Here is a 112420-nt window from a genome sequence, read left to right as displayed (position 1 = left end):
ACCGGAGCGACGCGAGACGAACATGAGGACACCTAACGCAGTGGCCAGGGACTACTACGGCATTCTCGGCGTGAGCCGGGACGCCTCCGACGACGAGATCAAGCGCGCCTACCGCAAGCTGGCGCGGCAGTTCCACCCGGACGTCAATCCGGACCCGGAGGCCCAGGAGAAGTTCAAGGACATCAACGCCGCGTACGAGGTCCTCTCGGACGACCGGAAGCGGCAGATCGTCGACCTGGGCGGCGACCCGCTCGCCCCGGGCGGCGGTGGCATGGGCGGCCCGGGCGGTCCCGGCGGCGCCGGCCCGTTCGTCGGCTTCCAGGACATCATGGACGCGTTCTTCGGCGGTGCCGCGGGCGGCAGCCGTGGGCCGCGGCCGCGTACCCGCCCCGGCGCGGACGCGATCCTGCGCCTGGAACTGGACCTCAACGAGACCGCGTTCGGCGTCGAGGCGCCGATCACCGTCGACACCGCGGTGCTCTGCACCACCTGCTCCGGCGCCGGCACCGCCGCCGGCACCCACCTGGCCACCTGCGAGGCGTGCGGCGGCCGGGGCGAGGTGCAGTCGGTGCAGCGGACCTTCCTCGGTCAGGTGGTCTCCGCCCGGCCGTGCACCGTCTGCCAGGGCTACGGCACCACCATCCCGCACCCCTGCCCGACCTGCGCCGGTGACGGCCGGGTACGCACCCGCCGCTCGCTGACCGTCAAGATCCCGGCCGGGGTCGAGGACGGCATGCGGATCCGCCTGGCCCAGCAGGGCGAGGTCGGCCCCGGTGGCGGCACCGCCGGTGACCTCTACGTCGAGATCCACGAGCGGCCGCACGACGTCTACTCCCGCAAGGGCGACGACCTGCACTGCCGGGTCACGGTGCCGATGACCGCCGCCGCGCTCGGCACCCGGCTGACCATCAAGACGCTGGACAGCGAGGAGACGGTCGACGTCAAGCCCGGCACCCAGCCCGGCAGCACACTGCGGTTGCGCGCCCGGGGCGTACCGCACCTGCGCGGCACCGGCCGGGGTGACCTCTACGTGCACCTGGACGTGCGTACCCCGACCAAGCTCGACGCCGACCAGGAGCGGATGCTGCGCGACTTCGCCAAGACCCGCGGCGAGGAGGTCGCCGAGCTGACCAAGCAGGGCGGCTTCTTCTCCCGGATGCGCGACGCCTTCAACGGGCACGCCTGAGGTGTCCGCGCCGCTGTTCCTGGTCGAGGCGCTGCCCACCGGTGACACGCTGACGCTGGACGGCCCGGAGGGCCACCACGCGGCCACCGTGCAGCGGCTGCGTGTCGGCGAGGAACTGGTGCTCGCCGACGGCCGGGGCGGCACCGCCGCCGCGGTGGTCACCGCCGTCGGCCGCGGCACGCTCGACCTGCGGGTCACGAGCCGGGGGTACGCGGACGCGCCGGTACCCCGGCTCGTCGTGGTGCAGGGCATCGCCAAGGGCGACCGGGGTGAACTCGCCGTGCAGGCGATGACCGAGGTCGGGGTGGACGAGATCGTGCCCTGGGCGGCGTCCCGCTCGGTGGCGCAGTGGCGCGGCGAGCGGGGCGAACGGGCCCGGCAGAAGTGGGTCGCGACCGCCCGCGAGGCGGCCAAGCAGGCCCGCCGCCCGTGGCTGCCGGTGGTGGCCGGCGCGCCGGACGAGTCCACCGCCTCGGTGGCCCGCCGGATCGCCGGCGCGGCCGGCGCGTTCGTGCTGCACGAGGGCGCGCAGGACCGGCTGACCACAGTCGACCTTCCGGCCGCCGGCGAGATCGTGCTGGTGGTCGGCCCGGAGGGCGGCATCGCCGACCACGAGCTGGCCGCGTTCGCCGAGGCGGGCGCCCGCACGGTCCGCCTGGGCCCGTCGGTCCTGCGTACGTCCACGGCAGGCGTGGCAGCCCTGACAGTCCTGGCCACCCGCCTGACCCACTGGTAACCCCCGCGCCCGCCCCTCTTTTCGGTGCGCGCTGATCTTGCAGTTTCGGCCCGCGCGGCGCCCCTTTTGCGGCGTTTGCCTGGGCCGAGAGTGCAAGATCGCGGGGGTCAGGGGCGAGGGTGGGGGTCAGGAGCGGAGGTAGGAGGCGCCGTTCAGGTCGATGATGGTGCCCGACGCCCACTCGGCCTCGGGGCCGGCCAGCCAGTACACCGCCGCGGCGATCTCCTCCGGCCGGGCCACCCGGTGGAACGGAGACTGGGCGCGTACCGCCTCGCCCCGCTCGCTCTTCAGATGCTCGTTCGTCATGTCGGTCTCGACGAAGCCGGGCGCCACGCAGGCCACAGCGATGCCGTACGGCGCCAGGGCCACCGCCAGCGACTGGGCCATCGCGTTCATCCCGGCCTTGCTGGCCCCGTACGCCGGGTTGGCCGGCTCGCCCCGGAACGCGCCCCGGGACGAGACGTTCACGATCCGGCCCCCGCGGTCGCGCATGTGCTGCGCGGCGCACCAGGCCGCGTTCGCGGCGCCGACCAGGTTGGTGTCGAGCACCTCCCGCCACCGCGCCCGCCACTGTTCGTAGCTGCTCTCGAAGACCGGGTGCGGTGGATCGGCCGGCCCGAACACCCCGGCGTTGTTCACGAGTACGTCGAGCCCGCCGAGCCGCTGGGCCGCCTCGTCCACCACGGCGCGTACCGCGTCGGGGTCGGCCAGATCGGCGCGTACCACCACGTGCCCGTCACCGGGCAGTTCGGCGCGCAGCCGCTCGGCCAGCTCGGCCGAGTCCCGGTGGTGGATCGCCACCCGGTCCCCACCGGCGGCGAACGCCCGCGCCACCGCCCGCCCGATGCCCCGCGAGGCCCCCGTCACCAGCACCGCCCGTCCCGACATGGCGGCCATCCTGCCGCATCCTGCCGGTCCGCCCGGCGGTGCCCCCGCCACGCTTGCGGCGGCGTCCTTACACTGCTGCGATGGACTGCCTCTTCTGCCGGATCGTCGCCGGGGAGATTCCGGCCACCATCGTCCGCGAGACCGCCACCACCCTGGCCTTCCGGGACATCGACCCGAAGGCGCCCACGCACGTGCTGGTGATCCCCAAGGAGCACTACGCGGACGTGGCCACGTTGGCCCAGGGTGCGCCCGAGCTGGCCGGCGAGGTGCTCCAGACCGCCGCCGTGGTGGCCGAGGAGGAGGGCCTGACCGTGGACGGGTTCCGGCTGATGTTCAACACCGGCCCGTACGGCGGCCAGGAGGTCTTCCACGTGCACGCCCACCTGCTCGGCGGCGCGCCGCTCGGCCCGATGCTCTGCCGATGACCGACGTCTCCGACCGGCTCGCCCGGATGGTGCGCCAGGCGCAGGCCACCGGGCGGATCCCGGCGGTGTCGGCCGCCCTGCACCGGGCCGACCGGCCGCTCTGGACCTGCACCGTGGGCGACACCGGCAACGACACTCCGCTGGGGCCGGAGACGGTGTTCCGGATCGGCTCGGTCACAAAGACCTTCACCGCGGTGCTCGTCATGCAGTGCCGCGACGAGGGGCTGCTCGACCTGGACGACCCGATCGGGCGGCACCTCGACCTGCCCGCGCACGGCGACGCGACGGTACGCCGGCTGCTGTCGCACACCGCCGGCCTGCAACGCGAGCCGCACGGCGACGTGTGGGACAGCCTGCGCGCCCCGGCCGTCGACGAGATGCTTGCCGACCTGGCCCGGGTCGAGCGGGTGCTGCCCACCGGCCGGCGCTTCCACTACTCCAACCTCGGACTGGCGCTGCTCGGCGAGGCGGTCGCCCGGCTGCGCGGCGGCACCTGGGCCGAGGTGCTGGCCGACCGGGTGCTCGGCCCGCTCGGGCTGACCGCCACCGGCCCGTACCCGACCGAGCGGGCCGCGACCGGGTTCCTGGTCGACGCGTACTCCGACGAGGCCCACCCGGAACCACCCGCCGACTTCGGCGCGGTGGCCCCCGCCGCGCAGCTGTGGAGCACCGCGTCGGACATGGCCCGCTGGGCCGCGTTCCTGGCCGACCCGGCGGCGCTGGACCCGGACGGCACGGTGCTCGCCGCGACGACTGTCGAGGAGATGCGCTGGCCGCTCACCCCCACCGACGAGGCGGTCTGGTCGGCCGGCTTCGGACTGGGACTGATCCTGATCCCGCAGCCGGAGCGGGTGACCCACGTCGGCCACGACGGCGCGATGCCCGGATTCCTCGCCGCCGTGTACGGGCGGCGCGGCGGGCAGGGCACCGCCGGGGCGATGGGCGCCGCGGTGCTCGGCTCGTCCGGCACCGGCGTGGAGGTGTTCGACCTGTCACACCGGCTGCTGGCCGCCGCCGCCGAGCACGACCCGGCGGAGATCGAGCCGTGGCGTCCCGGCCCACCCGCGCCGGACCACCTGCGCGGCGTGCTGGGCCGCTGGTGGGGCGAGGGCTTCGAGTACGTCTTCTCCTGGCACGACGGGACGCTGCGGGCGCGTGGCGCCGACGACCCGGCCGGGAAGCCGCCCGCGGTGTTCGCGCCGCTGCCGGACCGGCCGGACGTGTTCCGCACGGTCTCCGGCCGGGAGGCGGGGGAGCTGCTGCGGCTGACCCGCGACGAATGCGGCGTGGTGGTCCGGATGCACTGGGCGACCTACCGCTTCACCCGCACCCAGGAGACCTTCGACGGGTACGACTTCCGCGCCGGCGGCTGACCGCCGGGCACCGGAAATGGGCGCGGTGCGTACGGTGCCGACCCGATACGATGGAGGTAACCGTACGCCGCGCCAGCAGGGCCCGGCGCCCGAGAAGCGGAGAGCAGGTGGCGCAGGGCCCGACGGGCCCGACCTATGACCGGCACCCCACCTCCCGGCACGCCGCGTGTGCAGACCAGGATCACGGTCCCCGACCAGAAGATCATGGTGAACCTGCTCGGCGCGGGCGACGAGATCCTGCGGCTCGTCGAGCGCTCGATCGACAGCGACGTCCACGTCCGCGGCAACGAGATCACCATCACCGGTGCCCCCGCCGACAACGCCCTCGCCGAGCGTCTCTTCAGTGAGCTGCTCGAACTGATCGAGAAAGGCGAGACCCTGACCACAGACGCGGTACGGCGTACCGTCGGCATGCTCGAGCAGGGCGGCACCGAGCGGCCCGCCGAGGTTCTGACGCTCAACATCCTCTCCCGGCGCGGTCGCACCATCCGTCCCAAGACGCTGGGGCAGAAGAAGTACGTCGACGCGATCGACGCCCACACCATCGTCTTCGGCATCGGCCCGGCGGGTACCGGCAAGACGTACCTGGCGATGGCGAAGGCCGTGCAGGCGCTCCAGGCCAAGCAGGTCAACCGGATCATCCTGACCCGGCCGGCGGTCGAGGCGGGGGAGCGGCTGGGCTTCCTGCCCGGCACCCTGAACGAGAAGATTGACCCCTACCTGCGCCCGCTCTACGACGCGCTGCACGACATGCTCGACCCGGAGACCATCCCGAAGCTGATGGCCGCCGGCACGATCGAGGTGGCGCCGCTGGCATATATGAGGGGGCGCACCCTTAATGACGCGTTCATCATCCTGGACGAGGCGCAGAACACCACGCCCGAGCAGATGAAGATGTTCCTCACCCGGCTCGGCTTCGGCTCCAAGATCGTCGTCACCGGTGACGTCACCCAGGTGGACCTTCCCGGCGGGACGACCAGCGGCCTGCGGGTGGTCCGGGAGATCCTGAACAACGTCGAGGACGTGCACTTCGCCCAGCTCTCCAGCTCCGACGTGGTGCGCCACAAGCTGGTGGGCGACATCGTCGACGCGTACGCCCGCTGGGACGCCGAGCGGGAGAACCAGCAGGCGCAGAGCGTGCACGCCGTACCGGGGCGCACCGCCCAGGGCGGCCGGGCCGGCCGGCGCCGCTGAACCACCGGCGGAAGCCGTCACATCATCAGAGGAAGACAGTTGTCCATCGAGATCGCCAACGAGTCGGGTGTCGACGTCGACACCGACGCCGTGCTCGCCGTCGCGCGGCACGCCCTCGACGAGATGGGGGTCAACCCCCTCGCCGAGCTGTCCGTGCTGCTCGTCGACATCGAATACATGTCGGAGCTGAACCACCGCTGGATGGGTGGCGACGGCCCGACCGACGTGCTCGCCTTCCCCATGGACGAGGGCAGCGTCGACCACGGCCCGGGGGAGAGCAACCCGGCCGGCGGTGAGCCCGCCCTGCTCGGCGACATCGTGCTCTGCCCGGAGGTGGCGGCCAAGCAGGCCGCCGTGGCCGGACACTCGGCCGCCGACGAGCTGCACCTGCTCACCGTGCACGGCGTGCTGCACCTGCTGGGCTACGACCACGCCGAGCCCGAGGAGGAGCGGGAGATGTTCGGTCTCCAGGCCCGGCTGCTGGCCAGCTGGCGGTCGACCCGGTCGCGGTGATGGACACCTTGGCGGCGGTCCGCACCCCCGCCGGACTGCCTGATCTTCAACTCCTGGTCTTCGCCGCCGGGCTGGTGGTGCTCGCCGGCCTGATCGCGATGACCGAGGCGGCGCTGGCAGCGGTCTCGCCGGCCCGTGCCGCGGAGCTGACCCGGGACGGCGCCCGCGGCGGACGTGCTCTCCAGGCGGTCGCCGGTGACGTGGTCCGCCATCTGAACCTGCTGCTCCTGCTGCGCCTGCTGGCCGAGCTGACCGCCACCACGCTCGTCGCGCTGGTGGCCGTCGACACGTTCGGCGCGGGCTGGCGGGCGGCGCTGGTGACCGCGGGCGCGATGACTGTGGTGAGCTTCGTCGTGGTCGGCGTCGGCCCGCGGACGATCGGCCGCCAGCACGCGTACGCGGTCGGCCGCGCGGTCGCGCCGCTGGTGCGCTGGCTGGGCCGCGCGCTCAACCCGCTGGCGTCGCTGCTGATCCTGATCGGCAACGCGGTCACCCCCGGCAAGGGCTTCCGCGAGGGGCCCTTCGCGACCCAGGTGGAGCTGCGGGAACTGGTCGACCTGGCCGAGCAGCGCGGTGTGGTGGAGCACGGCGAGCGTCAGATGATCCACTCGGTCTTCGCGCTCGGCGACACCATCGCCCGCGAGGTGATGGTGCCGCGTACCGAGATGGTGTGGATCGAGGAACGCAAGACGCTCGCGCAGGCGCTGGCGTTGTTCCTGCGCTCCGGGTTCTCCCGCATCCCGGTGATCGGCGAGAACGTCGACGACGTGCTCGGTGTGCTCTACCTCAAGGATCTGATCCGCCGGGTGCAGGGCGACCAGGCCGCCCGGCAGATGCCGGTGGCCGAGCTGATGCGCCCGGCCACGTTCGTGCCGGAGTCCAAGCCGGTGGACGACCTGCTCTCCGAGATGCAGGCGGCCCGCAACCACCTGGTCATCGTGGTCGACGAGTACGGCGGCACCGGCGGGCTGGTCACCATCGAGGACATCCTGGAGGAGATCGTCGGGGAGATCACCGACGAGTACGATGTCGAGCGCCCGCCGGTCGAGCACCTGCCCGACGGGGCCGTGCGGGTGACCGCGCGGCTGCCGGTGGAGAATCTGGGCGAGCTGTTCGACACCGAGTTGCCCACCGACGAGGTGGAGACGGTCGGTGGCCTGCTCGCCCAGGCGCTCGGCCGGGTGCCCATCCCGGGCGCCGAGGCCGAGGTGGCCGGCCTGCGGCTGGTGGCCGAGGGCACCACCGGCCGGCGCAACCGGATCGACACGGTTCTGGTGAGCCGGGTCGACCGGGGTGACGCGCCGGAGGGCACCAACCGCAGCGAGCCGCCCGATTCGCGTGGCGACAACAACCGTGGCGACAACAACCGTTCCGAGGAGAGGCAACCCGCCGATGCCTGAGTCACCCGCCGTACCGGCCGCCCTGCCCACCCCCGCCGACCCGGCCGAGCTGAGCGCGGAGGACGCCAAGCTCGTGATCCTGGCCCGGGGCGCGCGGAGCCGGGTGGCTGCAGTGGAGGGCGCCGCGGTTCGCGACCAGGACGGCCGGACGTACGCGGCGGCGAGCGTGGCGCTGCCGTCGCTGACCCTGACCGCCCTCCAGCTCGCGGTGGCCTCGGCGGTGGCGGCGGGCGCGAGCCGGCTGGAGGCCGCGGTGGTGGTGACCGAGGCGTCGACGCTGGACGGCTCCGGGCACGCCGCCGTGCGTGACCTGTCCGCCGACGCGCCGGTGCACGTGGCCGCGCCGGACGGCACCGTCCTCGGCACGGTGGTCGAGTGACAACGCCCGAGCCGCGTCCCTACCGGGCCGGTTTCGCCTGTTTCGTCGGTCGGCCGAACGCCGGCAAGTCGACGCTGACGAACGCGATCGTCGGCACGAAGATCGCGATCACCTCGAACAAGCCGCAGACCACCCGGCACATCATCCGGGCGGTGCTGCACCGCCCGGACTCGCAACTCGTGCTTGTCGACACCCCGGGTCTGCACCGGCCCCGCACGCTGCTCGGCGAGCGCCTCAACGACCTGGTCCGGGAGACCTGGAGCGAGGTCGACGTGATCGGCCTGTGCGTGCCGGCGAACGAGCCGGTCGGCCGGGGCGACCGCTTCATCACCGGCGAGCTGGCCAGCCTCAAGGCGACAGTGCTGGCGGTGGTCACCAAGACCGACCTGGTCGACAAGAAGCGGCTGGCCGAGCAGTTGCTCGCGGTCAGCGAGCTGGGCGAGTTCGCCGACGTGGTGCCGGTCAGCGCTGTCTCCGGCCACCAGGTGGACACGCTCGTCGACGTGATGACCGGCTACCTGCCCGAGTCGCCGCAGCTCTACCCGGACGACATGCTCACCGACGACCCGGAGCAGGTGCTCGTGGCGGAGCTGGTCCGCGAGGCGGCGCTGGAGGGCGTACGCGACGAGCTGCCGCACTCCATCGCGGTGGTGGTCGAGGAGATGATCCCGGAGGGCAACCTCACCAAGATCTACGCCGACGTGTACGTGGAGCGCTCGAGCCAGAAGGCCATCGTCATCGGCCACCGGGGCAGTCGCCTCAAGCACGTGGGCACGACCGCCCGGCGGCAGATCGAGGAGCTGCTGGGCACCCGGGTCTATCTCGACCTGCACGTCCGCGTGGCGAAGGACTGGCAGCGCGACCCGAAGCAGTTGCGCAAGCTCGGCTTCTGACCGGCGGCCGGGGCAGGCCCGGGTAGCGGATGATCAGGATCAGCCAGACCTATGGGACATCTCACTTTCCATAGGTGTTCTTGCTTGTTTCACAGTGTCCGGGAGCAGGGTAGGGACCATTGTCTCTGCCCCCGGACCCCGCCGCGAGCTGATGCGAAACCGCTACCTGGACCTGCTCCGCTTCCTGGCCATCCTGCGCGTCGTCACCTACCACGTCACCGGCTACGCCACGCTCACGCTGGTGTTCCCGGCGATGTCGGTGATGTTCGCCCTGGCCGGGTCGCTGATGGCGGCGTCACTCGATCGCAGCGGGGTACGCGCGGTCGGCCGCCGGCTGCGCCGCCTGCTGCCGTCGCTGTGGGTGGTCGCCGCGGTCTTCGTGCCGGCCATGCTGCTCACCGGGCTGGCGTTCAGCCCGAAGGTGCTCCTCTGGCTCTTCCCGATCAGCGACCCGCCGGCCAACTACTGGGGCGGGCTGGCGCTCAGTCCGATCTGGTACCTGCGGGACTACCTGTGGTTCGTCCTCGCCTCACCGCTGGTGCTCCGGCTGTTCCGCCGGGCGCCGCTGCCCACGCTCGCCGCCCCGTACCTGCTGCTGGTCGCGATCGAGGTGGGCCTCCTGGCGAACCCGCCGACGGTGCTGCGGGAGTTCGGCCTCTACTTCGGCGCCTGGCTGCTCGGCTTCGCCCACCACGACGGGATGCTGCGCCGGATGCGCAACCGGGTGCTGCTGCCGGTGGCCGCTGTAGTCGGCGCTGCCGGGCTGGCGTGGATCGTCACCCACCCGGGGCCGCGCGGGTACGACATCAACGACATCCCGCTGGGCAACGCGCTCTGGTCGGCCGCGTTCATCCTGGTGGCGATCGGCCGGGCGCCGGCGGGGGTGACCTGGGTCGACCGCGTGCCGGCGCTCGGCCGGGCGGTCACTGTGGTGAACCGGCGCGCGCTGACCATCTACCTCTGGCACATGCCGTTCGTGGTGCTCCTCACCCCGCTTGTCGGCCTGGTCGGCTGGTCGCCACGCGACCCGGTGGGCCTGTGGCTGCGGGTGGGGCTGGTCTTCGCGCTCGTCGGCGTGGTGACGCTCATGGTCGGCTGGGTCGAGGACGTGGCCGCCCGGCGTACCCCCGAACTGCTCCCCGGCAAGCCGCGGCGGACCGTGGCCGACCGGGCGGCGGCCGCCCCGGCCAGCCCGGCCCCCGCCGGGGCGGAGGACGCGCTGGTCAGCGTCGGCGCCCGGGTGCCGGGCCCGCGTCGCCCGCCCGAGGACCCCGGCCGGAGAGACGGCGTCCCGGCGTCCCGGCGGGACGCGCCCGGCGGCGACTGAGCGACCACCGGGCGCGGCCCGCTCAGCGCGTGCTTACCGTGACGTTGCCGCTGGTGGCGGACGCTTCGAGCGTCACCGACGCGGTCGGGTCGTCGGTGACGCGTACGTCGGTGTCGCCGGATGTCGCGGTGGCGCGCACCCGGTAGCGGCCGGCCGGTACGGCCAGGTCGACGTCGCCGCTCGTGGCGTGCACCCGGGCCGGAGCCGGCTCGTCCAGCTCGACGACGATGTTGCCGGAGGTGGTCTCCACGTCGACGGCGGAGGCGAGCCGGCGGGCCTCGATGTCGCCGGAGCGGGCCCGCAGCCGCACCGGGCCGGCCGCCTCGACGACCCGGATGTTGCCCGACGTGGTGGAGGCACGGACCTCGCCGGTGGTGCCCCTGATGGTCAGGTCGCCGGAGCTGAGCGTGAACTCGACGGCGCCCACGTCGGTGAGGTCGACGTTGCCCGAGCCGGTGCCACCGCGGACCACCACACCGGGCGGCGCGGTCACCTCCCAGGAGATGCTGCACCGGTGCCCGCAGTCCGTGGGCAGGACGAGTTCGTCGCCCTTGATCTCGTACCGGCTGGTCGGCTCGTCGCCCTGGTAGCGGACCACGCGCTTGACGCGTACCTGGTCGGCGGGGCCGTTGGCCCGCACCACGACGTCGCCGGCGCCGTCGTCGTCCACGGTGATCTTCGTGATCCTGGTCCGCTCGGTGTGGTCGTAGTCGAGGCGGCGGAACGAGAGGGTGTCACACCCGGAGAGAACGATGAGGGCGGCGGCAGCGGTCGCGGCCACCGCGGTGCGGAGCGAAGCCATGGCCAGCACATTAGGACCGGCTCGGCGCCCGGCACATCGGGGATCGCCCGCCGGTGCACCCCGAGCCGACCCTGAGATCGCACCCGGAGGGAGAATGGCCTGATGGCCGGGTACCGCCGACAGCTCTACCGCGACGACGCGGTGGTGCTGCGTGTGCAGAAGCTGGGCGAGTCCGACCGCATCATCACGCTGTTCACCCGCCGGCACGGCCGGTTGCGCGCGGTGGCCCGGGGCGTGCGGCGCACCACGAGCCGGTTCGGCGCACGGCTGGAGCCGTTCGGGCACGTCGACCTCCAGCTCGCCGGTGACCCCAAGGGCAACCAGGGCAGCTCGTTGCACACCGTCAGCCAGGTCGAGGCGATCGAGCTGTACGGCAAGCGGTTCCTCGGCGACTACCCCCGCTACACCGCGGCCAGCGCGATCGCCGAGACCGCCGAGCGACTCACCCCGGTCGAGCGCGAGCCGTCGTTGCGACTGTTCCAGCTCACCCTCGGCGCGATGAAGTCGCTCGCCCGGGGCGAGCACGCCACCACGCTGGTGCTCGACGCGTACCTGCTGCGCGGCATGGCGTTCGCCGGCTGGGCGCCGGCGCTCGCCGCCTGCGCCGTGTGCGGCGAGCCGGGCCGGCACCGCGCGTTCTCCGTACCGGCCGGCGGCGCCGTCTGCCCGGACTGCCGCCCGCCGGGCGCCGCCCACCCCGCGCCCGCCACGCTGGAGCTGATGTCCGCGCTGACCTCCGGCGACTGGGGGTACGCCGACGCGGCGGAGACCGGCGTACGCCGGGAGTGCAGCGGGCTGGTCGCGGCGCACCTCCAGTGGCATCTGGAGCGCGCGCTACGCTCGCTGCCGCTGGTCGACCGGGGTGCCCCGGCGGCCGGCGCGGTCCCGCCGCCCGGCGTCGCGGGACCGGATGTGGTCCCGCCGCGCTCCGGCGCCGGGCCAGTCGCCGGTGTGAACAGGGAGATGACCGAGTGATCCGATCGACGAGGGCGACCCGCCGCGAGCCGGTGCCGCCGACCCCGCACCCCTCCGGCGCCCGTCCGCCGGCGCTGCCGCCCGCCGCGGTGCCCCGCCACGTCGCCATCGTGATGGACGGCAACGGCCGCTGGGCCAAGGAGCGCGGGCTGCCCCGCACCAAGGGGCACGAGCAGGGCGAGCACAGCCTGTTCGACGCCGTCGAGGGCGCGATCGAGATGGGCATCCCCTACCTGTCGGCGTACGCGTTCTCCACCGAGAACTGGCGGCGCTCGCCCGACGAGGTCCGCTTCCTGATGGGCTTCAACAGGGACGTCATCCGCCGCCGCCGCGACCAGCTCGTCGACCTGGGCGTACGGGTGGTCTGGTCGGGCCGCGCCGGCCGGCTGTGGAAGAGCGTCATCTCCGAGCTGCAGACCGCCGAGGAGATGTCGCGCGGCAACTCGACGCTGACGCTGCAGTTCTGCGTCAACTACGGCGGCCAGGCCGAGATCGCCGACGCCGCCGCCGGGATCGCCCGTGACGTCGCCGCCGGCAAGCTGGATCCGGCGAAGGTGAACGAGAAGACGGTGGCGCGGTACCTCTACCACCCCGAGGTGCCCGAGGTCGACCTGTTCCTGCGCCCCTCCGGCGAGCAGCGCATCTCCAACTTCCTGCTCTGGCAGACCGCGTACGCCGAGCTGGTCTACCTGGACACGCTCTGGCCCGACTTCGACCGCCGTCATCTCTGGTACGCCTGCGAGCTGTACGCGCAACGCGACCGCCGCTTCGGCGGTGCCCTGCCCAACCCGGTCGCCCCGGGCGCCTGACGTCACGCTTACCGGGGCGCCGCGCTGGGTACCGATACCTCCAGACAGCAAACGCGGAGGTGAACCACATGATTCAAAAGCGGATCGCGCAGTGGGCGTTCATGGCGGTCGCCGTGCCGCTGGCAGCGGCCGGCGCGCGCCGGCTCAGCCACACCCTGGAGGCCCGTCGCGGCCCGTCCGGGGTGAGCCGTCTGCTGACCAAGGGCGCCGACCTGGTCCGGCCGCAGAAGGCCAAGCGTCGCCGGTTCTTCTGACCGCGACGTCCGGCCCTGGTGGCCGTGGCCGGCATCCGGCCCGACCGTGACGCCCCGCATCCGGCTTTCCCGCCGGGCGCGGGGCGTCGCGCTCTACGATCGGCGCAGGGCGTGCCGCCGGGTGCGCGCCCGCCACGGGGGTGGAGGATGCGCGATCTCCGGTACGAGATGACTGCTGCCCTGGCCGCCGCCGACCTGGTGGAGCCGGCTCGCCGGGACGCCGTCGCCGCACTGTGCGCCGACGTCGCCCAGCGGTGGTGCGCCGACCTCGGGCACACCCCCGCCGTCCGCTCCGGTGAGATCGGCGAGCTGGCGGCGGGCGAGCCGGCCGCCGGGTGGGCGCCCGACCCGGACGGCCAGCGGGCCTGGTGAGGCGTCCGGCCGGGCTGCCGGTGCGGCTCACGCCTCCACTTCGGAGCGGTCGCCCGCCCAGAGCGTGTGGAACGAGCCGGGCCGGTCCACCCGGTGGTAGGTGTGCGCGCCGAAGTCGTCCCGCAGGCCCTGGATCAGCGCGGCCGGCAGCCGCTGCGCCCGCAGAGCGTCGAAGTAGGCCAGCGACGACCCGAAGGCCGGGGCCGGCACGCCCGCCCGGGCCGCGTCGGCCACCACCCGTCGCCAGGCCGGTACGCCGGCGCTGACCCGCTCGGCGAACCACGGCGCGACGAGCAGCGTCGACAGGTCCGGCTCCGCGTCGTACGCCTCCCGGATCCGGTCCAGGAAACCGGCCCGGATGATGCAGCCGCCCCGCCAGATCGTGGCCGTACCGCCCAGGTCGATGTCCCAGTCGTACTCCCGGCTGCCGGCCCGGATGTGGTCGAAGCCCTGCGCGTACGCGACGATCTTGCTGGCCAGGAGCGCGCGGCGCACGTCCTCGACGAACGCGTCCCGGTCGTCCACCTGCCACTTGTCGCCCGCGTCGGCGAACACCCGGCGGGCGGCCTCGCGCTGGTCGGCGTGACCGGACAGCGACCGGGCGAACGTGGCCTCGGCGATGCCGGTGATCGGGATGCCGAGGTCCAGCGCGCTCTGCACGGTCCAGCGGCCGGTGCCCTTCTGCTCGGCCTGGTCGAGCACGATGTCCACGAACGGCTGGCCGGTGGCCGCGTCGGTGTGGCCGAGCACGTCGGCGGTGATCTCGATGAGGAACGACCCCAGCTCGCCGCCGTTCCACTCCCGGAAGATCTCCGCGATCTCCGCCGGGCTCGCCGACAGACCGGCCCGCAACAGGTCGTACGCCTCGGCGATGAGCTGCATGTCGGCGTACTCGATGCCGTTGTGCACCATCTTCACGAAGTGGCCCGCGCCGTCCGGCCCGATGTGCCGGCAGCAGGGCTCGCCGTCCACCTGCGCGGCGATCTTCTCGAAGATCGGCCCGAGCTTGCGGTACGACTCGGCCGACCCGCCGGGCATGATGCTCGGGCCGAGCAGCGCGCCCTCCTCGCCGCCGGACACACCGGTGCCGACGAAGTGCAGCCCGTGCTCGCGCAGCGCCTCCTCCCGGCGGCGGGTGTCGGCGAAGTGCGCGTTGCCGCAGTCGACGACGATGTCGCCCTCCTCCAGCAGCGGGATCAGCTCGTCGATCACCGCGTCGGTGGGCGCGCCGGCCTTCACCATCACGATCACCGCGCGGGGCCGCTCCAGCGAGCCGACGAAGTCCGCGAGCGACTCCGACGGCACGAACGTGCCCTCGTCGCCGTGCTCCGCGACCAGGCTGCGGGTACGTTCCGGCGACCGGTTGTGCACCGCCACGGCGAAGCCGTTGCGGGCCAGGTTCCGGGCCAGGTTGCGGCCCATCACCGCCAGACCGGTGACCCCGATCTGCGCCGTCGCCTGCTCTGCCATGCGTACCGCCACCTCTCGTTCGTGCTGCCGTGCTGCGACCGTATCGCGGTCGCCGGGGGAGCGGGCGGGGACGTCGACAGGGCGTGACCGAGGCGTGGCCGTGCGTCCTTGCGTTAATTCGGGTGCGGGACGTCCGGTGGCGGGGTAGCGTTGCCGCATGCGTATGTGACGCCCCACCTCCGAGCCCGGTCCACCGCCGCCAGTGCCGTGGACCCGTCCTGCTCCGGGCGTCCGCATTCCTTCCCCGCCACCGTCGGTCGCGGTGTCTGTCGTGATCGGAACGCACCGGAGCCCTCGCTCGGCGCGTCCCGGTCGGCGCGCCCGCACGACAGGAGGCCCGCGAATGCCCGCGAAGCGCAATCCGAAGAAGTCCCGCAAGCAGTCGTCGCCGCAGGTGACCACGCCGAACCTCGACGCGCTCATGGAGACGCCACCCGCGGTGGTGCTCCCCACCGAGCCGTTGGCGTCCACCGTGTCCCCGGTGGTGCTTCCCACCGAGCCGGCGGCGCCCGCCGTGTCCCCGGATGCGGTGTCGCCAGTCCTGGCTGCGCCGACGGTGTCGCCCTCGGAGTCTCCGGAGACCCCGGTCCTGCCGGGCGCATCCGCGACGCCGCCCAGATCGGGTCCACCGGCAGGGCAGCAGGCCCGGTTCACCGGGCGGAGCCAGCGCGCCGGCCAGACCCGGTTCTACGCCTTCCGCCGCAGCTGACCGACAGCCCGCCCACCGGGCAGGCCCCCTCATCCGGGGCCTGCCCGAGCATCCCCGAAGATCTTGGAAGATTCCGGCCCCCATAGGGGCCCTTCCGTACCAAGATCTCGCCCGACCCTGGCTGATCATGAGGTTGGCGGCGACAAAACGGGCAACCGGTACCGTCAACTTCATGATCAACGGGGCGGGGCGGGGGGCGGGGCGCTGGGCGGGGACTGGGCTCGGGGTCAGCCGATCAAGGGGCGGAAGGTGCCCAGGGCGATGCTTGTGGCCAGGGCGCCGGCTGCCAGCAGGGCGGCGCCCGCGACGAGCAGCGCGTCGGCGCGGGTGAAGCGCTGCGGGCGGGCCACGGTGCGCGGCGTACCCGCGTCGAAGCCCCGCGCGTCCATCGCCACGGCCAGCCGGGTACCCCGCCGGATGGCGCCCACCAGCAGCGTGAACGCGGTGGACGCGAACAGCCGCAGCTTCGCCACCGGGTTGCGGCCGGCGTCCACGCCGCGGGCCCGGCGGGCCATGCTGATCATCCGCCACTCCTGTTCCAGCAGCGGCACCATCCGGAACGCGGCGAGCGCCCCGATGGCGAACCGGGCGGGCGTCTTCGCGTTCTGGATCAGCGCATCGGCCAGGTCGGTCGGGTCGGTGGTGGCGAACACGACGATGCCTGGTAGCGCCACGGCGAGCATCCGCAGCACGAGGCCCAGCGCGGTGACGAGCACCCCCTCGGTGACCAGCACCGGGCCGGCTTCGAGCAGGACACGGCCGGAGCGGTCGGCCGCGAAGAGCACAAGCGTGACGAGGATGCCCACGGCACCGGCGAGCAGCGGCCAGGCCCGGCGGGCGAGCACCCGGTAGCGGACGCCGAACAGCGGGAGCACCGCGAGTTCGACGGCGATGGCGACGGCCGGGGCCACCGGGTCGAGCGTCGCCACCAGGATCAGCGTGAAGACCACGGCGGCGGCCAGCTTCGCCACCGGGTTGCGCCGGGCCAGCGGTGCGCCGGGTGCGGCGACCGGTTCGAGGCCGATCACGCGACCACCCCGTCGGGGGAGCGGGGCAGGGTGAGCGTCCGGTCGGCCAGCGCGGCGACGAAGTCCTCGTCGTGGGTCACCGTGACCACGCCGTGCCCGGCGTCGCGCAGCTCGGCGAGCAGGTCGACCAGCTCCAGCCAGGTCCGCCGGTCCTGGCCGAACGTGGGCTCGTCGCAGATCAGCAGGCGGGGCGCGGTGGCCAGGGCCGTCGCCACGCTCAGCCGCCGCGCCTCCCCACCCGAGAGGGTGTACGGGTTGGCGCCGGCCAGCCGGTCCAGCCGCAACCGGTGCAGCAGCTCGTCGACGGTGGCGGTGACCGCCGACTCGGGCCGGCCGGTGCGGCGCGGGCCGAGCGCCAGTTCGTCGCGCACAGTGGCGGTGACGAACTGGTGTTCCGGGTCCTGGAACACCGAACCGATCCGGCGTACCAGCGCGGGTGCCCGCCAGCGGTGCGGGGGAGTACGTGCGTCCCGCCCGGCGAGTTCCGCCGACGCGGTGACGGCGCCCGTGCCGGGCTTCAGCAGGCCGCCCAGGAGCAGTGCCAGTGTGGACTTGCCGGCCCCGTTGGGGCCGAGGACGGCGAGCGCCTCGCCGGCGCGTACCCGAAGATCGGTGGGGTCGAGCCGCGGCGGCAGGCCGAGCCGCTCCGCGGTGAGCAGCACGTCGCCGGGCGGCGTGGTGGCGTGCCGGGGCGGCGCGACGTGCCCGGGTACCCAGACCCCGGCGGCGGCCAGCGCCTCGCCGTGCGCGGCGAAGACCGCGTCGGGCGCCCCGTCGGCGCGGACCCCGCCGCCGGGTTCCAGCACCACGACGCGGTCGACAAGCGGCAGCGCCTCGGTGACCCGGTGCTCGACCAGGACCATCGTGGTGTCCGGGTCGAGCGCATTCGCGACGGCCCGGCGGATCAGGCCGGCGCCGGCCGGGTCGAGGTTGGCGGTGGGCTCGTCGAGCAGCAGCAGCCCGGGGCGCAGCGCGAGCGTGCCGGCCAGCGCGAGCCGCTGCTGCTCGCCGCCGCTGAGCGCGGCGGTGGGGCGGTCCCTGTCGTACGGGAAGCCGACCCGGTGCAGCGCCTCGTCGACGCGGGGCCAGATCTCCCCGGCGGGTACGCCACGGTTCTCCAGCCCGAACGCCACGTCGTCACCGGAGCGGGCCATGACGAGTTGGGATACCGGGTCCTGGAAGACGATGCCGACGCGCTCGCGGGCCTTGCGCGGGTCCAGCCCGTCGATCTCGACGGTTCCCTCCTGCTCGCCGGAGTCCTCCGGCAGCAGCCCGGCCAGCGCCGCCAGCAGCGTGCTCTTGCCGGCGCCGGAGGGTCCGAGCAGCAGCACCCGCTCGCCGCTCTCCACGCGCAGATCCACCCCGCGCAGAGCCCAGCGTTTCCGTCCCCCGTGCCGCCACCCGAACCCCCGCAGCACCACCCCGCTCACCGCCCACCCACCCCCTCTCCCGGCCCAGCCTGCGTGATCAAGGAGTTCGCGTCCGGGAAACCGTGCCCGGCGGACGCAAACTCCTTGATCACCGGGGCGGTGCGAGGCGAGCCTCAGACCAGGGCGCGATCCCGGCCGGCGGGGAAGCGGTCCAGGACGCCGGTGTTCGCCAGCGCGCGGGTGAGGACGTGCGCGCCCAGACCGGCGACGATAGTGGCGCTGACAATCGTGATCAGCGCGTACGGGAGGCGGTAGGAGGCGAAGTCGAACGCCTTGTTCCAGTAGACGAAGTCGAAGATCGCCGCGCCGAGACCGGTCAGCGCACCGGCCAGCACCGCCACCGGCAGTCGGAACGAGCGGTACCGGAACGCGGCGAAGGCCAGCTCGGCGCCGATGCCCTGCATCAGGCCCTGGAGGATCACGATGCTCGCCCACTGGCTGCCCAGCAGGGCGGAGATGATCGCGGCCACGGTCTCGCAGTACAGCGCAGCGCCCGGCTTGCGGATGATCAGGCCGGCGAGCACCGCCGGGATCAGCCACACGCCGTAGAGCACGGCCTGTGCCGGCGGGAAGAACGCGAACGCCGCGTCGGTGGCGCTCCAGAGCAGGCCCCAGGCCCAGAAGACGACGCCGAAGGCGACGGCGATGACCGAGGCGACGACGATGTCGACGGTACGCCAGCGGTTGCTGTCGGTACGGTTCACGGTTGGCTCCCAGTTCGTCGAGGTGAACCAGGAGAAGACGCACGCCGCGCCCGGTGGTCACCGGACGGCGACGCGGCTGGAGGTCGACCGAACTCCCTGCGCTGGCATTACCCAGATCAGGTTCGAGGGTCTGCGGGCACCGGCCCGCACTCTCAGCGCTGTGCGCTCCCCTGTCGGATGTGAAGTTGTCTCGTCGCAGACGCTAGCACCGACCACGGCCCCCGGCCCAGCAGGGCGAGTGTCGGTATGGTGGCGATCATGCTGGTGGATGCGCGGGGACTGACGTTCGAGGTACGCGCCGGCGGCCCCGAGGGCGGTGATCCCGTCCTGCTGCTGCACGGCTTCCCGCAGCACTCCGGTGAGTGGGACGCGGTCACGCCCGCGCTGCACGCCGCCGGGCTGCGCACGTACGCGCTCGACCAGCGCGGCTACTCGCCCGGCGCGCGTCCGGCCGACGTCGGGGCGTACCGGATTCCGGAGCTGGTGGCCGACGCGGCCGCGGTGCTCGACGCGCTCGGGGTGACTCGCGCCCACGTGGTCGGCCACGACTGGGGCGCGATCGTGGCGTGGGGCCTGGCGGCGGCGCACCCGGACCGGGTGCGGACGCTGACCGCGGTGTCGGTGCCGCACCCGTCCGCGATGGGCCACGCGCTCGCCACCGACCCCCGGCAGAAGGTCAAGTCCGCGTACATCGCGTTGTTCCGCAAGCCCGGTACGGCGGAGAAGGTGCTGCTGGCGTGGAACGGCGCCACGCTGCGCAAGCTGCTGAGCGGCGTGGGCGACGCCGAGGCGGTCGCCCGGTACGCCGAGCCGATGCGCGAGCCGGGCGCGTTGACGGCGGCGCTGAACTGGTACCGCGCGATGACCGGGGCGGACATGAAGGCGGTCGCGCCGGTCGGGGTGCCTACTACGTTCGTCTGGAGCGACAAGGACGTGGCGATCGGCCGGACGGCCGCGCAGGCGTGCGCGGCGCACGTCACCGGTGACTACCGGTTCGTGACGCTGTCCGGCGTCAGCCACTGGATCCCGGACGAGGCGCCCGGCCCGTTGGCCGAGGCGATCCTCGCCCGGTGCGCAGGAACGGAGGAGGCATGACGGCGAGCGCCGAGGCGTACCTGGCGGTGGTGACCGAGACGATCGGCCGGGTCGCCGCCGAGCAGCGGCAGAACGTCGCCGAAGCGGCCGACCTGATCGCGGCGGCACTGCAGGCCGACGGGGTGGTGCACGCGTTCGGCACCGGGCACTCCGAGGCGCTGGCCATGGAGATCGCCGGGCGGGCCGGCGGCCTGGTGCCCACCAACCGGATCGCGCTGCGTGACCTGGTGCTGGTCGGCGGCGACCCGGCCGACGTGCTCGGCCCGAAGCTGGAACGCGATCCGGCGGTGGCGCACCGCCTCTACGAGCTGGCGCCGATCCGGCCGCAGGACGTGTTCGTGCTGGCCTCGAACTCGGGCGTGAACGGGGCGATGGTCGAGTTCGCGTCCGTCGTGAAGGAACGCGGGCACGGCCTGGTGGCGATCACCTCCGCGCAGCACTCGGCGCGGATGACCTCGCGGCACCCGTCCGGCCGCAAGCTCGCCGACTTCGCCGACGTGGTGCTGGACAACGGTGCCCCGTACGGCGACGCCACGCTGCCGCTACCCGGCGGCGGCGCGGTCGGCGCGGTCTCCTCGATCACTGCCGCGCTGCTGGCCCAGCAGATCGTCACCGAGGTGGTGGCCCGGCTGGTCGCGGCGGGGCAGCGCCCGCCGGTCTACCTGTCCGCGAACATCACCGGCGGCGACGAGCACAACGCCGAGCTGGAGGCACGGTACGCGGGCCGCATCCGCCGGGGATCCTGAACCGGTTTCGTGATCAGCCGTACGGGGCACAGGCGCTCCTGCCGGTGGGCGTTCACCCGCCGGCCGTGCCGTCTCCCGGGGAGGTCCGCGAGTGTCAAAGGAATCCGAGAAGCAGCGCTGGCAGCGCAACTTCGCCGATCTGTTGCAGGAGCTGCGGGTCGCGCAGACAGGCGTGCAGATCCTCTTCGCCTTCCTGCTGACGCTGCCGTTCAGCAACGGGTTCGGCCGGACCACGGAGTTCCAGCGCGACGTCTACATCCTGGCGCTGCTGACCGCCGCCGCGTCCGCCGCGATGATCATCTCTCCGGTCGCGTTCCACCGGGCGCTGTTCCGGCAGGGGCGTAAGCCGGAGCTGGTCCGGTTCGCCCACCGGATGGCCACCGGCGGCCTGTTCTTCATGCTGATCGCGATGGTCAGCTCGGTCCTGCTGGTCACCGACTTCGTGCTGGACCGGCCGATCGCGTTCCTGCTCAGCGCGCTCACCGGCGTGTGGTTCCTGATCTTCTGGGCGATCCTGCCGTTCAGCAGGCGCAACTGGGGTGAGGACGACATCGACGACGAGGACGACAGCCCTCAGTCGCTGACCGACTGACGGTCCGCCAAATCGGACGTGCACGCAGCGCTACCCCTGGGTAACACCCGGGGGTAGCGTCGTTTTCGTCGCACGTGTCGACGCAGCCGGACCGACGAGGAGGCAGCCGTGACCACGACCCAGAACAGCCGGCCCGAGTCACCGGACGGCGCGGGGCCGCTGCCCACCGAGGCGGGCCAGGTCTCCGAGAAGGAGGCCCGCCAGGTCGCCGAGGCGGCCCGCGAGTCGGCCTGGGACCGGCCCAGCTTCGGCAAGGAACTGTTCCTCGGCCGGTTCCGGCTCGACCTGATCGACCCGTGGCCCCGCCCCGACCCGGCCGAGGTGGCCCGCGCCGACGAGTTCCTCGGCGCGCTGCGCGCGTACCTGACGTCCGAGGTGGACGGCGAGGCGATCGAGCGGGACGCGCGCATCCCCGACGAGGTGTTCCACGGCCTGGCCGGGCTCGGCACGTTCGGCATGAAGATCGACCGGAAGTACGGCGGGCTGGGGCTGAGCAACCTGCACTACTGCCGGGCGCTGATGCTCGTCGGCTCGGTGAACCCGGCGGTCAGCGCGCTGCTCTCCGCACACCAGTCGATCGGCGTGCCGCAGCCGCTGAAGATGTTCGGCACGCCCGAGCAGAAGGATCGGTTCCTGCCCCGGCTCGCCGCCGGTGAGGTCTCCGCGTTCCTGCTCACCGAGCCGGACGTCGGCTCCGATCCGGCCCGGCTCGCCACCACCGCCGAGCCGACCGCCGACGGCACCGGCTACCGGCTCAACGGGGTGAAGCTCTGGGCCACCAACGGCACGCTCGCCACGCTGCTGGTGGTGATGGCCCGGGTGCCGGCCGGTGAGGGGCGGCGCGGCGGCATCACCGCGTTCGTGGTGGAGGGCGACAGCGACGGCATCACCGTGGAGCGGCGCAACTCCTTCGTCGGGCTGCGCGGCCTGGAGAACAGCCTCACCCGGTTCCACGACGTGTTCGTGCCGAAGGAGAACGTGATCGGCGGTGAGGGCAAGGGCCTCAAGATCGCTTTGACCACGTTGAACACCGGCCGGCTCTCGCTGCCGGCCATGTGCGTCGGCGCCGGCAAGTGGGCGCTCAACGTGGCCCGCGAGTGGGCGGCGGACCGGGTCCAGTGGGGCCGCCCGGTGGGCGAGCACGAGGCGGTGGCGAAGAAGCTGTCCTTCATCGCCGCCACCACGTACGGCATGGAGTCGATGCTCGACCTGTCCTGCATGCTCGCCGACGACGACCGCAACGACATCCGGATCGAGGCGGCGCTGGTCAAGCTCTACGCCAGCGAGATGGCCTGGCGGATCGCCGACGAGCTGATCCAGATCCGCGGTGGCCGCGGCTACGAGACGGCCGACTCGCTCGCCGCTCGCGGGGAACGGCCGGCCGCCGTCGAGCAGCTCCTGCGCGACCTGCGGATCAACCGGATCTTCGAGGGCTCCACCGAGATCATGCACCTGCTGATCGCCCGCGAGGCGGTCGACGCGCACCTGTCCGTCGCCGGCGACATCATCGACCCCGACGCCGGGCTGGGCCGCAAGGCGAAGGCGGGCGCGCGGGCCGGCGCCTTCTACGCGAAGTGGCTGCCCACGCTCGCCGTCGGCAAGGGGCAGACGCCCGGGGCGTACCAGGAGTTCGGGCCGCTGGCCGGGCACCTGCGCCACGTCGAGCGGACCTCCCGCAAGCTGGCCCGGTCGACGTTCTACGCGATGTCCCGCTGGCAGGGGAAGATGGAGCGCAAGCAGGCGTTCCTCGGCCGGGTGGTGGACATCGGCGCGGAGCTGTTCGCGATGAGCGCGGTCTGCGTCCGGGCCTACGCCGAGCGGGACGCGCACCCGGAGAACGTCGAGCTGGCCGACCTGTTCTGCCGTCAGGCGCGGCTGCGCGTCGACGAACTGTTCACCGGTCTGTGGTCGAACACCGACTCGGTCGACGTGGCCGCCGCCAAGCGGATCGTCGCCGGCCGGTACGCCTCGGTGGAGGAGGGTGTCGTCACCCCGCCCGCCGACCTGCCCTGGGTGGCCCGCTGGGAACCGGGGGCGTCCACCGAGCAGGACGTCCGCCGTCGCATCCCGCCCGCCGGCTGACCCCGCCCCGCCCGCCCGGCGGTCGTCCCACCCGGACGGCCGCCGCGGGCGGTCAGCGCGCGATCGCCCAGGCCAGGACGCCGGCCAGGATCAGGCCGTTGAGCCCGGCCAGCACCAGGTACGCCGACGGCGGGATCTTGCGGCCCTTGCGGACGAAACTCACCAGCACGGCCGCGTACCCGAGCAGCAGCACGGCGACGACGATCAGGAAGTACAGCACCCGCACACCTTACCGGCCGCCGCGCAGCCCCAGTTCGCGCAGCTCCAGCGCGGCGAGCGCGTCGACAGTCGCGTCGTCGCCGCGCCGCCACGCCTCGGCGACGTCGGGCGCGATCCGGGTCAGCTTCGACAGCGGCTGACCCGCCAGTGCGCGCAGCGCCAGCAGGTCCCGGCCGGCCGGGACGCCCGCCAGGGCCTTCGCCGCGCCGGCCCGGCGCATCCAGCGCAGGCGCAGCGGCAGCCAGCCGAACAGCACCAGGCCGAGCGGGAACACCAGCACCGCGACGGTCAGCCCGAGCGCGAGCTGCCCGACCAGCTCCTGCTGGTCGCGGCCCGCCTCGGCGACCGCGCGGGCGGCGTCGGCGGCACGGGTGAACGGCGCGGTCAGCTCGTCGCCGACGATCGGCACCCGGCCGACCTTGCCGCCGGCGTCGGCCAGGTTGTCGGCGAGACCACCGCCGGCCCCCTCCAGCTTCTGCCCGGGTACGGCGAGCTTCTCGACCACGTCGTGCAGCCACAGCGCGAAGCGGATCGCCGCGTACACCCAGACGACCACGAGCAGGTCGGTGAGGAACTGGCGGACGGCGGTGGGAAAACGGTCGGCGTAGATCTTCACGCCGGACAGCGTCCCACGGCGCGGGCGCGTCGGCACCTGGCCGATTTCCCGCTCAGTGCGACCCTTCACCGGCGTGACTGACGGCGTCCGCCACGATGTGCGCGACGTGGTCGTCGACCAGCGCGTACGCGATCTCCCGGCCGCGCCGCGACCCGCGCACCACCCCGGCGCCGCGCAGCACCCGCAGGTGCTGGGAGACCAGCGGCTGCGGCGCACCGAGCTTCTCGACCAGCTCGTGCACGCAGCGCTCGCCCTCGGCCAGCTCGCTGACGATCGCGAGCCGGATCGGGGCCGAGAGCGCGCGCAGCAGGTCACCCGCACCCTCGAAGGCGTCGTACCCGTTCGTGCCGGTCACCCTGTAACGGTAACCAATCCCAGCTGCGCCGGCGGGCAGGGCCTCACCGCAGCAGCACCTCGTGCTCGACCGGCTCGGGCGGGGGCGTGGCCCGGTCGGCCCGCACCCGCCGCCGCAGCGCCCGCACACCGGCCGCCGCGAGCGCGACCAGCAGGAACGAGCCGATCGCGACGAGCACCACCGACGCGCCGGGCGCGGTGTCGGCGGTGGCGGCCACCCAGACCCCGGTGCCGGCGGCGAACAGGCCCAGCGCCATGGCCGCCGTCATGGTGGAGCGGAAGCCCCGGGTCACCTGCTGCGCGGTCGCCACCGGCACCACCATCAGCGCGCTGATCAGCAGCACCCCCACCGCCCGCATCGCGATGGTCACGGTGACCGCGGTACCGACCGCGATGACCAGGTTCAGTGTCCGCACCGGCAGGCCGGACACCCGGGCGTACTCCTCGTCGTGGCACACCGCGAACAGCGCCGGACGCAGCACCAGCATGGTCACCAGCAGCACCACGCCGAGGACGCCGATGGTGATCAGGTCGGTGCGGGAGGTGGTGGTCAGCGACCCGAACAGGTACGCGTTGAGCGACCCGCTGCTGGCGTCGGAGAGCCCGACCAGCATCACGCCACCGGCGATGCCGCCGTAGAACAGCAGCGCCAGCGCCAGGTCACCGGAGGTGCGCCCGTACGCGCGGACCAGCTCGATCACCACCGCGCCGAGCGTCGCGGCGATCACCGCCACCAGCACGGGCGAGCGGTTGAGCAGCAGCCCCGCGCCGACGCCGGTGAGCGCCACGTGCCCGAGCCCGTCGCCGATCAACGCCAGCCGCCGCTGCACCAGGTAGATGCCGAGCGCCGGGGCGGCCAAACCGATGATCAGCGCGCCGACCAGGGCGCGGAGCATGAAGTCGTACTGGAAGAGATCCATCTCAGATGCCTGTCCAGAGCCGGGCGGGCTCCTCGTCGCAGTGCGGGTGCACGTGCTCGTGGTCCGGGTCGGCGTGGTGACCGGCCGGTTCGGGCACCGCGCCGTCGTGGGCGATCCCGCCCTGGTGCACCACCACGGCCCGGCTGATCAGCGGGCGCAGCGGGCCCAGCTCGTGCGCGACGAGCAGCACCGTGCCGCCGCCGTCGCGGAACGCGCGCAGCGCCCCGGCGAACGCCTCCTGGCTCGCCGCGTCCACCCCGGCGGTCGGCTCGTCGAGCACCAGCAGCTCCGGCCGGCCGGCCAGCGCGCGGGCGATCAGGGTGCGTTGCTGCTGGCCGCCGGAGAGCGTCGACACCGGGTCGCCGGCCCGGTCGGCGAGCCCGACCGCGTCCAGCGCCGCCGCCACCGCCTCCCGGTCCGCCCGCCCGGCCGGACGCAGTACGCCCCGGCGGGCCAGCCGCCCGGACGCCACCACCTCGCGCACGGTGGCTGGTACTCCGCTGCCCGCGCCGAGCCGCTGCGGCACGTACCCGATGCGGTGCCACTGCCGGAAGCGGCGCTGCGGCGTGCCGAACAGGGCGACCGACCCGGCGCCGACCGGCACCAGGCCGAGCGCGGCGCGCACGAGCGTCGACTTGCCGGAGCCGTTGGCGCCGAGCACGGCGACCACCTCTGAAGCGGTCACTGTCAGCGAGACGTCACGCAGCACCGGGCGGCCGTCGTAGCCGACGGTGGCGTGCGCGATCTCGATCACGGGTGAGGTCATGAACAGTCCAGAGCGGTTCGCAGGGTCTGCAGGTTGGTGCGCATCGCGGAGAGGTAGTCGCCGTCGGCGGGCGGGCCCTCCAGTGGGTCCAGGACCGCCGTCTTCGCCCCGACCTCACGCGCGATCGTCTCGGCGACCTTCGGGCTGACGAGCGTCTCGAAGAAGATCGTGCCGGCCTGGTGCTCCCGGGCCTCCTCGGCGACCTCGGCGAGGCGCTTCGGGGACGGCTCGGACTCCGGGGTGAGCCCGCTGATGCCGATCTGCTCCAGCTGGTAGCGCTCGGTCAGATAGCCGAACGCGGTGTGGCTGGTGACGATCTCCCGGCGCTGGCAGGTGCGCAGGCCGTCGGCGTACTCGGTGTCGAGCTTCGTCAGCTCGGCGCGCAGCGCGCCGGCGCGGGCGGTGTAGTCGGCGGCGTGGTCCGGGTCGGCCTTGCCGAGCCGCTCGGCGAGCTTGTCGCCGATGGTGGCCAGCCGGGTCGGGTCGAGCCAGACGTGCGGGTCCTTGCCGCCGCCCTCCTCGGTGTGCCCGGCCTCGCCCTCGTGGTCGTGGTCGTGCCCACCGGCGGCGGCGTCCCGCAGCGGCGTGACGCCCGCCACGTCGAACGCGCGGTCGCCGCCGTTCTGCTCCACCGCCTCGTCCACCGCCGGCTGGAAGCCGCTGAGGTAGACGACCACGTCGGCGTCGACCACCTGGCCGACCTGGCGCGGGTTGAGTTCCAGGTCGTGCGGCTCGGCGCCCGGCTTGGTGAGGTTGCTGACCGCGACCGTGTCGCCGCCGATCCGCTCGGCGAGGAACTGGAGCGGGTAGAACGCGGCCACCACGTCGACCCTGCCGGGCTCGCTCGCGCCGCCCGAGCCGTCGGCGCAGGCGGTCAGGCCGGCGGCGGCGAGCAGGGCGGTGGTTGCGGCGGTCAGGATGCGGCGCGGTGCACGAACGGTCATGGGCTCAACTGTCCGCGACAACGAAAACTATTGTCAAAAACGCATGATTGCATGTCAGCGCAGGTCAGCTCGGCTCTGCTTCGTGCGGTCAGCCGACCATGAGCTTCGCCAGCGCCACCGCGATCAACAAGGTCAACATCACCAGCCGGAGCATCCGGGTCGCCGGGGCCTGCACCGGCCAGGTGACCGACATCAGCCAGACCAGCCCGCCGGCCAGCACGAGCAGCAGGACGCCACCCGCCGGGCCGGGCGCGAACAGGCCGACAAGCACCAGGGCCAGCGCGGCCAGGAACACCGCCGTCGGGTTGAGCCGTGCCAGCCGGGACAGCACGGGACTCTGCGTACGCTGCATGCCACAAACTCTACGAGGAGGAACGCCGTGCTGGTCACCAACCGGTTCGTGGTGGAAGCCGAAACGGTGGACGAGTTCACCCGGGAGGCGCACGCCGCGCTGGCCGCGCTCGCCGCCCGCCCCGGCTACCTGCGCGGTGAACTGCTGCGGGCGCTCGACGACCCGGACCACTGGCTCCTGGTCACCGAGTGGGAGTCGGTCGGTGCGTACCGCCGGGCGCTCGGCGGATTCGACGTCAAGGTCACCGCCGTGCCGCTGCTCGCCCGATCGGTGGACGAGCCGTCGGCGTACGAGACGCTCGCCGGCGCCGCCCCGGAGGGGGAGATCGTCGTCGTCGCCAGCGATCGTGCCGCAGGCCCGTACCGCTGAGTGCCGGGGCACTACCCTGGCGCGTATGACCGCTCCCGGACCGGCCGCGCCACCCCCGTCGTCAGTTCCGCCCGCGCCGCCGGCGGACCCCGGGGTGCCCGCGCCGCCGCAGGGGCCCGGTGCCGTGCCGCCGTTCGCCGCCCCGCCCACCGAGGGCGGGCGGACCCGGCTCTGGCTCGGCCTCGGCGCGGGCGCGCTCGCAGTGCTGATCTGCTGCGGCGGAGGCGGCGCCGCGGTGGTCGGCCTGGCCGTGAGCAACGCCCAGGCGATCGGCGAGCAGGGCCGGGCCGTCACGAACGACTACTACCAGGCGCTCGTGGCCCGGGAGTGGTCCAAGGCGTACGACACGCTCTGCGACGACATCCGGCGACGCGAGCCCCGGCGCGAGTTCGAGCGGCGGGTGGCGACCGAGCCGCAGATCTCCGGCTACCGGGTCGGCGAGGTCGACCTCAACACGCTCACCGTGCCGGTGGACGTCACACTCGCCGGCGGCCGCCGGGAGGCGCAGACCGTGACGCTGGCACCGGACCAGCAGACGGGCGGCGTGGAGGTCTGCGGGGTGAGCTGACCGGCCCCCGGTATTCTGCTGGGCTCGGGACGGACACGGTCGTACCGTTGTCCCGAACAGCCCGGTTCCATCCATCTCAACCGCGCCGACCGCCAGCCGGCGTAGGAGGAAACATGCCAGCCGACCGTATCGACGCCGTCACCAGCCTCGCCAAGCGCCGGGGCTTCGTCTTTCCCTCCAGCGAGATCTACGGGGGCACCCGGTCGGCGTGGGACTACGGTCCGCTCGGCGTCGAGCTGAAGGAGAACGTCCGCCGGCAGTGGTGGCGGACCATGGTGCAGCAGCGCGACGACGTCGTCGGCCTCGACTCGGCGGTCATCCTGGCCCGCAAGGTCTGGGAGGCCAGCGGCCACATCGCCGAGTTCGTCGACCCGCTCACCGAGTGTCAGTCCTGCCACAAGCGGTTCCGGGCCGACCACCTGGAAGAGGCGTACGAGGCCAAGCACGGCAAGCCGCTGACCTCGCTGACGGAGCTGAACTGCCCCAACTGCGGCAACAAGGGCACCTTCACCGAGCCGAAGATGTTCAACGGCCTGATGAAGACCTACCTGGGCCCGGTGGAGAGCGACGAGGGCATGCACTACCTGCGCCCGGAGACCGCCCAGGGCATCTTCGTCAACTACAAGAACGTGGAGACGGTCGCCCGCAAGAAGCCGCCGTTCGGCATCGCGCAGACCGGCAAGTCGTTCCGCAACGAGATCACCCCGGGCAACTTCATCTTCCGGACCCGCGAGTTCGAGCAGATGGAGATGGAGTTCTTCGTCGAACCCGGCACCGACGAGCAGTGGCACGAGTACTGGCTTCAGGAGCGCTGGAACTGGTACCTCGACCTCGGCCTGTCCGAGGAGAACCTGCGCTTCTACGAGCACCCCAAGGAGAAGCTCTCCCACTACTCGAAGCGCACCGTCGACATCGAGTACCGGTTCCGGTTCGGCGGCAGCGAGTTCGCCGAGCTGGAGGGCATCGCGAACCGCACCGACTTCGACCTGTCCACGCACAGCAAGCACTCCGGCGTCGACCTGTCGTACTTCGACCAGGGCAAGGGCGAGCGCTGGATGCCGTACGTGATCGAGCCGGCCGCCGGCCTCACCCGCGCGGTGCTGGCGTTCCTGCTCGAGGCGTACGACGAGGACGAGGCGCCGAACACCAAGGGCGGCGTGGACAAGCGCACCGTCATGCGGTTCGACCCGCGCCTGGCCCCGGTCAAGGTCGCCGTGCTGCCGCTGTCGCGCAACGAGGCGCTGTCGCCGAAGGCCAAGCAGCTCGCCACCGACCTGCGCAAGCGCTGGGTGGTCGAGTTCGACGACTCGCAGGCGATCGGCCGCCGCTACCGCCGGCAGGACGAGATCGGCACGCCGTTCTGCGTCACCGTCGACTTCGACACGCTCGACGACAACGCCGTGACGGTCCGGAACCGGGACACGATGGCCCAGGAGCGCGTCTCGCTGGATCAGGTCGAGCGCTACCTGATCGAGCGCCTGCCCGGCTGCTGACGTCGCACGAAGAAGGGCGCCGTCGCCGACGGCGCCCTTCTTCATGTCCTCCGCGCGGGGACGACAGGTCGACATGTCTGGATCCCGCGAGGCCGGTGGCGTTAGCCGGCGGGAGCGCCGGGTAGCAGATCCCTCACCGGCAGCGGAGGGGGCGAGATGCGGCAGGCGACCAGCGGACCGACTGTCACCCCGGCGCCCGCGGTGGTGGCGCATCGGTGGCCCACCGCACTGGTCCTGGCCAGCGCCATGTTCCTGGTGCTGTTCGACAGCCTGGCGGTGGCCACCGCGCTGCCGCGCATCGGTGACGAGTTCCGCCTCGGCCCGGCCCGCCTCCAGTGGGTCGTCACGTTGTACTCGCTGAGCATCGGCGGCCTGCTGCTGCTCGGGGGCCGGCTCTGCGACCTGTGGGGGCGCCGCCGCCTGATCGTCGTCAGCCTCGCGCTGGCCACTTTCGGCTCGGCCCTGGCCGGGCTGGCGACCGCGCTGTTCCCGCTGCTGCTCGGCCGGGTGTTGCAGGGCGCCGGGGCGGCCCTCGCCATCCCGGCGACCCTGGCCTCGGCGGCGACGTTCTTCCCCGACGAGCCGTGGCGCAGCCGGGTGTTCGCGGTGGTCGCCGCCGCCGCGAACACGGCCGGCCTGGCCGGGGCGATCGTCGGCGGCCTGATCACTTCGCACCTGGGCTGGCGCTGGGTCTTCCTGGCCACCGTGCCGGTCGGACTGGTGGCGATGGTGGCGGCCCGGCTGCTGCTGCCGGCGAGCCGGCCCGAACCGGGCGGCCGGCAGCGGCTGGACCTCGCCGGCGCGGTCCTCGCCACCGGCATGCTGCTCGCGCTGATCTTCGGTGCCAACCGGATCGCCGAGTCGGGTCCGGACCCGGTCGGGCTCGGCGCTGTCGCCGCCTCCCTGGTACTGCTGTTCCTGCTGGTGCGGGTCGAGCGGCGGGTGGCCGACCCGCTGGTCCGGCCGTCCCTGTTCCGGTCGCGCCCGCTCGTCGCCGGTTGCCTCGCCTTCGCCGCGCACTCGGCGGCGTACGCGGTGGTGGTGGTCGTGGGCAGTCTCTACCTCCAGGAGATCCACGGCCTGTCCCCGGCGGGCGCCGGGCTGGTGCTGGCCCCGGTGCTGCTCGGCGCGCTGGTCAGCGCCGCTCCGGCGGGCGCGCTGATCCGCCGGTTCGGCGCGCGGCGGGTCGTCGCGGTGGCGCTTGCCCTGTGCGCGGTCACGCTCGCGCTGGTGGCGGTCAACGCGGGCGGCCCGCTGATCCTCGTGACGACGATCCTGGTCGCCTGGGGGCTCAGCGCCGGTCCGATCTACGTCGGGCTGACCCGCGTGTGTGTCGGTGACGCACCGCCGGGCGACCAGGGAACGGCCTCGGCCGTGTTCGAGTCGACCACCCACGTGGCCGGGGCCATCTCCGTGGCGGTCTTCCTCACGTTGCTCGCCGCCGGGGTCGGCTACGGCGTCGTGCAGTTCTTCGGCGCCGTGGCGGGTGGGCTGGGCGTCCTCGCGTTGCTGCTGATCATGCCGGCGGGGAACCCCGGGACCGCGCCGGAGCCCGCGCCGCAGCGGGTGGCGGCCCGGTAGGCGTCGATACCCGAGAACCCCTCCCTACACTGGTCAGGTGACTGCTCCGATCCTGCCCGCGTTGACCATCGGCCCGCACCGGGTGTGGCCGCCGGTGGTGCTCGCGCCGATGGCCGGGATCACCAACGTCGGCTTCCGCCGGCTCTGCCGTGAGCAGGGCGGCGGCATCTACGTCTGCGAAATGATCACCACTCGCGCGCTCGTCGAGCGGAACCCGAAGACGCTGCGCATGATCGCCTTCGGCGCCGAGGAGCAGCCCCGCAGCCTCCAGCTCTACGGCACCGACCCGGAGATCACCGCCGCCGCCGTACGGATCGTGGTCGAGCGCGACCTGGCCGACCACATCGACCTCAACTTCGGCTGCCCGGTGCCCAAGGTGACCCGCAAGGGTGGCGGCTCGGCCCTGCCGTGGCGTCGCCGGCTGTTCGCCCGGCTGGTCAAGGCCGCGGTGGACGCCGCGTCACCCGCCGGGGTGCCGGTCACCGTCAAAATGCGCAAGGGCATCGACGACGACCACCTGACGTACGTCGAGGCGGGGCTGGCCGCGCAGGACGCGGGCGTCGCGGCGGTCGCCCTGCACGGGCGTACGGCCGCGCAGCGCTACTCCGGCACCGCCGACTGGGACGCGATCGCCACGCTCAAGTCGGCGCTCGACGTGCCGGTGCTCGGCAACGGCGACATCTGGGAGGCCGACGACGCGCTGCGGATGGTCGCGCACACCGGCGTCGACGGTGTGGTGATCGGGCGCGGCTGCCTGGGCCGGCCGTGGCTGTTCGCCGACCTGGAGGCCGCGTTCAACGGGAGCGCCGAGCGGCGGCTGCCGAGCCTCGGCGAGGTGGCGGTGACCATGCGGCGGCACGCCGAGCTGCTGGTGGAGCAGTTCGTGGCCGGTGCGCGCAACCCGGCCCGGGGCGAGCGGGACGGTTGCACCGACTTCCGCAAGCACGTCGCCTGGTACCTGAAGGGCTTCCCGATCGGCAGCGAACTGCGCCGCTCGCTCGCCATGATCGAGAGCCTGGCGCAGCTCGACGACCTGCTCGGCAAGCTCGACCCGGCCGTACCGTTCCCGGTGGAGAACCTCGGGCAGCCGCGCGGCCGCACCAACTCCCCGGGCAAGGTCTTCCTGCCCGACGGCTGGCTGGCCAGCCGCGACGACGACACCCCGCCCGACGGCGCCGAGCTGGACGACTCCGGCGGCTGACCCCGGACACGCCGAAGGGCCCGACCCCTGTTCTGGGGTCGGGCCCTTCGGCATTGTCACTCGGTCAGGAGCTGTAGCCGCGGCTGGCGATCCAGTGGGCCAGGGCGTCCACGTCCATGCGGTACGAGGCCTGGTTCGGGTTGGCCGAGTCGGCGATCGTCACGACCTTCCCGCCGTCGCGGTAGCCGACCACGCTGATGTAGTGGCCACCCTCGAACGAGTGGGCGTTGCCGTCGGTGTCGGTCGCGGTGCCGGCGATGTTCGCCACCACGGCCCGGCCGTCGTCGACCGTGCGCACCACGTCGGCGCGCAGCTTCTCCACCTTGTCACCGGCCTTGTCCACCGGGATCTCGGTCGACTTGTAGACGTCCTTACCGGTCTCCTTGTTCAGCACCGGCGTGATGTCGTTGATGGAGTTGGTGCCGTCCTCGGTGGTGCCCATCTCCTCGGCCATCGCGTGCACGTCGATGTTCTTGCCCTGCACGCTCAGTGCGTTGCGGGCCGCGGCCGGGCCGCAGAAGTAGAAGTTGGGCTGCGCCTCGTAGCGTACGTCCAGTTCCCGCTCGCCGTGCTTGCGGTCGGTGGTGACCTGGGCGGCGGCGCGCTCGGCCGGGGTGGCCTGGGCGGCGATGGCGGGGCCGGCGATGCCACCAGCGGTGGCGACGACACCAGCAGCGGTCAGAACGGTCTTACGCAGCAGAGTGGTAGCCATGATCAGTTGCCTCTCTGTCGGGGGTACGCGGCGATGGGGGATGCCGCGAAGAAAGATCAGGTGGCCCGGTATGTGCGTCGGGGGGCCGGTGGCTCGCTCGGGCGGCCAGGGGGATGGCCTGCTCCGGCGGCTCGGGGATGTAACGACCGGGGGCCCGGGGTCATTCCCGGGGGCGCTGCCCGGCGGTGGGGCCGGCTCGACAGGCGGTCGGCCTGCTCGGCGGCCCGGGTGATGTAACGACCGGCGGCCCGGCCCGATTCCCGGCCCGAGGGGGCGGGCGGTCGGTGGGTGCGGCGCGGTCTGCCATGTACAACGCCCCGCACCCACCCCCGATTCCACCCCACCGGTGACCCCCACCACCCGAAATCCGGACACCCAACCCACCGGCCCCGCCGCCGACCCCAACCCCGCCCGCCCTCACCGCAGCCACCCGGCCCGTCCCCGCCCGAGGGGAGGGCAGCGAGTCGCCTTGGGCGACGATCATGAAGTTGGCGGCGTCTTGTGTCCGGTTTGTCGCCGTCAACTTCATGATCGACCGGGTTTGGCGTCCGCGGGGTGACGCGGGTGGGTGCCTCCGCGCGGTCAGGGGGTGGGTGGGGAGGGGGCTGGGTGGGCAGTGGGCTGGGTGGGGATCTGGGCTGGGGTGGTGGGCCAGGGGATGTCGGGGGACTGGTGGAAGGTGATGCCGGCGGTGGTCCAGCGCGGGCCCTGGCCGGCGAGCCGGCTGCGGAACCCTGACCAGTCGTGCGTCTCGCGGGGTGACCAGCCGAGTTCGGCGACGGCGGGCAGACGCGGGAAGAGCATGAACTCGACCTCGGCCAGCGTGGTGACCGACTCGGTCCACAGCGGGGCCTCCACCCCCAGCACCGCCTCGGCCGGTACGCCCCGCACGTGACTGGCCGGATCCCACTCGTATGCCCGGCGTACGTCGATCAGACCGGCCCAGTCGTGTCCGATCGGGGTGTCCGGGGCGTACTTCATGTCCAGGTACGCGTGGTTACCGGGGGAGAGGATCAGCCGGGCGCCCCGGCGTACCGCGTCGGCGGTCTCCGGGTCGTCGCCGTTCGTACCCCACCATTGCAGGACGCGCCCGTCGACGTGTTCGGCCGGGGCGAGCTGGTGCCAGCCGACGACGGTCTTGCCGGTGGCGGCGACCAGCCGCTGCGCCCGCGCCACGAACGCGCGGTAGCTGTCGGCCGGCACCTTGAACGCCTCGTCGCCGCCCAGGTGCAGCCACGGCCCGGGCGTCAGTGCGGCCACCTCGCCGACCACGTCCGCGACGAAGGCGTACGTCCGCTCGTCGGCGGGGTCGACGAAGCTGAACCCGACCTCGGTGCCTGTGTAAGGCGGCGGCGCGACCTTGCCGGGCGCCAGTTCGGGGTACGCGACGAGCGCCGCGTTTGTGTGGCCCGGCAGGTCGATCTCGGGCACCACAGTCACGTGGCGGCGGGCAGCGTACGCGACGATGCGGCGGTAGTCGTCACGGGTGTACCAGCCGCCCGGGCCGCCGCCGACCGCTGTCGTGCCGCCGACCTCGGCGAGCCGGGGCCAGGAGTCGACGGCGATCCGCCAGCCCTGGTCGTCGGTGAGGTGCAGGTGCAGGTGGTTGAGCTTGTAGCGGGCCAGGTGGTCGATCACCCGCAGTACGTCCTCGACCGGGAAGAAGTGGCGCGCGACGTCGAGCATGGCGCCCCGGTAGGGGAAGCGCGGCCGGTCGACGATCGTGCCGCCGGGGATCGCCCAGCGCGCGGCGACGGCGGCCGGGTTCTCGATCGGCGCGGGTAGCAGCTGCCGCAGTGTCTGCGCCCCGTGGAACAACCCGGCCGGGCCGGCGGCGGTGATCCGCACGCCGTCGGCGGTCACGTCGAGGCGGTAGCCCTCGTCCCCGAGCCGCACGTCGCCCGGCCCGCCGGAACCGCCGGACTCGCTGGAGCCGCCGAAGCTGCCGGGGCCGCCCGATCCGCCGGCCCCGGTGGAAACCGCCGCGGACAGCGTGAGCGTCAGCGGGCCGCCCTCGGTGGTGTCGGTGACCGGGAGCGGGAAGCCGGTGGCCGGGCGCAGCCAGCCGGCGAGCTGTTCGGCCACGTCCCGCCCGGCGGGGCTGACCCGCAGCACCGCGTCCGCGCCCAGCGTGAAGTCACCCGCCGGGTCGGGGCGCACCTGCTCGGGCGCCGGCACCACGTCGTCGAGCCGGACCGGCGCCGGCCCGGCAAGCGCCCCGGCGGCCCGGCCCGCGGCGGCCCGGGCCAACTCGGCGGAGGACGCCGCCACACCCGGCAGGCCGTCGGCGGGCGCCGCCCCACCGGTCAGGCCGGGGGAGGAGGGCGCCGCCGCCCCGGGCAGGCCGGTGGGAGATGCCGGGGCGGGCGCGCCGGGCGAGGACGCCTCCGAAGGCGGCAGGTCGACGGAAGGGCTGGTGGGAGGGGTGTCGGACGGCTCCGGCCCGATCTGCGGGGCGGCGGGGTTTGTCGGCACGGCGACGGCTCCGAGGGGTGTATTCGCGCGGGATATGGCAAAGGTCAGGTTCCGCGAGATGCAGTGACGTCCAGAGTACGAGGGGAATCGGAATTGCGTGATCGTGCTCGTGGAAGCGTTCCCAAAAACCCGTACGAACGCGAATTGTGGTGACCGTTGTGCCGAAAGTCACCGAACGCTCCCAGGTTTCTCGAAGTTCGCCTAGCCTTCGGCCCACCGACGCTGACGAGCCGGGATTGCCGGTGGTCACTACCGGGGTATGTCCGAACTGAACCTTCGTTAAGTGTCAATGGCGCGCGTGGGAGGCTCTGGTGGCAGCGCACGATTCGGTCGAGCAGAAGTACGTCTACGACTTCGCCGAGGGCAACAAGGATCTCAAGGATCTGCTCGGCGGCAAGGGGGCCAACCTGGCCGAGATGACGAATCTCGGCCTGCCGGTTCCGCCCGGCTTCACCATCACCACGGAGGCCTGCAAGGCGTACCTGACGACCGGGCGCGAGCCGGACGGCCTGGCCGCGCAGATCGAGGCGCACCTGGAGTCCCTGGAGCGCGAGATGGGCCGGCGCCTCGGCGACCCGGACGACCCGCTGCTGGTCTCGGTACGCTCCGGCGCCAAGTTCTCCATGCCGGGCATGATGGAGACCGTCCTCAACGTCGGCCTCAACGACCGCAGCGTCGAAGGACTCGCACGACAGGCGGGCGGCAGTGCTGACCGGGCCGCCTCCGGCGGCGCAGACAGGTTCGCCTGGGACTCGTACCGGCGGCTGATCCAGATGTTCGGCAAGACCGTCTGCGAGGTGCCGGGCGAGGAGTTCGAGCACGCGCTCGACGAGATCAAGAGCGCCAAGGGTACGCACAACGACCTCGACCTGGACGCCGACGACCTGCGCGGGCTGGTCGACGCGTACAAGAAGATCTTCGCCAAGCACACCGGCCGCGAGTTCCCGCAGGAGCCGCGCGAGCAGCTCGACCTCGCCATCCGCGCGGTCTTCGACTCGTGGAACGCGGAGCGGGCGATCCTCTACCGCCGCCAGGAGCGCATCCCCGCCGACCTGGGCACCGCGGTCAACGTGGTGGCGATGGTCTTCGGCAACCTCGGTCCGGACTCCGGTACCGGTGTGGCGTTCACCCGCGACCCGGGCAGCGGCGCGCAGGGCATCTACGGCGACTACCTGGCCAACGCCCAGGGCGAGGACGTGGTGGCCGGCATCCGCAACACGGTGCCGTTGCAGGAGCTGGAGCAGCTCGACAAGACCTCCTACGACCAGCTGCTCGGCATCATGGCCCGGCTGGAGGAGCACTACAAGGACCTCTGCGACATCGAGTTCACCATCGAGCGCGGCAAGCTCTGGATGCTGCAGACCCGCGTCGGCAAGCGCACCGCCGCCGCCGCGTTCGTCATCGCCGGGCAGCTCGTCGACGAGGGCCTGATCGACCTGGACGAGGCGCTTCACCGGGTCAACGGCGCGCAGCTCGCCCAGCTGATGTTCCCGCGCTTCCAGCTCGACCACGAGTTCGAGGCGGTCGCCAAGGGCATCGGCGCCTCCCCGGGTGCCGCGTCCGGCAAGGTGGTCTTCACCTCGGCGCGGGCGGTCGAGCTGGCCGCCGAAGGGGAGTCGGTGATCCTGGTCCGCCGGGAGACCAACCCGGACGACCTCAACGGCATGATCGCCGCCAAGGGCATCCTGACGTCCCGGGGCGGCAAGACCAGCCACGCCGCCGTGGTGGCCCGTGGCATGGGCAAGACCTGCGTCTCCGGCGCCGACGAGCTGGACGTGAACGTGCCGGCGAAGAAGTTCACAGTGGGCGACCACGTGGTGAACGAGGGCGACGTGGTCTCGATCGACGGCACCACCGGCAAGGTCTACCTCGGCGAGGTGCCGGTCATGCCGTCCGAGGTGGTGCAGTACTTCGAGGGTGAACTCGACCCGGAGAACACCGACGACGCGCTGGTCCGCTCCGTACACCGGATCATGACGCACGCCGACGCGGCGCGGCGGCTGCGGGTCCGCACGAACGCCGACACCGGTGCGGACGCGGCCCGGGCGCGGCGCTTCGGCGCCGAGGGCATCGGCCTGTGCCGCACCGAGCACATGTTCCTCGGCGACCGGCGCGAGCTGGTCGAGCGGCTCATCCTGGCCTCCGGCGAGAAGGAGCGGGAGGACGCGCTCGCCGCGCTGCTGCCGCTGCAGCGCGCCGACTTCATCGAGATCTTCCGCGAGATGGACGGCCTGCCGGTCACCGTGCGGCTGATCGACCCGCCGCTGCACGAGTTCCTGCCTCCGCTGGAGCAGCTCGCGGTGAACGTCGCGGTCGCGCAGGAGCGCGGCGAGGACGTCGCGAAGGAGGAGGCGCTGCTCGCCGCCGTGCGGCGGATGCACGAGGAGAACCCGATGCTGGGCCTGCGCGGCGTCCGGCTCGGCCTGGTCATCCCGGGCCTGTTCGCCATGCAGGTCCGCGCGATCGCCGAGGCCGCCGTGGCGGTCGTCCGCGACGGCGGCAAGGCCTGTCCGGAGATCATGGTGCCGCTCGTCGGGGCCGTGCAGGAGCTGGAGACGGTACGCGCCGAGGCCGAGCGGATCATCGCCGAGGTGGTCGGGGACAGCGGCGTCGAGGTGCTCATCGGCACGATGATCGAGGTGCCCCGGGCGGCGCTGACCGCCGGGCAGATCGCCGAGGCGGCCGAGTTCTTCTCCTTCGGCACCAACGACCTGACCCAGATGGGCTGGGGCTTCTCCCGCGACGACGTGGAGGGCGCGTTCTTCTGGCGGTACCTGGAGCTGGGCATCTTCGGCATCTCACCGTTCGAGTCGATCGACACCGACGGTGTCGGCCGGCTGGTGCGCATCGCCGCCGAGGAGGGCCGGGCGGCCCGTCCGGGGCTGAAGCTCGGCGTCTGCGGCGAGCACGGCGGTGACCCGGACTCGGTGCATTTCTTCCACGAGGTCGGGCTGGACTACGTCTCCTGCTCGCCGTTCCGGGTGCCGGTGGCGCGCCTGGAGGCAGGACGGGCGGCGATCACCACCACCGGCTCCGACTCCCGCTGACGAGGACGCGGGGCCGCCGGTGTTCATCGACGGCCCCGCGTACGCCCAGCGCGCCTTTCCGGCCTCCTCGGCGTAACCTGAGCTTCCGCCGCGTGTCGATCAGGAGGGGTGTCCACATGACCGCCGTCTGGGAGAACCTGGTAGTCGACGCCCGGGACCCGTCCCGGCTCGCCAGTTGGTGGGCGGAGGCCCTCGGCTATCAGGTGATCACCGACAAGCCGGACGAGGTGGAGATCCGCCGGACCCCCGACACGACGCCCGGGCTCGTCTTCGTCCCGGTCGCCGGGCCGAAGGAGGGGAAGAACCGGCTGCACATCGACCTGCGCCCGGCCGACATGGAGGCCGAGGTGGAGCGCCTCGTCGACATGGGCGCCCGGCACGTCGACATCGGCCAGGGAGACGTGGAGTGGACGGTGCTCGCCGATCCGGAGGGCAACGAGTTCTGCGTACTCCGGCAGAGGTGAACGACGCGGCGCGGCTGGTCGACGAGGCGCCGAAGGACACCGGGTACGGCCGGTCGCCGTTCGAGCGGGACCGGGCCCGCGTGCTGCACTCGGCGGCGTTCCGCCGGCTCGCCGCGAAGACGCAGGTGCACACCGCCGGCACGAACGACTTCCTGCGTACCCGGCTGACCCACTCGCTGGAGGTCGCGCAGATCGCCCGCGAGATGGGCGCCCGGCTGGGCTGCGACCCGGACGTGGTGGACACCGCCGGGCTGGCCCACGACCTGGGTCACCCGCCGTTCGGGCACAACGGCGAGTACGCGCTGGACGAGCTGGCCGCCGCCTGCGGCGGTTTCGAGGGCAACGCGCAGACGCTGCGGGTGCTCACCCGGCTGGAGGCCAAGGTGCTCACAGCGGACGGGCGTTCGGCCGGGCTGAACCTGACCCGGGCCGCGCTGGACGCGGTGAGCAAGTACCCGTGGCCGCGCCGCCCCGGCGAGCGCAAGTTCGGCGTGTACGCCGACGACCACCAGGTCTTCGACTGGCTGCGCGAGGGCGCCCCGCCCGGCGCGCGGCGTTGCCTGGAGGCCCAGGTGATGGACTGGGCCGACGACGTGGCGTACTCGGTGCACGACGTCGAGGACGGCATCCACGGCGGGTACGTCGACCTGCGCCCGCTGCTGGCCGACGCGGACGAGCGGCGGGCGCTCTGCGCCGACGTGGCCGCCACCTACTCGGGTGAGGCGCCGGAGGACCTGGGCGAGGTGCTGGCCGACCTGCTCGCCGATCCGGTGCTCGCCCCGCTGGCCGCGTACGACGGCAGCCACCGCGCGCTCGCCGCGTTGAAGGCCACCACGAGCGTGCTCACCGGCCGGTTCGTCGCCGGCGTGGTGGCCGCCACGCAGCAGCGCCACGGTCCCGGCCCGCACCGCCGCTACGAGGCCGACCTGGTGGTGCCGCGCCGGATCCGGGCGCAGTGTGCGCTGCTCAAGGGCATCGCCCTGCGGTACGTGATGCGCCGTCCCGGCGCCGAGGACCGCTACGGGCGGCAGCGGGACGTGCTGACCGGGCTGGTCGCGGCGCTGCTGGACCGGGCGCCGGACGTGCTCGACCCGGTGTTCGCGCCGCTGTGGCGGGACGCGGCGGACGACGCCGCGCGGCTGCGCGTGGTGATCGACCAGGTCGCTTCGCTCACCGATCCGGCCGCGCTGGCCTGGCACGCCCGCCTGGTGTCGCCGAGCTGACCGGATCGTCCTCGCGGAGCTTAGGCTAGCCTAAGCGGCATGACGGATCGTCCGAAGAAGCTCACCGCCGCCACGGTCGTCCGGACCACGCGGCCCACCCCGCACCTGATCCGCCTCGTGCTGGGCGGTCCGGAGCTGGCCGGGCTGCCGGTGGGCGCGTACACCGACCACTACGTGAAGTTCGTCTTCCCGCCGGCCGGGGTGACCTACCCGTACCCGGTCGACCTGGCGACGATCAAGCGGGAGTTCCCGGCGGAGCAGTGGCCGCGCCTGCGCGCGTACACCGTCCGGGCCTGGGACGCCGCGGCGGGTGAGATGACGGTGGACGTGGTGCACCACGGCGACGAGGGTGTGGCCGGGCCGTGGGCGGCGGCGCTGCGTCCCGGCGACCGGGTGTTGTTCACCGGGCCGGGCGGCGCGTACGCGCCGGACCCGGCCGCCGACTGGCATCTGCTGGCGGGCGACGAGAGCGCGCTGCCGGCCATCGCCGCCGCCCTGGAACGGCTGCCCGCGGGCGTTCCTGCGAAGGTGTACGTCGAGGTCGGCGGCCCGGCCGACGAACTGCCCCTGGCCGGTGCGGACGGGGTCGAGGTGCGCTGGCTGCACCGCGACGGGCGCCCGTACGGCGCGCCGCTGGTCGAGGCGGTCCGGGCGCTGGAGTTCCCGCCCGGCCGGGTACACGCGTTCGTGCACGGTGAGGCCGGGGCGGTGAAGGAGCTGCGGCGGCTGCTGCGCGTCGAGCGCGGCGTGCCCCGGGGTGACCTGTCCATCTCCGGCTACTGGCGGCAGGGCCTGGACGACGAGGGCTGGCGGTCCACCAAGCCGGCCTGGAACGCCGCGGTTGAGGCCGAGGAATCCGCCGCCGTCGTGTCCTGACCCCCCACCCCCACCCCCCCCGCCCCCGCCCCGCCGCGCCCTCGCCGCCCCGCTCCCGACGCCGATCTTGGAGTTGTGGCACCTCTGACACCGGCGTGAAGCCGGCATTCCGGGCGCCACAACTCCAAGATCGACGGAGGTGTGGAGTGGGGCGTTTCGTCCTACCCGGGCGGCTGCGCTGCCCAGGATGGGGACATGGGGGAAGACGTGGGCAAGCGGGTCGACCGGGTGGTGCTCGGGCTCGGCGTGGCCGGCGTGCTGGCCGTGGTGGCCTGGGGCGTGTTCGCCCGGGGCTCGCTGGCCCGGTTCGGCGAGTCCGGCCTGGCCTGGACCGTGAGCACGTTCGGCTGGTTCTTCGTGGTCGCGGCGGACGCCTTCCTGGTGCTGGCGGTGGTCGTGGCCGCCTCCCGGTTCGGCCGGGTCCGACTCGGGGCCGACGACGACGAGCCGGAGTTCGACACGCTGGCCTGGATCGCCATGATGTTCAGCGCCGGCATGGGCATCGGCCTGGTGTTCTTCGCCGTCGCCGAACCGATCCAGCACTACGCGACGCCGCCGCCCGCGTCCGGCGTCGAGCCGCAGACCGGTGCCGCCGCGGCGACGGCGATGCAGTACACGCTCTTCCACTGGACGCTGCATCCGTGGGGCATCTACGCGATCGCGGCGCTGGCGCTGGCGTACTCGACGTTCCGCAAGGGGCGTGGTAACCGGATCTCGTCCGCGTTCGCGCCGCTGCTCGGGGACCGGACCGAGGGCCCGCTCGGTCGGGCGATCGACCTGCTCGCCGTCTTCGCCACCGTGTTCGGCTCCGCGACCAGCCTCGGTCTGGGCGCGCTCCAGGTGGCGGCCGGCCTGGATCTGGTGGCCGGCGTGCCGGACAGCCGGGCCGTCGAGCTGACGATCATCGGCGCGCTCACACTCGCGTTCGTCGTCTCCGCGTTCTCCGGCCTGCACCGGGGCGTGAAGTGGCTGTCCACCACGAACGTGCTGATCGCGGTCGTGCTGATGCTGTTCGTGTTCGTGGTCGGTCCGACCGTCTACACGCTGGAGGTGCTGCCGGCCTCGGTCGGTGACTACCTGAGCGGCCTGGTGCGCATGTCTACGCGTACCGGGGCGTTCTCCGATCCTGACTGGCTGGGCTCGTGGACGATCTTCTACTGGGCGTGGTGGATCTCCTGGGCGCCGTTCGTGGGCACGTTCATCGCCCGCATCTCGCGCGGCCGCACGGTCCGCCAGTTCCTGATCGGGGTGCTGCTGATACCCAGCGGCGCGAGCACCGTCTGGTTCGCGGTGATGGGCGGGACCGCCCTGCGTACGCAGACCACCGGCACCCGCGATCTGGTGGCGGACGTGGACGCCGGGTCCGAGCAGGGGCTGTTCGGGCTGCTCGACGCGCTGCCGCTGGCCACGCTGACGAGCGTGCTCGCCATGGTGCTGATCGGTCTCTACTTCGTCACCAGCGCGGACTCGGCGTCGCTGGTGCTCGGCTCGCTCAGCTCGCGGGGCGCGTTGCGGCCACATCGCGGGGTGGTGGTGCTCTGGGGCGTGCTGATCGGCGCGGTCGCGGCGGCGTTGCTGCTGGCCGGCGGCCTGGCCGCGCTGCAACAGGCGACCATCCTGGTCGCGTTGCCGTTCGTCGTGGTGATGTTGGGCTTGGCCGTCGCGGTGCTCCGGGAGATGGCCGCCGATCCGATGCTGCGCACCGGGCCCCGGCCCCGCCGCTCCGGCCTGGCCGCCGCGGTGAACGCGGCCCGGTCGTACGAGGAGGAGGAACCGGCCCCCGTCACGCGCTGGTTCCACCGCCCACGCTCCTGAGTGGGGGTACCTCTGTTTGTAGCATGGGTGCTACATTCCGAGGCATGACTGCGGTCGAACTTCCCGGGGCCGTCGCGTCCCCCCGACCGCCCGACGAGGATCTCGTCCTCGACGTGCGGGATCTGCGTATGCGCTACGGCGCCGTCGACGTGCTGCACGGCGTCGACCTGACCGCCCGGCGGGGCGAGGTGGTGGCGCTGCTCGGGCCCAACGGCGCCGGCAAGACCACCACCATCGAGATCCTCGAAGGCTTCCGGCTGCCCTCGGCCGGCACGGTGCGCGTGCTCGGCACCGATCCGGCCCGCGGCGACGAGCGGTGGCGCGCACGACTGGGCGTGGTGCTGCAGTCCTGGCGCGACCACGGCAAGTGGCGGGTACGGGAGCTGCTGGCCCACCTCGGCGACTTCTACGCGCCGTACGCCACCGATCGGATCCCACGCCCGTGGCCGGTGGACGAGCTGCTGGAGACGGTGGGCCTGGCCGCGCACGCCGGCAGCCGGGTGTCCCGGCTCTCCGGTGGTCAGCGCCGCCGGCTCGACGTCGCTGTCGGCATCGTGGGCCGGCCGGAACTGCTGTTCCTGGACGAGCCAACCGTCGGCTTCGACCCGGCCGCCCGGCGCGAGTTCCACGAGCTGGTGCACCGCCTGGCCGACCTGGACGAGACCACCATCGTGCTGACCACGCACGACCTGGCCGAGGCGGAGAAGCTGGCCGACCGCATCCTCATCCTGGCCGGCGGCCGGATCATCGCCGAGGGGTCGCCCGACCAGCTCGCCCGGCGCGTCGCGGGGGACGCCGAGGTGCGCTGGACCCGCGACGGCGAGCGGTACGTGCACGCCACCGCCGACGCCACCGCGTTCCTGCGCGACCTGCTCCGCGAGCACGGCGACCGGATACGAGAGCTGGAGGTGCGCCGGGCCAGCCTGGAGGACGCTTACCTGGCGCTGGTGCACGAGGAGGAGACCGGCATCCGTACCGGCCGGGCCGAGCGGGTGTGGCAGCAGGAGGCGAACCGATGAATCCGACCACCAACGCGCTACGGGCCGGTCTGCGGCGCGGCGCGATCGAACTGCGCGCCACGTTCACAAACGGTCAGGATCTCTGGACCTACTTCTTCCCCACCGTGGTGCTGCTGATCGCCGTGTTCTGGATGCGCGGCTCGACGGTGCCCGGCACCGACTTCTCGCTCGGCGCCCGTACGCTGCCCAGCGCGCTCGGCATGGGCCTGCTCTTCGGCGGCCTGCTCGGGCTGGCCAACCAGCTCGTCATCGACCGGGAGGACGGCACGCTGCTGCGCGCCAAGGCGATCCCGGACGGCATGCTCGGCTACCTGGTCGGCAAGATCGTGCTGGTCTCGGCGGTCGCGCTGATCGGCGTGGTCATCCAGCTCACGCCCGGGCTGTTCTTCCTCGACGGGCTGCGGCTCGGCGACCCCGGCGCCTGGCTCACGCTGGCCTGGGTGGTGCCGCTCGGACTGGTGGCGACGCTGCCGCTGGGCGCGGTGATCGGCTCGCTGGTGGAGAACCCCCGCAACATGGGCCTGGTGGTGATGCCGATCTTCGGTCTCATCGCGCTGTCCGGCATCTTCTACCCGATCAACGGCCTGCCCGGCTGGCTCCAGGGCGTCGCCCAGGTCTTCCCGCTCTACTGGCTAGGCTTGGGCATGCGCTCGGCGCTGCTCCCCGGCGACCTCGCTGCTGTCGAACTCGGCGGCTCCTGGCGGCACCTGGAGACGGTCGGCGTGCTCGGCGCCTGGGCGGTGCTCGGGCTCGTGCTGGCCCCGGTGGTGCTGCGCCGGATGGCCCGCCGGGAGTCCGGCTCGCGGGTCGCGGCCCGGCGGGAGCGGGCCATGCAGCGGGTCGGATGAGAGGGCGTCGATGAGCGAGACCGTGCACAACCGTATCGCGGTGCTGCGCGCCGAACGGGGCATCTCCCGCCGGCAACTGGCCGACGCGCTCGGTGTGCACTACCAGACCGTCGGTTACCTGGAACGCGGCGAGTTCCGGCCCAGCCTGCACCTGGCGCTGCGCATCGCCGCGTACTTCGAGGTGCCGGTCGAGGTGGTCTTCTCGATCGAGCCGTTCCCGCGTATCGGCGACCCCGCGGCGGCCCGCTCGGCCTGAGCCGGCGGGGACGGGCGTGGCCGGCCACACGCCCGTCCCCCCGGCCGCCGGAACGTCGGTCCGGCAGGGCAGGATGTACGCCGAGGGGGTGGCGGTCATGGCGGGGCGGATCCGGGACGAGGACATCGCGCTGGTCCGCGAGCGCACCGCCATCGCGGACGTCATCTCCGAGGTGGTGACGCTCAAGTCGGCCGGCGGCGGCAACCTCAAGGGGCTCTGCCCGTTCCACGACGAGAAGAGCCCGTCGTTCAACGTCTCGCCCGCCCGCAACGTGTTCTACTGCTTCGGCTGCGGGGTCGGCGGCGACGCGATCAAGTTCCTGATGGACGCCGAGCACCTCAGTTTCGTCGAGTCGGTCGAGCGGCTGGCCGCCCGCGCCGGCATCCAGTTGCGTTACGTCGAGGACGACAGGTCGGCGCCGCGTCCCCGGCCGCAGCAGGGGCAGCGGCAGCGCCTGGTGGCCGCGCACGCCGCCGCCGTCGAGTTCTACCGGGCCCAGCTCACCACCGCCGGCGCCCGCCCGGCCCGCGAGTTCCTCGCCGGGCGCGGCTTCGACCGGGCCGCCGCCGAGCGGTACGGCTGCGGCTTCGCCCCCGACGGGTGGGACCTGCTCACCAAGCACCTGCGTCAGCAGGGCTTCACCCACGACGAGCTGGTCACCGCCGGGCTGTCCCGCCCGGCCCGTTCCGGCTCGCTGATCGACAGGTTCCGCCGCCGCCTGATGTGGCCGATCCGGGACATCACCGGCGACGTGATCGGCTTCGGCGCCCGCAAGCTGTTCGACGACGACGACGGCCCGAAATACCTGAACACCCCCGAGACGCCGATCTACAAGAAGTCGCACGTGCTCTACGGCATCGACCAGGCCAAGCGGGAGATCGCCAAGCAGGGCAAGGTGGTGGTGGTCGAGGGCTACACCGACGTGATGGCCTGTCACCTGGCCGACGTGCCGACGGCGGTGGCGACCTGTGGCACCGCGTTCGGCGGCGACCACATCTCGGTGCTGCGCCGGGTGCTGTTCGACAGCGACGAGCGGGCCGGGGAGATCATCTTCACCTTCGACGGCGACGCCGCCGGGCAGAAGGCCGCGCTGCGCGCCTTCGAGGACGACCAGCGCTTCGTCGGGCGTACCTTCATCGCGGTCAGCCCCGACAACATGGACCCGTGCGATCTGCGCCTGGCAAAGGGCGACCTGGCCGTACGCGACCTGGTGGCCCGCCGGGAGCCGCTCGTCGACTTCGCGCTCCGGCACGTGATCAACCGGTTCGACCTGGACACCGTCGACGGCCGGGTCGAGGCCATGCGCCGCGCCGCGCCGCTCGTGGCGAAGATCAAGGACCGGGAGAAGCGCCCGGAGTACGTCCGCAAACTCGCCGGCGACCTCGGCATGGAGATCGAGCCGGTGCAGCGCGCGGTGCTGGCCGCCGCGCACGGGCCGCAGGCCGGTGGCGCGCCCGCAGCACCCGCCCGCTCCGGCCCGGCCGCGCCGAGTGTGGACAGCCCGCGTTCCATGGTGGAGCGGGAGGCGCTGAAGCTTGCGTTGCAGGAGCCGGTCCTGGCCGGCCCGATGTTCGACGCGGTCGAGGCGACCGACTACCAGCATCCGGTGCACCTCGCGGTACGCGCCGCCGTCGCAGCGGCCGGCGGGGCGTCCGGCGCCACCGGCGGCGCGGTCTGGATCGAGCGGGTCCGCGACGCGTGCGACGACCTGGCCGGGCAGGCGTTGATCGGTGAGCTGGCGGTGGAGCCGCTGCGCATCGACGGCGAGCCCGACCCGCGGTACGTCTCGATCACCATGGCCCGGCTCCAGTGGAGTTCGGTCACCGGCCGCATCCGTGACCTGAAGTCGAAGATCCAGCGAGTCAACCCGGTGAGCAACAAGGACGAGTACTTCGCCCTGTTCGGGGAACTGCTCTCGCTGGAACAGCACGCACGGGCACTGCGCGAGCAGGCCGCCGGAGGTTTGTGATGGGTCTGTTCAACCGCCGGCCGAAACTGCCCTCGGCCGACCGGCCGCCGCTGGCCGCCGACGAGCGGGTCCTCGCCTGGGCCGCCGCCGGCACCGGCGAGGGCGGCAACGACGGCGTGCTGGTCGCCAGCAACCGCGGGCTCTGGCTGCCCGGCCGGGTGGACCGCCTCGGCTGGCACGACATCCTCAAGGCGGTCTGGTCCGGCCGGGAGCTGACGGTCACCCCGGCCGAGCCGGTCGCCGAGCGCGACGGCTACCTGGTGGTCGCGGACGGCCTCCCCGAGACTTACCTACTAGTCGACCCGGGTGACCTGCCGCACCAGGTCCGGGCCCGGGTCACCGGCTCGGTGGCGTACACCTCGCACCACGAGGTGCCCGGCGGCTCCGGGCGGATCGCGGCCCGGCGGGTGTCCGGGGTCGACGGTCTGACCTGGACGGTCCGCTACGACCCGGGGACGCCGGCCGACGACGAGGCGGTGACCGCCGAGACCGCCCGGCTGGTCGCGGCGGCGCGGGCCGCCACCGCCCCCGCCGACGCCTGAGGCCTACACCTTGAGGACGTCGACGTCGTAGAGCGGGATGGAGGCGTCGCGGGTGGCCAGGGTCAGGTTCTCCGTGATCGCCTGCGCCACCAGCATCCGGTCGAAGGGATCCCGGTGATGCGGCGGCAGGCGGCCCGCGGTGATGGCGTGGTCGTGGGTCACCGGGAGTTCACGGAAACCCATGTCCCGCACCCGTTCCGCGAGGTCGGGAGGACCGGAGAGCTTTCCCGCCTGCTGCTTGATGGTGATCTCCCAGAGGCTGACCGGGGAGAGGAAGACATCGGGGTCGTGGCGTAGCCGGTCGAGGAACTCGACGCCGAGAGTGGCGTCGCCGGTGATGGCCCAGAGCGCGACGTGGGTGTCCAGCAGCAGGGTCATGCGCCGATTCCGAAGTCGGCGGCGATCTCGGCGTTGGTCTGTGGCGAGTCCCAGTCACCGGAGAGGTCCACCTGCCCGGCGAGGGAGCCGACCGCCGTGCGGTCGGTTCGGCGCACGAGCGGCACGACCTTCGCCACGGGGGTGCCCGCCCGGTCGATGATGATCTCTTCGCCGCGTTCCACCCGCTCGATGATGCGCGACAGGTGGGTCTTGGCGTCATGCATGTTGTAGTGCGCAGCCTCAGCAGACACAGCGCGACCTCCTCAGTTAGCTAAGTACTTAGTTTAGGCACGTGGGCGGGCGCCGTCGAGGAAGAGCGCGACGACCCGGGCGGGTCCGGTCTCGTCGGTGAGGTCGGCCGCGCGGGCCAGGTGCAGGAACGCGTTCATCAGGAACTCCGGGTCGCCGGTGACGGCGCCCTCGGCCTTCGCGTCGGCGAAGAACCGGGTCACCGGCTCCAGCATCAGCGCGACGTAGAGGCCCGACACGTGCTCGCTGGTCCCGGCGGAGACGAGCGGCAGCGTGTCGTAGATGCGCTGCTCGAACGTGATCGCGTCGCCGTGCTGCCCGGCGGCGACGGCGGCGAGCGCGTGCAGCCGGTGCGTCACGTCGCCGGGCTCGGCAAGCGCCGCCGCGATCCGGCCGCCGACGTCCCGGATGTACCGTTCCGCCACCGCGATGTACAGGTCCTCCTTGCCGCCGGGGAAGTGGTGGTAGATGGACGGCTTCTGGATGCCGACGCTGCGGCCCACGCCGACCAGGGAGATGCCCTGGTAGCCGGTCGCGGCGAGCTGCTCGGCGAAGGCGTCCATGATCTGGGTGCGGGTGTCGGTGGGACTCATCGGTTCTTCCTCGCGTGGTGGAGGGCGAGCGCGCAGGCGGCGGTTCCGGCGACGGCGAGGACGGCGACCGCCGTGACGCCGGCCGGAGCCGCGGTGAGCGACGCGTCGCCGCCGAGTTGGCGGGCGGTGTCGACGATATAGGTGAGCGGGTTGACGGTGGCGATCATCCGCATCCAGCCGGCGAGCCGGTCGACCGGCGCGAACACGCCGGTGAAGAACGACAGGCCGAACACGGCGAGCGTGACCAGGTTCGTGGCCGACGCCGAGGCCGACCGGATCGCGAGCGCCATGCTCAGCAGCGCGACACCGAGGCCCAGGGCCAGCATCAGCAGCAGCATGGCGGCGACTCCGGACCAGCTCGCCGGCCGGTAGCCGATCAGCGCGGCCCCGGCGATCGTCACCGCCATCTGGAGGACGACGGCGACCAGCGCGGCCACGAGCGGCCCGACGAGGAACGGTGTGGTGGTGCCGTGGGCGAGCCGGAGGCGGTCGAGGTAGCCGCTGGTGATGTCGCCCAGCACCAGCGTGCCGGCGGCGCCCGCGCCGGTGGCGACGCCGGTGAGCAGGATCAGCGGCAGCAGGAACGCGATGAAGCTCGTGCCGTCCAGGTAGGTGCTGCCCACGGCGTCGAGTTGCCCGGCGTAGACGAGCAGGAAGAACAGGGACTGGGCGACGGGGGCGACGAGCAGCGCGGGCGTCCGGAGCACGGCACGCGTGGAGCGTCTGATCGCCGCGAGGACGACCGGGGCAGGAGAGCGGCGGGGCGGGGCGACTGCCAGCGGGAGCACGGGTTCGGGCCTTTCGGGGTGCGGTGGGGTCTCGCCTCAGCGGGCGGCGAGGGCGACGAAGACGTCGTCGAGGGAGGGCTCGGCGAGATGCAGCCGGGTGATGTCGGCGGCGGCGTCTCCGGCCTCGGTCAGGGCCTTCGCCAGGGCACGCGGGTCGTCGGGCACGCTGAGGCGTACCCGGTCCGGGCGGTCGGGGTCGGCGTGGAACCCGGCCTCCGACGCGGCGGCGAACGCGGCAGCGGCGGCGGCGCCGGACAGGTCGAGCGTGAGCGTGCGGGCGCCGACGCGCTGCTTCAGCGACGCCGGCGGGCCCTGGGCGACCACCCGGCCGTCCCGGAGCACGGCGATGTCGGTGGCGAGCACGTCCGCCTCGTGCAGGTCCTGGGTCGAGATGAGCAGCGACGTGCCGGCCTGGTTGAGACGGGTCAGCTCGGTCCAGAAGTCGATGCGCGCGAGCGGGTCCAGGCCGGTGGTCGGCTCGTCCAGGATCACCACGGCGGGCTCGGCGACGAGCGCCACGGCCAGGTCCAGCTTGCGGCGGGTGCCGCCGGAGAGCTTGGCGACCCGGGTCGAGCGGTGCTCGCCCAGGCCGAACAGGTCGACCAGTTCGCGCGTACGGCGGGCCCGCTCGCGGCGGCCGAGCCCGAGCGCGACGCCCTGGAAGTCGAGCACCTCGGTGGGGGTGGCGAGCGGGTCCAGGGCGTTCGACTGCGGCGCGAGGCCGATCAGGCGTCGGGCGTCCCGCGCCTGCGTGACGGTGTCGAAGCCGCCGACGCGTACCGAGCCGGACGTCGGGGTGCGCAGCGTCGCGATGATCTCCAGCAGCGTGGACTTGCCGGCGCCGTTGTGGCCGAGCACGACGAACCGGCTGCCCGGCGCGACGGTCAGGTCGAGCGCGCGCAGGGCGTGGCGCGTCCCGTAGGTCTTGGTCAGGGCGGTGGCGAGCACGAGCGGAGTCATGCCCACCACCCTACCGACCGGTCGGTAGGGGAGCCAAATCCGGTTGTCGCCCTGCCCACCCACCGTTAGCGTCGCGGCATGTTCGCCACCGACCGGGTCCGCCTGCGTCCCCCCACCCCCGACGACGCGCCGGACCTGTTCCGGCTGCACGCCGATCCGGAGCTGCACCTGGTCACCGACGACGAACCGTTCCTGCCGCACCACGTCGGCCAGGTCCGGGCCCGGCTGGAGAAGCGCGCCGCCGAGCAGCCGGAAGCCGGCGCCCCGGTGTCGCTGCTGGCCGAGACCGTCGCCGACGGCACGTTTCTCGGCACCGGCGTGCTCTGGGGCATCAACGCCTTCAACGGGTACGCCCACCTCGGCATCACCCTGCTCCCCGAGGCGCGCGGCCAGGGCTACGGCACCGAGGTGATCCGGCTGCTCTGCCGGTACGGCTTCCGCAACCGCAACCTGCGCCGGCTGGAGATCGAGACGCTCGCCGCCAACACGGCCATGCGACGCACCGCCGAGCGGTGCGGCTTCGTCCACGAGGGCACCCAACGGGACCGCGAGTACGACGGCGACGGCTTCACCGACCTGGCGATCTACGGCCTGCTACGACGCGACTGGACGCCGTGAGCAGACGCGGTCCCGCCCCGGCGCGGTCGAGGCGGCGCGGTCCCGCACTCAGCCGGTGCGGTAGAACCGTTGCGCGCCCGGGTGCAACGGGATCGGCCGGGTCGACGCGGCGCTGGACCGGTTGAAGTTCGCCGCCTCCGGGTGCACCTGGATCAACTCGCCCTGCCAGGTGAACAGCACCCGGGTAAGGTCGTACGCCAGTTGGTCCGGCATGTCCGCCCCCACCAGGATCACGTTCGCCACCGTGATGGTCGGCGTCGGCTCGGGTGTCCCGTACACCTCCTTCGGCAGCGTCGCCGTGGTGTAGACGGCGCCGAAGCGGGCGCTCAACGGCTCGATCAGCTCGTCGATCGGCAGCAGCCGGAACGTGCCCGGTGCGGACGAGAGCAGATCCTTGACACCGGGGGTGGGCAGACCGCCGGAGAAGAACATGGCGTCCAGGCCCTTGGCCCGCATCCGCTTGACCGTCTCCGGCAGCGACAGGTTGAACCGCTGGATGTCCCGGTTCGGGTCGATGCCACCGGCGGTGAGCAGGCGCCCCGCGATGATGTCGGTGCCGGACTTCGGTGAACCGGTGGAGATGCGCTTGCCGCGCAGGTCGGCGAAGCTGCGGATCTTGCCGTCGGCACGGACGATCACGTGCGTGTAGTTGCTGTAGACCCGGGCCAGCGCGCGTACCGGCTGCGGCTGCTTGTCGAACGCCCCGCGCCCGTCGACCGCGTCCGCCGCCGTGTCGGCCAGGCTGAACGCGATCTCCATGTCGCCGCTCGCCACCCGGGTGATGTTCTCCACCGACGCGCCGGTCGGCTCGGCCCGCGCCTCGTACCCGGGCAGGTGGCGGGTGATCAGGTCGGCGTACCCGCCGCCGAGCTGGTAGTAGACGCCTGTGGTGTTGCCGGTGGCCAGGAAGATCCGCCCGCCGTGCCACGCCTCCGGCGCGGAGTCCTCGGCCGCGCACCCGGCCACCAGCACCGCCGACATCAGCGCGGCGGTCAGCCGCAGCGCGCGGCCGGTCACCGGCGGACCGCCGGTTCCAGCGCCTCCGCCACCCGCTGCACCAGCGTCGCCGTCTCGTAGCCGATCTGGCCCAGGTCGCAGCCGGGAGCGGCCAGCACGCCGAGCAGTGCCCGCTCACCCACCGCCATCACCAGCATCACCCCGCCGTCCATGTCCACGATCTGCTGGCGTACCCGGCCCGCGGACATCAGCCGGGCCGCGCCCACGGTCAGGCTCGCCAGCCCGCTGATCACTGCGGCGAGCTGGTCGACCTGGTCGGGGGAGAGGTCCGGCGAGGACGCCAGCCGCAACCCGTCCTCGGAGACCGCGAGCGCGTGCGAGACGTCCGGCACCTGCTCGGCGAAGTTCGCCAGCAGCCAGTCCAGTCCGGTGGTGGACGGTGAGGTCATGGTCTTCTCCCGTTGGGTGTGGTGTTCGGGGCACGGCGGGTCGCGCTGGCCACCCCCTCGGCGAGGGCGGACAGCCGGGCACGTACCACTTCGGGGTCGAGCAGGTCGGTGGCCGGCGGCGGCGCGGTGGTGTCCGGCATCGGCTCGGGCAGGTGGCCGCCCACCTGCCGCCGGGGCAGCCCGGCGGCGGTGGTCGGGACGGGCGTCGGCGGCACACTCACCGGCCGGATCCGCGCCGTGCTCGGCGCCAGCAACGCGCCACCCGGCGTGCGGACCGCGGCGACGCCACGCACCGGCCCGACGGCCGTGGCGCTGGTGACGAGACTGCGACCGGCGGCCGGCCCGGACTTGAACCAGGCCGCGGCGCGCGGCCGCCGCTCGGCGGCAGGCCGGGACGCCACCGACTCGACCCGGGTCAGCACCGATTCCGGTACGTCGACCTGGGCCACAGTGCCGGTACCGGGGTTGTGCAACTGCACCCGGATCCCGTGCCGGGCGGCCAGATGGGCCACCACGTGCAGGCCCATGCTGCCCGCCGCCGCGCTGGACAGCGTGGCCGGCGCGGCCAGCCGCTCGTTGATCTCGGTCAGCCGGCTCTCGCTGATGCCGATGCCCTGGTCGCGGACGCGCAGCACCAGCCCGTCGACTGTGCGCCGGCCGTCGACGAGCACCCGGGCCTCGGGTGGCGAGTAGACGGTGGCGTTCTCCAGCAGCTCGGCCAGCAGGTGCACCAGGTTGCCGGCCGCCGTGCCGTGCACCGCCGCGGTCGGCACGTCGATCTCCACCCGCGGGTAGTCCTCGATCTCGGACGCCGCTGCCCGCACCACATCGTCCAGCAGCAACGCGCCCTCGTGCCCCCGGCCGGGCTCACCGCCGGCGAGCACCAGCAGGTTCTCCCCGTTGCGGCGCAACCGGGCGGCGAGGTGGTCCAGCGCGAACAGCCGGGCCAGCGCGTCCGGGTCGGTCTCCTCGCGCTCGAAGTCGTCGAGCAGCCGCAGCTGCCGGGTGATGAGCGTCCGGATGCGCCGGGCCAGCGCTTCCGCCATCCGGGTCACGTCCAGCCGCAACTCGGCCTGCTGACCGGCCAGCCGCAACGCGGCCCGGTTCACCGTGTCGAACGCCTCGGCGACCTGCGCCACCTCGTCCCGGCCCCGCCTGATCCCGTCGGTCATCCGGGTCGCCGGGCCCTCCGCCGGGGTCCGCTCGCCCGCCGCGATCGCGGTGATCCGTTCCGGCAGTTCCCGGTTCGCCATGGTCAGCGCGGCCACCCGCAGCCGGCGCAACCGGCGGCTCGTACGGACCGCCAGCAGCACGGCGGTGAGGAGCGAGCCGAGCGCGACCGTGCTCGTCGCGCCGGCGGTCAGCACCGCACGCAACCGGGCCGCCCCGGCCAGGTCCGCCGCGTCCCGGTCCAGCCCGTCGGTCAGGTCCCGGCCGAGCAGGTTGTACCGGCGGATCGCGCCGCTCTGCGCCACGTACCAGGCGTCGCCGTCGATCTTCACCGTGCCCGGCGCGCCGTCGGAGTCGAGAACGGCGTCCCGCATCCGGCGGGCCGTGGTCACGTCGACGCCGTCGACCAGGCGGTACCAGGCCCGGTTCGCCGGAGTGGATGCGATCCGCAGGAACTCGGCCTGCCGCTGCTCCCGGGCACCCCGCAGCCGGCCCAGCCGGGCCAGCTCGCCACTCTGCAGCCCACCGCGGACGAACACCGCCCGCAGCAGGTCACGCTCCAGTGAGGACAGGTGCTCCTGGGCGGCCACCGCTGCGACCTCACGGGCCTGGTTGGCCAGGTCGGCGTCGCGGAGCTGGCTCGGCAGCGCGTCCGCGACCGCGAGCAGCGACTCCACGAGCGACACGTACGCCGGGTCGGCGTCCTCGCCGGCCACCGCCTGTTCCCGGGTGGGCGCGAGCTGATCCAGGCGTCCGCGTGCGTCGTCCAGCACCCCGGCCAGATCCGGGGCGGCCCGGCGCGCGTCTCCCTGTGCCGAGCGGTAGCGCTCCACGGCCGTGTCCACCCGGCGACGCTGCGCGTCCACGAGCGGGCGGCCGGACGTGCCGCCGCGCTGGCGCAACGCGGCCGTCTCGCCCAGCTCGCGTTCCAGCTCGTGCACCAGCCGTACGGTCGCGGTGGCGGTGCCGGCCAGCACGCGGGCCCGGTCGGCGTCGGCGGACGCGTCGAGCGCGGCGCCGGTCTGCGCCGCCCCCAGCACGACCAGGCCGGCGGTGGCCACCAGGATCGGGGCCAGCAGTTGGACGCGGACCGAGCGGAGGCGTCCGGTGCGGTCCGCGGAGCGGTGATGCCGGCGTACGCGAGCCGGGTGGGGCAGCGGCACGGGGGTCTCCGGGTCGGGTCGGGCGGGCCGGGCCCGGACACGAGTCCGGGCCCGGCCCGTTCAGGTCAGCTCGCGCCGAGGTCGCTCAGCGCCCGCTCCGCGCCGCGGTGCAGCGGCACCGGGTCGGTCTTGCGGGCGTTGCCCAGCTCGATGCCCTTCGCCGCCGGGTTCGCCTGGGCCAGGGCGTCCTTGGAGTCAAAGACCGTCCGGGTGATCGCGCAGGCCACGTCGGCGTCCAGGTCGTCCCGCACCAGCAGCACGTTCGGCACCACGATGGTGGGCACGTCGGCCGGGGTCCGGTAGATGTCCTTGCCGATGGTGCCCGCCTGGTACGCCGGGTTCAGCTCGGCCATCTTCGGCAGCAGCGGGCTGATGTCGACGAACTTCACCTTGTCGCCGGACGTGGTGAACAGGTCGGTGACGCCGCCGGTCGGTACGCCGCCGGACCAGAAGAAGCCGTCGATGCTGCCGTCCTTCATGCCGTCGACGGTCTTGGTGAGGTCCAGCCGCTGCGCCTGGATGTCAGTGGCCGGGTCCAGCCCGGCGGCGGTGAGCAGGCGGTTGGCGATGACCTCGGTGCCGGACTTCGGCGAGCCGGTGGAGATCTTCTTGCCCTTCATGTCGGCCACCGACGTGATCCCCGCGTCGGCGCGGACCACCACCTGCGTGTAGTTGTCGTAGATCCGGGCCAGCGCCTTCACCGGCTGCGGCGCGGTGAAGCTCCCCTTGCCCTGCACCGCGTTGACGGCGGTGTCGAACAGCGAGAACGCCACGTCGTACTGGCCGGCGACGAGCTGCTCGACGTTCTGCACGGAGGCGCCGGTCTCGGCGGCCGTCCCGGTGAGCTTGCCGTCTGTGGTCTTGCTCAGCTCACCGGCGAGCGCGTTGCCGACCACGTAGTAGACGCCGGTGGCGTTTCCGGTGGCGATGCCGACCCGGGTGTCCTTGGTGACCTTGCAGCTGACCTCGCGGGCGGCGTCGTCCTTCGCCGCGCCGTCCTGACGGCCCCCGCAGCCGGCGGCACCGGCGGCGACCAGGACAAGTGCCCCGACACCCGCCACTATCCTCGCGTCGATCCGTCCCACTCTCTCTCCTCCCCAAGGTCCACGGATTCTTCGACCGCCGGGCGGCCGGGGTGTCCGGCGGCGCCACGTCGGACGTACACGCCCGCGACCGCGAGCGCGGCGAGTGCCGCGCCGATCGCCATGGGCAGCGGTTCCAGCCAGAGCAGCACCAGCCCGGCGATCGCCCCGACGATCCGCTCCGGCACGCCGGCCGGGCCCACACCGGGTAGCCAGCCGCCGGCCGCGACCGCCAGCACCGCGACGCCGAGCGCCGACACCAGGCCGGCCGTCACGATCCGCCCAGGCCCGCCGATGCCGAGCAGCCCGAGGCCGGTGGGCGTGATGACGAAGGCCAGCGGGATCAGGTACGCCGGCAGCGCGTACCGCAGGGTCTGCCACATGGTCGGCACCAGCCGGCCGCCGGTGACGGCCGCGGCGGCGACCGCGGCGAGCGCGGTCGGCGGCGAGACCTCGGACAGCACCGCGAAGTAGAAGACGAACATGGCCGCGGCGGGCGCCTCGACGCCCAGGTTCAGCAGCGCGGGGCCGATGATCACCCAGCCGATGACGAACGAGGCGGTGACCGGCACGGCGAGGCCGAGCAGGCTGAGCGCGACGGCGGCGAGCACCGCGGTCAGCGCCAGCACCACGGCCGGCTCCGAGCTGACCGCCTGCGCGCCGTCGATCAGCAGCGCGGCGGCCTGCGGCCCGAGGCCGGTCTTCGTGGTGGTGGCGGTGATGATGCCGGCCGCGGCGCAGACGGCGCTCACCGCGAGCACCCCGCGTACGCCGTCGCGCAGCGCCGCCACCAGCCTGGCCGGCGTGAGCCGGTGCCGGCGGTCCAGGAAGGACAGCGCCGCCGCGATCACAGTGGCGATGACCACCGCCCGCATCGCCGACGCGCCGAGCGCCAGCACCACGATGATCACGAGAAGCGAGAGGAAGTGGTAGCCGAAGCGGGCCAGCAGCCGCCACGCCGAGCCGGTGTCGATGACCACCGGGCGCACGCCCGAGCGCCGGGCGTCGATCTCGACGGAGAGCAGGATGCCCAGGTAGTAGAGGATCGTCGGCACCGTGGCCCAGCCGAGCACCTGGAGGTAGGACACGCCCAGGTACTCGGCGATGATGAACGCGGCGGCGCCCAGCGTCGGCGGCGACAGGATCGCCCCCACACCCGCGGCGGCGAGCATGCCGCCCGCCCGCTCGGCCGGGTAGCCGGCGCGGCGCAGGATCGGCCAGGTCACCGCGCCGATGCTGACTGTGGTGGCGGCGCCGGAGCCGGAGACCGTGCCGAGCAGGAAACCCGACGCGACCGCGGTACGCCCGGCGGCCGTCCGCGAGCGGCGGAACGCGGCGGCGGACAGCTCCACGAAGAACCGGCCCGCGCCGGACAGGTCGAGCACCGCGCCGTAGATCGTGAACAGCACGATGTACGAGGCGGCCACGTCCAGCGGGGTGCCGTAGAAGCCGCTGTCGGAGTTGTAGAACGCGTCCACGAGCTGCCCGAAGTCGAGCCCCGCGTGCGCCACCGGCCAGGACTGCGGCAGCAGGCCGCCGTAGTAGCCGTACCCCAGGAACAGCACGCACACCGCGGGCAGGATCCATCCGGTGGTACGCCGGCACGCCTCCAGCAGCAGGAGCAGCAGCCCGGTGCCGAACGCCACGTCCAGCGGATCCAGCAGGCCCTGCCGGTCGAGGAAGGCGTCGTACCCGCCGCCACCGGCACCGATGGTGACCGGCAGCACCGGGTAGAGGCAGACGACGAGCGCTGCGAGGGCCAGCAGCCAGTCCACGGGCGTGGGCCCGCGCCGGTCGTCCGCGTCGTCCGCGTCGGCCTTGGCGCGTCGCAGCCGCACCCCCGAGGGGTACGCGAGGAAAACCACCGGCAGGACGCCGGCCAGGAAGAAGATGAGGTAGTACTTGCTGCCCTGAGCCAGCGGGAAGAACACCTGCCAGAGCGTCAGCAGTCCGACCGCGACGGTGACGCCGGTGAAGAGGACCCCGACCGGGCCGGCGAGCACCCGTCCCGGTTTCTCCTCCTCGAACCGGGCCGCCAGTTCACGGGCGTCCCGGGTCTGGTCCGGGCTCTCGCCCTTGTCGCGGGTCTCGTCGTCCTTGTCGCGGGCTTCGTTCTCGTCCGGGGTGTGGTGATCGTCCGCAGTGTGCTGCTCGCCTGCGGTGTGGTGCGCTGCTCGGCTGTGGTGGTGCGTCTCGCCCGGCCCGTCGTCGGCCCACTCGGGCCCGGCGACGCTTCCGTCGTCCGGCGGCAGCGACACCACCTCGGCGTCCACGTCGGACCCCGGTCGTCCGCCGGACGGCGGCCGGGGTTTGGGGGGAGTCGCGTCGGAGGGGCGAACGGGCGGCACGAGGGGGCACGATACGCGAATAGCGCGCATGTTGGGAACATTGCCGATCATGATTGCAATGAGTGACGGAATGGAGCTTCGCTCATTCGCGTCGCATATTTCTTGAAACTGTTTCGCAATGGTGGGAGGTGGTCTCGCGCGACTCTCTCCCGATATCGCTTACAACGATGAACAATGGGCGTGCCCGTGATGCTTGTCGTCACGCAACGTGTCCACTCAGGTGGGTGCGTCTCCCGTGTCGGCTCGCGCGGGGGACGCCCGTCGCGCCGGGTCGTGCGCGCTCGTGCCTGCCGCGCTCACCCGGTGGGGAAGTGGCCGGAGAGTGTGTTCGCCGGCTCGCGTTTCCACGGTCATCTCCACTTTCCCGAGGTGGTGGCATCGGAGGACGGATCACGCGTCACTTCAGCGCCCCGGCCTCTGCCGCCCGTGCCCCGCGCTCTCGCTTCCGCGCACGCCAGTGATCGACCCTCGGTGAGTGGAACGTCATGGGTGCTTCCGGTCCCGTTTGACACCCATGATGTTCCACTCGTCGTGACGGTCGTCGAGATGGTGGCGATTGGTGGTCGCGGCGGAGCGGCGGCTCGCCAGGATTTCGGGCGGGGGAGTGGTGGGGTGCCGGTGGGAGCGCTGCCCACGCCTTCTTTGCTCTGCAGCCATCGGCGCACATGGTTACGGAGCGTGTCCGTCGCGCGCATGGCTGCAGAGCAAGCGGCGGCCAGCGGTGTGAACGTGCCGACGGGGGAGGCGGCGGCAGGGTGCGAGCAGTGGGGCGCGAGTGGGGGCGTGGGTGGGAGTCGAGGGCAGGGCTCGGCCGGGGGCCGGGCCGGCAGGGAAGGGGCGGGGACCGGTCGCCGGCGGTCGAGTGGCCGGTTTGCGGGTGCGGTGGTTATCGCTGCCCTCGTCAGGGCATGTCGTGCGGGACGACATGACGACGAGGAGGTGCCATGGCCGCCCGCGACGACGCCCACGACGTCCACGACGACACCCGTGACGGGCGCGAGGACGCCCCCACCATGCGCGACGACGCCCGCGCCGGGCAGGACCGGCCCGACGGGCGGAAGCACGCCGGGCCGGTGGGGCCGGACGACGGGCCGGACAGCCCGGCCGACCTGTCGGCGACGGGCTGGATGGCGACCCTCAAGCGGACCGTGCGGGAGTTCCAGGACGACAGCCTGACCGACTGGGCCGCCGCGCTCACCTACTACGGCGTGCTCTCCATCTTCCCGGGCGTACTGGTGCTGATCTCGGTGCTCGGCCTGCTCGGCGACCGGGCCACCGAGGGGGTACGGGACACCGTCGGGCAGGCCGTGCCGGAGGAGAACATCCGCCGCATCATCGAGAGCGCGATCGACCAGGCCGGCCAGTCCGGCGGGCTGGCGAGCATCGCGGCGATCGTCGGTCTGGTGGCGGCGTTCTGGTCGGCGTCCGGCTACGTCGCCGCGTTCATGCGCGCCTCGAACAGCATCTACGACGTGCCGGAGGGGCGGCCGATCTGGAAGACGCTGCCGGTACGCCTCGGTGTGACCGCGGTGATCGGCGTGATGCTGCTGATCAGCGCCGTGATCGTGGTGTTCACCGGCGGGCTGGCCGAGCAGGCCGGCAACGCGATCGGCCTGGGCGAGACCGCCGTGACGGTGTGGAACATCGCCAAGTGGCCGGTGCTGCTGGTGCTGGTGAGCCTGATGTTCGCGATCCTCTACTGGGCCTCGCCGAACGCCCGGCACGGCGGCTTCCGCTGGGTCAGCCCCGGCGGCGTGCTCGCGGTGGTGCTCTGGCTGGTCGTGTCCGGCCTGTTCGCGCTCTACGTGAGCAACTTCGGCTCGTACAACAAGACGTACGGCGCGGTGGCCGGCGTGATCATCTTCCTGGTGTGGCTCTGGCTGAGCAACGTCGCGATCCTGCTGGGTGCGGAGTTCGACGCCGAACTGGAGCGCAGCCGCGCCATCGCGGCGGGGCACCCGGCCGACGAGGAGCCCTACGTGGAGCTGCGCGACGACCGCAAGCTGCGCAAGAAGGGCCGCGCGCCCTCCCGCTGACCCGAGAACGCACCTGACCCGAGATCGTGTCGCCCCGCCCGGAAGTCGCCCGGGCGGGGCGTCACGTTTTCATGATCCGTAACTCGCTTTTGTTCGTATGGACAAAAGTTTGCATCAGGCGTGCCGAAGCTATGGACATGCGGCCCGGAAGGCTCCTACTGTGTCGGACACAACACCCAACGCCGATGCGGAGGTGACTGCCGGTGCGGACGGTCGACCCCCTGCACGTACGGCTTCTGCGACTGCTCCGGGACGAGGGCGCGGTGTCCCGCGCCGAACTCGGCGACCGGCTCCAGATGCCCCGCCCGCGCCTGCTCGCCGAGCTGGAACGCCTGGTTTCCCTCGGATACGTGGCCGAGGCCGGGCTGGCCGCCTCCCGGGGCGGGCGCCGTTCCACCCTCGTCGAGCTGAGCCCGCACCTGCGCTTCGCCGCCGTCGACCTGGGCGCCAGCTCGATCGACGTGGAGGTGGTGGACGGCCGGCTGGAGACGGTGGCCGCCTACACCGAGGCCGCCGACATCCGCTCCGGTCCGAAGGTGACGCTCCAGCGAGTGAACGAGCTGCTGCACAAGGCCAAGGTGGACGGCGCGTACGAGCGGCTCGACGCGGTGGGCATCGGCGTACCGGGGCCGGTGAGCTTCCGCGACGGCGTGCCGGTCTCCCCGCCGATCATGCCCGGATGGGACCGGTTCCCGGTCCGTGAACTGCTCACCCGCGAGCACGGCTGCCCGGCGGTGGTCGACAACGACGTCAACATCATGGCGATCGGTGAGCGGCACGGCGGCGTGGCCCACTCCGTCGACGACTTCCTGTTCATCAAGATCGGTACCGGCATCGGCTGCGGCATCTACCTGCACGGCGAGGTCTACCGCGGCACGGACGGCTGCGCCGGGGACATCGGCCACATCCAGGTCGACCCGAACGGTCCGATGTGTTCGTGCGGCAACGTCGGCTGCCTGGAGGCCGTGTTCAGCGGCGCCGCGCTGGCCCGGGAGGCGACAGTCGCGGCCCGCACCGAGGTGTCCCCGGCATTGGCCGAGCGGCTGGCGGCCCGGGGTGCGGTGACCGCGCTGGACGTGGCGCAGGGGGCGATCGAGGGGGACGTCACCTGCATCCAGCTCATCCGCGACGGCGGCCGGCGGGTCGGCAGCGTGCTGGCCGGGCTGGTCAGCTTCACCAACCCGTCGATGATCGTCATCGGCGGCGGGCTCGCCCAGCTCGGCCACATCCTGCTCGCCGAGATCCGCAGCGTTGTCTACCGCCGCTCGCTGCCGCTGGCCACCGGCAACCTGCCGGTCGTCCTGTCCGAGCTGGGCCCGCGCGCCGGCGTCGCCGGCGCGGCGGTGCTCGCAAGTGACCTCGCGTTCGGAGAAGCAGCATGAGCGAGATCGGACGGCCCGAGGCCCGGCCGCTCGTCGAGGCGCCCGCGGACGCCGTCGCGGGCGAGGTGGTCCTGCGCCTCACCGACGTGGTCAAGACGTTCCCGGGGGTACGCGCGCTCGACGGCGTGCAACTGGAGGTACGGGCCGGTGAGGTGCACTGCCTGCTGGGGCAGAACGGCGCCGGCAAGTCCACGCTCATCAAGGTGCTGGCCGGGGTGCACCGGCCGGACTCCGGCGAGGTGCTCTGGCGGGGCGAGCCGGCCTCGTTCGCCAACCCGCAGGCCGCCATGCGCGCCGGCATCGCCACCATCTACCAGGAACTCGACCTGGTCGACGACCTGTCGGTGGCGGAGAACGCGTTCCTCGGCCACGAGCCGCGCCGGTTCGGCTTCGTCCGGCGGGGGCTCATGGCCCGGCGTACCCGGCAGATCCTGGCCCGGCTCGGCCACCCGGAGATCCCGCCGGGACGGCTGGTGCGGCACCTGCCCGCCGCCGGCAAGCAGATCGTCAGCATGGCCCGGGCGCTGTCCCACGAGGCCCGGCTGATCATCATGGACGAGCCGAGCGCGGTGCTCGCCCACGACGAGGTGGCGAACCTGTTCCGGATCATCCGGGAACTCACCGCGCAGGGCATCGCGGTTATCTACATCTCGCACCGGCTGGAGGAGATCCGCGAGATCGGCGACCGGGTCACCGTACTCAAGGACGGCCGGACCACGGCGGCGAGCCTGCCGGCCCGCGAGACACCGACCCGCGACCTGGTCGCCCGGATGACCGGGCGGACCATCGAGTACGTCTTCCCGCAGCGCCCGGCCGACCACGGGGGCGGCGCGGAGCTGTTGCGGGTGGACGGGCTGACCCGGCCCGGCGAGTTCGCCGACGTCTCGCTCGGGGTCCGGGCGGGAGAGATCGTCGGCATCGCCGGGCTGGTCGGCTCGGGCCGGTCGGAGCTGCTGGAGACCATCTTCGGCGCGCGCCGGGCACACGCCGGGACGGTCCGGGTGAACGGCCGCGCGCTGCGCCCCGGGAGCGTGGGCGCGGCGGTACGGGCCGGGATGGGCATGGCACCGGAGGAGCGCAAGAGCCAGGCGCTGCTGCTCGGCGAACCGATCTACCGCAACGTCACGCTCGCCACGTTCAGCAGGTACGCCCGTCTCGGCTTCACCGACACCGGACGGGAACGCGCCGAGGCCGACCGGATCGCCGCGTCGCTGGAGTTGCGGCCCCGGGACGTACGCCGGCCGGTGCGCACGCTGTCCGGCGGCAACCAGCAGAAGGTGGTGGTCGGGCGGTGGCTGCTCGGTGACACCCGGCTGCTGCTGCTCGACGAGCCGACCCGGGGCGTGGACGTGGGCGCCCGCGCCGAGCTGTACCAGGTGATCCGCGATCTGGCCGCCCGTGGCGTCGGGGTGCTGCTGGTCTCCAGCGAGGTGCCCGAGGTGCTGGGCCTGGCCGACCGGGTGCTGGTGATGCGGGAGGGCCGGGTGGTCCGTGAGGCCCCGGCCGGCGAACTGGACGAGAACACCGTGCTCGACCTCGTCATGGCGGGGTCCCTCATGGAAGGCGCACCGGCATGAGCGAGCGACAGCGAGCGAATCATCGACACAGCGCCGGAGAGCCTCATGGCGGCGCCGCGCGAAGCGGGGCGCCGGCATGAGCGAAGCCACCGACACCTCGCTGCCCGCGCAGTCGCCGCCGGTGGAGCGGACGGAGACCGCGAAGGTCGACGCGCCGGCGAAGCTCTCCTGGTGGCGCGGCGACGGCGGGGAGGGCGTCAAGCGCAACCTCGGCCTGCTCGCCACGCTCGTCGTGCTGGTGGTCATCGGCATCCTGACCCGCCCCGACCTCTACGGCGACCCGAACTGGGTGTGGGGCAACACGCTCACCATCCTCAAGCTCGCCTCGGTGGTCGGCGTGGTCACCGTCGGCATGACGTTCGTGATCATCGGCGGGGGCATCGACCTGTCGGTCGGCGCGATCGTCGCGCTCGCCGGGGTCTGGTGCACCACAGTGGCGACGCAGAGCTACGGCGCGGGCGGCATGATCTTCACCGCGCTCACCGTCGGGCTCGCCGTCGGCGTGGTGAACGGGCTGCTCGTGTCGTACGGGCGGCTGGTGCCGTTCATCGCCACGCTGGCCATGCTCGTCGCCGCGCGAGGGCTGGCGGCGGAGATCTCCGACAAGCAGACCCAGGTGTCGGGCAACACATTCATCAACGGCATCGCCAGCACGAACGTGCTCGGCATCCCGCTGCTGGTCTACGTCCTGGTGGCGGTGGTGGCGGCCGGCTGGGTGCTGTTGAACCGCACCACGTTCGGCCGCCGTACGGTGGCGGTCGGCGGCAACCCGGAGGCGGCCCGGCTGGCCGGCATCAACGTCCGCCGGCACACCGTGATGCTCTACGCGCTGTCCGGTCTGTGCTGCGGCATCGCCGCGGTCATGCTGACCGCGCAGGCCACCTCCGCGCAGGCGGCGATGGCCAACCTCTACGAGCTGGACGCGATCGCCGCCGCGATCATCGGCGGCACGCTGCTCAGCGGCGGGCGGGGAACGATCATCGGCTCCCTGCTCGGGGTGATCATCTTCTCCACGATCACCAACCTGTTCGCCATCAACAACCTGTCCGCCGAGGCCCAGAACATGGTCAAGGGCGGCATCATCGTCGCCGCCGTCCTGGTCCAGCAGGTGCAGTTCGGCAGCCTCACCCAGTTCCTCGCCCGCAACCGGGCCACCACCACCTGACCCCACGCGCACACCCCGGCTGCCGTCGTACCGACGGTGGTCCGGCCCGCCACACCCGAAACCACCCCACCACCTCATCCCAGGAGGCGTCATGAGAACACCGCGCCATGACCTGTCCCGCCGCCGGCTGCTCTTCGGCGGGGCCGCCGTCTCCGCCGGGGTGCTGCTCGCCGGCTGCACCAGCAACGAGCAGAGCCCGACCGAGGCGCAGACCAAGGCGGCCGGTTCCGGCGCCAACACCGAGACGGGCAAGAAGGTGAGCATCGGCTTCTCCGCCCCCGCCGCCGACCACGGCTGGATCGCCGCGATCACCAACAACGCCAAGGCGCAGGCCGGGGCGTACCAGGACGTGGAGCTGAAGTCGGTCGAGGCCGGCGCGGACGCGGCGGCCCAGCGGGCGGCGCTGTCCACGCTGATCTCGCAGAAGCCCGACGTGATCGTGCTGCTGCCGCACGACGGCAAGGAGCTCAACGCGTTCGGCCTGGAGGCGATGAAGGCCGGCATCCCGGTGGTCAACCTGGACCGGGCCTTCCCGGACGCGCGCGCCTACCGGCTGCAGATCAAGGGCGACAACTACGGCATGGGGGTGGCCGCCGCCACCTACATCGCCGAGCAGCTCAAGGCCAAGGGCGTGAGCAACCCGGTGATCGGCGAGATCCCCGGCATCGAGTCGCTGGAGCTGACCCAGGAACGCTCGAAGGGGTTCGCCGACACGCTCGCCTCGTACGGGTTCAAGGTCGCCAACCGGCGGCCCGCGGAGTTCACAGTGGACAGCGGGCAGCAGGCCGCCACCGGCCTGTTCCAGGCGCTGCCGAAGATCGACGCGGTCTGGAACCACGACGACGACCAGGGCATCGGTGTGCTCGCGGCGGTCAACCAGGCCAACCGCAAGGAATTCATCATGGTCGGCGGCGCCGGCTCCAAGAAGGCCATGGAGGACATCGCCGCCGACAGCACCGTCCTCAAGGCCACAGTCACCTACAGCCCCTCGATGGCCTCCTCGGCCATCTCCCTGGCCCGCCTGATCGGCCAGGGCAAGGGCATGTCCGACCTGGTCGAACTCCAGGTACCGAAGGAGATCGTGCTCGCCTCCGAGACGATCACCAAGGAGAACGCGAGCGACTACCTGAAGCTCGGGTTCTGACACACGGGGGGAGACCCACCTTGTCCAGTCACGACAGCATCCTGCGGGTCGGCATGGTCGGCTACGCGTTCATGGGCGCCGCGCACTCCCAGGCGTGGCGCACCGTGAACCGGGTGTTCGACCTGCCGGCGCGGGTGCGGATGGCGCTCGTCTGCGGCCGCGACGAGCCGAAGGTGGCCGAAGCCGCCGACCGGCTCGGCTGGGACGGCTACACCACCGACTGGCGGCGGCTCGTCGAGTCCGACGAGATCGACGTGGTCGACATCTGCACACCGGGGGACAGTCACCGCGAGATCGCACTCGCCGCGCTCGCCGCAGGCAAGCACGTGCTGTGCGAGAAGCCGCTCGCGAACAGCGTCGCCGAGGCCCGCGAGATGACCGAGGCCGCGGCCCGGGCACGCGAGTCCGGCGTACGCGCGATGTGCGGCTTCAACTACCGGCGGGTGCCCGCTGTCGCCCTGATGCGGCAGCTGGTGGCCGACGGGCGGCTCGGCGAGATCCGGCACGTGCGGGCGACCTACCTCCAGGACTGGATCGTCGACCCGCAGTTCCCGCTGGTGTGGCGGTTGCAGAAGGACAGGGCGGGCTCCGGCGCGCTCGGTGACATCGGCGCGCACATCATCGACCTGACCCAGTACGTCACCGGTCAGCTGGTCAGCGGGGTCAGCGCGCTCACCGAGACGTTCGTGCGTCAGCGGCCCCTCGTCGCCGGGTCGAGCGGCCTGGCGGCGCAGGCCGACGGCAACGGCAGCGCCGTGGGGCCTGTGACAGTGGACGACGCGGCGGTGTTCGTGGCCCGGCTCGACGGGGGAGCGCTCGCCACGTACGAGGCGACCCGGTTCGCCACCGGCCGCAAGAACGCCCTGCGGGTCGAGATCAACGGCTCGCGCGGCAGCGTCGTGTTCGACCTGGAACGCCTCAACGAACTGGAGTTCCTGGACGCCACCCGGCCGGCCGCCGAGCAGGGCTTCAGCCGGATCCTGGTGACCGAGCCGGACCACCCGTACCTGGGTGCGTGGTGGCCGCCCGGCCACATCATCGGCTACGAGCACTCCTTCACCCACCAGGCGCGCGACTTCGTCGAGGCGGTCGCCACCGGCGCCGACCCGGCACCGTCGTTCGCCGACGCGCTTCAGGTCCAGCTCGTGCTCGACGCGGTGACCCGCTCGGCCGAGCGGGCCGCCTGGACGGAGGTGGAGCCCGCCCTGGCCGAAGCTTCCGCCTGACCCGAGGCGGGCCAGGCCCGCCCGACACTCACCGGCGCCGGCCGGCGAGGGCCCGTCGCGGTTGCGCCCCGCGGTGGGGACGAGGCCGGCTCCGGGGAGCGTGCCGCCGGTGTCCGCCGGCACGACCAGCACGGCCCTCCGGTGCGGCCGGACCGGGATTCCCCGGCCGCACCGGCGGACCGGCCTTACCTGGGGAGGTAGCGCGAATGCGTACGGGTGTCTGGCTGGTGGGTGCGCGGGGCTCGGTCGCCACCACCGCCGTGGTCGGGGGACTGGCCCTGCGGGCCGGGCTCACCGCGCCGACCGGCTGCGTGACCGAGCTGCCCGACGTGCGCGGGCCCGCCCTGCCGGGCTTCGCCGATCTCGTCTTCGGCGGCCACGACGTGGTCGCCACCCCGCTGACCAAACGCGCCGAGGCGCTCGCCGCCGCAGGGGTGCTGCCCGCCCGGCTGGCCGACGCCGTGGCACCCGACCTGGCCGCCGTCGAGGCGGCGCTGCGGCCCGCACCGGCCGAGGGCGACCAGGGCGAGCGGGTCGCCGCAGTGGTGCGCGACCTGACCGGGTTCCGGACCCGGCACGGGCTGGACCGGGTGGTGGTGGTGAACGTCGCCGCCACCGAACCGGCGCACGCACCGCATCCGGCCCACAGCGACCCGGCCGCGCTGCGCGACGCGCTGACCGGCCCGGCCGACGTGCTGCCGCCCAGCTCCGCGTACGCGTACGCGGCGTTCACCGCCGGCTGCCCGTACGTGGACTTCACCCCGTCCACAGGCGCCCGCCTGCCGGCCCTGGCCGCGCTCGCCGCCGAACGGAAGCTGCCGTACGCCGGGCACGACGGCAAGACCGGCGAGACGCTGCTCAAGTCGGTGCTCGCACCGATGTTCGCGATGCGGCACCTGGCCGTGCGCTCCTGGTCCGGCACGAACCTGCTCGGCGGCGGCGACGGTGCCACGCTCGCCGACCCGGCCGCCAACGCCGCGAAGGTGGGCAGCAAGCAGCGGGTGCTCGCCGAGACGCTCGGCTACCGTCCGCAGGGCCACACCCGGATCGAGTACGTCGAGGAACTCGGTGACTTCAAGACCGCCTGGGACCTGGTCACGTTCGCCGGCTTCCTGGGCACCGGCATGCGGATGGAGTTCACCTGGCACGGCTGCGACTCGGCGCTGGCCGCGCCGCTCGTGCTGGACCTGGCCCGGCTCACCGCCGCCGCCCACGCGGCCGGACGCGAGGGTCCGCTGACCGAGCTGGCGTTCTTCTTCAAGGACCCGCTCGGCGCGACCGGCCACGCGCTCGGTGACCAGTGGACGGTGCTGCGGGACTTCGCCGCCGGCCTGCACGCCCGGGTGACGCCGTGACCCGCCTGGCCGACCTGGCCGAGCTGGTGCGCGCGCCGGCCGCGCTCTCCGTCCCGGGGGATGTGCTCTCCGGCGCGGCGGCCGCCGGTGCGCTCGGCCCGCGCACACCGGCCCTGGCCGGCGCGTCGGTGCTGCTCTACTGGGCCGGGATGGCCGCCAACGACTGGGCGGACCGGCGGCTGGACGCGGTCGAGCGGCCGGATCGCCCGATCCCGTCCGGCCGGGTGCGCCCGTCGGTCGCGCTCGGCGTCGCGTCCGGCCTGAGCGCCGCCGGGCTCGCCGTCGCCACCGCCGCCGGAGGCCGCCGCGCGGCAGCGGTCGCGCTCCCACTCGCCGCGACGATCTGGGGGTACGACCTGCGCGCGAAGAACACCGCCGTCGGGCCTGCGGTGATGGCCGCCTGCCGAGGGCTGGACGTGCTGCTCGGCGCGTCCGGCGGCCGGGTGGTCCGGGCGCTGCCCGCCGCGTTCACAGTCGCCGCGCACACCTGGACCGTGACCGCGCTGTCCCGCCGCGAGGTGACCGGCGCGGACCGGCGTCTGCCCGGCCTCACACTGGCCGGCACCGCGCTGATCGCGCTCACCACCCCGGCCCGGCCCACCCCGTCCGCCACCGGCTCCGGCCGCAGCGGTGCCGGCCGCGCCGCCCGGCTCGGGGAGCTGGTGCCGGCGGTCCTCGCGGCCGGGTACGCCGCCCGTTACGGCCGGGCGCAGGCCCGGGTGCTCGCCGACCCGTCGCCGTCCCGGGTGCGGGCGGCGGTCGGTGCCGGGATCACCGGGCTGCCCGCGTTGCAGGGCGCGCTGACCGCCCGCGCCGGGGCCCGGCTGCTCGGCCTCGCCGTGGCCGGCGCCGCCCCGCTCGGCCGCCGCCTGGCCCGACTGATCTCACCGACATGACCGCCGCGCCGGCCACCCGGGCCGCCGCCAGCCTGCTGTCCGGGCCCGGTGCGCTGCGCTTCGGGTACGGCACCAACGGCTTCGCCAACCACCGGCTCGGCGACGCGCTGGCGGTGCTCGCCGACCTCGGGTACGTGGGCGTCGCGCTCACCCTCGACCACGACCACCTGGACCCGTTCGCCCTCGGCCTGGCCCGCCGGGTCGCCGCCGTACGCCGCCGGCTGGACGCGCTCGGGCTGGCGGTGGTGGTCGAGACCGGCGCCCGCTACCTGCTCGACCCGTGGCACAAGCACGCGCCGACGCTGCTGCACGACGATCCGGCCCGGCGGGTGGAGTTCCTGCGCCGGGCCGTCCGGATCGGCGCCGACCTGGGCGCGGAGGCGGTCTCCTTCTGGGCCGGCGTACGCCCGCCCGGCGTACCACCCGATGTCGCGGCCGACCGCCTGGTCGCGGGCTGCGCGACCGTCTGCGACGAGGCGGCGGAGGTGGGCGTGCCGCTGGGCTTCGAACCCGAGCCGGGCATGCTCGTGGAGGACGTCGCCGGGTGGTGGTGGCTGCGCGAGGCGCTCGGCGCGCCACCAGGCTTCGGCATCACGCTCGACATCGGACACTGCCGCTGCCTGGAGCCGCTGCCGGTGCCGCAGTGCGTGTCCGAGGTCGCCGCGCACCTGGTCAACGTGCAGATCGACGACATGCGCCGGGGCGTGCACGAGCACCTGGAGTTCGGCACCGGCGAGATCGACTTCCCGCCGGTGCTGCGCGCCCTGGCCGACGCCGGCTACCGCGGCCTGGTGGCAGTGGAACTGCCCCGGCACTCGCACGCCGCCCCAGCCGTCGCCGCCCGCTCACTGGACTTCCTGCGCACCGCCGCCTCGCGCGGCGAGGGGCGGTGACCCACCACCTTCCACCCGGCAGAGGGGAGACGGCATGACACCCGACCGACTGTGCGCCGCGCTTCGGGGCGTACCCGATCCGCAGTGGCTGGACGCGGCGCTGCGCCGCGTCGCGACCGAACCCACGGCGATCGGGCGGTTCTTCGCCACCGCCGCCCGGCGGTGCGGTCGTCTGCCGCTGCCCGACCCGCCGGGCTGGACGGCGGACGAGGCGGCCCGGGCGCTGCTGCTGACCGCGCTGCCGCACGGCCACGCCGCCGCCGCGGAGACGCTGTACCGGCAGGGCGACGCCGCCGAGAAACGCGCGGTGCTGCGCGCGCTGCCGCTGCTGCCGATCGGCGCGGAGTGCGTGCCGCTTCTGCACGACGCGATCCGCACCAACGACACCCGGCTGGTCGCCGCCGCGCTCGGCCCGTACGCCCGGCACCTGGAGCAGGCGACCTGGCGGCAGGCGGTGCTCAAGTGCGTGTTCACCGGCGTACCGCTCGCCGTGGTCGACGGCCTGCCGGAGCGGGCCGACGGCGAGCTGGCCCGGATGCTCGCCGCGTTCGCCGCCGAGCGGCACGCCGCCGGTCGCGACATGCCCGCCGACGCGGCCGACCTGCTGCGCCGGCTGACCATCCCCACCACGGAGGCGTGACATGCGCATCTTCGACCCGCACATCCACATGACGTCCCGCACCACAGACGACTACGAGCGGATGGCCGCCGCGGGTGTCCGCGCGGTGGTCGAGCCGGCGTTCTGGCTGGGCCAGCCGCGTACGAGCGTGGACAGCTTCGTGGACTACTTCGACTCGCTGATCGGGTGGGAGCCGTTCCGGGCCGGCCAGTTCGGCATCCGGCACCACGCCACAGTGGCGCTGAACCCGAAGGAGGCGAACGACCCGCGCTGCCGGCCGGTGCTCGACCTGCTGCCCCGCTACCTGGACAAGGACGGCGTGGTGGCGGTCGGCGAGATCGGCTACGACGCGATGACGCCGGCCGAGGACGCCGCACTGGCCGGGCAGCTCGCCCTGGCCGTCGCGCACGACCTGCCCGCACTGGTGCACACGCCGCACCGGGACAAGGCGCGCGGCGTCGAGCGGACGCTCGCGGTGGTCACCGAGTCGGGCATCCCGCCCGGGCGGGTGCTGGTCGACCACCTCAACGAGGTGACAGTGGAGCTGGTCCGGGACACCGGCTGCTGGCTGGGCTTCTCGATCTATCCGGAGACCAAGATGTCGCCGCCGCGCATGGTGGAGCTGCTGAAGCGGTACGGCACCGAGCGGATGCTGGTGAACTCGGCGGCCGACTGGGGCCGCTCGGATCCGCTGCTGACCCGGGCCACCGGGGAGGCGATGCTGCTGGCCGGGTTCGACGCCGACGACGTGGACCGGGTGCTGTGGCGCAACCCGGTCGAGTTCTACGGCCAGTCCGGCCGGCTCGACCTGACCGACCTGGAGGCCGCAGACCCCACCTTCGCCGGCAACTCGATCGCGCGCGGGGGGCAGTGATGCGGCTGCGTCACGCCGACGGCACGGTCGTCCACCTCGGCTACTGCACGAACGTCCACCCGGCCGAGGATTTGCCGGGCATCGTCGCCCAGCTCGACACGTACGCGGTGGCGGTGCGCCGGGCACTCGACGCCGACCGGCTCGGGCTCGGGCTCTGGCTGGCCGCGCCGGTGGCCGCCGCGCTCGCCGCCGACCCGCCGGCCCGCCGGCGGCTGCGGCACGAGCTGACCGTACGCGGGCTGGAGGTGGTCACGCTCAACGGCTTCCCGTACGCCGCGTTCCAGGCCCCGGTGGTGAAGGGCGCGGTGTACCACCCGGACTGGACCAGGCCGCAGCGGTCGGCGTACACGCTGGACCTGGCCCGGGTGCTCGCCGACCTGCTGCCCGACGACGCCGTCCGGGGCTCGATCTCGACGCTGCCGATCGCCTGGCGCACCCCGTGGGACGCCGCGCGTGCCGCCACCGCCCGGCGCCGGCTGGACGCGCTGGCCGACGGGCTGGCCGCCGTGCAGCGGGAGACCGGCCGGGTGATCCGGGTCGGCTTCGAACCGGAACCGGGCTGCCTGGTGGAGTCGACGGGACAAGCACGCGAGGTATTCTCAGACATGGATACCGACCGGCTCGGGATCTGCCTGGATCTCGCGCACCTGGCGTGTGCCTGGGAGCAGCCGGCGGATGCCCTGGCCGGGCTGCGTGCCGCCGGGCTGCCGGTGGTCAAGGTCCAGGTGTCAGCGGCGATCGAGGCGCCCGACCCGGCCGGGGCGAGCGCGGCGCTGCACCGTTTCGTCGAACCGAGGTTCCTGCACCAGACCCGGGCCGCCGGTTGCGCCGGCGCCGCCGATCCGGCCGATCCGGCGTACGCGGCCGACGACCTCGACGCCGCACTGGACGCGCGGCTGCCGGGGGCGTGGCGGGTGCACTACCACGTGCCGTTGCACGCCCCGCCCGAGCCGCCGCTGCGCTCCACCGTGCCGGTGCTGCGCGAGGCGCTTGCCGCGTTTTACGCCGGTCCGGTCGCCGGCTGCGACCACCTCGACGTCGAGACGTACACCTGGGGGGTGCTGCCGGAGGCGCGGCGGCCGCGCGGTGACGCGGAGCTCGCCGCCGGCATCGCCGCCGAGCTGGCGTTCGCCCGCGACGAGCTGACCGCGCTCGGCCTGGCCGACGGCGGCGCGCAGGGTGCTCCGGGTCCGCGGGCGGCGGAAGGCGTGCCCTCGTGAGCCGGCGGCTGGTGGTGCTCGACGTGGTCGGGCTGACGCCGCGGCTGCTGGCGCACATGCCCCGGCTGCGCGCGGTGGCCGAAGCCGGGTTCGCCGCCGAGCTGGGCACCGTGCTGCCGGCGGTGACCTGCTCGGCGCAGTCCACGTTCCTCACCGGTGAGCTGCCCTCCGGGCACGGCGTGGTGGGCAACGGCTGGTACTTCCGCGACCTGGGCGAGGTGCTGCTCTGGCGGCAGCACAATGCCCTCGTCGGCGGCGAGAAGGTGTGGCAGGCGGCCCGCCGCGTCGAGCCGGGCTACCGGGTGGCGAACGTCTGCTGGTGGTACGCGATGGGCGCGGACGTGGACTGGACGGTCACGCCGCGCCCGGTCTACCACGCCGACGGCTGCAAGGAGCCGGACTGCTGGACCGACCCGCCCGAGCTGCGGGACACGCTCACCGACGCGCTCGGCACGTTCCCGCTGTTCAGCTACTGGGGTCCGGGGGCCGGGCTGCCGTCCTCGGCGTGGATCAGCCGGGCCGCGCAGCGCATCCTCACCGACCATGCCCCCGACCTGACCCTGGTCTACCTGCCGCACCTGGACTACGACCTGCAACGCTTCGGCCCGTCCGGTCCGGAGGCCGCCGTCGCGGCGGCCGAACTGGACACCGTGCTCGGTCCGCTGCTGGACGCCGCGCGCGAGCAGGGAGCCACAGTGCTGGCGTTGTCCGAGTACGGCATCACCGACGTGTCCCGCCCGGTGGACGTGAACCGGATGCTGCGCGCCGAAGGGCTGTTGCGGGTCTACACCCAGGCCGGGATGGAATACCTCGACCCGTGGACGTCACGGGCGTTCGCGGTGGCCGACCACCAGGTGGCGCACGTCTACGTCAGGGATCCGGCGGACGTGCCGGTGGTGGCGAAGCTCTGCGCCGCGCTTCCGGGCGTGGCCGAGGCGCTCGACGCCGCCGGGCAGGCCGGGTACGGGCTGGATCACCCCCGATCGGGTGAGCTGGTGCTGGTGGCCGAGCCGGACGCCTGGTTCACGTACTACTACTGGCTCGACGACGCGCGGGCGCCCGACTTCGCCCGGCTGGTGGAGATCCACCGCAAGCCCGGCTACGACCCGGCGGAGCTGTTCTTCGACCCGGCCGCGCCGGGTGCGGCGAAGCGCCGCGCGGCGGTGGCGCTGGCCCGCAAGAAGCTCGGGCTGCGCTACCTGATGTCCGTGGTGGGGCTGGACGCGGGCGCGCGGGCGGTACGTGGTTCACACGGGCGCCTGCCCGCCGACCCGGCGGACGGCCCGGTGCTGATCTGCTCCGACCGGGCCGCGATCCGGCCCCGGGTGGAGGCCACCGATGTGAAGGCGTTGCTGCTCGAACTCGCCGGACTGGCCAGGGAGGCACCATGACCGTAACCGTCGCACCGACCGATCCGGCCCTGCTGCGGGGCCGCTTCGACGCCGCGCTAGCCGCGTTCCTGGACGCGAGAGAGCCGGATCGGCCGGACGACGGTACGGGGGCCGTCCACACCGCTGTGCGCTGGTTCGTCCTGGCCGGCGGCAAGCGGATGCGGCCGTTGTTCTGTTACTGGGGCTGGCGGGGGTTCGGTGGCCCGGACGGCCCGTCGATCGTGACCGCCGCCGCCTCGCTGGAGCTGTTCCACGCGTTCGCGCTGATCCACGACGACATCGTGGACCGCAGCGACCGCCGCCGGGGCGCGCCGACGCTGCACCGGTTCTTCGCCGACCTGCACACCCGCTCCGGCCGGCCGGGCGACCCGGCGGCGTACGGGCGGCAGGCGGCGCTGCTCTGCGGGGATCTCTGCGCCACCTGGTCGGCGCAGATGTTCCACGGATGCGGGCTGCCGCCCGAGCGGCTGCGCCGGGGGCACGTGCTGCTGGCCCGGATGCGCTCGGAGGTGATCGCGGGGGAGTACCTGGACGTGGTCGGGGCGGCCGGGGACGGCTCGGTGGCGAGCGCGCTCACCGTGGTACGGCTGAAGACGGCCCGCTACACGGTGACCCGTCCGGTGCAGATCGGCGCCGCGCTCGCCGGTGCCCCACCGGAGGAGGTGGCGGCACTGGCCGGCTTCGGCGATCCGCTCGGTGACGCGTTCCAGCTGCGCGACGATCTGCTCGGCGTGTTCGGTGATCCGGCGGTGACCGGCAAGTCCAACCTGGACGACCTGCGGGAGGGCAAGCCGACGGTGCTGCTGGCGCTGGCCCGGGCGTCCGCCTCCCCGGCCGGCGCGGCCCGGCTGGAGGAGCTGGTCGGCGATCGGGAACTCGATCAGGCGGGCGCGGCCGAGGTGCGGGGCATCGTCGAGGAGTCCGGCGCCCGGGAGGCGGTGGAGCGGATGATCCGCACCCGGGCCGACGCGGCGCTCGTCGCGCTGGAGGCGCTACCACTGGCGGAACCGGCGCGACAGGTGCTGGCGGCGCTCGCGGAGCGGGCGGTCGACCGCCATGAGTGACACCTACTTTTGTCGCTGAGCGGCGAAAGTCAAAGCCGATCGATCAGAAGCTATGGACAGGCTGATCGAAAGGTCTTAATGTCGTGCACAGCACAACGCTGTTTCGCCGAGGTGATCGCCCCGCACCAGATCGCCCCGCACCGCCCGCCTCGGCGAGGTGACCTCCGGCCCTGACCGGAGGTCGCGGCCCGCCGACCTCCCGGCGGGCCGGCGCAGCATCCCCCTGCTCGGCATCCGGCGCGACGCGCGCCCGGTCCTGGCTGCGCGCGTCAGGAAGGGACAGCACAGCATGTCCAGCCACCACCACCCCCGTGCCCGACGACCGTTCGCCGCTGCCGCAGCGCTGCTGCTCGCGGCCACCGCCGGCACCGTCACAGTGGCCGCGGCGTCCGTTCCGGCGTCCGCCCACCCGATCTCCGCGAGCGACTTCCAGCAGGTCGAACTCGCCCGCGGTGTCGCCGAGACCGGCGAACCGATGTCGCTCGCGGTGCTGCCCGACCGGTCGGTCCTGCACACCGCCCGCAACGGCACGCTGCGCCGCACCGACGCGGCCGGCGCCACCACTGTCATCGGCACGCTGCCGGTCTACACCCACGACGAGGAAGGGCTCCAGGGCGTCGGCGTCGACCCCGGCTTCGCCTCCAACCGGCACATCTACCTCTACTACGCGCCGCCGCTGTCCACCCCGGCCGGCGACGCGCCCGCCACCGGCACCGACTTCTCCGCCTGGCAGGGCGTCAACCGGCTGTCCCGATTCACGCTCAACGCCGACTTCACGCTCAACCAGGCCAGCAAGGTCGACGTGCTCGACGTACCGGCCGACCGGGGGCTGTGCTGCCACGTCGGCGGCGACATCGACTTCGACGCCGCAGGCAACCTCTACCTGTCCACCGGCGACGACACCAACCCGTTCGACTCGGCCGGCTACGCGCCGATCGACGAGCGCACCAACCGCAACCCCGGGTACGACGCGCAGCGCAGCGCCGGCAACACAAACGACCTGCGGGGCAAGATCCTGCGGATCAAGGTGAACGCCAACGGCACGTACTCGATCCCGGCCGGCAACCTCTTCGCGCCCGGCACCGCGCGGACCCGCCCGGAGATCTACGCGATGGGCTTCCGCAACCCGTTCCGGATCAGCGTCGACAAGGCCACCGGTGTCGTCTACGTGGGCGACTACGGGCCGGACGCCGGCACCACCACCGCCCGCGGCCCGTCCGGGCAGGTCGAGTTCAACCGGGTCACCGGGCCGGGCAACTACGGCTGGCCGTACTGCACCGGCACCAACACGGCTGCCGAGACGTACGCCGAGTGGGACTTCGCCACCGGCACCGCCGGCGCGAAGTTCAACTGCACCGGCGGCCCGGCGAACAACTCGTTCCGCAACACCGGCCTGGCCACGCTGCCGGCGGCGAAGCCGTCCTGGATCCGCTACGCCGGCGACGCCGGCAGCCCGCCCGAGTTCGGCGGCGGCTCCGAGTCGCCGATGGGCGGCCCGGTCTACCGGTACGACGCGGCGAACCCCTCCACCACCAAGTTCCCGCAGTCGTTCGACGGGCAGTTCTTCGCCACCGAGTTCGGCCGGGGCTGGATCAAGCCGATCCACGTCAACGCCGACGGCTCACCCGGCACCATCGACAGCTTCCCGTGGACCGGCAAGCAGGTGATGGACTCGGCGTTCGGCCCGGACGGCGCGTACTACGTGCTCGACTACGGCACCGGCTACTTCAACGGCGACGCCAACTCGGCGCTGTACCGCTTCGACTACCTGGGCGGCGCCAACCGCGCCCCGGTGGCCCGTGCCGCCGCCGACCGGACCTCCGGCGCCGCGCCGCTCGCGGTGGCGTTCTCCTCGGCCGGCTCGTCCGACCCGGAGGGTGGCGCGCTGACGTACGCCTGGACGTTCGGCGACGGTGGCACCTCCACCGCGGCGAACCCGTCGCACACCTTCACCGCCAACGGCAGGTACACCGCCACGCTCACCGTCCGCGACCCGCAGGGCGCCACCGGCACCGCGAGCGTGACTGTCACAGTGGGCAACACCGCGCCGACGGTGGTCATCGAGACGCCCGGCAACGGCAAGCTGTTCTCCTTCGGCGACACCGTGCCGTTCCGGATCACCGTCACCGACCCGGAGGACGCCACGATCGACTGCACGAAGGTCAAGATGACCTACGTGCTCGGCCACGACCAGCACGGCCACCAGATCACCTCGGCGACCGGCTGCACCGGCTCGATCGCCGTACCCGTCGACGGTGAGCACGACGACGCGGCGAACATCTTCGCCGTCTTCGACGCCGAGTACACCGACTCCGGCGGCCTCACCACGCACACCCAGCACACGCTCCAGCCCCGGCACCGGCAGGCCGAGCACTTCAGGACGTCGTCCGGGATCAACACGTTCGACAAGGCCACCGCCGAGGGCGGCAGGACCGTCGGCGACATCCACAACGGCGACTGGATCGCGTTCCAGCCGTATCTGCTGGCCGACGCCACCGGGTTCACCGCCCGGGTCTCCTCCGCCGGAGCCGGCGGCACGCTCCAGGTGCGGGCCGGCTCGGCCACCGGCACCGTGCTCGGCTCGGCCACCGTCCCGGTCACCGGCGCCTGGGACACGTTCACCACAGTCACCGGCACGATCGCCAACCCGCCGTCCGGCACCACCACGCTCTACCTGACGTTCGCCGGTGGCACCGGGGCGCTCTACGACCTGGACGCGTTCACGCTCACCACGTCGGCGGTCCGCACCGGCCCGGTCAAGGGCCTGGCCGGCAAGTGCCTGGACGTGCGCAACGCCGCCACCGCCGACGGCACCCAGATCCAGCTCTACACCTGCAACGGCACGACGGCGCAGTCGTGGACCGTGACGCCGAACGCCACGGTGAAGGCGCTCGGCAAGTGCCTGGACGTGTCCGGTGGCGGCAGCGCGGACGGCACGAAGATCCAGCTCTACGCGTGCAACGGCACCGGCGCGCAGAACTGGTCCGCGCAGGCCGACGGGACGCTGCGTAACCCGCAGTCGGGCAAGTGCCTGGACGTGTCCGGCAACAACTCGGCCGACGGCACGGCGGTGCACCTGTGGACCTGCACCGGCGCGGCGAACCAGCGCTGGACCCTGCCGTGAGGATGAAGGAGAACCAGATGAAACTCGTGCGCACCGCGCTGGCGGCGGTGACCGCCGTCCTCGCCACCATCGCCTGCACCGTCCCCGCGAGCCCGGCCGCCGCCGCCGACGCCCCCTACGACGTGCTCGTCTTCTCCAAGACCGCCGGCTTCCGCCACGACTCCATCGCGGTCGGCACGCAGGCGGTACGGGAGCTGGGCGCGGCGAACAACTTCACCGTCACCGCGACCGAGGACGCCGCCCAGTTCACCACCGCCAACCTGGCCCGCTTCGAGGCGGTGATCTTCCTCAACACCACTGGGGACGTTCTCAACGCCACCCAGCAGTCGGCGTTCGAGGCGTACATCGGCGCCGGCGGCGGGTACGTCGGCGTGCACTCCGCCGCCGACACCGAGTACGACTGGCCGTTCTACGGCAACCTGGTCGGCGCCTGGTTCGCGTCCCACCCGGCCATCCAGCCGGCCACCGTGACGGTGGAGGACCGGGCCCACGCCGCCACCGCGCACCTGCCGCAGCGGTGGAACCGCACCGACGAGTGGTACGACTACCGCACCAACGCCCGCTCCACCGCGCACGTGCTGGCCAGCCTCGACGAGTCCACGTACTCCGGGGGTTCGATGGGCGGCGACCACCCGCACGCCTGGTGCAAGACGTACAGCGGCGGCCGGTCCTTCTACACCGGCGGCGGCCACACCCAGGCGTCGTACGCCGACGCGGCGTTCCGGTCGCACCTGCTCGGCGGCATCCGCTACGCCGCCGGGCGTACGAAGGCGGACTGCCGGCCGGAGACCGGCTACACCGCGCTCTACAACGGCGGCACCACCGGCTGGTCGCAGGCCGGGCCGGGCAGCTTCACAAACGCCGACGCCACGCTCACCTCGGTCGGCGGCATGGGCCTCTACTGGTACAGCGCGAAGCAGTTCACCGACTACTCGTTGAAGCTGGACTGGCGGCTGGCCGGTGACGACAACTCGGGCGTGTTCGTCGGCTTCCCGCCGTCGAGCGACCCGAACTCGGCGGTGAACAACGGCTACGAGATCCAGATCGACCCCACCGACGCAGCCGACCGGACCACCGGCGCGATCTACGGTTTCAAGTCCGCCGACCTGGCGGCCCGGGACGCGGCGCTGAACCCGGCGGGGGAGTGGAACACCTACGAGATCCTGGTGGAGGGGGAGCGGCTCCAGGTCTTCCTCAACGGCGTCCGGATCAACGACTTCGCCAACACCGACCCGGCCCGGTCGCTCGCCGGGCACGTCGGTATCCAGAACCACGGCACCGGCGACGACGTGTCGTTCCGCAACATCCGGATCAAGGAGCTCGGCGGCACGCCGCCGCCGACCGGCAACACCACCGTCCAGGCCGAGGCGTTCGGTTCGGCGAGCGGCGTCAGCGCGTACCCCAAGGCCGGTGCCAACGGCGGCCAGACCCTGGGGTACGTGGATCCGGGCGACTGGGCCGCGTACCCGGGGCTGGACCTGACCGCTGTGACGTCGCTGCGCGCCCGGGTGGTCTCCGGTGGCCCGGGCGGCACGCTCCAGGTGCGGACCGGCTCGCCGACCGGCCCGGTGCTCGGCCAGGTGGCGGTGCCGAACACCGGTAGCTGGACCACGTTCGCCGACGTGAGCACCGCGCTCACCGGAGTGCCGTCCGGTACGCAGACGGTGCACCTGACGTTCACCGGCAGCGGCTCCGGGCTGTTCGACGTCGACGACTTCACACTGGTCCGCGGCACCGCGAGCGGTGGCACCGGCCCGATCCGGGGCCTGGCCGGCAAGTGCCTGGACGTGCGCAACGGGTCGTCGGCCGACGGCACCCAGATCCAGCTCTACACCTGCAACGGCTCGACGGCGCAGTCGTGGACGGTGACGCCGAACGGGCCGGTGAAGGCACTGGGCAAGTGCCTGGACGTGTCGGGTGGCGGCAACGCCAACGGTACGAAGATCCAGCTCTACACGTGCAACGGCACCGGCGCGCAGACCTGGTCGGCGCAGGCGGACGGCACGGTGCGTAACCCGCAGTCCGGCAAGTGCCTGGACGTGTCCGGCAACAACTCGGCCGACGGCACTGCGGTGCACCTGTGGACCTGCACGGGTGCGGCGAACCAGCGCTGGACCCTGCCCTGACGGAGGCCATAGAGTGGAGGCGGCGACCGCGAGGTGGCCGGTGACCCGGCGGGAGGCGCAACCCGTCCGGGAGCAGACGCTCCGGCGTCCACCGGTGCCCACGCGACCGCCGCCTCCGGTCGTCCTCGCCCCGGTCCGTGACGGAATCCCCCATCACCACAGGGGAGAAGGACAATGGCGCGACCCATCACGCTCTTCACCGGCCAGTGGGCCGATCTGCCGTTCGACGAGGTCTGCCGGCTCGCCGCCGAGTGGGGCTACGACGGGCTGGAGATCGCCTGCTGGGGCGACCACTTCGAGGTGGACAAGGCGCTCGCCGACGACTCGTACGTGGAGCGCAAGCGGGCCACCCTGGCCAAGCACAACCTCCAGGTGTTCGCCGTCTCCAACCACCTGGTCGGCCAGGCGGTCTGCGACCACCCGATCGACGAGCGGCACCAGGACATCCTGCCGGCCCGGATCTGGGGCGACGGCGAGCCGGAGGGGGTGCGGCAGCGGGCCGCCGAGGAGATCAAGGACACCGCGCGGGCGGCGGCGAAGCTCGGCGTCCGCACAGTCGTCGGCTTCACCGGTTCGTCGATCTGGCACACCGTGGCGATGTTCCCGCCGGTGCCGCCGGCCATGATCGAGCGCGGCTACCAGGACTTCGCCGACCGGTGGAACCCGATCCTGGACGTGTTCGACGAGGTGGGCGTGCGGTTCGCGCACGAGGTGCACCCCAGCGAGATCGCCTACGACTACTGGACCACCAAGCGCACGCTGGAGGCGATCGGGCACCGGGAGGCGTTCGGGCTCAACTGGGACCCGTCGCACTTCGTCTGGCAGGAGCTGGACCCGGTGAACTTCATCTTCGACTTCGCCGACCGGATCTACCACGTGGACTGCAAGGACGCGAAGGTCCGCACCGGCGACGGGCGGCGCGGCCGGCTCTCCTCCCACCTGCCCTGGGCCGACCTGCGGCGCGGCTGGGACTTCGTCTCCACCGGCCACGGCGACGTGCCGTGGGAGGACTGCTTCCGGGCGCTCAACGCGATCGGCTACGACGGCCCGATCTCGGTCGAGTGGGAGGACGCCGGCATGGACCGCCTGGTCGGCGCGCCGGAGGCGCTCCAGTTCGTCCGCCGCCTGGCCTTCGACGCCCCCACGGCAGCTTTCGACGCCGCCTTCAGCAGCCGCGACTGACCCTCCTTCCGCGCGCGCGATCTTGCACTTGCGGCCCACGTGATGCCGCTTATGCCCGTTTCGGGAGGGCCGCAAGTGCAAGATCGGCGGCGCGGAGGGTGGGGTGGAGGGCGGGGCGGGGGGTGGGGGGTGGGGCTAGCGGGCGGCGTAGGTCTGGGTGCTTACCAGGTGGGCCGCGCCGATCAGGCCGGCGGTGTCGCCGAGGTCGGACAGGACGATCGGCATGCTGCCGGTGGCCAGCGGCGTGGACCGCCGGTAGACCACGCCCCGGATCTCGGCGAGCAGGACCGGCCCGATCCCGGCCGGCGCACCGCCGATGATCACGATGGCCGGGTTGACGAAGCTGACCAGCCCGACCAGCACCCGCCCGAGCCGGCGGGCGGCGTCGCGCACCAGCGTCTGCGCCGCCGGGTCCCCCTCGGTTGCCGCCGCCACGTCGGCCACCGACAGCGTCCCGGCCGCGACCAGCCGGTCCGCCAGCGCCGTCGAGCGGCCGGCCCGCGCGGCGGTCACCGCCTCCCGCACCAGGGCGACATCCCCGCAGTACGCCTCGACGCACCCGTTGTTGCCGCAGCCGCAGAGCGGCCCGTCCTCGGTGAGCTGGAAGTGACCGATGTCGCCCGCCCCGCTGGCCGCGCCCCGGTACAGCGCGCCGGCGAGCACCAGCCCGCAGCCGATCGCCTCGCCAAGCTTGACGTAGAGGAAGTCGTCGAACGGCCGGCCGGTGCCCGCGTGCCGCTCGCCGAGGGCCATCGCGTTGGCGTCGTTGTCCACCTGCACCGGGCAGCCCAGCTCGGCGGCGAGCGTGTCGCGTACCGGGAAGCGGTGCCAGCCGGGCAGGGCCGGCGCGGACACCGGCGAGCCGTCGCGGACCTCGACCGGCGCGGGGAGCGCCACGCCGACGCCGGTGAGCGACGTCAGTCCCGCCTCGACGCGCAGCTTGCCGAGCAGTTCGACGATGCGCCCGACCACCACGTCCGGCCCGAGCCGGACGTCCACCGGCTCGTCGTGCCGGGCCAGCGGGTTCAGCTCGCCGTCGGTGAGCGCGACCCGCAGGACACCGTCGCCGACGAGCACCGCGCCGAACCGGACCTGCGCGCCGATGCGCAGCAGCGACGAGCGGCGTCCGCCCCGGGACGCGGCCGGCCCGGCGGTCTCCACCAGGCCGAGCGTGGTCAGCCGGTCGACCTCGGCGGCGAACCGTGCCCGGGGCAGGCCGAGGAGGTCGGCCAGTTCGACCCGGGAGCGTGGGCCGTCGTCGCGCAGCAGGCGCAGCAGTCGCGCCTGATCCGCCGTCTCCGGTCCGACCATCGGCATGTGGTCACCTCCCCACGGAGAATGTGCCACACCGCCGCCCGCGCACACGGGAGCGGGCCGGTCACGCGGAGGTGACCGGCCCGCTGTCCGCTTGCGTCAGAGCGTGTTGCCGGTGCTGGACGGCTTGGTGCTCGTGCCGGTGGTGGTCGAGCCGGACGCGCTGGTCGAGCCCGTCCCGTTGGCGCTGCGGCTGCCGACCGCGGCCGGCGTGCCGGCGAACGGCTTGTCGGCGTCGGTCATGCCCGGCTTGCCGCCGTTGGTGGCGAGCTTCTCACCGAGCTTGGTCTGCCCCAGCTTGTCCTTGCCCTCCGAGTAGAGCCGGTTCGCCTGGGCCTGCGCGACCCCGGCCGCCTCCTGGACGGTCGGGTGGTCGAGCACCTTGCGCCCGCGGACCACCAGCTCCTCGTACTTCTCCCGGCCGGCACGGGCGCCCAGGACGAATCCCGCAGCCAGCCCGCCAAGAAACATGATCTTTCCGCGCATGGCGGCTCCTTCCGTACCTGACGCTCTCGCCGGTTTCCCGCCAGCTCGGCGGAACGACCGTCTCGCGCCTGCGTTCTCTGTCGACGGCTAACTACCCATCCTGCTCTCCGCTCATGCCTCCCTGTGCCGAGATGACGATTTGTCCGGAATCCTGGCGCGTCAGCCGGTCCGGTCCTCCTCCGGTAACCCCCTGGCGCACCACCCCCCGATGTCCTGTACTCTTGTCCCCGTCGCACGGAGCGGAGAGATCCGAACCGAGCGGTGCACGGTCCCCTGTAGCTCAATTGGCAGAGCAGCCGGCTGTTAACCGGCAGGTTATTGGTTCGAGTCCAATCGGGGGAGCTTCGCTCCACTTCACGCCCGTCGGTAGATCCGGCGGGCGTTCGTCGTTCCTGCCTCCCCTCGCGCGTGCCCGGCTGCCCGGTTTCCGCCCGCGAGGCCTCGTTCGCCCGGCAGGATGGTCGGCGTCGACCTAGACTCCCGCTGCGTCGATTGATGCGTCGATTCGAGGACGGTGGAGATGGCCGCAGGACGCAGCCGCTGGACCGCGACGCTGATCGCGGTGGCGGTGGTGCTGGGCTGGCTGATCGTCGGCGGCATCGCCGGTCCGTACTCCGGCAAGCTCGGCGAGGTCTCCACGAACGACAACGCCTCCTTCCTGCCGGCCGACGCCGAGGCCACCCGGGCGCAGGACCTGGCCGGCGGATTCGTCGACCGGGAAACCACCCCGGCCCTCGTGGTCTACGAACGACCCGGCGGTCTCACCCCCGCCGACCAGCAGCGCATCCAGGCCGACGCGGCCCGCTTCGCCGAGGTGCCGGGCGTGGTCGGCCCGCTGCCGCCACCGGTCGTCAGCCAGGACGAGCAGGCCGCCCAGGTGATCGTGCCGATCGACAGCGCCGAGGGCGAACAGATCCGGTCCGTGGTGGAACGCCTGCGTGACATCGCCGGCCCGGACCGCGACGGGCTCACCGTCGACGTGGCCGGACCCGCCGGGCTGCTCGGCGACCTGATCGAGGTGTTCAGTGCGATCGACGGGCCGCTGCTGCTGGTCACGCTGACAGTGGTGCTGGTCATCCTGCTCGTCGTCTACCGCAGCCCGGTCCTCTGGATCTTCCCGCTGCTGGCTGCCGGGATGTCGTACTCGCTCGCCGCCGTCTTCGTCTACCTGCTCGCCGACCACGACATCGTCAAGCTCAACGGGCAGGCACAGGGCATCCTCACCGTGCTCGTCTTCGGCGCCGGCACCGACTACGCGCTGCTGCTCATCGCCCGCTACCGGGAGGAACTGCACCGGCACGAGCGCCCCTGGGACGCGATGCGGACCGCCTGGAAGGGCGCCGCCCCGGCCATCGTCGCCTCCGGCGCCACAGTCATCGTCAGCCTGCTCTGCCTGCTGCTGTCCAGCCTCAACTCCAACCGCGCGCTCGGCCCGGTCAGCGCCGTCGGCATCGCCGCCACGCTGCTGGTGATGCTCACCTTCCTGCCCGCGCTGCTGGTCCTCGGCGGCCGCTGGGCGTTCTGGCCCCGGCGACCCCGGTACGACCAGGCCGACCCGCGCGCCGAACACGGCATCTGGGCGCGGATCGCCGGCTTCGTGGCGCGCCGCGCGCGTACCGTGTGGGTGGTCACCGCCGTGGTGCTCGCCGCCCTCGCGATCGGGGTGACCCAGCTCGGCGCCACCACGCTCGGCCAGTCCCAGCTGTTCACCCAGCGCACCGACTCGGTGGCCGGGCAGGAGGTCATCGACAGGCACTTCCCGGCCGGCACCGGCAGCCCCGCCACCATCTTCACCACCCAGGACACCGCGCGGCAGGTCGCCCAGGTGGCGCAGGGCGTACCGGGAGTCGCCTCGGTGCTGCCGCTCGGCGAGCGGGGCGAGAACGCGCCGCCCGACCCGGACGCACCCCCGAAGGTGGTCGACGGGCGGGTGCAGCTCAACGTCACGCTCGCCGACCCGCCGGACAGCAACGGCGCCGAACGCACCATCCGCGACCTGCGCGAAGCGGTGCACCGGGTACCCGGAGCCGACGCCGTGGTCGGCGGCTTCACCGCGATCAACGTGGACACCGCCGACGCCTCGGTACGCGACCGCGACGTCATCATCCCGGTGGTGCTGCTCGTCATCGCGGTCATCCTGGCCCTGCTGCTGCGCGCCCTCGTCGCACCGGTGCTGCTGATCGCCACAGTGGTGCTGTCGTTCCTGGCCACGCTGGGCCTGTGCGCGCTGCTGTTCCGGTACGTCTTCGACTTCCCCGGCGTCGACCAGTCCTTCCCGCTGTTCGCGTTCGTCTTCCTGGTCGCGCTCGGCATCGACTACAACATCTTCCTGATGAGCCGGGTCCGCGAGGAGTCGGTCCGCCGCGGCACCCGCGCCGGTGTGCTCGCCGGACTGGCCGTCACCGGCGGCGTCATCACCTCCGCCGGCATCGTGCTCGCCGCCACGTTCTCCGCGCTCGCCGTGCTGCCGCTCGTGGTGCTCGTCGAGCTGGGCGTGGCGGTAGCCGTCGGCGTCCTGCTGGACACCATCGTGGTCCGCTCGCTGCTGGTGCCCGCGCTCGCGTACGACATCGGGCCGAAGGTCTGGTGGCCGGGCCGGTTGTCGCGGTCGCACCGCGAGGGCGACCGAGCCGGGGCGGGGGTGGACCGTGCCTGACACGGACGTGGTGGTCGTCGGCGGCGGCCTGGCCGGTCTCGCCGCCGCCCGGCGGCTGCACCGCGCCGGCGTGCCGTGGCGGCTGTTGGAGGCGGGCGACCGGCTCGGCGGGCGGGTCGCCACCGACCGGGTCGACGGGTTCCTGCTGGACCGGGGCTTTCAGGTGCTCAACGCCGCGTACCCGCGACTCACCGGCCTGGTCGACGTCGGCGCGCTCGGGATGGGCTGGTTCACGCCCGGCGTGCTGGTACGCCGTGGCGACCGGCTGGAACGCCTGGTCAACCCGCTGCGCGAACCGACCGGCGCGCCCGGCACGCTCACCGCCGGCATCGGATCACTGACCGACCGGTTGCGGTTCGCCGCGCTCGCCGCCGGCTACGCCACGGTGCCGGTCGGGCGGCTGCTCGGCACACCCGAGACCACCGCCGAGACGGCGCTGCGCAGGGCCGGGCTCTCCGACGCGATCATCGAGGAACTGCTCCGGCCGTTCCTGTCCGGCGTGCTGCTCGACCGCGAGCTGGCCACCTCCAGCCACGTCCTCGCGGTCGTCATGCGCTCCTTCGCCCGGGGCCGGATCGGCCTGCCGGCGGACGGCATGGCGGCGCTGCCCCGGGCGCTCGCCGCGCCGCTGCCCGCCGAGCTGATCGAGCTGAACACCCCGGTCACCGAGGTCGCACCCGGCCGGGTCCGCACCCCGTCCGGCGAGATCACCTGCCGCGCCGTCGTGGTCGCCGCCGACCCGCCCGCGGCGGCCACGCTGCTGCCAGGGCTGCCGAGGGTACGCATGCACGCCTACACCACCTACTACCACCGCACCGGCACGGCACCGCTGGACGAGCCGATCCTGCTGCTCGACGGCGACCGGCGGGAAATGATCGCCAACACGGTGGTGGTGAGCCGGGCCGCGCCCACCTATGCCCCCGACGGCCAGCATCTGGTCGCCACCTCGGTGGTCGGCCCGCAGGCCCCGCCCGAACCGGTGATCCGGCGCGAACTGGACCGCCTCTACGGCCGCTCCACCGCCGACTGGACCCACCTCACCACAGTCGCCGTGCCGGAGGCGCTCCCGGCCGCACCGCTACCACAGGGCCGGCTGCGCAAGCCGGTCGCGCTCGGCGACGGCCTGTACGTGGCAGGCGACCACCGCGACAGCCCGTCCATCCAGGGGGCGCTCGCCAGCGGGTGGCGTACGGTCGGCGCGGTCCTCGCGGACTTGCGGCGCGGGTGAGCCGTCGGCGGGTTGCGCGTTGTTATCCTCGCGTTGCCCATCGTGCTGTCGCGGCCGTGTTTCCGCCCGGTAGGTGGTGGTCCGCGCAGCGATCGGCGGGTTACGATCCGGCGCGGTCACGGGGCGGTAGCTCAGCCGGTTAGAGCAGGGGACTCATAATCCCTCGGTCGCGGGTTCGAACCCCGCCCGCCCCACCACCTGTTTTCCCTGGTCAGTGCTGCTGCCGACGTACGTGCCGAACACCGCCCGCCCGTTCACCTCGCAAGTTCGCCAACTCATCTGCCACACCACAGTGATCACGGCGGATCGGTGCATTCGGTCGTTGCTTACGATCGCCATGATTCGCGACAGGGCGGGAGTGTGGGATGAGCCTCGACATCGCGGTGTGGATACCGGACGACGACGCCTACGCCGGCCGGAACGTCGTCGCGGATCCGCCGGGCACCAGCACTGGAGTGGGAGCTGAGAGCTTCCGCCATGAGCTGTGGGGTTCCGCAGCCGCTCGGCGTCTCGGCGCGATGTTCCTGCCGCAACTCGCTGACATCACGGTCGAGAACCGTGGGAATCTCCAGGTCCCGCCCGGCCGGCTCGACGCCTTCGAGCAGGAGTGCGTACTCCTGGCGGAGAACGTCGAGCACCTATCCGCCGCGACTGGATACGACGCGGATCGCATCCTCCATTACCTGACCAACATGCAGCACGCTGTGGAGCGCGCCAAGGCGGTACGCGGCGGCATCATCATCTGGTAGCGGCATCAGAGACGGCCGGCTGGGCGGCCGCGCCCCTGATTTCGCAGATGAAGGGACAGGTAGCCCTCGCGACGCTTCTCACCGGCTGCACGAGCGACGCGTCACACGAAGGTCTCTGCCGAGGGACCAACTTCGCAAGAAGTTTCCCCTGAGTGCCGGCGACAGACCTGTCAGGACGCAACCTGGGCAAGCCTGAGCACGTGTTCGAAGCCGCGTTTCTGCGTCGGTGACTCCACCATCGGCAGGATCAGCGCCGGTATGCCGGCGGCAACCGATCCGCCGTCGCCGGTGGGATGATCACCGACCATCAGGGTCTGGCCCGGTACGGCATGGAGGGCTTCGAGGGCGACGCCCCAGATCCGAGGGTCCGGTTTGACGAAGCCGACCTCGTACGACAGGACGAACGCATCGACATGGCCGTCGAGTCCGTGCCGCGCGAAGCATTTGCGGATGTCCCAGCCGACGTTGCTGACGACGCCGATGCGAACACCGCTGTCACGCAGTGCGGACAGGGTGGCGACGGTGTCGGCGTACGGCTCGATCGCTTCGGCGTGTGTTTCGTGCATGACCGATGCCAGCGCCCGGTCCACCCCAGGAATCTGCTCCAACACGGTGAGGATCGCCCGATCCCAGACTCGCGGATCCAGATCCCGGGCGATGTGGGCCGGATCCGTGGCCGTCTTCCGCAACAGTTCCGCGAAGTCGCCGGCAATGCGGTGTTCCTCGCCGACAGCCAATGTCCGGCCGATCGATGCCGCCGCGTTGCCCACCCAGCGTTCCGAGTCCCTGGCGAACAGAGTCCAGGCGAAGTCGAACAGTACCGTCGTCACGGGCTTGGCGGCCATCGCATCACCCTAGATAAATACGATGAGTTCTGTGGGCTCAGCCGAGCTACCAGTACCTGCCGCAGTCCGGCTCGAGCTTGTCGACCGCGCTCTCCAGGTCGCCCGTGTCGCTCGCCACCTTCACGATCGCTTCCGCATGTTCGAGCTTGGGCTTGATCGAGCGGACTTCGACGCCCTTCAGGCCTGCGGCCACGGCGAGCGACCTGAATTTGCTCCGCAGCGTACGGTCGGTCTGCTCGCCGGCCACCCGGTTCGCCACCGCCTCGAGGTTGACCAATCGGGTGGACGCCTCTGCCCGGGCGTTGACGAGCTCGGCCTCCACTGTCGAGCTGGAGGCGACCCCGACCAGGATGATCAGGCCGGCGATGGCCTTCTCCAACGGACCCTTGACGGCGGTGCAGGCCGCCTTGTTGTTGCCGGCGGTGGCCACTTGCGTGGCCTTCTTGGTAGTGGTCGGAGCTGCGGGGGCCGTCGAGGATCGCGGGGTGCCCGAGGACCGGGGGGGCGGCGAGGTCTCGGGTGCACGGGTCGGTGTGGCCGTCGCCATCGTGGGCGTGGGGATGGGCGACTCCGCAGCGCTGGGTGACTCCGTGGAAGCGCTCGCCGCCACGGCGGTGGGCGTGCCCGGCATCTCGTCGGCGCGGCCACACGCCGAGGCGGTGAGCAGCATCGCAGCGACCGCCGCACAGAGCCCGAACCGTCGTACCGTCACGTCGTGTCCCATCTCGCGATCTTGCGGGAGCGTGACGATACATGGCGGACGCAGTGGCGACCATCAACCGGCTGGGCCGGCCGCCCGGGGCAATCACTTCTTCGCTGTAGCAGTAGGCCGTCCGTCCCGGTCATTCGGCTGGGGTGCGAGTGGAACTCGGCCAGCCGGGCCGCTGAACCGCCCCTCTGCATGTCCATCTGAGGTCGAGAGCGTTGCTCTGAAGCTCCAGGACCACTGAGGGATCGTGCGCCCTCGTCGCTTCGACCTTGTCGGCCTTCTTCAGGAGCACCGAACCCTTGAAGTCGAAACCATCGACGCCGGACCGCTTTGCCGCTTCGGCGATCGGGCGCATCGTCGCCGGTTCGCCGTGGGTGCCGTTCTTCACCACCTCGTTGATCTGCTCGCACACCCAGGCGGCCAGGGCGACGCCCTCCAGGGCGGGATGCGAGGCGGGGGCCGTGGTGCCACCCGACGAGGGCTCCGGCGCGGGGCTGTCGCCCTGGCAGCCTGACGCGGCGAGGACCACGGCGACGGCGAGAAACGCGGGGTGTATGCGAAGCACCGGCAGATGATAGATGGTCTTCGCTGACGGCCGTCGCCTGTCTTCCCGATCGCAACTCGCGTCGGCATGCTAGCCGGATGGAGAACCTGCACGCGTCGGCGTCGCGCGTTGCCGTCGCCGACCACTGAGGTGACCAGGTCGTAGAAGCCCGGCTTGGCATCCGGGGACCGATCACGATCGTGCTGACGGGACGCTCGCCGGAACCGGCCGCCGGCCGGACCGGTGTCGCCGTAAAGGTGACCAGCCCGGGCACCGCCGAAGCGGCCTTCAGGTCGTCCACCGTGCCGTACGGGCCCGCGAGCTGCGCGGTCAACTCGACCTGCGACGAGGTGGAGCCCGGCTCGACCGTCCACTGCACGGTCAGGGTCTGGCCCGGGTGGTAGGGCTTGTCGACGTCCAGGTCCGTACAGCAGGTGTATGCCGGCGGCGGCACCATCTCGGCGGTTCGGCGCCGCAGGCAGCCAGCAACGGCACGGCGAGGCAGCTGAGGAGGCGCAGGCGCGGCGAGTTCATGCGCAGGATCGTAGGCGGGGTCCGCCGCTGCGAGGGGGCGACGGACAGATGCACCGCGGCCTATGGTTGCCGCGTGAACAGACGCCTGTGGGTGGTGTCGGCACTGGCCGCGACCGCGCTGCTCGCCGTGCCGGTGACCGTCGTCGGCGTCCACGTGACCCACCCTCGGAACGAGGACGGATACCTGGCGCACCTGAAGCAGTACGGCGACCGGCAGAACGACAGGCCGCTGGCGGTGTTGCCGCCGACCGCGGATCTGGTCGCCGAGGGCGACGCGGCGTGCGACTGGTTGCGCGAACAGCCGTACGCGCTGTGGCGGCACGATCCGGAGTACCGCGAGCTTGTCGTCTACGAGCGCTACGTCCGGCAGGTCGAGAACCACCTGCCGGCCTGGGGCGACGAGCTGCCCGACCGGCGATCGGTGACGGGAGCCGCGTGGACCCACCTGTGCCCGGCGGAGTGGGAACTACGCCAGCCCCGCCGTAACCCCTTCGCCCCCAAACCGCCGGACTGAACGCGCGGCCCGTCGTACCCGGTGCCCTCGTCCGCATCGATCTTGGAGTTGTGGCACCTCGTAAAAGCCGCGTGCGGGACATCCGAGGCGCCACAACTCCAAGATCGCCGAAGAACCCGCGCGGCGGGCGGTCAGCGCCCGCGGTTCGTGGCCATCCAGGCGGTGGCGAAGTCGACCAGGGTGCGCTGGGACATCAGCCGGGCCGTCGCGGTGCCCACCCGGCCGATCGTCGCGCCGTCTGTCGCCTCGAAGTCGGCGCCCAGCCGGTCGAAATCGTCCTCGTCGGTGACGACGTCTGTCCACGTGGTCCACCGGCTCGTGCCGTCCGGCAGCCGTACCGCCGAGCCCGTCATCGCCCGCGGCGGTGACGCCTGCCGCCACTCCGCCAGGTGCAGCGAGGTGTTGGAGCTGTGGTCGCAGCCGAGCAGCAGCACCCTGCCGTCGAGCCGGTACACCGCACCGAGCGGGGAGTGCTCGCCCAGCGCGTCGTCGAGGCGGTGCCCCGCCACGATGTCGGCGGCGTGCGCGCCGAGCGCGGCGAAGGACACCTGCGGATGGTCGCTGCGGCGGGCGCCGGGCCAGGTGCGTACCGTCTCGGCGACGGCGCCCATCCACCGGCTCGGCGTGCGCGCGGGGTCGAAGCCGGGGGTGTGCTCGCGGATGACGGGCCACCACGCCTCCGGTACGGGCGGATGCCGCCACCCGGCCGGGTCCGTGTTGTCCGGGGTGTGTGTCGGCACGACGAGGGTGCCCTCCGGCCCGAGCGCCGCCAGCAGCGCCAGCACCACCGCCTCGGTGCCGCCGGCGACGAACCCGAGACTCCGGTACGACGAGTGCAGCAGCAGAACGTCACCCGGGACGATGCCGAGCGCGCGCAGGTCGTACGCGATCGAGGTGACGGTGTGCGGTGCGGCCTGGTCCACGCGGCGCAGTGTAGGCGGAACCGCCGCACCGCATTCTCGCCGATCCCGGGATAGCGGCGGTGCCCTCCGGCGTCTGTCACTGGTGAACGAGAAAACGAGGGTGGTGCGGTGGACGAGGACGAACGGGCGGTGCTGGCCGAGTTCGTGGCGAGCCGTGCGCCGGCGCTGATACGGGTCGCCTACCTGCTCACCGGTGACCGCAGCAGTGCCGAGGATCTGTTCCAGTCGGCGCTGTCGAAGGTCATCCCGAAGTGGCGGAGCATCCGGCACGCCGACCCGGAGGGCTACCTCCGTGCCGTCATGTACCGGGAGCAGGTGAGCTGGTGGCGGCGGTTGCGTCGTCGCCGGGAGTCACCGGTCGGGCTGCACGAGCCGGTGGTGGCCGACCCGGCCGGCGGTACGGATCTGCGGCTGGCGTTGCGGACGGCGCTGTGGCAGTTGCCGCCGGCGCAGCGCACCGTCGTGGTCCTGCGCTACTACGAGGACCTGCCGGAGGCCCGGGTCGCCGAACTGCTCGGCTGCTCGGTCGGGACGGTGCGCAGCCGGACCCACCGGGCGGTCAGCCGACTGCGTCAGATCCTGCCGGACAGCGAGCTTCTGGAGATGCGGCGATGAGTGATCCGTTCGAAGGTCTGCTCCGCGCCACCCTCACCGACATCGCCGAGGAGGCACCGACTGTGCAGGACTCATTGACCAGGGCGGAACGGCGGGTGCGTAACCGTCGACGCAACACGGTGGCGGCAGGTGCGGCGGGCGTCCTGGCGGTGCTGGTGATCGGGGCGCCGTTCGCCTACGCCAGCCGGGACGACGACCCGGTGATTTCGCCGCAGCCGGGCACGAGCGCCCCGCAGCCGGACCGCACCGAGCCGGTTCCGCCCCCGCCGGGCCTGGCGTCGCCCGTCCCTGTCGGCCCGGACGGCCGGCGGATGCCGGACGGCGCGGACCCGACTCGCCCGGGCGCACCGTCGCCCGTCCCGGATTCGCCGGGCGCGCCGTCGCCCGTCCCGGTCGACCCGGACCCGAGCATGCCGGCCAGTCCGGTCCCGGCTTCGCCGGGCGTGCGGTCGGACAACCCCGTCGGCCCGTCGCCGAGCCCCGTCAGGCGCTGATCGACGCGCACGATCCGATCGGATCGGTGCCGAGAGCTGGGTCCGCGCCGATGGTGGCGGGCCCAGCTCTGCTGCCGATCTGAACCGGATTGACACGCGGGGCGGTCCGCGGGGGAGAGTCGGGCATGAGCTTTCCGCTGTCGACGCCATCCGCCGTACCCGCCGGCACGCTCACCACCGGCCCGCAACCCACGCTGTTCGCTACCGACGGCCTGGTCCTGCGCCCCTGGGAGGACGGGGACGCGCCCGCCGTCCTGGCCGCCTACCAGGATCCGGAGATCCGCCGCTGGCACACCCGCCGGCCCACGTCGCCGGAGCAGGTCCTCCGGTGGTTCGCCCACTTCCGTCGTGCCTGGCAGGAGGAGACGGGCGCGAGCTGGGCGGTGACCCGAGGCGACGAGGTGGTGGGCCGTATGACGTTGGGCGGCTTCAACCTCGACGACGGCGAGGCCGCGTGCGCGTACTGGGTGGTTCCGGCCGCCCGTGGCGCGGGCGTGGCCTCCGGTGCGCTGCGGGCGCTGAGCGCGTGGGCGCTCGGCGACGGCCGGCTGCACCGGCTGTGGCTGGACCACTCGACCGGCAACGTCGCGTCGTGCCGGGTGGCGATCAAGGCCGGGTTCCGGCTGGAGGGCACCAAGCGCAGCGCTGCAGTGCACCACGACGGACGGCACGACATGCATCTGCACGCCCGCGTCCGCGAGGACGACTGACCGGCTCACGACTGCGCGGCGGCGACCTCCCGGATGCGCCGCAGCGCCTCCGCCCGGTCCATCCCGGTCGCCTGGAGGATGTCGCTCGCGGCGGTCCGGACCTGCCCCACGATCACCGTGCCGGACAGCCCGGTCCCGGCCAGCTCCGCGCGCGTCGCCGCCGCCACCGCACGCAGCGCGTGGCGGCGGGCGTCCTCCGGGCCCTGGCCGGCGAGAACCTCCTCCTGTACGGCGTGCACTGCCGCACTGAGCGCCTCCACGGCGTCCGGCAGGCTCTCCGGTATCGGCTCCCCGTCCTCGATCAGCACGACGGCCCGCCGGGCCAGCACGCGGGTGTTCCAGACCGCCTGGTCCACGTCCGGCGCGCTGAGCTGGTAGTGCCGGACGGAACGCCGCCTCGGCCACCGCGCCGGGGCGAGGTCGACGGTCTCCTTCGCGCCGCCGAAGACGTCCCAGAACCGGCCCAGGTCCGCGCCGATCGCCTGCGACCGGCTCAGCGCCCGGTCGGCCAGGTCGTGGTCGCGTCGCCGTAGCGCGGCGGCGGTCGCGGCGAGCTGGCCGGCGAGTTGCCGCAGCGTCGGCGCGGCCACCCGCCGCACGACCCGCAGCGGGTTGATCGGCACCAGCAGCAGTGTCACCACCAGTCCCACGCCGCCGCCGATCAGCGCGTCGACGAAGCGGGGGAACTCCAGCGTGTGCCGGGAGGAGGAGAGCGCGCCGAGCAGCACCGCCGTACCGCTGGCGTTGCCCACGATCCCGCCCCGCGTACTCAGTGCCAGCGCGACCAGGACGGACGCCGCGACGATCACGCCGGTCTGCCACACGCCGGCGCCGACGGCGCCGATCAGCAGGTCCGACACGATGATGCCGAGCGTCACCCCGGCGAGCAGCTCAACCGTGTTGGAAAGGCGTCGCCCGAACGACGAGGTGATCACCGCGACCGCGGCGGCCGGGGCGAAGATCGGGCTCGGCATGCCGGTGAGCCAGCGCGCGGCGGCCCAGGCCAGCGCCGCCGCCAGTCCGGCCTGCACGGCGAGTACGGACTTGATCCGCAACTGTTGCATCCGGTCCCGCCCGGCGGCCCGGCCGCGCTCGTTCACGCGCTCCCACGCCTCGTCGAACCGTTCCGCGTCCAGGCCGGCGCGCCGCGACGACCCCCGCCGGCCGCCGCGCCCCTCCCGCTGCCCGGTCACCGCCGGCGGCTACCCGCAAAAGCCGCCGCCAATCCCGGCGTCCGTCGTGGTCAGGCGCCCGGCTCGAGGTACGCGGCCAGGTGCGCCAGCGAGGACGCGATGCCCTCCTCGTGCACCGCCTGGTCGATGCCGGGCGGTACGCCGGTGGCGGCGACTGTCACATCGGTGCCGTCGCCTGCGGCCGCGAGGTGCCAGGTCATGGTCATGGTGCCCGCGTACGCCGGGTCGTCGGCCTGGAACACGGCCGTCTGCACGACCCGGCGCGCCGGTACGAGTTCGGCGAACCCGACGTCGACCACGTCGGTGGCGTCCGACGTCTTGCCCGGGCTGCCGGCCGGGTCGAGGTAGGTGAGCACCATCCGGAACCCGCCGCCCGGCCGCGGATCCCAGCGCTCGATCCGCCCGCGCATCCCGTCCGGCGGCAACCACGCTTCCAGGGCCGCCCGGTCCACGAGCGCTCCGTACACCGCCCCCGGATCGGCGGCGATCGTCCTGCTGCCCCGATCGACCCTGCTCACCCCCCAACCCTAGGCCCCGCCCCACCCCGCCGCGGGTGTGCTCGGCGATCTTGGAGTTGTGGCAGCTCGCGTAAGCCGCGAAGCGGGCATCTGAGGCGCCACAACTCCAAGATCGGCGGGGAGCGGGAGCGGGGCGCGCCCGGTACGCTGCCACGAATGCCGGTACGACCGCACCTCCACGACTCGCTGCTGCTCGGGGATGACGACACGCCGCTGGCCCGGATGCGGCTGCGGGACGACGACGGCACGGCGGTCGCGGCCGACGTCCGGGCGCTGCCCGAGGCGCCGCTGACCCGGCTCGTCGCGCAGGTGCGGCGCGACCTGGCCGGGCACCGGCTGGAGACGCCGGATGAGGCGCTCGCGTCGGCCCTGGTGGCCGACGGGTTGACGCTGGACCGGGCCGCCACGGACATGCGGCACGACCTGGCCGACGTACCCGAACCGGTGGCGCTGCCGGAGGGCTGGTCGCTCGGCGCCCCCGGCTGGGACGACGACCTCGCCGCTGGGCTGGACGCGGCGTACGGCCCGGACCACCCGGACGGCCGCTGGCAGCCGAGCGACACCGAAGAGGTACGGGCGATCTTCGACACCGGTGAGCCGGTGCCGCCCCTGGTGCCCGCCTCGGCACGGCTGGTCGACCCGGACGGCCGCAGCGCCGGGCACGTCCTGTGCGCCGGGCCGGTGCCGTGGACCGACGACGACTGCGTCTGGATCCTCAACCTGGGCGTCGCGCCCCGCGCGCAGCGGCGCGGGTTCGGCCGGGCGTTGCTGGTGCACGCGTTGCGCGGCGCGCGCGAGGCAGGACTGCCGTCGGTCGGCCTGTCGGTGGTCGACGGCAACCCGGCCCGCCGGATGTACGACGCGGCCGGCTTCCGCGTCCTCACCCGGGTGCTCACGGTCCGGATCCCCGAGGCGTAGGCCGCTGGCGTCAACGCGGCGTAGTTCGCGGTCGCCGCGCCGGTCCACTGCGGTTCCTTCCATGCACTAGCGTCGGCTGGGTGGGGAAGCATGCTGCGAGCTACGAGCCGTTGACTGTGGCGCGGCTGGGCGAGTTGCTCGTCGAGGTGGACGACAGCCGTCGCTGGCGGTTGGTTGCGGAGTTTCTGGAGGAGTTCCGCTGGGAGCCGCGCGAGACCCGCATACGGTTGCTGCAGGGGGAGCCGGCACCCACCGGAGACGAGCATTGGGACGTGTTTCTCGCGGCGCTGGTCGAGCACCTGAGCGCGAAGGACGGGCACGGCCCGCCGCCGTGGGTCGAGACGCGGTCGCTGCGGCGGTTCTGGTTCCCGTTCAACACCAAAGCTGCTCGAGTGGATGCGGTCGTTCACGCCCCGGCGGCGTTCCGTCGCCGGGGCGTCTACGTCTCCGCACATGAGCTGGATGTGGCATGAGGCCGGAAGATCCCCTTCTGGATCGCGCCGCGATCGAGAACGCTTCCGCAGGTTGGGCGACCGGCTCGCGAAGCGGGGGGTGATCGCGGACCTCTACATCTTCGGCGGCGCGGCGATGGCCTTGGCCTACGACGCGCGGCGGTCGACGCGGGACATCGACGCCGTTTTCCAGCCGCACGGGGTGGTTCTCGACGAGGCCCGAGCGGTGGCGGACGAACTCGGCCTGCCGCACTGGTGGCTCAACGAGCAGGCGAGCGCCTATGTGGCTCCTGGCGGTGGCGCCCGGCGGCGGGATGCCGAAGACATCCGCTTCCTCATCGATCACCTCGGGCTGACGAGTGCCGAGCAGGCGCTGGATCTGTGCGCCGAGATCTTTCCCGAGGAGGAGGTGCCGGGCCGGGCAAGGCTTGTGCTCGACGACGTGTTCGGCGCCGATTGAGGCCAGGAGTAGCCGCGCGGTGAACCTTCAGACGCCGGTGAGCAGAGGGCGGTGCTCGGACCAGAGCCAGCGCAGGTAGTCGCGCAGCCGTTCCGGGGTGGCGATCCACCCCTGGGCGGGATAGCGGAGCAGCCGGCTGACCTCGCCGGCCACCAGGTCGTACCCGGCCGCGCCGGTCTCCGGCACCGGGGCGTCCGGTGCGACGGCCACTGGCAGCGGAACCATCGGGATCCGCAGGCCGGCGTCGTCGCAGGCCCGCAGCACGGTGAGATAGACCCGGACCAGGTGGTACGGCGAGACGACGAGCGCGACGCTGCCGACGCCCAGCGCCCGTACCTGCTCCACGACCCAGGTGGCCTGCCGGCCGGTGCCGGTGACCGGCTCGGGCTGGAGCACGACCCCGTCGGTCCGGCGCAGACCGAGCCCGCGCAACCGGTCCAGTGTGAGCGGGCGGTACGTCCGCTCGGCCGAATCGGTGTTCGCCACCAGCAGGTGCCGCAGCGCCGGACTGGTCTCCCAGGCGCGGATCGCGTCGGTGAGACGCCAGTCCTCGCCCTGGCCGGTGGCCACCACCAGCGCGTCCACCCGCTCGGCGGCGCGGTGGGGGAGCGTGAGGACCATCGTGACCACCTCCAGCACCGCCAGGAGCCGGTCGGCCGGGACGTCAGCGAACGCCTCCGCCTCCACGAGCCGTGGCAGCGGGCGGGACACACTCGTCACGCCCGCGATCTTGCCACCATCGGTTCGACGGCGGGTGAGAGAGTGGCATGGTGCGGGTGGGGATCCTCGGGCCGCTTGAGGTCCGCGACGGCGAGCGGCCGGTCGACGTCGCCGGGGCGCGGCTGCGGGCGCTGCTGATCCGCCTCGCCCTGGACCCGGGCCGGCCGGTGAGCGTGCCCGCGCTGGCCGAGGCGCTCTGGGGTGACGAGCCGCCCACCGACACCGCCAACGCGGTGCAGACGCTCGTGTCCCGGCTGCGCCGGGCGGTGCCCGGGCTCGCGGTACGCAGCAGCCCGGCGGGCTACCGGCTCGACCTCGACCCGGACGACGTGGACGCCGGGCGGTTCGAGCGGCTGACCCGGCAGGGGCGGGCGGCGCTTCGTGACGGGGACGCGACGGGGGCACGGACGACGTTGCGCGACGCGCTCGCGCTGTGGCGGGGTCCGGCGCTGGCCGAGGTCGCCGACGCGCCGTACGCGGCGGCAGCGGTGGCGCGGCTGGCGGAACTGCGGCTCACCGCGCAGGAGGACCGGATCGACGCGGAGCTGCGCACCGGGCGGCCGGAGCTGCTCGTCGCCGAACTGGAGGAGCTGACCGCCGCGCATCCGCTGCGGGAGCGGCTGGCCGAACTGCACCTGCGGACGCTCGCCGCCGCCGGGCGGCCCGCCGAGGCGCTCGCGGCGTACGAGCGGATCCGGCAGCGGCTCGCCGACGAGCTGGGCGTGGACCCGTCGCCCCAGTTGCGGGCCGCGCACCTGGAGCTGCTGCGTGGCGAGGCGGCACCGCCGCAGCCGACGGCCGTGACGCGGGGCAACCTGCGGGCCGCGCTCACCACGTTCGTCGGGCGCGACGAGGACCTGCGCCGGCTCACCGGGCTGCTCGCCGGCAACCGCCTGGTCACCCTGCTCGGGCCGGGCGGAGCCGGCAAGACGCGGCTGGCGAGCGTGGCGGCGGGCCGGCTCGCCGACGGCGTACCCGGCGGGGCCTGGCTGGTCGAGCTGGCGCCGATCACCGACCCGGCGGACGTGCCACGGGCCGTGCTCGACACGCTCGGCCGCCGGGACCGGACGCTGGAGCCGGTACGCCCGCCGGCCCGCGACCCGCTCGGCCGCCTGGTGGAGACGATCGCCACCGACGAGACGCTGATCGTGCTGGACAACTGCGAACACGTCGTCGAGGCCGCCGCCCGGCTCGCCGAGGACCTGCTCGGCCACTGTTCGGGGCTGCGCGTGCTGGCCACCTCCCGGGAGCCGCTCGGCATCGTCGGCGAGGTGCTGGAACCCGTACCCCCGTTGCGGCTGCCACCGGCGGACGCGACGCCGGGCGACGCGCTCGCGTACCCGTCGGTGCAGTTGCTGCGTGACCGGGCCGCCGCCGTGCGGCCCGGGTTCGCGGTGACCGGCGAGAACGTGGCGGCCGTGGTGGAGATCTGCCGGCGGCTCGACGGCCTGCCGCTGGCCATCGAACTCGCGGCGGCGCGGCTGCGGACGCTGTCGCCGCGGCAGGTCGCGGCCGGTCTGGACGATCGGTTCCGGCTGCTGACCGGCGGCAGCCGCACCGCGCTGCCCCGGCACCGCACGCTGCGGGCGGTGGTGGACTGGAGCTGGGGGCTGCTCACCGACGACGAGCGGCGGCTCGCCGAACGGCTCGCGGTCTTCCCGGCGTCGGTCACCGCCGACTCGGCGGCCGGCGTCGCCGGCCCGGCCGCCGCCGCGCTGCTCGACGCGCTCGTCGACAAGTCGCTGCTCCAGGTGGTCGGCGACGGGCGGTTCCGGATGCTGGAGACCATCCGGGAGTACGGGCTGGAACGGCTCGCCGCCGCCGGGGCAGTGGCCGGGGCGCACGCCGCGCACGCGGCGTACTTCCGGGAACTGGTCCGGACCGCGGAGCCGCACCTGCGCACGGCCGGTCAGCTGCCGTGGCTGCGGCTGCTGGAGGCGGAACGGGAGAACATCGTCGGCGCGCTGCACTACGCGTGCGACGCCGGTGACGCCGACACCGCGCTGCGCATCGGCGCCGGGCTGGCGTTGCCGCTGGTGATCTGGGGCGACGACGGCGGCATCGGCGGTGACGTGCTGGCCCGCGCGCTGGCACTGCCCGGCCCGGCACCGGCGGAGGAGCGGGCGGTGGTGCTCGCCATCCGCATCGGTTCCGAGCTGGCACGCGGCGAGCAGGTGCCGCCGCCGGAGCAGCTCGCCGAGCTGACCACGGCCCTGCGGGCGGCGGAGGGGACCAAGCATCCGATCGTGGGGCTGCTCGCACCGATGCTGTCGATCTTCGACGACGACACGGCGGCCGGGATCGCGGCGATCGACCGGGCGCGCGGGCACCCCGACCCGTGGACCGACGGCACGTTGCTGGGGATGCGCGGCAAGTTCAAGGAGAACGACGGCGACGCCGAGGGCATGCTGCGCGACCTGACCGACGCCGCCGCCGAACTGCGCGCCGTGGGCGAGCGGATGAGCCTGTCGCACGTGCTCAGCGAGTACGCGGACGCGCTCACCAAACGCGGCGACTTCGAGGCGGCGACCGCGGCGCTGGAGGAGTCGGTTCGGCTGGCCCGGGAGCTCAACCCGGCCTCCGAGCCGGGCTTCCAGCTGATCTGGCTCGCGGCCATCCGCGCCCGCTCCGGCGACGTGGCCGGCGCCAAGGCCGAACTGCGCCGGTTCGTGACCGACCGGGACGGCCGGGACGGCGCGTTCGGGCTGATGATGCTCGGCAGCATCGCCCGCTCCGACGGCTCGCTGGACGAGGCGCAGGAGTGCCTCGCCGAGGCGATGCGCCGCCAGGCCGAGACGCCGCTTGTCGCCCCGCAGTTCCGGGGCCTGCTGCTGGCCGAGATGGGCCACCTGGCGCTGGCCCGCGATGACCTGCCGGGCGCGCGCGGGTGCCTCGACGAGGCGACGACGCGGGCCCTCGCCGCCCGGGACATGCCGGTGGTCGCGATCGTCACTGTCGGCTGGGTGGCGCTGGCCGCTGCGGAGGGCCGGTACGAGCGGGCGGCGGAACTGCTCGGCGTCTCCGACTCGCTGCGCGGCCGGCCGGACCGGTCCAACCCGGACGCGCAGCGGCTCGCCGAGCGGCTGCGCGCGGAGCTGGGTGAGGACGGGTACGCCGCCGCGTACACCAGGGGTCACGGCCTGAGCCGGGCCGACGCCCTCGCGTTCGTGGGCGGCGACCCGGCTGGTTGATCCTCGTGCGGCCCGGGCCGGCCCGGCGCGGACCGGTCCCGGGCGGCGCGGCCGGTCAGGCGCGGCGGCGGTAGGCGCGCACGGCGAGCGGCGCGAAGACCGCGATGATCGCCACGGTCCAGAGCAGCGAGCGGCTCACCGGCCCGGCCACCGGGCCACCGATCATCAGGCCCCGGGCCGCCTCCATCACGTCGGCGACCGGGTTGACCCCGACCCACCACTGCAACCAGCCGGGCAGCGTGTCCGTCGGCACCATCATGTTGGTGCCGAAGGTCAGCGGGAACAACAGCAGGAACGCCGTGCCCTGCACCGCGCCCGGACTGCGCATCAGCACCCCGAGCAGCACACCGATCCAGCTGACCGCGAACGCGAACGCGATGGTCAGCAGGCAGGCGGCGAGCGCGGACAGCGGGTCGGTGCCGATCCGGAAGCCGAGCGCGTAGCCGAACCCCAGCAGCACCGCGATGGAGACCACGAACCGGACCAGGTCGCCGACCACCGAGCCGACGAGCGGCGCGGACCGGGCGATCGGCAGGCTGCGGAACCTGTCGAACACGCCCTTCTCCACGTCGGTGTTGAGGCTGACGCCGGTGGCGATGGACGCGAACAGCACGGTCTGCACCATGATCGCGGGAAGCAGGAACTGGAGGTACTCGTGCTGTGAGCCGGCGACCGCGCCGCCGAGCAGGTAGACGAAGATCAGCACGAAGACGACCGGCTGGAGCGTGACGTCGAGCAGTTGCTCCGGGGTCCTGATCGTCTTGACCAGGCTGCGGCCGGCCAGCGCGAGACTGTGCCGGACCATTGCGAACGGACGGACCGCGGCGTGGGCGGTGGCGGGCCGGGACGGCATCGCCGCCGTACGAGTGGTCGTGGTCATGCCGCCACCTCCGCCTGCTCCTCGGCGCCGTGGCCGGTCAGCGTGAAGAACACCTCGTCGAGGCTGGGCAGCCGCAACGCCAGCTCCACCACCCCGATGCCGGCGTCGTCGAGCCGGCGGACCACAGCGGTGAACGTGGCGTCGTCGTCCACCGGCACGGTGAGCACGCCCGGCCGGGGCAGCTCGGGATCGGTCCCGGTGGCGGCGCGCAGGATCTCGGCGACCGCGCCGATCCGGCCCGGCTCGGTCGGCCGGACCACGATCGTCTGACTGCCGGCGATCCGCTTCAACTCGCCCGGCGTACCGTGCGCGATCACCCGGCCGTGGTCGATCACCGAGATCTCGTCGGCGAGCGCGTCGGCCTCGTCCAGGTACTGCGTGGTCAGCAGCACCGTCGACCCGTCGTCGACCAGCGAGCGGACCACGCCCCACATCTCCTCCCGCTTGGCCGGGTCCAGGCCGGTCGTCGGCTCGTCCAGGTAGATCACCTCCGGCCGGCCGACCAGGCTCGCGGCCAGGTCCAGGCGGCGGCGCATGCCACCGGAGTACGTCTTGGCCGGGCGTCCGGCCGCGTCGGTCAAGCCGAACCAGGCGAGCAGTTCCGCCGCCCGCGCCCGGGCCTCGCGGCGGCTCAGGTCGAGCAGCCGGCCGATCAGCACCAGGTTCTGGGTGCCGGTCAGGTCCTCGTCGACCGAGGCGTACTGGCCGGTCAGCCCGATCAGCCGGCGTACCCGGGCGGCGTCGGTGACCACGTCGTGGCCGCCGACAGTGGCGCGCCCCCCGTCCGGGCGCAACAGCGTGGCGAGGATCCGTACCGCTGTGGTCTTGCCGGCGCCGTTGGGCCCCAGCACCCCCAGCACGGTCCCGCGTCGTGCGGCGAGGTCGATCCCGGCCAGCGCGGTGGTCGTACCGAACCGCTTGACCAGGCCCTCCGCCTCGAATGCGTAACTCATGACGCCGACGATGGCCGGGCCCGCTGGCACCGGGCGCACACGCCGCGCACACCGCCGTGTGCGCGGTGGCGGAATCGAGTACGCGTGCTCATTCGCCCGCCCCGCCGGCCCGGGCAGGATCGGAGGCGTGACGACGAGACGTACGCTGCTCGGCGGTCTGCTCCTGGCGCTGGCCACTGCCGGTGCCTGGGTGGCCTGGCTGAGCTGGGAGTCCGGCTGGACCGTGGACCCGCAGACCGGCGACATGAGCGGGCCGTACGCGGTCTGGCAGGTCGCCGCCGCGGTGCTGACCCTGGGCGCGCTGGCCGCCGTCGGCGGCTGGTGGCTGAACATCTGGCTGGTGGCGACAGTGATGACGGTGGCGTTCACCGTGCCGTGGGCGGTGCACGCCGCCTCGACCGACGACACCGGCCTGTGGGCGGTCGGTGCGGCACTGGTGGCGATCGGCACCACCATCGGGACGACGCTGGTCGGCGGGGCCGCCGGGTGGCTGCGCCGCCGGACCGCGTGACTGCCGTCGTCAGTCGCGGTTCAGGCGTTCGGCGTACGCGTCGCGCAGCTCCGCCCAGCCGAAGTCCTTCGCCTCCGCGCCCCGGATCGGGCCGACCGGGTCGCCGTCGAGCAGATGCGCGGCGACGTCGAGGCAGATGTGCCAGCCGGCGGCAGTCATCGGGGCGAGGTCCGGACCGCCGACCCGGTGCCGCAGCGTGAGAGTGGTGCCGTCGCCGTTCGCTGTCAGCTCCCAGCGGAGCCTGTCGTCGCCCCAGGTGTACTCCAGCAGGTGCGGCCGGTCCGCGCGCAGCACCCGGGCCGGTGCCGGGTGGCTCTGGTCGCCGTCGACGGTGCTGAGCACGGCGTTACCGGTGCGGCCCAGGTCGCGGTCGGCCAGGAACGGCGCCCACTCGGCGAGCCGGTCCGGGTCGGTGAGCGCGGCCCACACCTTCTCCGGCGGGTGTCGTAGGTCGCGGACGAAGACCAGTTCGTTCTCGGGTGTCAGCTCTACCCGGGCGATCGGGCCGGGACGGAACGTGTCGCGGTCCATCTGTCACTCCTGACTGTCGAGATGGCGTTCGAGGGCGTCGAGATGCGCGGTCCACATCGACCGGTACGGCCCGAGCCAGTCGTCCACTGCCCGTAGCGGCGTGGTGTCGACCCGGTAGATCCGCCGCTGCGCGGCCGTGCGGCAGGTGACCAGTCCGGCGTCGCGAAGAACCCGCAGGTGCTTGGAGACCGCCGGCTGACTCATGCCCAGCGCGTCCACCAGCTCGCCCACGCTGCTCTCCGCCCGGCGCAGCCGGTCGAGGATGCGGCGCCGGGAGGGCTCGGCCAGCACGGTGAAGGCGTCGACGGTCACTCCTTCAATATGCCTCATCGGTTATATGCCTGGCAAGGAATGACAGGTCGCGCTGCCCGCGCCCGGCCGGCTCCATATGCTCGGGGGATGGAACTGCGGATCTTCACCGAGCCCCAGCAGGGGGCCACATACGACCAGCTCCTCGCGGTGGCCCGCCGCGCGGAGGAGACCGGCTTCGCCGCGTTCTTCCGCTCCGACCACTACCTCAAGATGGGTTCGGTGAGCGGCGACCCCGGCCCGACCGACGCGTGGACCACGCTCGCCGGCCTGGCCCGCGACACCACCCGGATCCGGCTCGGCACGCTCATGACCGCCGCCACGTTCCGGCTGCCGGGCCCGCTGGCGATTACCGTGGCGCAGGTCGACCAGATGAGCGGCGGCCGGGTCGAGCTGGGCATCGGCACCGGCTGGTACGCCGAGGAGCACACTGCGTACGGCATCCCGTTCCCGGCGCTGGGGGAGCGGTTCGACCGGCTGGAGGAGCAGCTCGCCGTCATCACCGGGCTCTGGTCCACCCCGGCCGGCTCCACGTTCGACTTCCCCGGCACGTACTACCCGGTCAGCGACTCGCCCGCGCTGCCCAAGCCGGTGCAGCGCCCCCGCCCGCCGATCCTGCTCGGCGGCATGGGACCGAAGCGCACGCCCCGCCTGGCCGCCCGGTACGCCGACGAGTTCAACCTGCCGTTCGCCTCGGTCGAGGACACCGTCACGCAGTTCGGGCGGGTACGCGACGCCTGCGCCGCGATCGACCGCGACCCGTCCACGATGACCTGGTCCAACGCGCTCGTGCTCTGCTGCGGCCGCAACGAGGCCGAGGTGAGGCGCCGCGCCGAGGCGATCGGACGTGACCCGGACGAGCTGCGCGCGAACGGTGCCGCCGGCACGCCCGCCGAGGTGGTCGAGACGCTCGGTCGGTACGCCGAGGCGGGCAGTTCCCGCGCCTACCTCCAGGTGCTCGACTTGACCGACCTGGACCACCTGGAGCTGGTAGCCGCCGAGGTCATGCCCCACATCTGACCCGGCCCCCGCCCGCCCGCCGCTCGACCGTCCCCATCGATCTTGGAGTTGTGGCACCTGACAAGCCTCGCTTCGAGCGACAATCCGGGCGCCAAAACTCCAAGATCGACGGGCTGGGGCGGGCTGGGGCGGGCTGGGGCGGGGCGTGCGGGTGGGCGGCGGACGGGTCAGCTCGCTGTGGCGCGGCGGACGGTGTCGAGGCGGCCGTCGCGGTCGCTGTCCAGGTACGTCACGTCGGGCACACCGTCGCCGTCCAGGTCGACCTGCACCACGTCGGCCACGCCGTCGCCGTCCAGGTCCGTCACCACCTCGACGGAACCGTCCAGGTGCCGGGTCACGATCGACCGGCCGGACACCTGGCGCGGCGGCGGCCCCGGGTGGGGCACCGGGTCCGGCTCGGGCTCCGGCGTGGGCCCCGGCACCGGCGCGGTCGCGGCGGGCGGCACTCCCACACCGGCGGTTCCCACACTGGCCGATCCCACACCGACGGGCCCCACACCGGCTGGCGGCATCTCCGCAGCGTCGGGGTCCACGCCGGTCGGGTCGATCTCCTCCTCCGACGGGTACACGTCGCCGCGGAGGCTCGGGTCGCGGTAGCTGCTCATCCCGCCAGGATTCCCGCCGAGTGGCCGGGGCAACCCTGCCGGCGCATGATGGCGCATGATGCAGCGCATGACGGACACCAACTGGGCCGGAAACGTCAGCTGGTCGGCGCGTACCCGATCGCGGCCGACCTCGACCGACGACCTGCGCCGGCTGGTCGCGGAGGCCGACCTGGTCCGGGCCGTCGGCACCGGCCACTCGTTCAACCGGCTCGGCGACACCACCGGCGTCCAGATCGCGCTGGACGGCCTGCCACCGGCCGTCGCGCTCGACCCCGAGCGCGGCACCGTCACCGTCGCGGCCGGCGTCCGCTACGGCGACCTGGCCACCGCGCTCCAGGCTCAGGGGTACGCGCTGGCGAACCTCGCCTCGCTGCCGCACATCTCGGTGGCCGGCTCGGTCGCCACCGCCACCCACGGGTCCGGCGCGCGGAACCGCAACCTCGCCGCCGCCGTCGCCGGGCTGGAACTGGTCACCGCCGACGGCGACCTGATCACCGTCGACCGCGGTGACCCGCGGTTCGCCGGGATGGTGGTCAACCTGGGCGCGCTGGGCGTGGTCACCCGGCTCACGCTCGACGTGGTGCCCATGTACGCGGTGCGCCAGCACGTCCGCCTCGGCCTGCCTCGTGCGGCGCTGGACGAGGCGCTCGACGCCGCGTACAGCGTCAGCGTCTTCACCTCGTGGCGCTCGGAGCGTTTCGACCAGGTGTGGGTGAAGCAGTACGCGGACCAGGCGCCGCCGCCCGCCGACTGGCTGGACACGGTGGCCGCCGACTCGCCCCGGCACCCGGTGCCCGGAATGTCGCCGGAGCACTGCACGGCGCAGCTCGGCGAGCCGGGGCCGTGGCACGAGCGGCTGCCGCACTTCCGGCTCGGATTCACGCCGAGCAGCGGCGACGAGTTGCAGTCCGAGTGGCACGTGGCCCGGGCCGACGCGTCGGCGGCGCTCGCCGCGCTCGACCCGATTGCCGACCGGATCGCCGCCGTGCTCCAGATCTGCGAGCTGCGGACGATCGCCGCCGACGAGCTGTGGCTGAGCCCGAACTTCCGGCGCGACTCGCTGGCGCTGCACTTCACCTGGATCGGCGATCCGGTGGCGGTGGCGCCGGTGCTGGCGGAGGTGGAGGAGCGGCTCGCCCCGTTCGCGCCGCGCCCGCACTGGGGCAAGCTGTTCGACCGCGATCCCGCCAGCGCGTACCCCCGGCACGCCGACTTCGCCGCGCTGCTGCGCGAGTTCGACCCGAAGGGGAAGTTCCGCACCGCCGAGATGGACCGCTACTTCCTCCGGGACTGAGCCGGCTTTCCTCGGGACTGGATCAGCGTCCAGCCGGCACCTGCTGGCGCAGGCTGCCGCGCTGCACCGCCCGGCTGATGTCGCTGGGCGAGACGATGCCGACCAACTGTTCGTCGATCACCACCAGCGCCCGGCCGTCGGTGCACTCGTTGAGCCGGGGCAGCAGGTCGGTGAGCTGTTCCTCCGGGCGGGCGAGCACCAGTTCGTCGGCCCGGCAGGACACCTCGGCCAGGGTGGTCGACGCGCGGCGGTCCGCCGGGATGCCGCGTACCCGATCGAGCGTGACCAGGCCGACCGGCCTGCCGTCGACGGTGAGCGGCAGTGCCGAGTGCCGGTACGCGAAAAGGTAGTGGTCGACGAAGTCGGCCACTGTGAGGTCGCCGGACGCGGTCTGCGGCTGCGGCGTCATCACGTCGCCGACCCGGATGCCGCGCAGCGCGTCGCCCATCCGGGCGGCGCGTTCCTCCTGGCCGGCGGCGCCGAGCAGGAACCAGCCGATCAGCGCCAGCCAGAGCCCGCCGAACCCGGCGCCGGTGAAGAACCGCCACAGCCCCAGCCCGATCAGCACGACGCCGAGCACCCAGCCCGCGCGGGCCGCCACCACCGACGCCTTGGTCCGGTCGCCGGTGAACTTCCAGACCGCCGCGCGCAGCAGCCGCCCGCCGTCCAGCGGGGCGGCCGGCAGCACGTTGAAGATCGCCAGCAGCACGTTGATGCCGGCCAGCCAGGCCAGCGCGCCGAGCAGCAGCCCGTGCCCGCCCGCGGCGGCGACGGCCACCGCGATCGCCGCGAACACCACGCCGATGATCAGGCTGACCAGCGGCCCGACCCCGGCGATCCGCAGTTCGGCGCCCGGGTCCTTCGCCTCGCCCTTCAGCTCGGCGACGCCGCCGAACAACCACAGCGTGATGCCCTCGACCTCGATGCCGTTGCGCTTGGCGACCACCGCGTGCGCCACCTCGTGGGCGAGCAGGCCGAGGAAGAAGACCACGGCGGCGGCCAGGCCGGCCGCGATGTAGGCGACGGGGGAGTGACCGGGGTACGAGGAAGGGAACAGGCTCGCCGACAGCGCCCACGCGATCAGCACGAAGATGACCAGGACACTCCAGTTGACGCCGACCGGTACGCCAGCGATCCGACCCAGACGGAAACTCGCCCTCATGTTCCCGTCATACCCGGCGCACCCACCCGCACACCAGAACCTGCTGCACGGCGTGCCGGACCTGCGGTGAGTGCAGAGCCAGGAGGATCGGGGTGCCAGGAGGCAGCGCACATGATTGATCAACTTTGATGAGAGAACTAGCCTTGCGTAGATGAGGAGTGTTCGCGGCGTAGCCGTCTGGGCGTTGTTGGTCTTCTTGGGAGGGCTTGCGCTGCTGCTCTCCCCGCCCCTGATCGACTACGCCTTCGATCCGAGTACCGACTGGGAGCGCTTGGCGAATATCGGCCAAGCCTACGGCTCGGTATCCATGCTTCTCTCTGCGCTGGCTCTCGTGGGTGTGGTCGCCACCACCATCAGTCAAAACAGGCAGGCCCGCATCGCATTGGAATACGCGCAACGTGACCAGCATGCCTTGTTGCTGAAGATGGCCATAGATGATGCCGTGCTGATGGAGTGCTGGGGGTCGCTGACCCAGGACCCTGCCCCTGAAAGGCGGAGGCAGCGGGCCTACATCAACCTGATCCTCAACTTCTGGGCCGCGACCTGGCAGCTGGGCGGGATGCCTGAGAGTCAGTTGCGAGGACTGCTGGCAGCTGACATCTTCGCCACCGAGATCGGCTTGAGGTTCTGGGAACAGGCGCGACTTACGCGGGAGGTCGTGCACGCGGGGGCGCAGCCAGCAGCGTTCGACCGGATTGTGGAGGACGAGTACCTGCGCGCCCTTGCGAAGCTACGAAGCGCGGAGGCTTCGGGCACCGGATCGTAGGGCAGGGTGGGCAGGCGATGCCTGCCGCGTTCAGTTCCGGAACGTCTCGTGCTTGACGCTCGCAACGAAGGTCGACCAGGCTGCCGGGTCGAAGGCGAGGATAGGACCTCGCGGGTCCTTGCTGTCGCGTAGCCCGACCACGCCGGGCAGGTTGTCGGCGACCTCGACGCAGTCTCCGGAACCGTTGCTGCGGGTGCTCTTGCGCCAGGTCATCGTCGCCTGGTTGGCCTCGTCCACCCGCGCCGTCCTCTCATAGCTCGTCGATCGCCCCCAGGATGAGGTCGCGCGACTCCCGGGCGCCGGCCGCCGTGGCGACCAGATGCTCGAAGACGCGGCTGTACTCCCTGACCTGTTGGCCTTCGAGATAGAGGCTACCCGCGCGGGTCTCGACGTAGACGACCCCCGGATCGGCCGGCTCGGGGAAGGCCAGCACGCTGAAGGCGCTGCCCATCGACCCGTACTCGCCGGCGCCGAACGTCAGGATCTGGATGGTGCGGCCGGGCCGATCGGCCTCCTCGGCCAGTCGCCGCAACTGCGCCGCGAACAGCTCCGCGCCGCCGACCGGCCGCCGTAGCGCTGCCTCGTCCAGCACCACCCAGAGCTTCGGCGGAGTTTCGGTGTCCTGACGGCGCATGCGCAACTCCACCCGCCGGTCGACCTCGTCGCTCGGAGCGTCCGGATGCTCGGCGCGGATGACCGCGCGGGCGTAGTCGGCGGTCTGGAGCAGACCCGGAATCAGTTGTGGCTGGAACGCGCGGATCTCGGACGCCTCGGCCTCCAGCCCGACGTAGACCTCGAACCAGTCCGGCAGCACGTCGTCGTACGCCTGCCACCAGCCCCGCTTGCGGGCGTCGCGGGCGACCTGGACGAGCGCGTCCACCTCGTCGCCCTCCACGCCGTACAGCTCAAGGAGCCCACGGGCGACCGGCGGCATGACGGACACCTGGGCGTTCTCGATGCGGCTGATCGCCGACTTCGAGATGCCCACCTCCTTGGCGGCCTGGTCGGCGGTCATGCCGGTCTGTTCACGGAGGCGACGCAGCGCAGCGGCCAGGCGTCGACGTCGGACGGTCGGGCTTCCAGTCATGCCGGTCAGTGTGGCGGAACCGGACGAGCTTCGCAATGACACGCTCCCGAATCGGGAGTTGCGTAGAGGGTGCAGTTCGCTGCACGATGGGTGAGTGGCCGGATCGGCTGGGTTACCGGTTTGTCGACCTGAGTCACGTGCTGTGCCCTGCTGACGTACTGCTGGTCGAAGGCTGCGGTGGCAGGTGCCGGGGTGGGTCCGCCGGTGCGGGGCGGGCCGGCGGGCCCGCCCTTCCACGGTTCGATCTCGACGGTGAGAGAGGCAGGTCCTGTCATGCGCGTCTTCCTCCGGCGTGTCCGGCGTCGCCGACGGTCGGTCCTCGGATCGACCTGCTACCGCTCCTCCGCCTACCACCCGCTGCGCCCCTGGCAGGTTCGTGAGCGGAGCTTCCGGCCGACCCCGCTGGGACGGCGCGGGCTCGATCCGCAGGAGGTGCGGGAGTTCCTCGACCGCGTTGCCGGTGACCTGTCCGCCGTCTACGACGCACTGGCGCAGAGCCGCCGGGAGACGGACCGGATCAAGAACGCGCTGCGCCGCTGGCAGTCGGAGCAGGCCCAGGCGCGCAACGAACGGGGATACGACAGATGACCGAGCGATGGGTGATCCACCTGCCGGTCGTCGTCAACGACCTGCTCTCCGCTCAGCGGCTGGCCCGCGTGGTGGCGCACTGGACCCACGTCCTGCCGCAGACCGAGCCGGGCGGCACCACTGTCTCGGCGGAGGACGACCAGAACGTCCGTCACTGGGTGTTCTGCGACCGGTTGCTGCCCGGTGGGCAGCGGTGTCTGCTACGGCCCGGACACGACGACGAGTGCTCCCGGCGGTTCCGGCCGCGATGAGCATGCGCCGGAGCAGCGTCGGACGCCCGCAACCGGAAGCGGAATATGCACGAGCCGCGGTCGAGAACATCGGTTATGCAGTGACCGACGAGGACGTCGAGCGGGCCCGCCGGAGGCTGGCACAACAGCCGCCGATCACCGACGAGCAGCACGACCGGAACATGGAGTGGCTGCGCCAATTCGGGGGCGACAGGGCGGCTGGCGCGTGAACGGGCTCGTCCTGGACACCTCGGCGCTACTCCCGGCGGCCCCACCCGGCATCGAGGCCCGGAGTCGGTCAGTCGGCCTTTCCGGCCGGGACGACCCACGTCGTCGGCTGGCCGGTGATCGCGGTGATCAGGTCGAAGTCACCGTCGTAGTGCAGAACGGTCACGCCATGCCGTTCGGCTGTCGCGGCGATCAGCAGATCGGCCATCGAGAGCGCTCGGTGGTTGCCCTTGTGCAGCGCCTGCACCTGGACGTCGATCGCACGATCCCAGATGTCGTCGGGCATGGCGAGCCAGTCGAAACCGCGGAGCAGCCACCGAGCGCGCTTCGCGTCCTTGGCCGAGCGGGCGCTGTGCACGACCTCGATCTCGATGGCGCCGCAGACCGCCAGCAGGCCGCGATCGGACAACTCGTCCAGGACCGGTGCCACGGCGGGCTTCGGC

Annotated in this window: 113 protein-coding genes, 2 tRNA genes and 1 riboswitch (1 of these 116 running past the window's edge); of the genes, 72 read left to right on the top strand and 43 right to left on the bottom strand. The window is 73.0% G+C overall.

The features are described from left to right. Positions 1-40 precede the first annotated feature (40 nt). Entirely contained in the window at positions 41-1186 is a 1146-nt protein-coding gene (gene dnaJ, locus IRY44_RS23280; protein WP_175438744.1) for a molecular chaperone DnaJ, read from the top strand. 1 nt (position 1187) lies between these two features. Continuing rightward, positions 1188-1922: a 16S rRNA (uracil(1498)-N(3))-methyltransferase gene (locus IRY44_RS23275; RefSeq protein WP_194802352.1), complete on the top strand. Its 735-nt coding sequence runs from the start codon at positions 1188-1190 to the stop codon at positions 1920-1922. Positions 1923-2048: 126 nt separating this feature from the next. On the opposite strand, the gene IRY44_RS23270 is transcribed toward IRY44_RS23275, so the two are convergent. Then, positions 2049-2810 (bottom strand): SDR family NAD(P)-dependent oxidoreductase, encoded by a 762-nt coding sequence (locus IRY44_RS23270; RefSeq protein WP_194802351.1) that lies wholly within the window; start codon positions 2808-2810, stop codon positions 2049-2051. An 80-nt stretch (positions 2811-2890) separates the two neighbouring features. Here IRY44_RS23270 and IRY44_RS23265 point away from each other — a divergent pair, with 80 nt between their 5' ends. The 8 genes from IRY44_RS23265 (at position 2891) to IRY44_RS23230 (ending at position 10314) form a co-directional block, all read left to right on the top strand. Continuing rightward, positions 2891-3235: a histidine triad nucleotide-binding protein gene (locus IRY44_RS23265; RefSeq protein ID WP_013475524.1), complete on the top strand. Its 345-nt coding sequence runs from the start codon at positions 2891-2893 to the stop codon at positions 3233-3235. Continuing rightward, on the top strand, positions 3232-4608 hold the full coding sequence (locus IRY44_RS23260) for a serine hydrolase (protein WP_194802350.1): 1377 nt from the start codon (positions 3232-3234) through the stop codon (positions 4606-4608). Before IRY44_RS23265 ends, IRY44_RS23260 begins: the two co-directional genes overlap by 4 nt. Before the next feature lie 135 nt (positions 4609-4743). Continuing rightward, complete coding sequence (locus IRY44_RS23255; RefSeq protein ID WP_194802349.1) at positions 4744-5802, top strand: PhoH family protein; 1059 nt, start codon at positions 4744-4746, stop codon at positions 5800-5802. A gap of 39 nt (positions 5803-5841) precedes the next feature. After that, a complete protein-coding gene (gene ybeY, locus IRY44_RS23250) occupies positions 5842-6315 on the top strand; it encodes an rRNA maturation RNase YbeY (RefSeq protein WP_013287968.1) in 474 nt (157 codons plus the stop codon). Next, positions 6291-7715, top strand: a complete 1425-nt coding sequence (locus IRY44_RS23245; RefSeq protein ID WP_228532661.1) for a hemolysin family protein — start codon at positions 6291-6293, stop codon at positions 7713-7715. The genes ybeY and IRY44_RS23245 overlap by 25 nt, the downstream gene beginning before the upstream one ends. Then, positions 7708-8094 (top strand): cytidine deaminase, encoded by a 387-nt coding sequence (locus tag IRY44_RS23240; protein ID WP_194802347.1) that lies wholly within the window; start codon positions 7708-7710, stop codon positions 8092-8094. Before IRY44_RS23245 ends, IRY44_RS23240 begins: the two co-directional genes overlap by 8 nt. Next, positions 8091-8987 carry a GTPase Era gene (gene era, locus IRY44_RS23235; RefSeq protein WP_194802346.1) on the top strand — a complete coding sequence of 299 codons (897 nt, stop codon included), beginning with the start codon at positions 8091-8093 and terminating at the stop codon, positions 8985-8987. The genes IRY44_RS23240 and era overlap by 4 nt, the downstream gene beginning before the upstream one ends. A 151-nt stretch (positions 8988-9138) precedes the next feature. Then, positions 9139-10314, top strand: a complete 1176-nt coding sequence (locus IRY44_RS23230) for an acyltransferase (RefSeq protein ID WP_194802345.1) — start codon at positions 9139-9141, stop codon at positions 10312-10314. Between the two features lie 22 nt (positions 10315-10336). Here IRY44_RS23230 and IRY44_RS23225 read toward each other — a convergent pair whose 3' ends face one another. After that, entirely contained in the window at positions 10337-11116 is a 780-nt protein-coding gene (locus IRY44_RS23225; RefSeq protein ID WP_194802344.1) for a DUF4097 family beta strand repeat-containing protein, read from the bottom strand. A gap of 102 nt (positions 11117-11218) precedes the next feature. Here IRY44_RS23225 and recO point away from each other — a divergent pair, with 102 nt between their 5' ends. The 4 genes from recO (at position 11219) to IRY44_RS23205 (ending at position 13526) form a co-directional block, all read left to right on the top strand. Then, positions 11219-12091 (top strand): DNA repair protein RecO, encoded by an 873-nt coding sequence (recO, locus tag IRY44_RS23220; RefSeq protein ID WP_194802343.1) that lies wholly within the window; start codon positions 11219-11221, stop codon positions 12089-12091. 32 nt (positions 12092-12123) lie between these two features. Further along, the gene (locus tag IRY44_RS23215) at positions 12124-12900 is read left to right on the top strand and encodes an isoprenyl transferase (RefSeq protein ID WP_194802397.1); all 777 of its coding nucleotides are present in this window, start codon (positions 12124-12126) and stop codon (positions 12898-12900) included. A gap of 68 nt (positions 12901-12968) precedes the next feature. Further along, on the top strand, positions 12969-13154 hold the full coding sequence (locus tag IRY44_RS23210; protein WP_194802342.1) for a hypothetical protein: 186 nt from the start codon (positions 12969-12971) through the stop codon (positions 13152-13154). 147 nt (positions 13155-13301) lie between these two features. After that, positions 13302-13526 (top strand): thioredoxin reductase, encoded by a 225-nt coding sequence (locus IRY44_RS23205; protein WP_128138750.1) that lies wholly within the window; start codon positions 13302-13304, stop codon positions 13524-13526. 27 nt (positions 13527-13553) lie between these two features. Here IRY44_RS23205 and gndA read toward each other — a convergent pair whose 3' ends face one another. Next, positions 13554-14996 carry an NADP-dependent phosphogluconate dehydrogenase gene (gene gndA / locus IRY44_RS23200; RefSeq protein ID WP_194802341.1) on the bottom strand — a complete coding sequence of 481 codons (1443 nt, stop codon included), beginning with the start codon at positions 14994-14996 and terminating at the stop codon, positions 13554-13556. A 343-nt stretch (positions 14997-15339) separates the two neighbouring features. Between gndA and IRY44_RS23195 the strand changes: the two genes are divergently transcribed. Continuing rightward, complete coding sequence (locus tag IRY44_RS23195) at positions 15340-15705, top strand: hypothetical protein (RefSeq protein ID WP_194802340.1); 366 nt, start codon at positions 15340-15342, stop codon at positions 15703-15705. Between the two features lie 227 nt (positions 15706-15932). On the opposite strand, the gene IRY44_RS23190 is transcribed toward IRY44_RS23195, so the two are convergent. The 3 genes from IRY44_RS23190 to IRY44_RS23180 all read right to left on the bottom strand — a co-directional run bounded on the left by IRY44_RS23190 (position 15933) and on the right by IRY44_RS23180 (position 18867). Beyond that, a complete protein-coding gene (locus tag IRY44_RS23190; RefSeq protein ID WP_194802339.1) occupies positions 15933-16733 on the bottom strand; it encodes an energy-coupling factor transporter transmembrane protein EcfT in 801 nt (266 codons plus the stop codon). Continuing rightward, positions 16730-18163, bottom strand: coding sequence for an ABC transporter ATP-binding protein (locus tag IRY44_RS23185; protein WP_194802338.1), 1434 nt, complete (start codon positions 18161-18163; stop codon positions 16730-16732). The genes IRY44_RS23190 and IRY44_RS23185 overlap by 4 nt, the downstream gene beginning before the upstream one ends. Before the next feature lie 113 nt (positions 18164-18276). Further along, positions 18277-18867, bottom strand: a complete 591-nt coding sequence (locus IRY44_RS23180) for an ECF transporter S component (protein WP_194802337.1) — start codon at positions 18865-18867, stop codon at positions 18277-18279. 75 nt (positions 18868-18942) lie between these two features. After that, positions 18943-19049: riboswitch (TPP riboswitch) on the bottom strand. Between the two features lie 76 nt (positions 19050-19125). Here IRY44_RS23180 and IRY44_RS23175 point away from each other — a divergent pair. From IRY44_RS23175 to IRY44_RS23160, 4 genes are all read left to right on the top strand, one after another. Further along, positions 19126-19962: an alpha/beta fold hydrolase gene (locus tag IRY44_RS23175; RefSeq protein ID WP_194802336.1), complete on the top strand. Its 837-nt coding sequence runs from the start codon at positions 19126-19128 to the stop codon at positions 19960-19962. Then, complete coding sequence (locus IRY44_RS23170) at positions 19959-20708, top strand: sugar isomerase domain-containing protein (protein WP_194802335.1); 750 nt, start codon at positions 19959-19961, stop codon at positions 20706-20708. Before IRY44_RS23175 ends, IRY44_RS23170 begins: the two co-directional genes overlap by 4 nt. A gap of 91 nt (positions 20709-20799) precedes the next feature. Further along, a complete protein-coding gene (locus tag IRY44_RS23165; protein ID WP_194802334.1) occupies positions 20800-21300 on the top strand; it encodes a DUF6328 family protein in 501 nt (166 codons plus the stop codon). Between the two features lie 108 nt (positions 21301-21408). Then, positions 21409-23382: an acyl-CoA dehydrogenase family protein gene (locus IRY44_RS23160; protein ID WP_194802333.1), complete on the top strand. Its 1974-nt coding sequence runs from the start codon at positions 21409-21411 to the stop codon at positions 23380-23382. Between the two features lie 52 nt (positions 23383-23434). Here IRY44_RS23160 and IRY44_RS23155 read toward each other — a convergent pair whose 3' ends face one another. From IRY44_RS23155 to IRY44_RS23125, 7 genes are all read right to left on the bottom strand, one after another. Continuing rightward, on the bottom strand, positions 23435-23602 hold the full coding sequence (locus IRY44_RS23155; protein ID WP_194802332.1) for a hypothetical protein: 168 nt from the start codon (positions 23600-23602) through the stop codon (positions 23435-23437). A gap of 9 nt (positions 23603-23611) precedes the next feature. Then, positions 23612-24217, bottom strand: a complete 606-nt coding sequence (locus IRY44_RS23150; protein WP_194802331.1) for a hypothetical protein — start codon at positions 24215-24217, stop codon at positions 23612-23614. A 52-nt stretch (positions 24218-24269) separates the two neighbouring features. Then, on the bottom strand, positions 24270-24572 hold the full coding sequence (locus IRY44_RS23145) for a metalloregulator ArsR/SmtB family transcription factor (RefSeq protein WP_013287947.1): 303 nt from the start codon (positions 24570-24572) through the stop codon (positions 24270-24272). Between the two features lie 43 nt (positions 24573-24615). Next, the gene (locus tag IRY44_RS23140) at positions 24616-25491 is read right to left on the bottom strand and encodes a metal ABC transporter permease (RefSeq protein ID WP_135241564.1); all 876 of its coding nucleotides are present in this window, start codon (positions 25489-25491) and stop codon (positions 24616-24618) included. A gap of 1 nt (position 25492) precedes the next feature. Then, positions 25493-26257 carry a metal ABC transporter ATP-binding protein gene (locus IRY44_RS23135; protein ID WP_194802330.1) on the bottom strand — a complete coding sequence of 255 codons (765 nt, stop codon included), beginning with the start codon at positions 26255-26257 and terminating at the stop codon, positions 25493-25495. Then, positions 26254-27201: a metal ABC transporter substrate-binding protein gene (locus tag IRY44_RS23130; RefSeq protein WP_194802329.1), complete on the bottom strand. Its 948-nt coding sequence runs from the start codon at positions 27199-27201 to the stop codon at positions 26254-26256. The genes IRY44_RS23135 and IRY44_RS23130 overlap by 4 nt, the downstream gene beginning before the upstream one ends. An 88-nt stretch (positions 27202-27289) precedes the next feature. Then, a complete protein-coding gene (locus IRY44_RS23125; RefSeq protein ID WP_120568528.1) occupies positions 27290-27553 on the bottom strand; it encodes a DUF6703 family protein in 264 nt (87 codons plus the stop codon). A gap of 27 nt (positions 27554-27580) precedes the next feature. On the opposite strand from IRY44_RS23125, the gene IRY44_RS23120 reads away from it, so the two are divergent. From IRY44_RS23120 to dusB, 5 genes are all read left to right on the top strand, one after another. Continuing rightward, positions 27581-27922, top strand: a complete 342-nt coding sequence (locus IRY44_RS23120) for an antibiotic biosynthesis monooxygenase (RefSeq protein WP_194802328.1) — start codon at positions 27581-27583, stop codon at positions 27920-27922. Between the two features lie 94 nt (positions 27923-28016). After that, on the top strand, positions 28017-28490 hold the full coding sequence (locus IRY44_RS23115; protein WP_194802396.1) for a hypothetical protein: 474 nt from the start codon (positions 28017-28019) through the stop codon (positions 28488-28490). A gap of 113 nt (positions 28491-28603) precedes the next feature. Continuing rightward, on the top strand, positions 28604-29983 hold the full coding sequence (locus IRY44_RS23110) for a glycine--tRNA ligase (RefSeq protein ID WP_194802327.1): 1380 nt from the start codon (positions 28604-28606) through the stop codon (positions 29981-29983). A gap of 156 nt (positions 29984-30139) precedes the next feature. Beyond that, on the top strand, positions 30140-31564 hold the full coding sequence (locus tag IRY44_RS23105; RefSeq protein WP_194802326.1) for an MFS transporter: 1425 nt from the start codon (positions 30140-30142) through the stop codon (positions 31562-31564). 37 nt (positions 31565-31601) lie between these two features. After that, positions 31602-32765: a tRNA dihydrouridine synthase DusB gene (gene dusB, locus IRY44_RS23100; RefSeq protein WP_194802325.1), complete on the top strand. Its 1164-nt coding sequence runs from the start codon at positions 31602-31604 to the stop codon at positions 32763-32765. Positions 32766-32829: 64 nt separating this feature from the next. Here the strand turns inward: dusB and IRY44_RS23095 are convergent, their stop codons facing one another. Together IRY44_RS23095 and IRY44_RS23090 are read right to left on the bottom strand one after the other, a co-directional pair. Next, the gene (locus tag IRY44_RS23095; RefSeq protein ID WP_194801693.1) at positions 32830-33477 is read right to left on the bottom strand and encodes a C39 family peptidase; all 648 of its coding nucleotides are present in this window, start codon (positions 33475-33477) and stop codon (positions 32830-32832) included. A gap of 582 nt (positions 33478-34059) precedes the next feature. Beyond that, positions 34060-35952: a beta-N-acetylhexosaminidase gene (locus IRY44_RS23090; RefSeq protein WP_194802324.1), complete on the bottom strand. Its 1893-nt coding sequence runs from the start codon at positions 35950-35952 to the stop codon at positions 34060-34062. Positions 35953-36263: 311 nt separating this feature from the next. Here IRY44_RS23090 and ppdK point away from each other — a divergent pair, with 311 nt between their 5' ends. From ppdK to IRY44_RS23040, 10 genes are all read left to right on the top strand, one after another. After that, positions 36264-38999, top strand: a complete 2736-nt coding sequence (ppdK, locus tag IRY44_RS23085; RefSeq protein ID WP_194802323.1) for a pyruvate, phosphate dikinase — start codon at positions 36264-36266, stop codon at positions 38997-38999. Between the two features lie 116 nt (positions 39000-39115). Continuing rightward, a complete protein-coding gene (locus IRY44_RS23080; RefSeq protein WP_194802322.1) occupies positions 39116-39463 on the top strand; it encodes a VOC family protein in 348 nt (115 codons plus the stop codon). Continuing rightward, on the top strand, positions 39460-40686 hold the full coding sequence (locus IRY44_RS23075) for a deoxyguanosinetriphosphate triphosphohydrolase (protein ID WP_194802321.1): 1227 nt from the start codon (positions 39460-39462) through the stop codon (positions 40684-40686). Before IRY44_RS23080 ends, IRY44_RS23075 begins: the two co-directional genes overlap by 4 nt. A 39-nt stretch (positions 40687-40725) precedes the next feature. Further along, positions 40726-41562 (top strand): siderophore-interacting protein, encoded by an 837-nt coding sequence (locus IRY44_RS23070; RefSeq protein ID WP_194802320.1) that lies wholly within the window; start codon positions 40726-40728, stop codon positions 41560-41562. A gap of 195 nt (positions 41563-41757) precedes the next feature. After that, positions 41758-43377, top strand: coding sequence for a BCCT family transporter (locus IRY44_RS23065; protein WP_194802319.1), 1620 nt, complete (start codon positions 41758-41760; stop codon positions 43375-43377). Between the two features lie 44 nt (positions 43378-43421). Next, a complete protein-coding gene (locus tag IRY44_RS23060; protein ID WP_194802318.1) occupies positions 43422-44396 on the top strand; it encodes an ABC transporter ATP-binding protein in 975 nt (324 codons plus the stop codon). After that, entirely contained in the window at positions 44393-45244 is an 852-nt protein-coding gene (locus IRY44_RS23055; protein WP_018787372.1) for an ABC transporter permease, read from the top strand. The genes IRY44_RS23060 and IRY44_RS23055 overlap by 4 nt, the downstream gene beginning before the upstream one ends. Positions 45245-45254: 10 nt before the next feature. After that, the gene (locus tag IRY44_RS23050) at positions 45255-45500 is read left to right on the top strand and encodes a helix-turn-helix transcriptional regulator (RefSeq protein ID WP_013287928.1); all 246 of its coding nucleotides are present in this window, start codon (positions 45255-45257) and stop codon (positions 45498-45500) included. Positions 45501-45573: 73 nt separating this feature from the next. Then, positions 45574-47469: a DNA primase gene (dnaG, locus tag IRY44_RS23045; protein WP_194802317.1), complete on the top strand. Its 1896-nt coding sequence runs from the start codon at positions 45574-45576 to the stop codon at positions 47467-47469. Then, positions 47469-48011, top strand: coding sequence for a hypothetical protein (locus tag IRY44_RS23040; protein ID WP_194802316.1), 543 nt, complete (start codon positions 47469-47471; stop codon positions 48009-48011). Before dnaG ends, IRY44_RS23040 begins: the two co-directional genes overlap by 1 nt. A gap of 3 nt (positions 48012-48014) precedes the next feature. On the opposite strand, the gene IRY44_RS23035 is transcribed toward IRY44_RS23040, so the two are convergent. Genes IRY44_RS23035 through IRY44_RS23015 form a run of 5 tightly spaced genes read right to left on the bottom strand, consistent with a single transcriptional unit; the run spans position 48015 to position 50979 of the window. Continuing rightward, positions 48015-48389: a type II toxin-antitoxin system VapC family toxin gene (locus IRY44_RS23035; protein ID WP_194802315.1), complete on the bottom strand. Its 375-nt coding sequence runs from the start codon at positions 48387-48389 to the stop codon at positions 48015-48017. Continuing rightward, positions 48386-48640 (bottom strand): type II toxin-antitoxin system Phd/YefM family antitoxin, encoded by a 255-nt coding sequence (locus tag IRY44_RS23030; protein WP_194802314.1) that lies wholly within the window; start codon positions 48638-48640, stop codon positions 48386-48388. The genes IRY44_RS23035 and IRY44_RS23030 overlap by 4 nt, the downstream gene beginning before the upstream one ends. 33 nt (positions 48641-48673) lie before the next feature. After that, positions 48674-49231, bottom strand: coding sequence for a TetR/AcrR family transcriptional regulator (locus IRY44_RS23025; protein ID WP_194802313.1), 558 nt, complete (start codon positions 49229-49231; stop codon positions 48674-48676). After that, positions 49228-50019 (bottom strand): ABC transporter permease, encoded by a 792-nt coding sequence (locus tag IRY44_RS23020; RefSeq protein ID WP_194802312.1) that lies wholly within the window; start codon positions 50017-50019, stop codon positions 49228-49230. Before IRY44_RS23020 ends, IRY44_RS23025 begins: the two co-directional genes overlap by 4 nt. A gap of 36 nt (positions 50020-50055) precedes the next feature. Continuing rightward, a complete protein-coding gene (locus tag IRY44_RS23015) occupies positions 50056-50979 on the bottom strand; it encodes an ABC transporter ATP-binding protein (protein WP_194802311.1) in 924 nt (307 codons plus the stop codon). 78 nt (positions 50980-51057) lie between these two features. Here IRY44_RS23015 and IRY44_RS23010 point away from each other — a divergent pair, with 78 nt between their 5' ends. Continuing rightward, entirely contained in the window at positions 51058-51597 is a 540-nt protein-coding gene (locus IRY44_RS23010; RefSeq protein ID WP_194802310.1) for a GNAT family N-acetyltransferase, read from the top strand. A gap of 48 nt (positions 51598-51645) precedes the next feature. Here the strand turns inward: IRY44_RS23010 and IRY44_RS23005 are convergent, their stop codons facing one another. From IRY44_RS23005 to IRY44_RS22985, 5 genes are all read right to left on the bottom strand, one after another. Then, positions 51646-52614, bottom strand: a complete 969-nt coding sequence (locus IRY44_RS23005) for a TAXI family TRAP transporter solute-binding subunit (protein ID WP_194802309.1) — start codon at positions 52612-52614, stop codon at positions 51646-51648. After that, complete coding sequence (locus tag IRY44_RS23000; RefSeq protein ID WP_194802308.1) at positions 52611-53003, bottom strand: roadblock/LC7 domain-containing protein; 393 nt, start codon at positions 53001-53003, stop codon at positions 52611-52613. Before IRY44_RS23000 ends, IRY44_RS23005 begins: the two co-directional genes overlap by 4 nt. Further along, positions 53000-55336 carry a nitrate- and nitrite sensing domain-containing protein gene (locus IRY44_RS22995; RefSeq protein ID WP_194802307.1) on the bottom strand — a complete coding sequence of 779 codons (2337 nt, stop codon included), beginning with the start codon at positions 55334-55336 and terminating at the stop codon, positions 53000-53002. Before IRY44_RS22995 ends, IRY44_RS23000 begins: the two co-directional genes overlap by 4 nt. A 65-nt stretch (positions 55337-55401) precedes the next feature. Further along, positions 55402-56421 (bottom strand): TAXI family TRAP transporter solute-binding subunit, encoded by a 1020-nt coding sequence (locus tag IRY44_RS22990; protein WP_194802306.1) that lies wholly within the window; start codon positions 56419-56421, stop codon positions 55402-55404. Further along, positions 56397-58691 (bottom strand): TRAP transporter fused permease subunit, encoded by a 2295-nt coding sequence (locus IRY44_RS22985; protein WP_194802305.1) that lies wholly within the window; start codon positions 58689-58691, stop codon positions 56397-56399. The genes IRY44_RS22990 and IRY44_RS22985 overlap by 25 nt, the downstream gene beginning before the upstream one ends. 1019 nt (positions 58692-59710) lie before the next feature. On the opposite strand from IRY44_RS22985, the gene IRY44_RS22980 reads away from it, so the two are divergent. The 17 genes from IRY44_RS22980 (at position 59711) to IRY44_RS22900 (ending at position 82040) form a co-directional block, all read left to right on the top strand. Next, the gene (locus IRY44_RS22980; RefSeq protein WP_194802304.1) at positions 59711-60802 is read left to right on the top strand and encodes a YihY/virulence factor BrkB family protein; all 1092 of its coding nucleotides are present in this window, start codon (positions 59711-59713) and stop codon (positions 60800-60802) included. Positions 60803-61005: 203 nt separating this feature from the next. Further along, positions 61006-62184, top strand: coding sequence for an ROK family protein (locus tag IRY44_RS22975; protein ID WP_194802303.1), 1179 nt, complete (start codon positions 61006-61008; stop codon positions 62182-62184). Continuing rightward, positions 62181-63761, top strand: coding sequence for a sugar ABC transporter ATP-binding protein (locus IRY44_RS22970; protein WP_194802302.1), 1581 nt, complete (start codon positions 62181-62183; stop codon positions 63759-63761). The genes IRY44_RS22975 and IRY44_RS22970 overlap by 4 nt, the downstream gene beginning before the upstream one ends. Positions 63762-63837: 76 nt before the next feature. Next, positions 63838-64926, top strand: a complete 1089-nt coding sequence (locus tag IRY44_RS22965) for an ABC transporter permease (protein WP_194802301.1) — start codon at positions 63838-63840, stop codon at positions 64924-64926. 91 nt (positions 64927-65017) lie between these two features. Next, positions 65018-66070 carry a substrate-binding domain-containing protein gene (locus tag IRY44_RS22960; protein WP_194802300.1) on the top strand — a complete coding sequence of 351 codons (1053 nt, stop codon included), beginning with the start codon at positions 65018-65020 and terminating at the stop codon, positions 66068-66070. A 53-nt stretch (positions 66071-66123) separates the two neighbouring features. Further along, the gene (locus tag IRY44_RS22955; protein WP_370584995.1) at positions 66124-67296 is read left to right on the top strand and encodes a Gfo/Idh/MocA family protein; all 1173 of its coding nucleotides are present in this window, start codon (positions 66124-66126) and stop codon (positions 67294-67296) included. 206 nt (positions 67297-67502) lie between these two features. Beyond that, on the top strand, positions 67503-68651 hold the full coding sequence (locus tag IRY44_RS22950; protein WP_194802298.1) for an inositol-3-phosphate synthase: 1149 nt from the start codon (positions 67503-67505) through the stop codon (positions 68649-68651). After that, complete coding sequence (locus tag IRY44_RS22945; RefSeq protein WP_194802297.1) at positions 68648-69547, top strand: SCO3242 family prenyltransferase; 900 nt, start codon at positions 68648-68650, stop codon at positions 69545-69547. The genes IRY44_RS22950 and IRY44_RS22945 overlap by 4 nt, the downstream gene beginning before the upstream one ends. After that, the gene (locus IRY44_RS22940) at positions 69544-70440 is read left to right on the top strand and encodes a sugar phosphate isomerase/epimerase (protein WP_194802296.1); all 897 of its coding nucleotides are present in this window, start codon (positions 69544-69546) and stop codon (positions 70438-70440) included. Before IRY44_RS22945 ends, IRY44_RS22940 begins: the two co-directional genes overlap by 4 nt. Positions 70441-70474: 34 nt before the next feature. Then, entirely contained in the window at positions 70475-71080 is a 606-nt protein-coding gene (locus IRY44_RS22935; RefSeq protein WP_194802295.1) for an EboA domain-containing protein, read from the top strand. Position 71081: 1 nt separating this feature from the next. Next, positions 71082-71933 (top strand): TatD family hydrolase, encoded by an 852-nt coding sequence (locus IRY44_RS22930; RefSeq protein ID WP_194802294.1) that lies wholly within the window; start codon positions 71082-71084, stop codon positions 71931-71933. Beyond that, positions 71933-73153, top strand: a complete 1221-nt coding sequence (gene eboE, locus IRY44_RS22925) for a metabolite traffic protein EboE (RefSeq protein WP_194802293.1) — start codon at positions 71933-71935, stop codon at positions 73151-73153. The genes IRY44_RS22930 and eboE overlap by 1 nt, the downstream gene beginning before the upstream one ends. After that, the gene (locus IRY44_RS22920) at positions 73150-74544 is read left to right on the top strand and encodes a nucleotide pyrophosphatase/phosphodiesterase family protein (RefSeq protein WP_194802292.1); all 1395 of its coding nucleotides are present in this window, start codon (positions 73150-73152) and stop codon (positions 74542-74544) included. The genes eboE and IRY44_RS22920 overlap by 4 nt, the downstream gene beginning before the upstream one ends. Further along, positions 74541-75608 carry a polyprenyl synthetase family protein gene (locus IRY44_RS22915; protein WP_194802291.1) on the top strand — a complete coding sequence of 356 codons (1068 nt, stop codon included), beginning with the start codon at positions 74541-74543 and terminating at the stop codon, positions 75606-75608. Before IRY44_RS22920 ends, IRY44_RS22915 begins: the two co-directional genes overlap by 4 nt. A 289-nt stretch (positions 75609-75897) precedes the next feature. Next, the gene (locus IRY44_RS22910) at positions 75898-78732 is read left to right on the top strand and encodes an RICIN domain-containing protein (RefSeq protein WP_194802290.1); all 2835 of its coding nucleotides are present in this window, start codon (positions 75898-75900) and stop codon (positions 78730-78732) included. Positions 78733-78749: 17 nt separating this feature from the next. Then, a complete protein-coding gene (locus IRY44_RS22905) occupies positions 78750-80858 on the top strand; it encodes a ThuA domain-containing protein (RefSeq protein ID WP_194802289.1) in 2109 nt (702 codons plus the stop codon). 174 nt (positions 80859-81032) lie between these two features. Then, a complete protein-coding gene (locus IRY44_RS22900; protein ID WP_194802288.1) occupies positions 81033-82040 on the top strand; it encodes a sugar phosphate isomerase/epimerase in 1008 nt (335 codons plus the stop codon). Between the two features lie 135 nt (positions 82041-82175). On the opposite strand, the gene IRY44_RS22895 is transcribed toward IRY44_RS22900, so the two are convergent. Beyond that, positions 82176-83357 (bottom strand): ROK family transcriptional regulator, encoded by a 1182-nt coding sequence (locus tag IRY44_RS22895; protein ID WP_194802287.1) that lies wholly within the window; start codon positions 83355-83357, stop codon positions 82176-82178. 96 nt (positions 83358-83453) lie between these two features. Next, on the bottom strand, positions 83454-83840 hold the full coding sequence (locus IRY44_RS22890) for a hypothetical protein (protein WP_135241524.1): 387 nt from the start codon (positions 83838-83840) through the stop codon (positions 83454-83456). Between the two features lie 269 nt (positions 83841-84109). Here IRY44_RS22890 and IRY44_RS22885 point away from each other — a divergent pair. From IRY44_RS22885 to IRY44_RS30800, 5 genes are all read left to right on the top strand, one after another. Next, a tRNA-Asn gene (locus IRY44_RS22885) sits at positions 84110-84182 on the top strand. A 178-nt stretch (positions 84183-84360) separates the two neighbouring features. Then, positions 84361-86496 (top strand): MMPL family transporter, encoded by a 2136-nt coding sequence (locus tag IRY44_RS22880; protein WP_194802286.1) that lies wholly within the window; start codon positions 84361-84363, stop codon positions 86494-86496. Beyond that, the gene (locus tag IRY44_RS22875; RefSeq protein WP_194802285.1) at positions 86489-87724 is read left to right on the top strand and encodes an FAD-dependent oxidoreductase; all 1236 of its coding nucleotides are present in this window, start codon (positions 86489-86491) and stop codon (positions 87722-87724) included. Before IRY44_RS22880 ends, IRY44_RS22875 begins: the two co-directional genes overlap by 8 nt. Positions 87725-87844: 120 nt before the next feature. Beyond that, positions 87845-87921: transfer RNA gene (locus tag IRY44_RS22870), tRNA-Ile, on the top strand. 168 nt (positions 87922-88089) lie between these two features. Continuing rightward, the gene (locus IRY44_RS30800) at positions 88090-88473 is read left to right on the top strand and encodes a hypothetical protein (RefSeq protein ID WP_228532617.1); all 384 of its coding nucleotides are present in this window, start codon (positions 88090-88092) and stop codon (positions 88471-88473) included. Between the two features lie 170 nt (positions 88474-88643). Here the strand turns inward: IRY44_RS30800 and IRY44_RS22860 are convergent, their stop codons facing one another. The 3 genes from IRY44_RS22860 to IRY44_RS22850 form a co-directional block, all read right to left on the bottom strand. Beyond that, a complete protein-coding gene (locus IRY44_RS22860; protein WP_194802284.1) occupies positions 88644-89318 on the bottom strand; it encodes an HAD family hydrolase in 675 nt (224 codons plus the stop codon). Between the two features lie 46 nt (positions 89319-89364). Beyond that, positions 89365-90042: a hypothetical protein gene (locus IRY44_RS22855; RefSeq protein ID WP_194802283.1), complete on the bottom strand. Its 678-nt coding sequence runs from the start codon at positions 90040-90042 to the stop codon at positions 89365-89367. 118 nt (positions 90043-90160) lie between these two features. After that, complete coding sequence (locus IRY44_RS22850; protein WP_194802282.1) at positions 90161-90592, bottom strand: hypothetical protein; 432 nt, start codon at positions 90590-90592, stop codon at positions 90161-90163. Between the two features lie 586 nt (positions 90593-91178). Between IRY44_RS22850 and IRY44_RS22845 the strand changes: the two genes are divergently transcribed. Continuing rightward, positions 91179-91619: a hypothetical protein gene (locus IRY44_RS22845; RefSeq protein ID WP_269697452.1), complete on the top strand. Its 441-nt coding sequence runs from the start codon at positions 91179-91181 to the stop codon at positions 91617-91619. Positions 91620-91750: 131 nt separating this feature from the next. On the opposite strand, the gene IRY44_RS22840 is transcribed toward IRY44_RS22845, so the two are convergent. Further along, a complete protein-coding gene (locus IRY44_RS22840; RefSeq protein WP_194802280.1) occupies positions 91751-92542 on the bottom strand; it encodes an aminoglycoside N(3)-acetyltransferase in 792 nt (263 codons plus the stop codon). Positions 92543-92650: 108 nt separating this feature from the next. On the opposite strand from IRY44_RS22840, the gene IRY44_RS22835 reads away from it, so the two are divergent. From IRY44_RS22835 to IRY44_RS22825, 3 genes are all read left to right on the top strand, one after another. Further along, on the top strand, positions 92651-93157 hold the full coding sequence (locus IRY44_RS22835) for a SigE family RNA polymerase sigma factor (RefSeq protein WP_194802279.1): 507 nt from the start codon (positions 92651-92653) through the stop codon (positions 93155-93157). Next, positions 93154-93651, top strand: coding sequence for a hypothetical protein (locus IRY44_RS22830; RefSeq protein ID WP_228532616.1), 498 nt, complete (start codon positions 93154-93156; stop codon positions 93649-93651). The genes IRY44_RS22835 and IRY44_RS22830 overlap by 4 nt, the downstream gene beginning before the upstream one ends. 125 nt (positions 93652-93776) lie before the next feature. Beyond that, complete coding sequence (locus IRY44_RS22825) at positions 93777-94361, top strand: GNAT family N-acetyltransferase (protein WP_194802278.1); 585 nt, start codon at positions 93777-93779, stop codon at positions 94359-94361. A 5-nt stretch (positions 94362-94366) separates the two neighbouring features. On the opposite strand, the gene IRY44_RS22820 is transcribed toward IRY44_RS22825, so the two are convergent. Further along, positions 94367-95554 carry an aromatic acid exporter family protein gene (locus tag IRY44_RS22820; RefSeq protein WP_194802277.1) on the bottom strand — a complete coding sequence of 396 codons (1188 nt, stop codon included), beginning with the start codon at positions 95552-95554 and terminating at the stop codon, positions 94367-94369. A 50-nt stretch (positions 95555-95604) separates the two neighbouring features. Then, positions 95605-96072, bottom strand: a complete 468-nt coding sequence (locus tag IRY44_RS22815) for an SRPBCC family protein (protein WP_194802276.1) — start codon at positions 96070-96072, stop codon at positions 95605-95607. Between the two features lie 156 nt (positions 96073-96228). Between IRY44_RS22815 and IRY44_RS22810 the strand changes: the two genes are divergently transcribed. The 3 genes from IRY44_RS22810 to IRY44_RS22800 all read left to right on the top strand — a co-directional run bounded on the left by IRY44_RS22810 (position 96229) and on the right by IRY44_RS22800 (position 97902). Then, the gene (locus tag IRY44_RS22810) at positions 96229-96990 is read left to right on the top strand and encodes a GNAT family N-acetyltransferase (protein ID WP_194802275.1); all 762 of its coding nucleotides are present in this window, start codon (positions 96229-96231) and stop codon (positions 96988-96990) included. An 80-nt stretch (positions 96991-97070) separates the two neighbouring features. After that, complete coding sequence (locus IRY44_RS22805; protein WP_194802274.1) at positions 97071-97463, top strand: hypothetical protein; 393 nt, start codon at positions 97071-97073, stop codon at positions 97461-97463. A 52-nt stretch (positions 97464-97515) separates the two neighbouring features. After that, entirely contained in the window at positions 97516-97902 is a 387-nt protein-coding gene (locus IRY44_RS22800) for a DUF6036 family nucleotidyltransferase (protein ID WP_194802273.1), read from the top strand. A gap of 27 nt (positions 97903-97929) precedes the next feature. On the opposite strand, the gene IRY44_RS22795 is transcribed toward IRY44_RS22800, so the two are convergent. Next, positions 97930-98622 (bottom strand): hypothetical protein, encoded by a 693-nt coding sequence (locus IRY44_RS22795; RefSeq protein ID WP_370584992.1) that lies wholly within the window; start codon positions 98620-98622, stop codon positions 97930-97932. Positions 98623-98669: 47 nt separating this feature from the next. On the opposite strand from IRY44_RS22795, the gene IRY44_RS22790 reads away from it, so the two are divergent. Beyond that, a complete protein-coding gene (locus IRY44_RS22790; protein WP_194802272.1) occupies positions 98670-101813 on the top strand; it encodes a BTAD domain-containing putative transcriptional regulator in 3144 nt (1047 codons plus the stop codon). Between the two features lie 55 nt (positions 101814-101868). Here the strand turns inward: IRY44_RS22790 and IRY44_RS22785 are convergent, their stop codons facing one another. Continuing rightward, complete coding sequence (locus IRY44_RS22785) at positions 101869-102693, bottom strand: ABC transporter permease (protein WP_228532615.1); 825 nt, start codon at positions 102691-102693, stop codon at positions 101869-101871. Further along, complete coding sequence (locus IRY44_RS22780; RefSeq protein WP_194802271.1) at positions 102690-103646, bottom strand: ATP-binding cassette domain-containing protein; 957 nt, start codon at positions 103644-103646, stop codon at positions 102690-102692. Before IRY44_RS22780 ends, IRY44_RS22785 begins: the two co-directional genes overlap by 4 nt. Positions 103647-103773: 127 nt before the next feature. On the opposite strand from IRY44_RS22780, the gene IRY44_RS22775 reads away from it, so the two are divergent. Next, a complete protein-coding gene (locus IRY44_RS22775) occupies positions 103774-104157 on the top strand; it encodes a hypothetical protein (RefSeq protein WP_013287882.1) in 384 nt (127 codons plus the stop codon). A gap of 9 nt (positions 104158-104166) precedes the next feature. Here IRY44_RS22775 and IRY44_RS22770 read toward each other — a convergent pair whose 3' ends face one another. Both IRY44_RS22770 and IRY44_RS22765 read right to left on the bottom strand, forming a co-directional pair. After that, positions 104167-104688 (bottom strand): SRPBCC family protein, encoded by a 522-nt coding sequence (locus IRY44_RS22770; protein ID WP_194802270.1) that lies wholly within the window; start codon positions 104686-104688, stop codon positions 104167-104169. A 3-nt stretch (positions 104689-104691) separates the two neighbouring features. Then, on the bottom strand, positions 104692-105000 hold the full coding sequence (locus IRY44_RS22765; protein ID WP_194802269.1) for a metalloregulator ArsR/SmtB family transcription factor: 309 nt from the start codon (positions 104998-105000) through the stop codon (positions 104692-104694). An 87-nt stretch (positions 105001-105087) separates the two neighbouring features. Here IRY44_RS22765 and IRY44_RS22760 point away from each other — a divergent pair, with 87 nt between their 5' ends. Next, a complete protein-coding gene (locus IRY44_RS22760; RefSeq protein ID WP_194802268.1) occupies positions 105088-106017 on the top strand; it encodes an LLM class F420-dependent oxidoreductase in 930 nt (309 codons plus the stop codon). Between the two features lie 167 nt (positions 106018-106184). Here the strand turns inward: IRY44_RS22760 and IRY44_RS22755 are convergent, their stop codons facing one another. Then, positions 106185-106622 carry a hypothetical protein gene (locus IRY44_RS22755; RefSeq protein WP_194802267.1) on the bottom strand — a complete coding sequence of 146 codons (438 nt, stop codon included), beginning with the start codon at positions 106620-106622 and terminating at the stop codon, positions 106185-106187. A 67-nt stretch (positions 106623-106689) separates the two neighbouring features. Here IRY44_RS22755 and IRY44_RS22750 point away from each other — a divergent pair, with 67 nt between their 5' ends. Then, on the top strand, positions 106690-107916 hold the full coding sequence (locus IRY44_RS22750) for an FAD-binding protein (RefSeq protein WP_269697442.1): 1227 nt from the start codon (positions 106690-106692) through the stop codon (positions 107914-107916). 22 nt (positions 107917-107938) lie between these two features. Here the strand turns inward: IRY44_RS22750 and IRY44_RS22745 are convergent, their stop codons facing one another. Continuing rightward, the gene (locus tag IRY44_RS22745) at positions 107939-109078 is read right to left on the bottom strand and encodes a site-2 protease family protein (protein ID WP_194802265.1); all 1140 of its coding nucleotides are present in this window, start codon (positions 109076-109078) and stop codon (positions 107939-107941) included. Between the two features lie 151 nt (positions 109079-109229). On the opposite strand from IRY44_RS22745, the gene IRY44_RS22740 reads away from it, so the two are divergent. Further along, complete coding sequence (locus IRY44_RS22740; protein ID WP_194802264.1) at positions 109230-109844, top strand: DUF6082 family protein; 615 nt, start codon at positions 109230-109232, stop codon at positions 109842-109844. Positions 109845-109874: 30 nt separating this feature from the next. On the opposite strand, the gene IRY44_RS22735 is transcribed toward IRY44_RS22740, so the two are convergent. Further along, complete coding sequence (locus tag IRY44_RS22735; protein ID WP_370584991.1) at positions 109875-110081, bottom strand: DUF397 domain-containing protein; 207 nt, start codon at positions 110079-110081, stop codon at positions 109875-109877. A gap of 13 nt (positions 110082-110094) precedes the next feature. Beyond that, positions 110095-110931, bottom strand: coding sequence for a helix-turn-helix transcriptional regulator (locus tag IRY44_RS22730; RefSeq protein ID WP_194802263.1), 837 nt, complete (start codon positions 110929-110931; stop codon positions 110095-110097). Positions 110932-111204: 273 nt separating this feature from the next. Here IRY44_RS22730 and IRY44_RS22725 point away from each other — a divergent pair, with 273 nt between their 5' ends. The 3 genes from IRY44_RS22725 to IRY44_RS22715 are packed head-to-tail and all read left to right on the top strand — an operon-like array spanning position 111205 to position 111979. Further along, complete coding sequence (locus IRY44_RS22725; protein ID WP_194802262.1) at positions 111205-111519, top strand: DivIVA domain-containing protein; 315 nt, start codon at positions 111205-111207, stop codon at positions 111517-111519. Then, entirely contained in the window at positions 111516-111770 is a 255-nt protein-coding gene (locus IRY44_RS22720; protein WP_194802261.1) for a hypothetical protein, read from the top strand. Before IRY44_RS22725 ends, IRY44_RS22720 begins: the two co-directional genes overlap by 4 nt. Beyond that, entirely contained in the window at positions 111767-111979 is a 213-nt protein-coding gene (locus tag IRY44_RS22715; RefSeq protein WP_194802260.1) for a hypothetical protein, read from the top strand. Before IRY44_RS22720 ends, IRY44_RS22715 begins: the two co-directional genes overlap by 4 nt. Positions 111980-112047: 68 nt before the next feature. Here IRY44_RS22715 and IRY44_RS22710 read toward each other — a convergent pair whose 3' ends face one another. Then, positions 112048-112420, bottom strand: partial view of a PIN domain nuclease gene (locus tag IRY44_RS22710; RefSeq protein WP_194802259.1) — the 3' portion only. The gene runs 47 nt beyond the window's last position; 373 of the gene's 420 nt are visible here — the last part of the coding sequence; the start codon falls outside the window, past its right edge; the stop codon is at positions 112048-112050.

Source organism: Micromonospora sp. ANENR4 (genome assembly GCF_015354395.1).
GTDB classification, from domain to species: domain Bacteria; phylum Actinomycetota; class Actinomycetes; order Mycobacteriales; family Micromonosporaceae; genus Micromonospora; species Micromonospora aurantiaca.
The sequence above is the reverse complement of the archived record's forward strand: the minus strand, read 5'-3'. Positions and strand labels throughout refer to the sequence as shown.

Coding starts and splice junctions, on each gene's coding strand:
- IRY44_RS23270 (WP_194802351.1), bottom strand. CDS start 2,810: ATGTCGGGACGGGCGGTGCTGGTGACGGGGGCCTCGCGGGGCATCGGG.
- IRY44_RS23265 (WP_013475524.1), top strand. CDS start 2,891: ATGGACTGCCTCTTCTGCCGGATCGTCGCCGGGGAGATTCCGGCCACC.
- IRY44_RS23260 (WP_194802350.1), top strand. CDS start 3,232: ATGACCGACGTCTCCGACCGGCTCGCCCGGATGGTGCGCCAGGCGCAG.
- IRY44_RS23255 (WP_194802349.1), top strand. CDS start 4,744: ATGACCGGCACCCCACCTCCCGGCACGCCGCGTGTGCAGACCAGGATC.
- IRY44_RS23240 (WP_194802347.1), top strand. CDS start 7,708: ATGCCTGAGTCACCCGCCGTACCGGCCGCCCTGCCCACCCCCGCCGAC.
- IRY44_RS23230 (WP_194802345.1), top strand. CDS start 9,139: ATGCGAAACCGCTACCTGGACCTGCTCCGCTTCCTGGCCATCCTGCGC.
- IRY44_RS23225 (WP_194802344.1), bottom strand. CDS start 11,116: ATGGCTTCGCTCCGCACCGCGGTGGCCGCGACCGCTGCCGCCGCCCTC.
- recO (WP_194802343.1), top strand. CDS start 11,219: ATGGCCGGGTACCGCCGACAGCTCTACCGCGACGACGCGGTGGTGCTG.
- IRY44_RS23210 (WP_194802342.1), top strand. CDS start 12,969: ATGATTCAAAAGCGGATCGCGCAGTGGGCGTTCATGGCGGTCGCCGTG.
- IRY44_RS23205 (WP_128138750.1), top strand. CDS start 13,302: ATGCGCGATCTCCGGTACGAGATGACTGCTGCCCTGGCCGCCGCCGAC.
- gndA (WP_194802341.1), bottom strand. CDS start 14,996: ATGGCAGAGCAGGCGACGGCGCAGATCGGGGTCACCGGTCTGGCGGTG.
- IRY44_RS23195 (WP_194802340.1), top strand. CDS start 15,340: ATGCCCGCGAAGCGCAATCCGAAGAAGTCCCGCAAGCAGTCGTCGCCG.
- IRY44_RS23175 (WP_194802336.1), top strand. CDS start 19,126: ATGCTGGTGGATGCGCGGGGACTGACGTTCGAGGTACGCGCCGGCGGC.
- IRY44_RS23170 (WP_194802335.1), top strand. CDS start 19,959: ATGACGGCGAGCGCCGAGGCGTACCTGGCGGTGGTGACCGAGACGATC.
- IRY44_RS23140 (WP_135241564.1), bottom strand. CDS start 25,491: ATGGATCTCTTCCAGTACGACTTCATGCTCCGCGCCCTGGTCGGCGCG.
- IRY44_RS23135 (WP_194802330.1), bottom strand. CDS start 26,257: ATGACCTCACCCGTGATCGAGATCGCGCACGCCACCGTCGGCTACGAC.
- IRY44_RS23130 (WP_194802329.1), bottom strand. CDS start 27,201: ATGACCGTTCGTGCACCGCGCCGCATCCTGACCGCCGCAACCACCGCC.
- IRY44_RS23125 (WP_120568528.1), bottom strand. CDS start 27,553: ATGCAGCGTACGCAGAGTCCCGTGCTGTCCCGGCTGGCACGGCTCAAC.
- IRY44_RS23110 (WP_194802327.1), top strand. CDS start 28,604: ATGCCAGCCGACCGTATCGACGCCGTCACCAGCCTCGCCAAGCGCCGG.
- IRY44_RS23105 (WP_194802326.1), top strand. CDS start 30,140: ATGCGGCAGGCGACCAGCGGACCGACTGTCACCCCGGCGCCCGCGGTG.
- IRY44_RS23095 (WP_194801693.1), bottom strand. CDS start 33,477: ATGGCTACCACTCTGCTGCGTAAGACCGTTCTGACCGCTGCTGGTGTC.
- IRY44_RS23080 (WP_194802322.1), top strand. CDS start 39,116: ATGACCGCCGTCTGGGAGAACCTGGTAGTCGACGCCCGGGACCCGTCC.
- IRY44_RS23070 (WP_194802320.1), top strand. CDS start 40,726: ATGACGGATCGTCCGAAGAAGCTCACCGCCGCCACGGTCGTCCGGACC.
- IRY44_RS23065 (WP_194802319.1), top strand. CDS start 41,758: ATGGGGGAAGACGTGGGCAAGCGGGTCGACCGGGTGGTGCTCGGGCTC.
- IRY44_RS23060 (WP_194802318.1), top strand. CDS start 43,422: ATGACTGCGGTCGAACTTCCCGGGGCCGTCGCGTCCCCCCGACCGCCC.
- IRY44_RS23055 (WP_018787372.1), top strand. CDS start 44,393: ATGAATCCGACCACCAACGCGCTACGGGCCGGTCTGCGGCGCGGCGCG.
- IRY44_RS23050 (WP_013287928.1), top strand. CDS start 45,255: ATGAGCGAGACCGTGCACAACCGTATCGCGGTGCTGCGCGCCGAACGG.
- dnaG (WP_194802317.1), top strand. CDS start 45,574: ATGTACGCCGAGGGGGTGGCGGTCATGGCGGGGCGGATCCGGGACGAG.
- IRY44_RS23040 (WP_194802316.1), top strand. CDS start 47,469: ATGGGTCTGTTCAACCGCCGGCCGAAACTGCCCTCGGCCGACCGGCCG.
- IRY44_RS23035 (WP_194802315.1), bottom strand. CDS start 48,389: ATGACCCTGCTGCTGGACACCCACGTCGCGCTCTGGGCCATCACCGGC.
- IRY44_RS23025 (WP_194802313.1), bottom strand. CDS start 49,231: ATGAGTCCCACCGACACCCGCACCCAGATCATGGACGCCTTCGCCGAG.
- IRY44_RS23015 (WP_194802311.1), bottom strand. CDS start 50,979: ATGACTCCGCTCGTGCTCGCCACCGCCCTGACCAAGACCTACGGGACG.
- IRY44_RS23010 (WP_194802310.1), top strand. CDS start 51,058: ATGTTCGCCACCGACCGGGTCCGCCTGCGTCCCCCCACCCCCGACGAC.
- IRY44_RS23000 (WP_194802308.1), bottom strand. CDS start 53,003: ATGACCTCACCGTCCACCACCGGACTGGACTGGCTGCTGGCGAACTTC.
- IRY44_RS22980 (WP_194802304.1), top strand. CDS start 59,711: ATGGCCGCCCGCGACGACGCCCACGACGTCCACGACGACACCCGTGAC.
- IRY44_RS22970 (WP_194802302.1), top strand. CDS start 62,181: ATGAGCGAGATCGGACGGCCCGAGGCCCGGCCGCTCGTCGAGGCGCCC.
- IRY44_RS22965 (WP_194802301.1), top strand. CDS start 63,838: ATGAGCGAAGCCACCGACACCTCGCTGCCCGCGCAGTCGCCGCCGGTG.
- IRY44_RS22960 (WP_194802300.1), top strand. CDS start 65,018: ATGAGAACACCGCGCCATGACCTGTCCCGCCGCCGGCTGCTCTTCGGC.
- IRY44_RS22955 (WP_370584995.1), top strand. CDS start 66,124: ATGGTCGGCTACGCGTTCATGGGCGCCGCGCACTCCCAGGCGTGGCGC.
- IRY44_RS22950 (WP_194802298.1), top strand. CDS start 67,503: ATGCGTACGGGTGTCTGGCTGGTGGGTGCGCGGGGCTCGGTCGCCACC.
- IRY44_RS22940 (WP_194802296.1), top strand. CDS start 69,544: ATGACCGCCGCGCCGGCCACCCGGGCCGCCGCCAGCCTGCTGTCCGGG.
- IRY44_RS22935 (WP_194802295.1), top strand. CDS start 70,475: ATGACACCCGACCGACTGTGCGCCGCGCTTCGGGGCGTACCCGATCCG.
- IRY44_RS22930 (WP_194802294.1), top strand. CDS start 71,082: ATGCGCATCTTCGACCCGCACATCCACATGACGTCCCGCACCACAGAC.
- eboE (WP_194802293.1), top strand. CDS start 71,933: ATGCGGCTGCGTCACGCCGACGGCACGGTCGTCCACCTCGGCTACTGC.
- IRY44_RS22915 (WP_194802291.1), top strand. CDS start 74,541: ATGACCGTAACCGTCGCACCGACCGATCCGGCCCTGCTGCGGGGCCGC.
- IRY44_RS22910 (WP_194802290.1), top strand. CDS start 75,898: ATGTCCAGCCACCACCACCCCCGTGCCCGACGACCGTTCGCCGCTGCC.
- IRY44_RS22905 (WP_194802289.1), top strand. CDS start 78,750: ATGAAACTCGTGCGCACCGCGCTGGCGGCGGTGACCGCCGTCCTCGCC.
- IRY44_RS22900 (WP_194802288.1), top strand. CDS start 81,033: ATGGCGCGACCCATCACGCTCTTCACCGGCCAGTGGGCCGATCTGCCG.
- IRY44_RS22895 (WP_194802287.1), bottom strand. CDS start 83,357: ATGCCGATGGTCGGACCGGAGACGGCGGATCAGGCGCGACTGCTGCGC.
- IRY44_RS22890 (WP_135241524.1), bottom strand. CDS start 83,840: ATGCGCGGAAAGATCATGTTTCTTGGCGGGCTGGCTGCGGGATTCGTC.
- IRY44_RS22880 (WP_194802286.1), top strand. CDS start 84,361: ATGGCCGCAGGACGCAGCCGCTGGACCGCGACGCTGATCGCGGTGGCG.
- IRY44_RS30800 (WP_228532617.1), top strand. CDS start 88,090: ATGAGCCTCGACATCGCGGTGTGGATACCGGACGACGACGCCTACGCC.
- IRY44_RS22860 (WP_194802284.1), bottom strand. CDS start 89,318: ATGGCCGCCAAGCCCGTGACGACGGTACTGTTCGACTTCGCCTGGACT.
- IRY44_RS22855 (WP_194802283.1), bottom strand. CDS start 90,042: ATGGGACACGACGTGACGGTACGACGGTTCGGGCTCTGTGCGGCGGTC.
- IRY44_RS22830 (WP_228532616.1), top strand. CDS start 93,154: ATGAGTGATCCGTTCGAAGGTCTGCTCCGCGCCACCCTCACCGACATC.
- IRY44_RS22825 (WP_194802278.1), top strand. CDS start 93,777: ATGAGCTTTCCGCTGTCGACGCCATCCGCCGTACCCGCCGGCACGCTC.
- IRY44_RS22810 (WP_194802275.1), top strand. CDS start 96,229: ATGCCGGTACGACCGCACCTCCACGACTCGCTGCTGCTCGGGGATGAC.
- IRY44_RS22790 (WP_194802272.1), top strand. CDS start 98,670: ATGGTGCGGGTGGGGATCCTCGGGCCGCTTGAGGTCCGCGACGGCGAG.
- IRY44_RS22785 (WP_228532615.1), bottom strand. CDS start 102,693: ATGACCACGACCACTCGTACGGCGGCGATGCCGTCCCGGCCCGCCACC.
- IRY44_RS22780 (WP_194802271.1), bottom strand. CDS start 103,646: ATGAGTTACGCATTCGAGGCGGAGGGCCTGGTCAAGCGGTTCGGTACG.
- IRY44_RS22770 (WP_194802270.1), bottom strand. CDS start 104,688: ATGGACCGCGACACGTTCCGTCCCGGCCCGATCGCCCGGGTAGAGCTG.
- IRY44_RS22760 (WP_194802268.1), top strand. CDS start 105,088: ATGGAACTGCGGATCTTCACCGAGCCCCAGCAGGGGGCCACATACGAC.
- IRY44_RS22755 (WP_194802267.1), bottom strand. CDS start 106,622: ATGAGCAGCTACCGCGACCCGAGCCTCCGCGGCGACGTGTACCCGTCG.
- IRY44_RS22750 (WP_269697442.1), top strand. CDS start 106,690: ATGACGGACACCAACTGGGCCGGAAACGTCAGCTGGTCGGCGCGTACC.
- IRY44_RS22745 (WP_194802265.1), bottom strand. CDS start 109,078: ATGAGGGCGAGTTTCCGTCTGGGTCGGATCGCTGGCGTACCGGTCGGC.
- IRY44_RS22740 (WP_194802264.1), top strand. CDS start 109,230: ATGAGGAGTGTTCGCGGCGTAGCCGTCTGGGCGTTGTTGGTCTTCTTG.
- IRY44_RS22730 (WP_194802263.1), bottom strand. CDS start 110,931: ATGACTGGAAGCCCGACCGTCCGACGTCGACGCCTGGCCGCTGCGCTG.
- IRY44_RS22725 (WP_194802262.1), top strand. CDS start 111,205: ATGCGCGTCTTCCTCCGGCGTGTCCGGCGTCGCCGACGGTCGGTCCTC.
- IRY44_RS22720 (WP_194802261.1), top strand. CDS start 111,516: ATGACCGAGCGATGGGTGATCCACCTGCCGGTCGTCGTCAACGACCTG.
- IRY44_RS22715 (WP_194802260.1), top strand. CDS start 111,767: ATGAGCATGCGCCGGAGCAGCGTCGGACGCCCGCAACCGGAAGCGGAA.